Source organism: Streptacidiphilus sp. PB12-B1b (assembly GCF_014084125.1).
Lineage (GTDB): Bacteria > Actinomycetota > Actinomycetes > Streptomycetales > Streptomycetaceae > Streptacidiphilus.
The window spans coordinates 3,878,818-3,988,554 of the sequence record NZ_CP048405.1 but is presented as its reverse complement, the minus strand read 5'-3'; the positions used below and the strand labels follow the sequence as shown (position 1 = coordinate 3,988,554).

Here is a 109,737-nt window from a genome sequence, read left to right as displayed (position 1 = left end):
TTCTCATCCTTCAGCGCCGGCAACGCCCCGGATGACAGGACTGAGCAGGTCTCCGCCGGGGGCGGTCGGTAGCGGGGTGGAGGTAGACAGGGACGCACAGCTCGGCGGCGGTGTTCAGGATCGGGTCGAAGCGCTCTGCGGAGGGTAACCCGTCGTCGGTGCGGCCGTGGACGAGGGGGTCGACGAAGCCCAGTTCCCTTACCGTGCGCCGGAGTTCGCCCGGGGCTGCACCCACAGGCTGCTGCGAGGCGGTCGGCGACCTCGCGGACCAGCTTGTCCGGTGCCTATCGATGATTCTCGTTGGTCGCGGTAGCTGTCACTTGTCCGACTGCCCGGCCAGCCAGGCGAAGGCGGACGCCTTGATGTTGCGCTCCAGCTCACTGCCCTTGGTGGCGAAGACCCGGCCCACCGGGAAGCCGCTGGCCTCCAGCAGGTAGGCCAGGGCGGCGTACTCCCGCGGATAGCGGGCGACCGTCTCCGCGTCGATGTCGACGATCCCGGCCGGGAAGGTGAACGTGCCGAAGTCGTAGATGCTCTTGCGGTCACTGATACGCCACACCCCCTCCCGCTTCTCCAGGCGGTCGATGAACCGGTTGTGGCCGTTGCAGCCCAGGCGCAGGTCGACGTTCTCGCCGATGATGACGGCATTGGTCTCGCTGACAGCACGAGTTCCGTCGGCGGAGAAGGTCACCACCGGCGCGGTGATCAGGTGCTTGGTGCGGAGGGCGGAGGCCCCCATTCGGGCGGAGGCGTCAACGAAATCGTATGCCGACCCCTCGAACCAGGTGATCTCGATCCGGCCGTCGGGGTGGAAGAGTCCCTTGAGCCGGTCCCACTCGCCCAGGTCGCGGTGGATCCATCCGGTCATGAGGTCGGCAATGTCCAGTCGGTCCTGAAGCGTCGCGTTCATGCGTCCAGTGTTCGCCGACAAGAGCGATAGGTCCAACCGAAAGATACGATGGACCAATCGGTTGGAACGATGGACAGGGGCGGACGATGGAGCTTCGGCACCTGCGCTACTTCGTCGCCGTCGCCGACGAAGGGCACTTCGGTCGGGCCTCCGCCCTGCTGCATGTCACCCAGTCCACCCTCAGCGCCCAGGTGCAGGCCCTGGAACGGGAGGTCGGCGGGCGCCTGTTCACCCGCACCAGCCGACGCGTCGAGCTGACCGAGGCCGGTGAACTACTGCTTCCCGAGGCCCGCCGCGCCCTGGCCCAGGCCGGACGGGCCCTGCAGGTGGCCCGCGAGTCGGTGCGCGGCGAGACGGGGGCAGTACGGATCGGCTTCTCCGGCGTCGCCGTCCTCCAGGGCGTCCTGTCCGAGGACCTGCACGCCTTCGGCCAGGCGCACCCCCGGGTCGGCCTCACCCTGACCGAACTCCCGCCCGCAGCCCAGATCCAGCAGGTGCGCGACGGCGCACTCGACCTCGGCTACTGCCCTGACCTGGGCCTCGGCAACACCGACGGACTGCGCGTGACACGCCGGGCGCCCACCCCGCTGTCTGTCGTCCTACGGTCCGACCACGAACTGGCGTCCGCCTCCGCAGTGACCATCGCCGCTCTGACCGCCCACGACCTCATCGTCTTTGCGAACAGCGAGGAGGACGAGACTGTCCTGTCCCGGCTCTGGCCCGCCCTGGAGGAGGACCGCTCCCGGGTCCGCCTGGTCGGCAGCACCCTCGGCGTCCTCGCCCTCGTCCTGGCCGGCGCGGGCATTGCCATCGCCCCCACTGCCACCGAGCGCATCGCCCTGCCCGGGCTCTCCTACCGACCCCTGCATGGAGCGCCGCCGGGTCCGGACCTGCTGCTCATCGGTCGGCACGAGGAGACATCGGGAGCAGTCCGCGCCTACCTGGCCCTCGACCGCCTGTGGTGACCGGGGGGCTTTCGGCGCAGTAGGTAGACGCACGATTCTTGACGTTCTGTCAGATCGCTTTGCCCGGTGGCAGAAGAGGCACGGCCGTCCGGCCGAACTGACCGTTACCACTCCGAGAGAATGTAGCCGTAGCAGTAGGCGCTCGTGCTGTGGCCGTTGCCGGTGTAATAGGGGTTCCCCTCCTCCAGGATCGCCTCGCCGGTCTGAGGGCCGACGATCCCGTCGGCCTGTAGGTTGTGCAGTCCCATGACGGTGACGTCGGTTTGGAAGGCGCGCGCTGCCGACTCGGTCTGCGGGCCCCAACTGCCGTCCTCCGAGAGTGGGGATGGGCGCTTGGATGTAGTACCCATGTGCTGCGGCGTGTTGCGAGAAGTAGTTGATGCTGTCCTGGAGGCACCACACGGCGGTGGGTGTTGTCGGGGTAGCCATCGCCGATCGTCGAGGCGGTGGTGGAGGCGTGGGCTGTTCCGCTGACCGCGAGCAAAGCGGTCCCGGATGTCACGATGGCCCGTGCTGCGCCGACGAGCTTCCTGTTGATCTTCCGGTGGCGTACTCGCCGTTGTAGCCGTGTTGCCGTCCTCTGTGATCACCGGGATCTGGTACTTCATCTCCGGACCCACGAATTGAGGGTCAGATCAGCGGTTATGTCACCGAGTTGCAGGAGTTGCTGAACAGCCATGGCGCCAGTCTGGGTGTCGACGGCGACTTCGGCCCTGGCACGCTGTCAGCGGTGGAGAGCTACCAGTCCGGTGCCGGGTTGGCCGTGGACGGCATCGTCGGCCCCAACACCAAAGCCGCGCTGACCGCCACCGGCGGCACTGTCCCGCCGCCGTCTCGATCACCTCATCCTCGTGTCCGACCGATATCGAGCAGGGCCAGATCAGCGGCTGCGTCACCGAACTCGAGCAGCTGCTGAACCAGAATGGCGCGCATCTCTCCATGGAAAGCGACTTCGGGCCGCTGACGTTCGCGGCGGTGGAGAACTACCAGGGCTCCCACGGTCTCTCCGTGGACGGCATCGTCGGTCCCGACACCAAGGCCGCGCTGACCGGATCGGCGACGTCCAGCAACCCCGCTCCGCCGAGCGCGGGGATCATGCAGTCGATCGTCTCCTATGCCACCGCAATCGAGAACGGCCACGCAGAGAAGGGCTGGAGCGGTGGACACATCCCCTACGGCTGGGACGGCGGCCACGGCGCCGCCCCTGGCCCGAGCCCGGCGAACTGCAATGCCGCCGGCGGTGACAACGACTGCTGGGTGGCCACACAGAACGGCACGATCGGCCGCAACGGCCAAACCAGCCGCAGACCCTGCTGCACCTGCAGACCCCGGAGCAGACCGGCCTGGAGTTCCGCTACAGCCCGCTGTGCCATGCCGCCTGGGCCCGGGTCTGGAACAGCCGCCTGGGGGACGTGCTCACGCTGACCGTCCCGGGGCAGCCCGTCCAGCGCGTCGTGCTGAAGGACCCGGACACCCTGGACGCGTTCGTCTACACGCCGCTGGTGGCCCTGTCCGGTGGGACCACGTCGAGGGCCTGCTTGGCGGCCGCGTCGGGCAGGCCCGAGTGCTACACCGCGCCGCCGGCGCCGCCGCCGTCGTGACCGGGCCCGCCCGGGGCGTCGGCGGCCGGGGCCGTGTGCCTCACTCGACCGCAGTCGCGTCGGCGCCCGCCGCCACGGCCGTCCAGAACCAGGCCAGGTGGTGCCGCGCCGCCCCGGCCCGCGGCGCACCCTGGACGCCCGGGGTGTGTGCCTCGTGCGGGCCGGGGCGGTCCGCCTCCTCACGCAGCGCCGACTCCGCGCCGACCACCAGGTAGCGCACCAGCGAGGCCAGGGCGCCCGCCTGGCCTCCCGCCGCCCGCGCCCCGCCCCCGCGCGGCGCGCGGACGGGCGTGCGCGTCCCGGCGCTGCCGTGAGCGAGCGGGGCGTGCGCGAGCTGCAGAACCGGTACCGGGCCGATGACGGGGTCGATGCCGAGGTCCGTGTGCGGCAGGCAGTGTTCCAGGACCGGCAGCCATGCGGCGTACCAGTCCGCACCGGTGTCGGGGCGCTCCCGGCTGAGCCGCGCAGCCGCGCGCACAACGGGCTCGCGCTCCAGCAGACCGACCAGGGCGTCAGTGAGTCCCGCCGCTGTACGCAGCCCCGGCGCCGCCTGCCGGTAGCCGCGCAGCACACCGCCGGTTGCCCGGCAGCCGGAGGCCTGGACGGCGTCGGCCAGGTCGGCCTTGGCGGGGAAGTGGAAGGTCAGCGCCCCCATGGTGACGCCCGCGCTCTTGCACACCCGCGACAGCGAGGTGCCGTGGTAGCCGTTGCGGTCGAATTCCGCCGCCGCCGCGCCCAGCAGCGCCTCACGCGTCTGCTCTGCCCGCTCCTGCCTGACCACAGCGCCTCCTGCTCCCTGGGGAATGCCGCCGAGGGATGGGGGCGGCCCTCCGCGGAAGGTGATCGCGCAGGCGGCCGGGCCCGCCTGCCCTGGCCGCAGCGGGCCGTGGCGGCGACCCGGGTTGTTCCGGAAGACCGACGATCAGATCCGACGCTAGCCAGGCCCACCCGCCCGGTGCACCTTTTACGGCCGATCCCAGGACGAATTTGGCACTTCCGCCCCCGGCACTTCCGCCCCCGGCACGGGCGGCGGTGCCGCTGCGCCCAGCGCCTCGCGGTACCAGGAGGCGGCGTCCGCCAGCCGGGCCAGCGGGCCCGGGCCGGGCGGGCAGGCCGCCGCCGTCCACACCGCCTCGCTGCGGTACCAGTGGTCCTGTGCCAGCAAAGCGAACTGACGCTCGCTCATATTTCCTTCATTGGAACGCAATTGATCCAGACACTGGGGCCAGGACCAGTTGTGTTGCGGTGCGTGCGGCAGTACTCCCAGGGCGGTGAGCCGGTCCAGCAGGTCCTGGATGCGCACCGGTTGGGGGTGGCTGGCGTGGTACACCCCGCTGCGGGGGGCATCCGGGTCCAGGGCCAGTGCGGTGACCAGGCGGGCCAGGTCTTCCACGGCCACCAGCGACAGCAGTGCGGACCCGCCGTCCCAACGCCCGGGCACCCGGCGCAGCAGTTCGGCCAGGGCCGGTACGACCCAGCGGTCGCCCCGGCCCAGGACCAGCCCCGGCCGCAGCACCAGGCCGCCCGCTTCGCGCACCACCTGCTCGGCCGCGAGCCGGGTGCGGCTGGCTGCCGAGACCGGTGCGGGCACCACCTCGCCGATACCCACGCCCCGGTGCGGCCCGGGGCCGTAGACGGCGGCGGTGGACAGCAATACCAGGCGCGGGACCTTGGCCCGCTCGGCCTCGCGCACCAGGGCCCGGGTGCCGTCCAGATTGACCGCCCGGCAGGACGCCTCGTCGCCGGAGACCCGCGCCGCCAGGTGCACCAGGACGTCCGCGCCCTGGGCCAGGCCGTGCAGCGATCCCGGGTCGGTCAGATCCGCCTGCACCCACGACACCCCCGGCGCGTTGGCCCGGGCGCCGCGCGCCACCGCCCGTACCTCAACCCCCACACCCCCGTTGCCTTCGACCCCATGGTCTGCGGCGTCTGCGGCGTCGGCCAGGGCGCGCAGGACCGCCGATCCGATGAAGCCCCCGGCCCCGGTGACCACCACCCGCGCAGCCCTCACGCCCCGGCCCCCGCACCGGCGTCCGTAACCGCACCGCTGCCCGTGCCGGCAGTCTCCAGGCCCCGCACGAGCCGCGTTGCGACCTCGGGGACGGCGATCCCCGGCAGCAGGAACCGCCACAGCCGCGCTATGCGCATCGGCAGGTCGGCCCGCTTGCTGAACAGCTGCGACATCACCTGCGAGCCGGTGTACGCGGCCACCAGCGTCTCGGCGGCCGCCGTGGTGTCCACGCCGGCCAGCAGCTCGCCCCTGGCGGCGGCCGCCGCCAACTCCTGGCGGAACTGGCCGATCCACATCTGGTAGACGCTGAAGTCCCGCAGCCCCAGCTCGCCCTGCTCCACGGCCAGCGTCACCCCGGCCCGGAACAGCACGTTCTGCTGCATCTCGGTGGCCAGGTACATCGTCACCTCCACCAACTGGTCCAGCCCCGAGGGCTCCTGAGGCAGCCTCAGCTCGGCGGCCTGCTCGTTGATGACGGCGCGGGCCAGGTCCTCCTTGCCCTTGAAGTGGAAGTACAGCGCGCCCTGCGTGGTTCCGGCCCGGTCCATGATCCGGGTGATGCTCGACCCGGAGTACCCGTACTCGTCGAACACCGACGCCGCCGCGCGCAGGATCGTCTCCCGCGTGCGCAGCGCCCGCTCCTGCCTGGGTTTCTCCATGGCCGACCGTTCCTTACTCGACATACTCGACAAATAAAAAGAACGTCCTCTATGTTATCTGTCGTAGGGCCTGCCGCACCACCTTGGGTACCCCATGTCCCCGAACGTATCCTTCACCGGAAGTTGCCGCCATGCCCAGCGCTCCTCAACTCGCCTTCCAGCCGACAGAGTTCACCATGATCCCCAAAGAGGTCGTCCACAAGGACGCGGCCGGCGAGGTCCTCCTGCGGGAGCTGCGGCACACCGGGGCCGACCAGTACGTGGTCACCGCCCGCTGGCCGTCGGACCATCACTTCTACCTGGCGCGCGGCGGCCTGTACGATCCGCTGCTGCTGACCGAGTCCATCCGCCAGTGCCTGCCGCTGCTCTCGCACGCGGCCTACGGCGTCCCACGCGAGCACCCGCTGCTGTGGGAGACCTACAGCTACCGGCTCCACCCCCAGGCCCTGCGCATCGACGGACTCGATCCGGAGGTCAGACTGGAGATCGCCTGCCCCGAGGTCGTCCGGCGCGGTGCGCGCACCGCCGCTCTGACGCTGCAGATCCGCGCCTTCCGCGGCGCGATACCCCTGGCCACCGCCCGCACCCGGTTCACCATCCAGACCCCGGCCGTCTACCAGCGGCTGCGCGCCGGGCAGGGCGACGCGGCCCGGGCCATGGCCGGGGCCCTACCGCTGCTGCAGCCGGTGCCGCCCGGCCTGACCGGCCGCGACCACTTCCATGACGTGGTGCTGGCCCCCACCGACGCCCCCGACCACTGGCAGCTGCGCATCGACACGGCGCACCCCATCCTGTTCGACCACCCGGTCGACCACGCCCCGGGCATGCTGCTGCTGGAGGCCGCCCGCCAGGCGGCCCAGGCGCTGGCCCACCCGCGGCCGGTCCTGCCCGCCGCCATGGACGTCGTCTTCACCCGCTACGTCGAACTGGATCGCCCCTGCTGGATCCAGGCCGCCCCCCTGTCCGAGGACCCCGACGGTGCCCCGCGCGTCCGCGTCGCCCTGGGCCACGACGACGATCCGGCCTTCCGTGCTGCTGTCACCTTGGCTCCTCTGCCCTGACCAACGCTGACTCGCCCGCGCCCCCGCGTTCCCGCGCGGCCCGCATGCGGGGGCGCGGGTCGGCCTGTCGTCTTGTGCCGCGGGCGCGGATCGGGCGCGGTGGGCGACGGCGCCGGTACCGGTGCGCGGCCGTACAGGGCGGCCGCGCCGAACACCGCGCCGGTGCGTCGGCGCTGCCCGCCTAACGCCGCTGGCCGCGCTGCCAAACCGCGGTGAGACTGATGCTGCATCAGGAACCTTCCAGGGAGGCAGATTTCGCGGTATCGGAACCGGGTCGGGCGCCCAGGGCTGCGATGGTGAAGGCTGCCAGGTGTGTCCGAAGGTCTGCGCGTGGGATGTGCTCCTGCCCGGTCAGGTGCTCCACGAGGTCGGCCCGGGTGGCGGCGAGCAGTGCATGCGCGGTGAAGTTGCTGTCGGCCACGTCGGGCAGCTGGTCCAGCGTGTGCTGCAGCAGTGCGTGCCAGCGCCCGTAGTGATCCGCGCGATAGGGGCTGCTGCTGTTCCCGGTTTCTTCCAGGGCCAGTGCCAGGCGGCGGTTGTCGAGTTTGAAGCACAGCAGGGCGTCGAGCAGTGCCGGGACGCGTTCCAGCGGCGGGGTGGTGGGGCCCAGTGGCGGGGGGCCGGTTTCGACGGCCTGGCGGAGTGGTTCGAGCCGGGCTTCGTACAGGGCGCGCAGCAGTCCGGTGCGGTCGCCGAAGGCGCGGAAGAGCGTGCCTTTGCCGACGCCGGCCGCCGCCGCGATGTCGGCCATAGTGACGTCCTCGGGGCTCTGGCAGCGGCATCTTCGAAGCGGACCATAGGTCCGGATTCTTTAGGGGAGGATACCCGTGTCCGTACCGATGTCACCGGCGGAGCTGTTCCGCCACAGTCTGCGGCTGCTGCTGGACAAGGACAGTCCCGCGTGGGTGGGGCTGCGGGCCGAGGACGGCGTCATGGAGTACCCCTTCGCCCCGCGCGGCTGGCCCCCGGCGGCTGGAGGGCAGGCAGGCCGTCGCCGACTACATGCGTCCCTATCCCGACCACATCGACCTGCACGGCTTTCCCGACCTGGTGATCCATCAGACCACCGATCCGGGGACCGTCGTGGCCGAGATGCGCGGCGTCGGCCGCCTGGTGCAGGGCGACCGGCCCTTCGAGATGACCTACGTTGCGGTGGTGACCGTGCGCGAGGGGCTCATCGCCTCCTACCGCGACTACTGGAACCCGCTGGCCGCCCAGGAGGCCGACGCCGACTTCCCCGGGAGCAGCCGATGACTGCCACCACCTCCGCCGGTGCCGCCGCTGTCACGTTGGTGATCGGTGCATCTGGCACTACCGGGGGTCGTACCGCGGCGCGGCTGGTCGCTGCCGGTTACCGTGTCAGGGCTGCGGGTCGCCGCGCCGCCGTGGTTCCAGGGGCGGAGGGGGTGCGTTTCGATTGGTATGACCCGGCCACCCACGGTGCTGCTCTGCGGGGGGTCGATCGCGTCTACTTGGTGCCGCCTCCGGGTGATGGGGATCCGGCGGCGGTGATGGTGCCCTTCCTGCGGCAGGCCCGCGCTGCCGGCGTGCAGCGTGCGGTGCTGCTGAGTTCCTCGGCGGTTCCCGAGGGTGGTCCGGCGGGGAGGTGCACCGGGTGTTGCCGGGCCTGTTCGATCAGTGGGCGGTGTTGCGGCCGTCCTGGTTCATGCAGAACTTCACCGGCGCGCATGCCCATGCCGACAGTATTCGCCGGGAGGGTGTCATCTGGACCGCCACCGGCAGTGGGCGGGTGGGTTTCGTGGACGCCGAGGACATCGCGGCCGTCGCCGTGCGCGCGCTGACCGATGAGCGCGCCCCCGATGCCGACTTGATCCTGACCGGGCCGCAGGCGCTCAGCTACGACGACGTCGCCGCGGCCCTGGCCGAGGCTACCGGGCGGCCTGTGGCCCGCCGCCGCCTGTCCTACGGGGAGCTGGGCGACCGCCTGGCGGTGTTGATGCCGGCGTCGTTCGCGGCCTTGCTGGCGGGTATGGACCGTGCGATCGCGGAGGGGGCCGAGGACTGCACCACCGACACCGTCCAGCGCCTGACCGGCCGCCCCGCGCGCTCCTTCCGCGCCTTCCTGGCGGATTCCCTGGCAGTGGACCTGCGCGCGTAGGGGACGAGGTGGGGGCGCCGCCCGGCCCCGGCCCGAGGAGCGCGTGTGTGCGGGCCGGCGTGGCCCGTTCCGGCCCGTGTCGGCGGGGCCTGTACCGGCCTGGTCTGGTGGGGCCACTTGGGGTAGTGGGGGTTGGGGATCGCGTGCGGGGCGTGGAAGCGGGGTACGTGCCTGGTCGGCAGGCAGGCAGGCATGCATGCAGTCGGGCGGACCTCAGCCGGGGTGGTCGGGCTGTGGGATGTGCGGGTGTGGACGGTGTGGGAGGAGCGGTTGATGGTGGGGTCGGTGGTGCAGGCGCGGTGTGTGGTGGGCGCGCCGTGTTGGGTGAGTTTGATGGCGCGGGATGTGGATGTGGCCAAGGGGTTTTATGGTCCATTGTTGGGTTGGGGGTTCGAGGCGGGCCCGGATCGGTGGGGTGCGTACTGCCGGGCAGTGGTGGACGGCGTTGCTGTGGCCGGGATCGGTGAGGTGGCCCGGACTTGGGAGTTCCCGGTTGCCTGGACCACGTACTTCGGTACCGATGATGCCGATCAGGTCTCTGCTCGGGTTCGTGAGCGCGGCGGCACTATGGTCATGGGGCCGTTGGCCTTCGATGCCGGCCGTCTGGCGTTGGCCGCCGATCCCGATGGTGCGGCGTTCGGTGTCTGGCAGGGCCGTCCGGGTCCGGCCTCGGACCTGGAGCGCCCCGGTGCGTTGGCGTGGAGCGAACTGCGTACCGCGGACGCGTTCGCCGCCGCTCTGTTCTACGGTGCGGTCTTCGGCTGGGACCAGGCCTCCGATCTGGATGTGGCTTTCGAGCACGAGCGGGTCCTGCTGCGGGGTGCGGGGCGGACTCTGGCGTCGTTGAACGGCGGCGGCTCCCAGGGCGCGCCCGATCCCCGGGTCCGTCCGCGCTGGCACGTCTTCTTTACCGTGGCGGACGCGGATGCCACTGCAGCGCGTGCTGTCACGTTGGGCGGCACGGTCGCGGCTGCGGCCCACGACTCCCCGGTGGGCCGGGTCGCGCAGTTGCGGGACCGCGAGGGCGGCCTGTTCTGGGTCGTCGCCACCTGACCACGCGGCCCCGCGACGTATCATGACAACACGTTCACATGTCGACATCGTCATGTCTTGGGGAGGGTCCGGTGGCCGATGAGATGGCTCTGCTGGTGGCCGATGTCTACGAGGCTGCGGGTGCGCTGCGTCGTCTGGGGGAGCGGACCGCCCGGGCTGAGGGGCTCACCCAGGCCCGCTGGCAGTTGCTGAGCGTGGTCAGCGAGACGGCGCTGACGGTGCCGCAGGCCGCGCGGCGCCTGGGCGTCAGCCGCCAGAACGTGCAGCGTCTCGCCAACGACCTCGTCGCCTGCGGCCACGCGGCCTATATGCCCAACCCCGACCACCGCGGCTCCCCGCGTCTGGAACTGACCGTGCATGGGCGTGATGCCCTGGCCCGGGTCACCGCCCGCGCCTCGGTTGAGCACGCCGCCGTCTTCGCGGCCCTGCCCGCGCCCGAGGTCGCCCGCGCGCGCGCCCTGCTGCGCCTGCTGCTGAGCGAACTGGACCGCCACGACGGCACGCCGCCCCCGTCTGCCCGCTGACCTGCCCGCCCCTGACCTGCCGCCCGATGTGAGCGCTCCGGCGCGGGGCGGCGCCCGCCGCGGGGCTGCCGGCGGGGGCGCGCGGCGGCGGGATTCAGCGGCGGGATTCAGGAGTCCGGCGGGCCTTTCCTCTGGCCGGGAGGCCACGTGCCAGCCGACGCGGACGGGTTCGGGGACGACACCCCGAGGGCCTGCCGGTTCCACCGGCGACCAGCGTGCGCCTCATGATCAATTCCAAGGGGTCAATTGAAGCGAAAATCGTTCGTTGGCCCCATCGACCGTTGTCCCCGGCGGGGTCAGCGTGGCGCGGTCTTTCGCAGTTGCCTCGTCCGTGTTTCGGTGGCTGCTGTCTTGCGCGCGCATGGACGGTAGCGCGGCTGGGTCACCCACAGCGCGCCGAACAGGTTGGTCTCCAGCTGCGCGCGGGCCGCCTGCTCGGTGACCTCCTCGATGAAGCCGAAGTGGCCGTGCCCGGCGTTGTTGACCACCACGTCCAGGCGTCCGAAGGCCTCGTGCGCCCACGCGAGGGCCGTGAACACGGCCGGGCGGTCGGTCACGCCCAGGGCGATCGGCAGGACCGCCTGCCCGTAGGCGGCGACCAGGTCCTCCAGGGCGTCGGTGTCGCGGGCGGTGGCCGCGACCCGGTCGCCGTGCTCCAGAGCGGCCAGTGCCCACTCGCCCCCGAGACCGCGGGAGGTGCTGTTGATGAACCTCGTCCTCATGGGCTGCTCCTCCGATGTGCCGTGCCCCCGCCGGGGAGGGGCTCCGCCCCCGGGACCGATCCAACGGCGCGCCGCGCGGCCCCGCACTGGACCCGCTGCTCGGGCACGTCACCGGGCCCGCCGCCGGGTCCGCCGCCGCACCCGCCGCCGGGCGTGCTGCCGGGCCCGCCACCGGACCTGCCAGTGGGCCCGCTGCCGGATGTGCAGCCGGGCTCGCCACTGGACCCGCCGCGCGGACGCGCCACTGGACGTGCTGTCGGGTGTGGGTGGGGGGCTTGAGGGATGCCTGTCCGGGGAAATGCCCCAGGGACATGACAATGTTCTTCGGGTGTGGAGGTTCTTGATGGTGTACAGGAAATGGTTTCTGCTCGCGGCAGCGGCGTCGCTGGTGCTGAGCTTGGCGGGAGCCGCGCAGGCCAGCGGGGTGGGTCCGCGTGGCGGGGCGGTAGCGCGGATCGCGGTCCGGGCCTCGACTCCGGCTCCGGCTCCGGCTGGGTGTGGGTTCACCGCCGCGGTTCCGGCCGACCGCTTCAAGGGTGTCCCGGTCTTCGATGCGGCCGCCGCTGCCCGTCCCTATACCGCGAGGCTGTACACCGACCAGGGTCTGATCGCCTTCCAGGCGCTGACCGCCCAGGCCCCGTGCACCACCTTCTCCTTCCGCTTCCTGGCCGAGCGCCAGTACTTCGACCGCACCCACTGCCACCGGCTCACCACCAAGGGTATCTACGTGCTGCAGTGCGGGGACCCGACCGGTACCGGCAGCGGCGGGCCCGGCTACTCCTTCAACGACGAGAACCTCACCGGCGCCACCTATCCCGCCGGGACGGTCGCCATGGCCAACGCCGGGCCGAACACCAACGGCAGCCAGTTCTTCATCGTCTGGAAGGACACCGCCCTGCCGCCGGACTACACCCCCTTCGGCCGGGTGAGCGCCGGCATGGCGGTGCTGCAGAAGATCGCCGCCGCAGGCGAGGACGACCAGAACGGCCCCGGCGACGGCTTCCCGACCCTGCCGGTCGACATCGGCCACGTCGCCATCAGCCCGCACTGACCCCCACCCCCCGGTCCGCCGCCCCGCCTGCCGCCCCCGGCCTGCCTCCGCCCGCTGCCCCGGGCGGCAGGCGGGGCCGGGCCGGGGGGTGCGCGGGGCCCGGCCCAGGTCAGGGGCGCGCGGGCTGGGCCAGAGTCCGTGCCGAACCGGAGCCCGGGTGGTAAAGGACCGGGGGGCCGAACCGGGTCAGGCCTGAGGGGCCAGGGCAGGGCTGGTCGGGGCGGCCGGGGCGCCGCTCCAGTGGCCGTGTGGGGTGGGGGAGGGCTGCGGGTGGTGCCGAGGCCGGTTCCGTGGTCCCGCAGGTGGGTGCAGCGGGGGCGTTGCAGGTGCAGCATGCTGCCGGAGTGCGCGAGCAGATGGCGCCAGTGCTCGCTGCAGGTGCGCCGCTGCGCGCGCGGGGCGCAGTCGCGGGCGTCGTGCAGGCCCAGGGCCGCGCCGGAGCCGAACCGGGTCAGGCTTGGGGGTTAGGGCTGGTCGGGGTGGTGGGGGGTTGTGCTGGTCCAGGGGCTGTGTGGGGTGGGGGAGGGGCCGCGGGTGGCGCCGAAGTGGGTTTCGTGGTCCCACAGGTGGGTGCAGCGGGGGCATTGCAGGTGCAGAACGCTGCCGGAGTGCGCGAGCAGGTAGCGCCAATGCTCGCTGCAGGTGCGCCGCTGCGCGCACGGGGCGCAGTCGCGGGCGTCGTCGCAGTTCGGGCAGGGTACCCAGGCCCGGCGGCCGTGGTCGGCGTGTGGGTCAAGGGGCAGCATGCCCGCGTCCCTGCCCGGGCAGTATGCCCGCTGTCACCAGGGTGTCGTAGAGGGCCTGCTGCTCGGTGTCCAGTCCCGAGTACAGCAGCGCGTACGCCTCCTCCTCGCTGCGCAGGGCCTGTACCGGATCCCAGTGGGGTCCGAGTGCGGCGAGGACTTCGGCGCGTCTGCGCACTTCGTCCAGGGTCAGGTCGACGTCGAAGGCGACCAGGTGTGCGGTTGGGTCGGCGGGGTTGGAAGGCATGCCTTCCACGCTCAGGTAAGGGTGCCCTTGGTGTCAATGTCGGATCGGACACAGCCCCCGGTCCGGTGCAGGTCAGCCGGGTGCTGCGGACCGCGACGGCGGGGGCGTCGGGGGCGTCGGGGGCGAGTGTCAGGACGGTGTGTGCCTCGGTCGTGGCAAGGGTGGTGGGCACGGCCGCTGATCCTAGCGGCTGGCGCGGTCAGTCCAGGGCGGCGCGGACCAGGGCGCGGAACTCCTCGTCGGGGATCGCGGCCGCCTGCTCGGGCCGCAGTCGCAGGGTGGCCCGGCCCGACCGCAGCTCGGGGTGGCGCTCGGCGAAGCCGCCGTCGCGGCCGGGCCCCCAGCCGTAGAGCGAGACCCCGTGCTGCCACACGCCCAGGTACAGGCGCCGGGGCCCGAGGCGGTAGCTGGGCATCCGGTACGCGAGCGCGACCGCCGCCTGCGGGCACGTCTGCAGGACCAGTGCGTGCAGGCGGTCGAACAGCGGTCGGTAGCGCGGGTCGATGGCCTCGATGTACTCCCGCACGGCATCGTCCACCGGTCCCGCCGGCTGCCCGGGCTGCATCGGCTCGTCGGGCTCCATCGGCTCCATGGGTTCCATCCTCCGGCACGCGGTGCCTTGGCGGCACCTTCAGCGGCGGTCCTGCGCGGCTGGTGGGCGCTGCGCGGGCTGCATCGGCTCGACGGGTTCCACCGGCTCGACGCGTTCCACCGGCTGCCGGGCTGCGCGGGCTCCATCGGCTGCTCGGGTTGCATCGGCTCGACGGGCTCCATGGGTTCCATCGTCCGGTACGCGGTGCCTTGGTGGTGTATTCAGGGGTGCTTGTCTGGGGTCGGGGGGCGGAAGATGCGTGCGAAGTGGGCGGCCAGGTGTCCGGTGTCGGGTAGGTACAGTCGTGCGCCCAGGTAGCCGTCCGGGCGCACCACGAACGCCGTTCCGGGTCGGGCCCGGTAGATCCGGGCGAACTCGCCTCGCGCGTCGCGGTACACCGGCAGCCAGCCCCCCTCCACCGCCGCCGCCGAAGCCGCCGGCGAACTGTCCGCGGCCGAACCCGGTGCAGCCGAACCGCCCGTCGTCGAACCCGCCGTCGTCGAACCGTTCGCCGCTGAACCGTCCGCGGCTGAACCCGCTGCCGCCGAGGTCTCGGCTGCTGAGCTGTCCGCTGCTGCGGTGGTGGTGGTGTCGGTGGTGGTGTCGCGGGCCAGTAGTGCGCAGGTCTCCACTCGGTCGCCGGAGGCTTTGCGGGCTGCTGCGGCCAGGGCGGTGGATTCTGCCGGGTCGGTTCCGTACAGGAGCAGGACGTGTCCGCGGTCGCGCAGCAGGTCGTACAGGCGCAGCGGGTGGGCGGTGATGTCCTGGGTCAGGCCGGTACAGTCCGGTGCCCGGTCTCCGGGACGCGGGGCGTCCGCGTCCGCGCCCGCCGCGCCCCCGTCGGGGCTGTCGCCGTCCGGGCCGCCCCCGTCCGGGCCGTCGCTGTCGGGGTCCACGATCGGGCTGCCGCGGTAGCTGAGCAGCAGTTGGGCCTCGCGCAGGATCAGGGTCTGCGGGTCGGCCGGGTCGGTCTGGACGCCGCCGTGGGCCGCGTGGCGCACGGTGCGGCCCACGACTTCCTGGCCGATCGGCCGGCGTTCGGCGTCGTAGCTGGCCGCCAGTTGCGGCTGGGCGGTGCCGTCCAGGGTCAGGGCGAGTTTCCAGGCCAGGTTGTAGGCGTCCTGGATGCCGGTGTTCATGCCCTGGGCCCCGGTGGGCGGGTGGATGTGGGCGGCGTCCCCGGCGACGAAGACCCGGCCCCGGCTGTAGCGGTCCGCCAGCCGGTGGCTGATCCGGAAGACCGAGGACCAGCGCATGGCCGAGGCGGTGGTCGGTTGCGGCGAGAGCCGGTCCAGTACCGCTTGGATGTGGTGCAGTTCGGGGGCGGGGCCGCCCTGCAGGCCGTGCTCCACCGCGTCCCGGCCCCCGGCCGTGGCGCCCTCGCCGCCCCGGTCCCGGTCCCGGTCCCGGTCCGGGTTCTGGTTCTGGTGGGCGGTGGAGAGGTCGGGCGGTACGAGCATCGACATCCGGTAGCGGCCCGGGCCGGGCAGCGGGATGCACACCAGCAGGTCGTCCACGGCGCCGTCCGGGCCGTGGTGCAGGCAGCGCACGCCGTAGCCGGGCGGCAGCTGCCAGCCGACCTCGACATCGGCGAGCATGTACTCCTCGGGCAGGGCGGCGCCTTCGAAGGCGAGTCCGAGTCCTTTGCGTACGGTGCTGTGCGCGCCGTCGCAGCCCACCAGGTAGCGGCAGCGGACCTCCTGCTGGCCGGCGGCGCCGGCCAGGCGGCAGGTGACCCCGTCGGCGTCCTGGTCGAAGGAGACCAGTTCGGTGCCGCGTTCGATGCCGGTGCCGTAGCGGGCCAGGGCTTCTTCCAGGATCCGTTCGGTGTCGTACTGGGGCAGGGCGGCGAAGCCGTAGGGCACTTCGGGCGGCAGTACGAGGTCGATCCGGGGCTGTTCGGCGCCGTCGAGGTAGGTCAGCTGCCCGCGTATCGGCGCGGCGGCCTCCAGTGCGGCGCGTACCAGGCCCATCCGGTCCCAGAGTTCCAGTGTGCGTGGCTGGATGCCGACGGCTTTGGCGTACGGCAGCCGGGCTGCGAGGCGGTCCACGATCCGGCAGCGCACCCCTTGGCGGCGCAGCTCGGTGGCGGCGGTCAGTCCGACCGGCCCGGCGCCCGCGACCAGTACGTCCGTTGCGTCGGTGTGGCCCATGCGGCGCCTCCCGGTGTCAGGCCCCCGCGTCCCCCTTTTCCGTCGTCTTCCATCGTCGCGCGCCGGGCCGCCACCCGGCCACCGCAGCCCGCCGCCCCCGGCGCCCCGGGACGGCCGGCGCCCCGGGACGGCCGGTCGGAGGGTCGGCGGGTCGGCCGGTTGCAGGCCCGCGTTGGGGTGCAGTCGGGCCCCGGCGGTGCCCATCGGCCAGGGTGGTTGGCGGGCGGCGGTCAGCGGTCAGCGGTCGGCAGCCAGTGGTCGGGTCGGCGGGTCGGCAGCCGGCCGGTTGTGGGTCCGGGTAGGGGTGCAGTCGGGCTCCGGCGGTGCCGTCGGCCAGGGCGGTCAGTGGTCAGCGGTCACTGGTCGGCGGGTCGGCGGGTCGGCGGGGTCGGTGGGTCAGTGGGTCAGGTCCTGGAGGGTTTGCTGGGCGTCGGGCAGTGCGGCCAGGTCGGCGGCTACGGTGCGTGCCGCGTCGCCGTAGTCGTCCAGGGCCAGGACGGCGGCCAGGGCGGGTGCCAGCGCGTCCGCGCCGTCCACGGTGATCGCGGCGCCGGCGGCTTGTGCGCGGGCTGCGGTGACGGGCTGGTCCGCGCCCTGGGGCCAGAGCACCATCGGCACTCCGCGGCTCAGGGCTGCCAGTACGGTGCCCGAGCCGCCCGCGCCCACGACCGCGGCCGTCCCGTCCAGCAGGCTGTCCATCGGCGCGAACGGCACGTAGGCCACGCGGCCCCCGCCCGAACCGCCGCCGGCGGCTGTGGGGGAGCTGGAGGAGGCGGGGGAGGCGGTCTCGCCGCGCAGGGAGGAGCCGAGGGTGGCCACGATGTTCACGTCCTGGGTGGACACGGCCTGCACGACGGCCCGCAGCACGGCGGAGTCCGAGAAGATTGTGCCCAGGGTGACCAGCACCCGGGGTCTGTCGGGGTCGGCGAACCGCGGCGCGGTCCACGTCTGCGACGGGCGCCGGTGTGCCTGGGGCCGCAGTGCCCGGCGCGGGGCCGGGCTGCTCCAGCCGGGCTCGTGCAGTGCTGCGGGCCAGATGTCGAGGTAGCTGGCCGCGGGCGAGGGCGTGGCGCCGTGGGCCGCGTACCGGGGCGCTGCGGCGCGGGCCAGCTCGTCCAGCAGTGCCTGCGGCAGCCCCGGGCCCAGGCCGAACTGGTGCCACGGCACGCCCAGGACGGCGGCCAGCAGCGGGCCGACGGCGTCGTAGTACTCGGCGACGACCAGGTCCGGGGCCCACGCCCGCGCGGCGGGCAGCGCCTGCGGCAGGGTCAGGTCCAGCCGGACCCCGGCGAACAGCTCGCCGACCACCTCCGGGGCCGGGTTGAACACGTCCTTGCCGGTGCGCCGCGCGGTCTCGGCGACGAACACCTCGGGCATCGGGCCCGCGGCCAGCAGCGGCACCCCGGGCAGTTCCTCGGCCATCGCCCCGGACATGCCCGCGCCGCTCAGCACGGCCGCCTGGTGCCCCTGCGCGAGGGCGGCCCGTATCAGCGGCGCCAGCGGCAGCAGGTGCCCGTAGGCCGGGGTGCTGCTGAACAGAATCCTCATCGGCGTCTTCCCTCGTCTCGTCGCCCGGCACCTTGTTCCAGTGCTGACATGTCGAAACTAGAATTTCATCTTATGACCTGTCAACTCTGGTAGGTCGACTCCGGATGCGCCCCCCGCGCGGACCCGTCGGCGCGGGGGGCCTGCGGCCGCCGTGGGGCGGGCGAGGACGGTGGCGGCGGTGGTGCAGGCGATCCGCGCGACGGCGCGCAGGGTCGGCCGGGGGAGTGTTGGCCCGGCTCGGGACCGCCGGGGACTGCGTGACGGCGACGACACATGTGGCCAGATCGTCGAACCCGTGCCCGCGCCTTCGGCGCCCGCGCCGCCCGTGCCCGCGTCCGCGCCTTCGATGCCGTCGCCGTCCGCGCCCGCGCCGTCCGTGCCGTCGCCGGCGGCCCTTTGCGCCTGCGCCTGCGCCGTCGCCGTCCGCGCCTGCACCTGCGCCTTCGCTGTCGGCCCCCGCGCACCGTTCCGCTGTTCCCGCATGCTGCTGCCGCGCACCGTTCCGCTGTTCCCGCACGCTGCTGTCGTGTGCCGTTCCGTCGTTCCTGCGTGCTGCTGTCGTGTGGTGGGGTGTGGGGTGGTGCGCCACGGCGTCGGTATTCGATGGGTGAATGCCGGTGTTTTGGTTATGTCTCCGCGTATGGTTTTTTCATGGCAATGAGGTCTTCGGGGGTTTTTCGTAGGGTGGGGCTTGGTGTGCGTCTGTTGGGTGTGGGTGTGTTGGCGGGTGGTCTGGTGGCTGGGGTGTGTGCTCCGTTGGTGGGTGTGGTGGGGTTGAGTGCGAAGTGGGCGGCGGAGGATTTTGATCGGCTGCCCGATGATCTGGTGGCTCCGGTGCTGGCGCAGGCTTCGCGGGTTTACGACGCTTCTGGCGGGGTGATTGCTTCGGTGTATTCGCGTGACCGTACGGTGGTGCCGTTGGGGCGGGTGGCTCCGGTCATGCGTGAGGCGTTGGTCGATATCGAGGACCATCGGTTCTACCGGCACGGTGCCGTGGACCTGCGGGGCGCTCTGCGTGCGTTGACCACGAACGCGGGGGCGGGGTCGGTCAGTCAGGGCGGGTCGACGTTGACGCAGCAGTATGTGAAGAATGTGTTCGTGGAGGAGGCGGGGGATGATCAGGCCAGGGTGTTGCAGGCCCAGCGGCAGACCACGGGGCGCAAGATCAAGGAGTTGCGTTATGCCATCAGGCTCGAGGAGAGTTTGAGCAAGGACCAGATCCTGGCGGATTACCTGAACATCACTTTCTTCGGTGAGCAGGCCTACGGGGTGGAGGCGGCTGCGGAGCGGTACTTCAGCGTCCATGCGTGGCAGTTGACGGCGCCTCAGGCGGCGTTGTTGGCGGGTTTGGTGCAGTCGCCCTCGGTCTATGATCCGCTCGACAGTCCCGGTCTGGCGTTGCAGCGGCGCAACCAGGTGCTGGCGGCGATGGCGGGCTACGGGACCATCACCCGGGCGCAGGCCGCCGCCTACCAGGCTTCGGGCCTGGGGTTGAGGGCCAGTGCGCCGCGGGAGGGTTGTATCACGGCCCGGCGGGGTGAGGCGTTTTTCTGCGACTATGTCGAGCACCTGATCCTGCGGGATCCGCGGTTCGGGCCGACGGTGGCCGCGCGTCAGGCGTTGTGGAACCGTGGTGGTCTGCAGATCCGTACCACGCTGGATCCCCGCAGCGAGCAGGCGGCCGACGTTTCGGTGGGCGGGCATGCCTATCCCGGGGACCGTGCTGCCGCTGCTGTCACCCTGGTCCAGCCGGGTACGGGCAGGATCCTGGCGATGGCCCAGAGCCGGCCTTACGGCAACGGGAGCGGTCAGACGGACCTGAACTACAACACCGATCGGCTGATGGGCGGCGGCAGCGGGTTTCCCACCGGTTCCACGTTCAAGGCGGTGACCGCGGCCGCCGCTCTGGAGCAGGGCATTCCGATGTCGTACACCCTGGACGCGCCCTACCAGGCGGACTATCCGCAGATGACGGACTGCACGGGCGCGGTCCATCCGCAGACCCCGGGGGACCGGAACGACAGTCCCGATCTGCAGGGCGAGTTCAACATGAAGACGGCCATGGCGATGTCGGTCAACACCTATTTCGTTCCGTTGGAGGCCAAGGCGGGCCTGTGCAACGTCGTGCGCATGGCCCAGAAGCTGGGCCTGGGCTACCAGGCCGCCCTGGATCCGGGCCATCCCGACCGGCTCTATCCGCTGCAGCAGGTGCAGTCGCTGACGCTGGGTGTCAACTCCTACACCCCGCTGCAGATCGCCGGGGTGTACGCCGCCTTCGCCGCGGACGGCCTGTACTGTCAGCCGATGGCGATCACCTCGGTCGCCGACAGCGCCGGCCGTGTTCTGAGCACTCCCAGGCCGCAGTGCAGCCAGGTGATGTCGCCCACCACCGCCGAATCGGTCAACACCCTGCTGGCGAGCGTGGTCGCGGACGGCGGCACCGCCTCGAGCATCGGCGACATCGGCTGGCAGGACGCGGGCAAGACCGGTACGACCAACAACAGCCTGCAGGTGTGGTTCACCGGCTACACCAGGCAGATCGCCGCCTCCACCGTGGTCAGCGACACCACCGCGCCGCTGGGCTCCCTGGACGGCGTCACCCTGGGTCCGACGTACTTCCCCGTCGCCTACGGCTACTCCATGGCCGGGCCGATCTGGGCGCAGGCCATGACCGGGGCGATGGCCGGACTGCCCCGGGAGCCCTTGGACCAGACCCCGTTCACCGATCCCGACCCCGCGCAGTCCGCCGATCCCTCGGCCTCTCCGTCCCCCTCGGCCAGCGGTTCCACCACCGGCTACGCCCGCCACCGCGCCGGGCCCGGCCGCGCCCCGCGCGCCCCGCGTCCCGCCCGTCCCGCCCGCCGTCCGCGCACCACCGCCTGAACGGCGGTGCGCGGGGCCCGGGCGCCGGGATCCGGTACAGTCCCGGCCTGGGGCGGCCTGGGGCGGCCTGGGGCGGCCTGGGGCGGCCGGGGGCGGCCGGGGGCGGCCGGGCGGGGCGGGGCGGGGCCGAGGGGGCGGGATGCAGGGAGTGGTGCTCGTCCTGTCCGAGGGGTACGACCTCGCGTTCCTGTGGCGGCGTGCGTCGGCCCTGGGGCGGTGGCGAGGTCCGGGATCCACCGGGGCGGGTTCTCGGTCGGGTCCGGCCGGGGCGGCGCGGTGCAGGTCGCGGGGAGGCGGGCGTGCTCGGGGAGTTCGACCGGGGTGCGCTCGCCGGCGTCCGCTCGGTTCTGGGGGGCCGGTGGGCGTCTTCGCCTTCGAGTACCGGATGGGGGACCTGCTCTTCGTCTCGCGTGTGCTGGTCGCCCTGCTCGACTCCCTGCGCTGCTGCCTGTGCAACGACCACGGCCTGAGTGCCCCGGGCCGTTCGGTCGTGCGCGCCGTGTCCCGGCGCCCCGCCGGGGACTGGCGCAAAGCCCCGACCCTCCCGGCCGCCGCCGACGCGTGAGGGCGCCGTGCCCGCGGGCGCGGGTGCCCGCGCGGCGGCACCCGGTGACGGTGCGTCGGTCGGCTTGGGGGTGGGGGTGGTTCAGGGGTGGGCGGGGCCGACGTGGTGCAGGGCGGCGCGGGTGAGGGTGGTGGCGGTGTGCACGACGCTGGCGATGGCGGTCTGGGGGTCCAGTCCGTGCAGGTCGGTCAGGTTGAACAGGGCCTCGGCGCTGACCACGACCGCCAGGTCCCGCTTGAGCTGGGTCAGGGCGGCCGGGTCGGTGGTGCCCAGGGTGGCGTCCAGGGGGGACAGTGCGTGGTCGATCAGGCCGAAGCGCAGGCCGGGCCGGGCGGCGGACTCGGCGGGCCGGGTGACGGTGGAGGCGATCATCGCGCGGACCACGCCCTGGCGGGCCTGCACGTGGCGCAGCAGGAACTCGGTGGCCGCCGCGACCCGCTCCACCGGGTCCCGGCTGTCGGCCACCGGCGCCAGCGCCTGGTCCGGGGTGGGCAGCTGCCCGGCGATGGACTCCTGCAGCAGGCTGGCCAGGTCGGGGAAGTAGCGGTAGGCGGTGGCCTCGGAGACCAGTGCCGCCCGGGCGACCTCGGGCATGGTCACCTCGCCCCCGGTGCGGCCCAGCTCGGCCGCGGCCTGCACGATCGCGGTGCGCGTGCGCAGCTTCTGGTTGGCACGGCCGGCTGTGGTCTGCGACGGCATGGGTCCGCCTCCCGTTCGCACTCGGTTGGGTGATCGCGCTCCCGCGACGGGAGCCGGCTTGCATGGTACGACGCAAGCACCCTACAGTCGTGAGAGTATACTCTCACAAAGGAGTCGGTCATGAACGAGGTCTCGATCGTCCCCCCGCAGGGCGGCGAGGTGATCGACCTGGGCACCACCCGCATGCGCATCCTGGAGGACGGCAGCACCACCGCCCACCGCCTGGGCGTGGGCGAGATCACCCTGGCCCCGCACACCAGCGGCCCGCCCCAGCACCGCCACGCCCAGCACGACGAGGGCTTCTACGTCGTCTCCGGCACCGCCAGGTTCACCGTCGGGGACACCGACCACGACGCCCCCGCCGGCACCCTGGTCATGGTCCCGCCCGGCGTCCCGCACACCTTCGCCAACCCCGGCGACCAGCCCGCCGTGCTGCTCAACACCTTCACCCCCGACCTGTACGTCCAGTACTTCCGCGACCTGCGCCAGACCCTGAACGAGGGCCGCGAGCTGACCGCGCAGACCACCGCCGAGGTGATGAGCCGCTACGCCACCACCCCCGCCACCGACCACGCCTGACGGCTGCACCCGACGGCTGCACCCGACGGCCACGCCTGGCGGCTGCGCCTGGCGGCTGCGCCTGGCGGCTGCGCCTGACGGCCACGCCTGGCGGCTGTACCCGACGACTGCGCCTGACGGCCCCGCCACCGACCACGCCTGACGGCTGTACCCGACGGCTGTACCTGACGGCCACGCCTGGCGGCTGTACCTGACGGCTGTACCTGACGGCCACGCCTGGCGGCTGTACCTGACGGCTGTACCCGACGGCTGCGCCTGACGGCCCCGCCACCGGCCACGCCTGGCGGCTGTACCCGACGGCTGTACCTGACGGCCACGCCTGGCGGCTGTACCTGACGGCTGTACCTGACGGCCACGCCTGGCGGCTGTACCTGACGGCTGTACCTGACGGCCACGCCTGGCGGCTGTACCTGACGGCTGTACCTGACGGCCACGCCTGGCGGCTGTACCTGACGGCTGTACCTGACGGCCACGCCTGGCGGCTGTACCTGACGGCTGTACCTGACGGCCACGCCTGGCGGCTGTACCTGACGGCTGTACCTGACGGCTGTACCTGACGGCTGTACCTGACGGCCACGCCTGGCGGCTGTACCTGACGGCCACGCCTGGCGGCTGTACCTGACGGCTGTACCTGACGGCCACGCCTGGCGGCTGTACCTGACGACCACGCCTGACGACCACGCCTGACGGCTGTACCTGACGGCCACGCCTGGCGGCTGTACCTGACGGCCACGCCTGACGACCACGCCTGACGGCTGTACCTGACGGCCCCGCCTGACGGCTGTACCTGACGGCCACGCCTGACGGCTGTACCTGACGGCCACGCCTGACGGACCCGTCCCACCGCTGCGCCCGGCCCGCCGCACGCCGTCCCCGCCCGCCGCCGTCCCGCCCGGGCGCGCCGTCCCGCCCGGGCGCGCCGTCCGTCCCCGCCCGGGCATGGCGTCCCCGCTTCGCGCGCCGTCCGGCCCTGCCGTCCGCGTCGCGTGTCCGCGCCCCTGGGGGCCCCGGCGCGCGGCGCGGCGGGCGCGGCGGGCGCGGTGCGGCGGGTGGTGGGTGGTCAGGCGGCGTGGTTCGGTTTGACCGCGGTGTCCACGAAGGTGCCGATCGCGCCCAGGGTGGGTCCGGGCTGTTCGATGTGGGGGAAGTGTCCGGCCCCGGGCACCGGCACGAAGCGGCCGTGGGGGAAGGCGTCGGCGTACGCGCGGCCGTAGGCCGGGCCGGCGATGCCGTCCTGCTCGCCCCAGGCGACCAGTACCGGCACGGTGACCCGGTGCAGGCGCCCGCGCAGTTTCGGGTCGTGGCTGAACCCCGCGCCCGCGTAGGTCGCCAGCGCCGCCTGGTTGGCGCCCGTCGCGGCCCGCTGGGCGTCGCTGAAGGAGGCGAAGTCCGGGCGCAGCGCCGGGTCGGCGAAGGACAGTCGGCTGATCTGGGCGGGTGTCAGGGTGCGCACGTCCACGACCGGCTCCTCCGCGGCCTCGGTGTGGATGCCCACCGCGTTGAGCAGGGTCAGCGCGCCGATGCGCCCGCGGGTGTCGCGCAGGGCCATCTCGGCCGCGATCCAGCCGCCGATGGAGCTGCCGACCACCATGACCCCGGTCAGGTCGAGCGCGTCCAGCAGGTCCAGGTAGGCGACGGCCAGGTCGGCGACGGTGTCGCACCACGGGGGCCGGGGCGTGCCCTGGAAGCCGGGGTGGGTCGGGGTCAGCGCGTACACGTGCTCGGACAGCGCGGCGGCCAGCCCCGCCACCGAGCGGGGCCCGGCGCCGCCGTGCAGCAGCAGCACGCCGCTGCCCCGGGAGTCGGCGCCGTCCTCCTGGACGGTCAGGGACAGGCCGTTGGGCAGGTCGAGGGTGCGGGTGGTGCCGGTGGAGGTCGGGGCAGTCATGATGAGCGATTCCCTTCATAAGAGCTTGCTCTCATGAATATAGGCCGTTCGCATCAGTTTATGCAAGTCCACTCTCACCATGAGAGCGGGGCCTTTGAAAAGGGGAGGGGTGCCCGGACGCGTCCGCCCCGTCCCGGCCCGTCCCGGCCCGGCCCTGCCGCGCCGGGGCGAGGCGGGGCCGGGCCGGGCCGGGGCAGGTGGGGTCGGGGCGGGGCAGGCGGGGTCGGGGGGGCGTGCCGGTCGGCCGGGTGAGGGCCGTTCGGAGGGGTGTTCGCAGGGCGGGGTAGGGCGGGGAGCTGCAGTGGGGGACCGCGCCGGGGGCGGTGGTGCTGTTGGTGCTCGCCCCGGTCCCGGACGGCTTCAGGCCGCTGTCGTCGAGGGTGATGTCGGCGTACCGGGAGGTGGCCCTGGTGGTGTCCGTGCTGATGTTCTCCAGGGCCAGGCCCAGCGGGTGGCGCGCGCTCAAGCCCACCAGCGTGGACTGGGCGCTGTCCGGCGAGGACGTCACGCCGAGTCCGTTGACGACGATGCCGGTGAAGTCCGGGGTGTAGGGGCCGGTGCCGTTGGAGTAGTGGGTGTCGAAGTCCAGCGGTGCGCGCACCGCGCTCGCGCAGTTGTCCAGGTAGCCGACGGCCGACACCCGGCCGCCGCCGGCCGGTGAGGACTTGATGCGCAGGTCGGTGCTGCTGGCGCTGGCCGTGCCGGAGCTGTCGGTGCCGGTGACGGTGTTGTCCTGGACCAGGACGTTGCTCACCCCGCTGTAGGTCTGCGAGCCGATGGAGATCCCGTGGGTGCCTAGAAGTGGTCGTCCTTGACGGTGATGTCGCTGCTGGGCCGGGAGCCGCCCTTGACGGCGATGCCGTCGTCGCCGTCCTGGATGGAGGAGTCGGCGATGGTGACGTCCTTGGCGCCGGCCGGGTCGATGCCGTCGGTGTTGCGGGCGGTGTCGGGGGTCTTGATGCGCACGCCCCAGGCGGTGAAGCCGGTGCCGCCGTTGTAGACCACAAGGAAGTTGGCGGCGTTGAGCAGGTCGATGTCGTAGAGGGTGAAGTCGTCGCTGTCGTCGGCCTGGATCAGCCGCGGGTTGTTCTGCTGCTCGCCGGTGGTCTGCGCCCTGGCGGCCAGGCCCCACCAGGTGGTGGGGGAGCCCAGCATGGTCAGGTCGCCGCAGCCGTCGATGCGGCCCTGGCCGCCGGTGGGCGAACGCAGCGACTCCACGCGCCCAGGACGGTGATCAGCGGGGAGCAGCCGTCGTCGGGGCCGGACAGCGTCCCGCAGGCGGACGTGCCGTGGATCTGGTGGTCGGCCGGGTTGCGCGAGCCGTACAGGGTGACGTCGGCGGCCAGCAGCAGCACCTCGCCGCGGTGCACGGCCGGCGGGCCGGTCAGGAAGACGGTGCGGGCGGCGCCGGCGGCGGCCGGCTCCACGGCCACGGTGGCCGGGCCGCCACGGGTGCAGGCGTCCAGGGCTGCCTGGATGCGCCGGGTGTCGGCGGGGTGGCCTCGGCCAAGCGGCCCCGCACAGCGACCGGCCCCGCGCCGGGACCGGCCCACACGGCGACCAGCCCGCACGGCGACCGTCCCGCACGGCGACCGGCCCGCACGGCGACCGTCCCGCACGGCGACCGTCCCGCACGGCGACCGGCCCGCACGGCGACCGTCCCCTCACGGCGACCGTCCCCTCACGGCGACCGTCCCCTCACGGGGACTGTCCCGTACGGCGACTGTCCCCGCACGGCGACTGTCCCCTCACGGCGAGCGTTCCCGCACGGGCGCCGGGTCGGTGCGGGGTCGGTCAGTCCGTGACGTCGCGGACCGCGTCGTAGTCCAGCCAGGGGTCCTGCAGGAACGCGCGCCACCGGGCGTCGTGACCGTGCCGCTTGAGCCGGAAGTACACCGCGCACCGCGTCGCCTGCGAGGTGTTGGCCCCGATGTTGTGGCCCAGCAGGTAGTGCGCCAGCACCAGGTCCCCCGCCCTGCCGCGGACCTGCTCCGATGGGGAGGGCCGGATCGGCGGGTAGCCGCCCGCGGTGAAGAACGCGTCCGGCCCGTGCTCGCGGAAGTACCGCGCGTGGGCCAGGTGACTGCCCGGCCACACCCACAACCCCCCTGCGTCCTGATCGACCTGATCGGTCATCAGCACACCGGCGAGCAGCGTGAACGTGCCCGGCCGCCCGTCCGCCTCCGGCGGGAACCCGTCGATGTGGTGCCAGCCGGGCACGGTCGGGAACGGCGGTATGTTCAACGCCACCTGCGCCTGCCACGGCACCTCCAGCGACCCCGCCCCGGTGAGCGACTCGGCCGCCGCGAACGCCGCACTGCCCGTCAACAACCCGGCCAGGGCAGGAGACTGGCCGGTCTCGGGGAAGAAGAAGTGCGGCCCGCGTACCTCCGGCCCCGGCGGCGCGCCCCGCAGCAGCTCCTCCACCGCCCGCCACGCGGCGCCCAGCAGCTCCCGCGGCACCGCCCGCGGCACCACCACGAAGCCGCGCTCCACGAACTCCTCCACCTGCCCACGATCCAGCATGAACGGCACCGTAGATCAGCCCCCGCCCCCGGCGACCCCTTTTCCCCACCCCGCGCCGCCCACCGGGCCCCCGGCACTCCCCGTCCCGTCACCGTCCCGGCCCCTGCGCCCGCTGCGCGCCGGTACCCCCGCCACCGGCGCACCCGCCATCAGGCGTACCGGTCGCGTCCGGCCTCGGCCGGGCGGCCGCCCCGCGCAAGCCGGGACAGCCCGCCGGCAGCAGGCCGGACCCGTCAGCTCCCCCTCAGGTGCGCACCCTGCGGCGTGTGGCACGGACAACGACACCTGCGCTGCTCCGGGCTGCAGTTCGGGCCCTCGCGGCTGCTGAAGTGCCCCGAGCACAGCGCATGCAGCTCGGGACAGTCGTCGTCGTAGCAACTGCCCGAACGGCCCCGCCGCCCCGCCGTCCTGCCTGCCCCGGTCACCGGCGCCCCACTTCCTGGCCGTAAGGCTCCTGGCCGTGCGGCTCCTCGGCGAAGATGCGCCGCAGCAGGAGCAGTTCACGGCCGCCGCGAGGCTGCGCCTGCCGCCACGCCGCCCTGCCCGCCTCGGCGCGGCGCGCGGCCGCCACGAAGTCGCGGCGCGAGGGCGCCCGGAGCTGGCGTGCCATCGGCCGCCGCCGAGGCGAGACCAGCGCCGCCCACTGAACCGCGCGCACGCGGACCACCGTGCGCAGCCAACGCCACCACACCTGCAGTGCACGCAGGTTGAACCAGGAGGCCGGCGTCACTGCGCACCCCCGAGGCGACTGCGGAGGTTGGCCTCGGCGACCCGGGCCGACAACTCCTCGTGCCGGGCGGCCGGGCGGACATGCACGGGCAGCGCCTCCCACTCCACCCGCCGCCCGGCCTGCGCAGGTACAGCCGCCCGGCGCACACGTCTATCACCACGGCCGTCCGCTCCGTACGCGTATCCACCACCCAGTCGCCGACCAGTGGTGTCGGGCGCTCCGTGCTCATGGCCACCCCCACTCCTGGCACGGTGTGCTTTTCTCGCTGCTCGACTTGGCGTCGAAGGCGTCCGAGAATCGGAGCCAGCCCAACGGGCGGCCGTCATCACCCACGGCCAGGGCGCCACCGACTCTGAGCCGCCAGCACCTCGCCCCACGGTCCCAGACAAGCTCGTGCGCTAACGGAGTTGAGGACCCATCCGGGACGTCAACGGCCATAACCCATTCCTTTCAGCTTCGTTTGACACCCATCTCGCACCACACGGTTTTGCCTATGACGCGAGGGGTCACGCCCCATCGGCGGCTCAAGGCACGGACCATGGCCAGGCCACGGCCGCTTTCGGGAATGCCATCCCAGGGCCGGTGGGCTGCCGACGCGAGGCGTGCCAGATGCCCAGTCGCGCACCTCGACGCGTAAGCCCTCGTTGATCAAGTAGTAGGTGACGGCCACGCGGCTTCCTCTGGCCGCTCTGCCATGGACCACGGCATTGGTCACCAGCTCGCCGATGACGGACTCCAGGTCGTCGGCCAACTCGTCCAAGCCCCAGCGGCAGGCAACGTCGCGGGCCCTGGCACGAGCCGCCCTCACGGCGGACGAAAACGCCGATATCGGACTTGCTCCGCCTCAGTACAGGCATGCTTGCACCCCTTGGCATGGGCTGCGCAGCTCTGCGATCGACGGCCAGGGCGCTGGACTCGACGATGAGCCGACACAGTAGGTAGTTTGCACCCTGGTATCACCAAAGTGTCAAGTCACTACTTTGGGCAGTGCGGCAGCTGGTTGCCCTTACTGTCGGCTGACGGCACACTTGACCAGCAAACCTGTAGGGAGAGGCGAGCGCTGAATGCCCATCAACCCCAGCCCGACGATCCGTCAACGGCGCTTGGCGAGGCGTCTTCGAGAGCTGCGGACGACCGCGGGCTGACGCACGCCGACGCGGCTCACGTCCTCGGATCGGCGGAGTCGAAGGTCGGGCGCATCGAAAATGCCCAGTCGGGTATCAGGCTCCCGGATCTGCGGGCCCTGATGGATGCCTACGGCGTCACCGATCCGGGCGCCCGCCAAGAAATCGAGATCCTAGCCCGTGAATCGAAGCAGAAGGCTGGTGGTCCCGCTACGCCAATTCGGTCGACTCGGCCTATGCCGCATACGTGGCGGTCGAATGGGACTCGTCCGACTCTAACGTCGAGACCAACCTTGTGCCGGCTCTGCAGACGCCGGAATACACGAGGGCGACTGTTCTGCTCCAAGCCCCGGACTCAACCCCGAAGCTGTGGACGCCCAGATCGATGTGAGGCGCGAGCGCCGCAAGGTCCTCACCCGGGAGAACCCGCTCCAACTGTGGGTAATCATCTCCGAGAGCGTGCTGTACCACCGTGTCGGAGGAAAGGAGGTCATGAGAGAGCAGCTGGAGAGCCTGGTCGGCGACAGTAGGCGGCAGAACGTCGAATTGCAGGTGCTGCCTCGTGAGGACCCCATGAACGCCTGCCTCTTCGGTCCTTTCGTCATTATGAGCTTCCCCACTTCCGGCGAGACGGACATCATCTATGCCGAATCGCCTACAAGTACGTTGTACTATGAGGAGGAGGGCGATGTGGACACCTATGCCACGTTGTTTCGCCGACTCAATATGGCCGCAGCAAACGTCAGCAAGTCCCGTGAGCTCATCATGGGTGCAATCGAAGAGATGGTGTAGACGATGAAGCATTGCATTGAGTCCGCTTCGGCTGCGGGTGGAATGGTGAATCCTCGTTGCCCGGCAACAACGGCAACTGGTGGAGAAGCCGCATTGCCGGACGGGGGAAAGCGGTCCGCGACAGCAGAACGCGGATGGTCCTGCCCTCACCTCTCGACTGCTCGGAGCAGTGAAGGTCAGGGCAGGACCATCCGCGTTCTTGCTGTCGCGGACCGCTTTTCCCCCGTCCGGCAATGCGGCTATCTCCACACAGTTGCCGTTGTTGCCGGAAAACGAGGACTTCACCCATTCCAACCCCGCAGCCGAAGCGGACTCAATGCAATGCTTCATCGTCTACACCATCTCTTCGATTGCACCCATGATGAGCTCACGGGACTTGCTGACGTTTGCTGCGGCCATATTGAGTCGGCGAAACAACGTGGCATAGGTGTCCACATCGCCCTCCTCCTCATAGTACAACGTACTTGTAGGCGATTCGGCATAGATGATGTCCGTCTCGCCGGAAGTGGGGAAGCTCATAATGACGAAAGGACCGAAGAGGCAGGCGTTCATGGGGTCCTCACGAGGCAGCACCTGCAATTCGACGTTCTGCCGCCTACTGTCGCCGACCAGGCTCTCCAGCTGCTCTCTCATGACCTCCTTTCCTCCGACACGGTGGTACAGCACGCTCTCGGAGATGATTACCCACAGTTGGAGCGGGTTCTCCCGGGTGAGGACCTTGCGGCGCTCGCGCCTCACATCGATCTGGGCGTCCACAGCTTCGGGGGTTGAGTCCGGGGCTTGGAGCAGAACAGTCGCCCTCGTGTATTCCGGCGTCTGCAGAAGCCCGGGCACAAGGTTGGTCTCGACGTTGTAGAGTTCGGACGAGTCCCATTCGACCGCCACGTATGCGGCATAGGCCGAGTCGACCGAATTGGCGTAGCGGGACCACCAGCCCTTCTGCTTCGATTCACGGGCTAGGATCTCGATTTCTTGGCGGGCGCCCGGATCGGTGACGCCGTAGGCATCCATCAGGGCCCGCAGATCCGGGAGCCTGATACCCGACTGGGCATTTTCGATGCGCCCGACCTTCGACTCCGCCGATCCGAGGACGTGAGCCGCGTCGGCGTGCGTCAGCCCCGCGGTCGTCCGCAGCTCTCGAAGACGCCTCGCCAAGCGCCGTTGACGGATCGTCGGGCTGGGGTTGATGGGCATTCAGCGCTCGCCTCTCCCTACAGGTTTGCTGGTCAAGTGTGCCGTCAGCCGACAGTAAGGGCAACCAGCTGCCGCACTGCCCAAAGTAGTGACTTGACACTTTGGTGATACCAGGGTGCAAACTACCTACTGTGTCGGCTCATCGTCGAGTCCAGCGCCCTGGCCGTCGATCGCAGAGCTGCGCAGCCCATGCCAAGGGGTGCAAGCATGCCTGTACTGAGGGCGGAGCAAGTCCGATATCGGCGTTTTCGTCCCGCCGTGAGGGCGGCTCGTGCCAGGGCCCGCGACGTTGCCTGCCGCTGGGGCTTGGACGAGTTGGCCGACGACCTGGAGTCCGTCATCGGCGAGCTGGTGACCAATGCCGTGGTCCATGGCAGAGCGGCCAGAGGAAGCCGCGTGGCCGTCACCTACTACTTGATCAACGAGGGCTTACGCGTCGAGGTGCGCGACTGGGCATCTGGCACGCCTCGCGTCGGGCAGCCCACCGGCCCTGGGGATGGCATTCCCGAAAGCGGCCGTGGCCTGGCCATGGTCCGTGCCTTGAGCCGCCGATGGGGCGTGACCCCTCGCGTCATAGGCAAAACCGTGTGGTGCGAGATGGGTGTCAAACGAAGCTGAAAGGAATGGGTTATGGCCGTTGACGTCCCGGATGGGTCCTCAACTCCGTTAGCGCACGAGCTTGTCTGGGACCGTGGGGCGAGGTGCTGGCGGCTCAGAGTCGGTGGCGCCCTGGCCGTGGGTGATGACGGCCGCCCGTTGGGCTGGCTCCGATTCTCGGACGCCTTCGACGCCAAGTCGAGCAGCGAGAAAAGCACACCGTGCCAGGAGTGGGGGTGGCCATGAGCACGGAGCGCCCGACACCACTGGTCGGCGACTGGGTGGTGGATACGCGTACGGAGCGGACGGCCGTGGTGATAGACGTGTGCGCCGGGCGGCTGTACCTGCGCAGGCCGGGCGGCGGGGTGGAGTGGGAGGCGCTGCCCGTGCATGTCCGCCCGGCCGCCCGGCACGAGGAGTTGTCGGCCCGGGTCGCCGAGGCCAACCTCCGCAGTCGCCTCGGGGGTGCGCAGTGACGCCGGCCTCCTGGTTCAACCTGCGTGCACTGCAGGTGTGGTGGCGTTGGCTGCGCACGGTGGTCCGCGTGCGCGCGGTTCAGTGGGCGGCGCTGGTCTCGCCTCGGCGGCGGCCGATGGCACGCCAGCTCCGGGCGCCCTCGCGCCGCGACTTCGTGGCGGCCGCGCGCCGCGCCGAGGCGGGCAGGGCGGCGTGGCGGCAGGCGCAGCCTCGCGGCGGCCGTGAACTGCTCCTGCTGCGGCGCATCTTCGCCGAGGAGCCGCACGGCCAGGAGCCTTACGGCCAGGAAGTGGGGCGCCGGTGACCGGGGCAGGCAGGACGGCGGGGCGGCGGGGCCGTTCGGGCAGTTGCTACGACGACGACTGTCCCGAGCTGCATGCGCTGTGCTCGGGGCACTTCAGCAGCCGCGAGGGCCCGAACTGCAGCCCGGAGCAGCGCAGGTGTCGTTGTCCGTGCCACACGCCGCAGGGTGCGCACCTGAGGGGGAGCTGACGGGTCCGGCCTGCTGCCGGCGGGCTGTCCCGGCTTGCGCGGGGCGGCCGCCCGGCCGAGGCCGGACGCGACCGGTACGCCTGATGGCGGGTGCGCCGGTGGCGGGGGGTACCGGCGCGCAGCGGGCGCAGGGGCCGGGACGGTGACGGGACGGGGAGTGCCGGGGGCCCGGTGGGCGGCGCGGGGTGGGGAAAAGGGGTCGCCGGGGGCGGGGGGCTGATCTACGGTGCCGTTCATGCTGGATCGTGGGCAGGTGGAGGAGTTCGTGGAGCGCGGCTTCGTGGTGGTGCCGCGGGCGGTGCCGCGGGAGCTGCTGGGCGCCGCGTGGCGGGCGGTGGAGGAGCTGCTGCGGGGCGCGCCGCCGGGGCCGGAGGTACGCGGGCCGCACTTCTTCTTCCCCGAGACCGGCCAGTCTCCTGCCCTGGCCGGGTTGTTGACGGGCAGTGCGGCGTTCGCGGCGGCCGAGTCGCTCACCGGGGCGGGGTCGCTGGAGGTGCCGTGGCAGGCGCAGGTGGCGTTGAACATACCGCCGTTCCCGACCGTGCCCGGCTGGCACCACATCGACGGGTTCCCGCCGGAGGCGGACGGGCGGCCGGGCACGTTCACGCTGCTCGCCGGTGTGCTGATGACCGATCAGGTCGATCAGGACGCAGGGGGGTTGTGGGTGTGGCCGGGCAGTCACCTGGCCCACGCGCGGTACTTCCGCGAGCACGGGCCGGACGCGTTCTTCACCGCGGGCGGCTACCCGCCGATCCGGCCCTCCCCATCGGAGCAGGTCCGCGGCAGGGCGGGGGACCTGGTGCTGGCGCACTACCTGCTGGGCCACAACATCGGGGCCAACACCTCGCAGGCGACGCGGTGCGCGGTGTACTTCCGGCTCAAGCGGCACGGTCACGACGCCCGGTGGCGCGCGTTCCTGCAGGACCCCTGGCTGGACTACGACGCGGTCCGCGACGTCACGGACTGACCGACCCCGCACCGACCCGGCGCCCGTGCGGGAACGCTCGCCGTGAGGGGACAGTCGCCGTGCGGGGACAGTCGCCGTACGGGACAGTCCCCGTGAGGGGACGGTCGCCGTGAGGGGACGGTCGCCGTGAGGGGACGGTCGCCGTGCGGGCCGGTCGCCGTGCGGGACGGTCGCCGTGCGGGACGGTCGCCGTGCGGGCCGGTCGCCGTGCGGGACGGTCGCCGTGCGGGCTGGTCGCCGTGTGGGCCGGTCCCGGCGCGGGGCCGGTCGCTGTGCGGGGCCGCTTGGCCGAGGCCACCCCGCCGACACCCGGCGCATCCAGGCAGCCCTGGACGCCTGCACCCGTGGCGGCCCGGCCACCGTGGCCGTGGAGCCGGCCGCCGCCGGCGCCGCCCGCACCGTCTTCCTGACCGGCCCGCCGGCCGTGCACCGCGGCGAGGTGCTGCTGCTGGCCGCCGACGTCACCCTGTACGGCTCGCGCAACCCGGCCGACCACCAGATCCACGGCACGTCCGCCTGCGGGACGCTGTCCGGCCCCGACGACGGCTGCTCCCCGCTGATCACCGTCCTGGGCGCGTGGAGTCGCTGCGTTCGCCCACCGGCGGCCAGGGCCGCATCGACGGCTGCGGCGACCTGACCATGCTGGGCTCCCCCACCACCTGGTGGGGCCTGGCCGCCAGGGCGCAGACCACCGGCGAGCAGCAGAACAACCCGCGGCTGATCCAGGCCGACGACAGCGACGACTTCACCCTCTACGACATCGACCTGCTCAACGCCGCCAACTTCCTTGTGGTCTACAACGGCGGCACCGGCTTCACCGCCTGGGGCGTGCGCATCAAGACCCCCGACACCGCCCGCAACACCGACGGCATCGACCCGGCCGGCGCCAAGGACGTCACCATCGCCGACTCCTCCATCCAGGACGGCGACGACGGCATCGCCGTCAAGGGCGGCTCCCGGCCCAGCAGCGACATCACCGTCAAGGACGACCACTTCTAGGCACCCACGGGATCTCCATCGGCTCGCAGACCTACAGCGGGGTGAGCAACGTCCTGGTCCAGGACAACACCGTCACCGGCACCGACAGCTCCGGCACGGCCAGCGCCAGCAGCACCGACCTGCGCATCAAGTCCTCACCGGCCGGCGGCGGCCGGGTGTCGGCCGTCGGCTACCTGGACAACTGCGCGAGCGCGGTGCGCGCACCGCTGGACTTCGACACCCACTACTCCAACGGCACCGGCCCCTACACCCCGGACTTCACCGGCATCGTCGTCAACGGACTCGGCGTGACGTCCTCGCCGGACAGCGCCCAGTCCACGCTGGTGGGCTTGAGCGCGCGCCACCCGCTGGGCCTGGCCCTGGAGAACATCAGCACGGACACCACCAGGGCCACCTCCCGGTACGCCGACATCACCCTCGACGACAGCGGCCTGAAGCCGTCCGGGACCGGGGCGAGCACCAACAGCACCACCGCCCCCGGCGCGGTCCCCCACTGCAGCTCCCCGCCCTACCCCGCCCTGCGAACACCCCTCCGAACGGCCCTCACCCGGCCGACCGGCACGCCCCCCCGACCCCGCCTGCCCCGCCCCGACCCCACCTGCCCCGGCCCGGCCCGGCCCCGCCTCGCCCCGGCGCGGCAGGGCCGGGCCGGGACGGGCCGGGACGGGGCGGACGCGTCCGGGCACCCCTCCCCTTTTCAAAGGCCCCGCTCTCATGGTGAGAGTGGACTTGCATAAACTGATGCGAACGGCCTATATTCATGAGAGCAAGCTCTTATGAAGGGAATCGCTCATCATGACTGCCCCGACCTCCACCGGCACCACCCGCACCCTCGACCTGCCCAACGGCCTGTCCCTGACCGTCCAGGAGGACGGCGCCGACTCCCGGGGCAGCGGCGTGCTGCTGCTGCACGGCGGCGCCGGGCCCCGCTCGGTGGCGGGGCTGGCCGCCGCGCTGTCCGAGCACGTGTACGCGCTGACCCCGACCCACCCCGGCTTCCAGGGCACGCCCCGGCCCCCGTGGTGCGACACCGTCGCCGACCTGGCCGTCGCCTACCTGGACCTGCTGGACGCGCTCGACCTGACCGGGGTCATGGTGGTCGGCAGCTCCATCGGCGGCTGGATCGCGGCCGAGATGGCCCTGCGCGACACCCGCGGGCGCATCGGCGCGCTGACCCTGCTCAACGCGGTGGGCATCCACACCGAGGCCGCGGAGGAGCCGGTCGTGGACGTGCGCACCCTGACACCCGCCCAGATCAGCCGACTGTCCTTCGCCGACCCGGCGCTGCGCCCGGACTTCGCCTCCTTCAGCGACGCCCAGCGGGCCGCGACGGGCGCCAACCAGGCGGCGCTGGCGACCTACGCGGGCGCGGGGTTCAGCCACGACCCGAAACTGCGCGGGCGCCTGCACCGGGTCACCGTGCCGGTACTGGTCGCCTGGGGCGAGCAGGACGGCATCGCCGGCCCGGCCTACGGCCGCGCGTACGCCGACGCCTTCCCCCACGGCCGCTTCGTGCCGGTGCCCGGGGCCGGACACTTCCCCCACATCGAACAGCCCGGACCCACCCTGGGCGCGATCGGCACCTTCGTGGACACCGCGGTCAAACCGAACCACGCCGCCTGACCACCCACCACCCGCCGCACCGCGCCCGCCGCGCCCGCCGCGCCGCGCGCCGGGGCCCCCAGGGGCGCGGACACGCGACGCGGACGGCAGGGCCGGACGGCGCGCGAAGCGGGGACGCCATGCCCGGGCGGGGACGGACGGCGCGCCCGGGCGGGACGGCGCGCCCGGGCGGGACGGCGGCGGGCGGGGACGGCGTGCGGCGGGCCGGGCGCAGCGGTGGGACGGGTCCGTCAGGCGTGGCCGTCAGGTACAGCCGTCAGGCGTGGCCGTCAGGTACAGCCGTCAGGCGGGGCCGTCAGGTACAGCCGTCAGGCGTGGTCGTCAGGCGTGGCCGTCAGGTACAGCCGCCAGGCGTGGCCGTCAGGTACAGCCGTCAGGCGTGGTCGTCAGGCGTGGTCGTCAGGTACAGCCGCCAGGCGTGGCCGTCAGGTACAGCCGTCAGGTACAGCCGCCAGGCGTGGCCGTCAGGTACAGCCGCCAGGCGTGGCCGTCAGGTACAGCCGTCAGGTACAGCCGTCAGGTACAGCCGTCAGGTACAGCCGCCAGGCGTGGCCGTCAGGTACAGCCGTCAGGTACAGCCGCCAGGCGTGGCCGTCAGGTACAGCCGTCAGGTACAGCCGCCAGGCGTGGCCGTCAGGTACAGCCGTCAGGTACAGCCGCCAGGCGTGGCCGTCAGGTACAGCCGTCAGGTACAGCCGCCAGGCGTGGCCGTCAGGTACAGCCGTCAGGTACAGCCGCCAGGCGTGGCCGTCAGGTACAGCCGTCGGGTACAGCCGCCAGGCGTGGCCGGTGGCGGGGCCGTCAGGCGCAGCCGTCGGGTACAGCCGTCAGGTACAGCCGCCAGGCGTGGCCGTCAGGTACAGCCGTCAGGTACAGCCGCCAGGCGTGGCCGTCAGGTACAGCCGTCGGGTACAGCCGTCAGGCGTGGTCGGTGGCGGGGCCGTCAGGCGCAGTCGTCGGGTACAGCCGCCAGGCGTGGCCGTCAGGCGCAGCCGCCAGGCGCAGCCGCCAGGCGCAGCCGCCAGGCGTGGCCGTCGGGTGCAGCCGTCGGGTGCAGCCGTCAGGCGTGGTCGGTGGCGGGGGTGGTGGCGTAGCGGCTCATCACCTCGGCGGTGGTCTGCGCGGTCAGCTCGCGGCCCTCGTTCAGGGTCTGGCGCAGGTCGCGGAAGTACTGGACGTACAGGTCGGGGGTGAAGGTGTTGAGCAGCACGGCGGGCTGGTCGCCGGGGTTGGCGAAGGTGTGCGGGACGCCGGGCGGGACCATGACCAGGGTGCCGGCGGGGGCGTCGTGGTCGGTGTCCCCGACGGTGAACCTGGCGGTGCCGGAGACGACGTAGAAGCCCTCGTCGTGCTGGGCGTGGCGGTGCTGGGGCGGGCCGCTGGTGTGCGGGGCCAGGGTGATCTCGCCCACGCCCAGGCGGTGGGCGGTGGTGCTGCCGTCCTCCAGGATGCGCATGCGGGTGGTGCCCAGGTCGATCACCTCGCCGCCCTGCGGGGGGACGATCGAGACCTCGTTCATGACCGACTCCTTTGTGAGAGTATACTCTCACGACTGTAGGGTGCTTGCGTCGTACCATGCAAGCCGGCTCCCGTCGCGGGAGCGCGATCACCCAACCGAGTGCGAACGGGAGGCGGACCCATGCCGTCGCAGACCACAGCCGGCCGTGCCAACCAGAAGCTGCGCACGCGCACCGCGATCGTGCAGGCCGCGGCCGAGCTGGGCCGCACCGGGGGCGAGGTGACCATGCCCGAGGTCGCCCGGGCGGCACTGGTCTCCGAGGCCACCGCCTACCGCTACTTCCCCGACCTGGCCAGCCTGCTGCAGGAGTCCATCGCCGGGCAGCTGCCCACCCCGGACCAGGCGCTGGCGCCGGTGGCCGACAGCCGGGACCCGGTGGAGCGGGTCGCGGCGGCCACCGAGTTCCTGCTGCGCCACGTGCAGGCCCGCCAGGGCGTGGTCCGCGCGATGATCGCCTCCACCGTCACCCGGCCCGCCGAGTCCGCCGCCCGGCCCGGCCTGCGCTTCGGCCTGATCGACCACGCACTGTCCCCCCTGGACGCCACCCTGGGCACCACCGACCCGGCCGCCCTGACCCAGCTCAAGCGGGACCTGGCGGTCGTGGTCAGCGCCGAGGCCCTGTTCAACCTGACCGACCTGCACGGACTGGACCCCCAGACCGCCATCGCCAGCGTCGTGCACACCGCCACCACCCTCACCCGCGCCGCCCTGCACCACGTCGGCCCCGCCCACCCCTGAACCACCCCCACCCCCAAGCCGACCGACGCACCGTCACCGGGTGCCGCCGCGCGGGCACCCGCGCCCGCGGGCACGGCGCCCTCACGCGTCGGCGGCGGCCGGGAGGGTCGGGGCTTTGCGCCAGTCCCCGGCGGGGCGCCGGGACACGGCGCGCACGACCGAACGGCCCGGGGCACTCAGGCCGTGGTCGTTGCACAGGCAGCAGCGCAGGGAGTCGAGCAGGGCGACCAGCACACGCGAGACGAAGAGCAGGTCCCCCATCCGGTACTCGAAGGCGAAGACGCCCACCGGCCCCCCAGAACCGAGCGGACGCCGGCGAGCGCACCCCGGTCGAACTCCCCGAGCACGCCCGCCTCCCCGCGACCTGCACCGCGCCGCCCCGGCCGGACCCGACCGAGAACCCGCCCCGGTGGATCCCGGACCTCGCCACCGCCCCCAGGGCCGACGCACGCCGCCACAGGAACGCGAGGTCGTACCCCTCGGACAGGACGAGCACCACTCCCTGCATCCCGCCCCCTCGGCCCCGCCCCGCCCCGCCCGGCCGCCCCCGGCCGCCCCCGGCCGCCCCAGGCCGCCCCAGGCCGCCCCAGGCCGCCCCAGGCCGGGACTGTACCGGATCCCGGCGCCCGGGCCCCGCGCACCGCCGTTCAGGCGGTGGTGCGCGGACGGCGGGCGGGACGGGCGGGACGCGGGGCGCGCGGGGCGCGGCCGGGCCCGGCGCGGTGGCGGGCGTAGCCGGTGGTGGAACCGCTGGCCGAGGGGGACGGAGAGGCCGAGGGATCGGCGGACTGCGCGGGGTCGGGATCGGTGAACGGGGTCTGGTCCAAGGGCTCCCGGGGCAGTCCGGCCATCGCCCCGGTCATGGCCTGCGCCCAGATCGGCCCGGCCATGGAGTAGCCGTAGGCGACGGGGAAGTACGTCGGACCCAGGGTGACGCCGTCCAGGGAGCCCAGCGGCGCGGTGGTGTCGCTGACCACGGTGGAGGCGGCGATCTGCCTGGTGTAGCCGGTGAACCACACCTGCAGGCTGTTGTTGGTCGTACCGGTCTTGCCCGCGTCCTGCCAGCCGATGTCGCCGATGCTCGAGGCGGTGCCGCCGTCCGCGACCACGCTCGCCAGCAGGGTGTTGACCGATTCGGCGGTGGTGGGCGACATCACCTGGCTGCACTGCGGCCTGGGAGTGCTCAGAACACGGCCGGCGCTGTCGGCGACCGAGGTGATCGCCATCGGCTGACAGTACAGGCCGTCCGCGGCGAAGGCGGCGTACACCCCGGCGATCTGCAGCGGGGTGTAGGAGTTGACACCCAGCGTCAGCGACTGCACCTGCTGCAGCGGATAGAGCCGGTCGGGATGGCCCGGATCCAGGGCGGCCTGGTAGCCCAGGCCCAGCTTCTGGGCCATGCGCACGACGTTGCACAGGCCCGCCTTGGCCTCCAACGGAACGAAATAGGTGTTGACCGACATCGCCATGGCCGTCTTCATGTTGAACTCGCCCTGCAGATCGGGACTGTCGTTCCGGTCCCCCGGGGTCTGCGGATGGACCGCGCCCGTGCAGTCCGTCATCTGCGGATAGTCCGCCTGGTAGGGCGCGTCCAGGGTGTACGACATCGGAATGCCCTGCTCCAGAGCGGCGGCCGCGGTCACCGCCTTGAACGTGGAACCGGTGGGAAACCCGCTGCCGCCGCCCATCAGCCGATCGGTGTTGTAGTTCAGGTCCGTCTGACCGCTCCCGTTGCCGTAAGGCCGGCTCTGGGCCATCGCCAGGATCCTGCCCGTACCCGGCTGGACCAGGGTGACAGCAGCGGCAGCACGGTCCCCGGGATAGGCATGCCCGCCCACCGAAACGTCGGCCGCCTGCTCGCTGCGGGGATCCAGCGTGGTACGGATCTGCAGACCACCACGGTTCCACAACGCCTGACGCGCGGCCACCGTCGGCCCGAACCGCGGATCCCGCAGGATCAGGTGCTCGACATAGTCGCAGAAAAACGCCTCACCCCGCCGGGCCGTGATACAACCCTCCCGCGGCGCACTGGCCCTCAACCCCAGGCCCGAAGCCTGGTAGGCGGCGGCCTGCGCCCGGGTGATGGTCCCGTAGCCCGCCATCGCCGCCAGCACCTGGTTGCGCCGGGGCACCGTCTCCCGAGAAGTCATCGCAAGCCGTGTACCACCACGCAGTTGGAGGAAAGCACGATGACGAACACGAAGAGGACGACCAGGGTCCTGGCTATGGCGGCCCCGGTCGCGCTTCTCGCGCTGCCGCTGGCGTTCACCGCCTCGCCTGCGAGCGCGCAGACGCCTGCCAGCACCGCCAGCACCGCCAGCACTACGTACATGGCGACGCTGAACCCGCTCAACCACGCCACCGGCTCAGGCATGTTGATGCTCACGCTGACCGGGAACAAGGCCGTGGTCACCGAGGACGTCAAGGGACTGGCCGCGACGTTCATGAACGCGCCGTTCCCGCACGTGCAGCACATCCACATCAACGGGCTGGGCATGTGCCCGACCACCTCGGCGGACAAGAACGGCGACGGCGTCATCAGCACCACCGAGGGCGGCCCGGCCTACGGGGGGATCGGCACCACGCTGAGCGTGTCCGGTGACACCAGCCCGGCTGCCGGTACCGACATCAAGATCGCACCGTCCGGCGCAAGCTTCCACTACGCGCGCACCATCACCCTGGACGCGGCGACCACGGCCTCGATCAAGGCCGGCAAGGCCGTCATCGTGGTCCACGGGATCGACCCGGCGACGCTGAGCGCCAAGGCCCAGGGCGAGCCCAGCGACCTCGTGCCCTCGCTGCCGCTGGCCGCGACGTCCCCGGCGCTGTGCGGGCCGCTGGCCGTCTCGCAGATGGCCGCGGTTCCCAGCGGCTCGGTGAACACCGGTGGCGGGGGGACCTCCGGCCTCCAGGACCCGTGGCTGTTCGCGGTCGGTGCGGGCCTGGCAGCAGCAGCCGGGGGCGTCCTGGTCCTGCGTCGACGGACCAGCGTCGAGAAGTAGACCGACATGTCTTGGTTGATACGACTGTTCGGTAGTGGCCGCCGGCGCCTGCTGGCGTCGGCGGCCGCCGTACTCCTGGTCGCATCCGGAGGGACGCTGGCCGTCGGGTTCTCCAGCCAGCACCACGCGCCCCAGCCTCCGGCCTCGGCCGGGCTGCCGGCCACTGGCCTCCCGGCGCCCGACCCGACCCCGGCACCTGCGGGCGCCCAGGGCGCGTCGAGCACGATCACCGGCCCATCCAACGTTCCGGCCGTGCCCGCGCCGCCCTCGTCGGCTGCCCGGACCGCGCCTGCGCTGACCCCCGTCTCGATCAGCATCCCGGCGATCGGTGTTTACCACACGCTGCTGAAACTCGGTCAGAACCCCGACGGCACGCTGGAGGTGCCGCCGCTGTCCAACGTCGCGTTCCCGGGCTGGTACCGGAACTCACCGGCCCCCGGCCAGATCGGCCCCTCGGTCATCGTCGGCCACATCGACGGCACCGGCGGAGTCCAGGGCGTCTTCTACGACCTCGGGGCGCTGCGCCCAGGAGACACCGTGAACATCAGCCGCAGCGACGGCACTGTGGCGGTGTTCCGAATTGACGGCGTCAACCGGTATCCCAAGGACGCCTTCCCGACCCTGACCGTCTACGGCAACACCACCAACGCCCAGCTGCGCCTGATCACCTGCAGCGGGCCGTTCGACCACGCCACCCAGCACTACCTGGACGACACCGTCGTCTACGCCACCCTCACCGGCACCCACCGGGCCTGAGCACACCTTCGTGAGGAGGGGACGATGACCACCCACAAGCGTGCCAACAGCGAAACCCGACCGCACGGCCCACGACGGAACAACCGTCTGCGAAGCATTGCTGCCGCTGCCGCGCTCACGGCCCTGACGGTGGCCGGCTGCGCCTCAACGAACGCCACGGGTTCCGCCGCGCCCGGCGCAGCGGCCTCCACCGGCGTGCCGACGGCGCCGGGTGCGGCGACGGCCCCTCGCATGTCGATGTCGCCGGGCATGCAGATGCCGGGTACGGCGACACAGGCCGCCGGACCGTCGGCATCGGCCGTGTTGGTCTGCGGATCCGAGATCAAGCAGGACGTCACCGCAATCCTCGCTCTGAGTTCCGCGCCGGCCACGACCACCACATGGACCGACCACGTCTACACCTGCACGTATCACCTCCCAGCCGGCCCCCTGGTGCTGTCAGTGAAGGAATCACCCGACGCCACGACGGCGACCGCCTACTTCCAAGCGCTCCGCAAGCAGCTGGGCACGACCAAGGCGCTGACCATGGCCCAGGCCCTGGGCAATCCCGGGTACGAGTCCGCAGGCGGCGCCACCGTTGTCCTCAAGGACGGCAAGACCCTGCAAGTCGACGCCACCGGCATGCCAGCCGCGTCCGGCCCCAACCAGCTCTCCCGGGCCGACCTGTCCTACGAAGTCGCTACCGACATCCTCGGGTGCTGGAGCGAATAGCCGCACAGCCGAGCCGCTCCGCAAAGAAGGACATGACATGCCCAGAAACCCGATCCGCATCGTGCTCCCGGCAGCGGTACTCCTGCTGGCCATCGCCGGCTGCTCCTCGACAGCCGCCCCATCCACCCCGGCTCCGATGACAGCCCCGAACAGCCAGAGCTCCCCCAGCAGCCCGGGCGCCCCGAGCTCTGCCCCCGCCGCGGCAGCGGCACAGATAGTCATCGACAACTTCGCCTTCAGCCCGATGAACCTGACAGTGCACCCCGGGCAGACCATCACCATCGTCAACCACGACTCCACCACGCACACCCTGACCAGTTCCGGCGGCAAGTTCGACACGGGACCTGTCACCCCCGGCAAATCGGCGACGTTCACCGCCCCGGCCATTGCCGGCACCTACCCGTACGTGTGCACCATCCACGCATCCATGCACGGCACACTGACAGTCCGGTAAGGAGCCCCTCATGGCCGCCGTGTCCCTTGTCCTGCGAGGTGTCGCAGCTGTTGGCCTCGCAGTCGACGCCTACATCCACCTCAAGCTGGCCCACCAGTACTCTTCGGTCACCTCCTCCACCGTCAGCGAGGGCACGCTGTTCCGCATCGAGGCCGCTGCCGCCACCATCGCGGCGCTGCTCGTGGTGTTCTGGCGGCACGTGGCTGGCGACGCCTTCGCCTGGCTGACCGCCGCCGCCGGCCTGGCAGCGATCCTGCTTTACCGTTACGCCGACCCCGGCACCCTCGGCCCGCTGCCGGACATGTACGAACCGACCTGGTTCGCCGACAAAGTCTGGGCCCTGATCGGCCAGGCGGCCGCGATCGCGGCGCTGACACCGCTGCTCGCCCGGCGACGCCGACCACGCAGCGGGAACCCGGCGTCGACCGGCTGACGGTGGGCCGGACACCGCCCGCCGAAAGCTGCGGATCCTGGCACCGGTGCCGGATGGATCGCGGGGTAGGCGACGGGCCGAGGCAGTCCCCGTCTCAACCGATGGAGGAGATGACCAGGGGTGCCGACGACAAGGCTTCGAGCGCCGCGGACAAGCTCAAGGGCAAGGCCAAGGAAGGCGCCGGCAAGGTGACCGGCAACGAGCGCCCGCCCACAGGACGGCCTCCTGCTTGTTCTGGGGCGCATCCCGCTGAGTGATCCGGCCCCCGTAGATCCCGCGAGGGTGCTGACGGCAGCGAGGCGTAGGCGAATGGACCGCCACCGGGCACCCGGGAATCGACGGCTGGGACCAGGGCAGCGGAAACCTCACAGCCGCAGCGGCCGGCCCACCACAACGCATTGTCTGCCCTCCTGGGATCGAAGGATGTACTCCTTGGTCCTGCAGTGTGCCGCGCCGGGTCAGCGGCGTGGCCGGGGGTTGGGGGTGTGGAGGATCTGGTCGGTGTCGAATTCGACGTCGACGATCTGCCGGGCCATGCCGTCATGGCGCCACCGCCCCGCCCGGACGGGCATTCGGGCGGGGCGGTGGCGTTGCTCTGCTGTGCCGCTCGCTGCGTCCGGGCGCGTCAGCTGTTGAGGAACTCGAGGAGGTCCTTGTTGAACTTCTCCTTGTCGCCGGGGACCAGGGCGATGCCGTGGGAGCCGCCCTGGTAGACCTTGAGGGTCGCGTTCGGGATGATCTTCGCGGATTTGCGCCCGGTGGCGTCGATCGGCACGACCTGGTCGTCGTCGCCGTGCACGATCAGCGTCGGGATGTCCAACTTCTTCAGGTCGTCGTGGAAGTCCGTCGCGGCGAACGCGTCCACGCAGTCCACGCCGCCCTCGATGGTCTGGGCCATGGCCATGTACCAGAAGGCGTCCTTGTTGCCCTGCGTGACCTTGTTGCCGGGGCGGTTGGCGCCGAAGAAGCCCTCGGCGGTGTCCTTCCAGAACTGCGAGCGCTCGGCGATGATGCCGTCCTTGATGCCGTCGAAGACCTTCTGCGGGACGCCCTCGGGGTTGTCCGGGCCCTGCAGCATCAGCGGCGTGACGGCGGAGAGCAGCACCGCCTGGCTGATCCGGTCGGTGCCGTGCCGACCGATGTAGCGGGCCAGTTCACCGCCTCCCATGGAGTGCGCGACCAGCGTGACATCGTGCAGGTCGAGCTGCGTGATGAGGTCGTTGAGGTCGTCGGCGAAGGTGTCGAAGTCGTAGCCGTCCCACACCGGGGTAGAACGCCCGTGGCCGCGGCGGTCATGCGCGATACCGCGGAAGCCCGCGTCGGCGACCGCTTTGAGCTGGTCCTCCCAGGCGTCGCCGTTCAGCGGCCAGCCATGGATGAAGACCACCGGACGACCCGACCCCCAGTCCTTGTAGAAGATCTCGACACCGTCGCGGGTGGTGATGACAGGCATGGCGGGGTTCCTTTCGCATCCGCGGCCGCCCGCACAGGGAGCAGCCCGCACCGGTACGGGACCACGGCACCCGTCGTGCGGGCCCCAGGGAAAGGGACCACCTGCGGTCCCGGCGGTCTGCTGGCTTCCCGTTCCCCATCCTGCACGCCCTGGTGCCGCCCGCACCCCGACGACGTCACCGTCTCGGCACTCTCGCTCTGAACAGCCCAAGTGTGCGCCGATCCTCATCCGTCGGACGAGATAGACCATCCGGGCGACCCGTTTCCACGAAAGCGGGTCACCGCGATGACGGGCCGGGGCACCGCTGCTATCGCGCAAGCCCCCTGCTTGCGGTGCCGGTCCGTGGACTTCGCGAGCCCGCCGTTCCCCTGCCGAGCGGGTCAGGCCCCGACGGTTCGGGCTGCGGTGATGCCGATGAGGACGGCACCCAACCCGGCGACACGGTGGAGACGGCACTCCCGATGGCCCGTACCGCCTGTCCGGTGCGGGCGGAGTGCACGGTCTCCCAGGAGAACGTCGAGTACATGGTGAGCGCCCCGCACAGTCCGCGACACCTTGCGGGGTCGGGCACCGGCTAGGGTCTTTCTTTTGGATCAGCGGGCTGACCAGATGTAGATGCCGGCGATGTGGAGTCCGGCCCGGTAGACGGTGGTGGTCTTTTCCTAGCGGGTGGCCGGTCCGCGCCAGTTCTTGAGGCGGTTGATGCAGCGTTCGACGGTGTTGCGGTTGGCGATCTGGTTGGAGGGTTGTGGGATCACTGCCCGGATGTGGCGTCTGCGCGGGTGGTCGCGGATCACCTGGGACGAGTACCCGGTCGGCCAGGACCGTGAAAGGCCGGGTGCGGGGGCGGCCGACCGCTCTGGGGACGCGCAGGGCGGCCATGACGTGCTCGAACGCGGGCGCGTCGCCGGCCTGGCCGGGTGTGAGGTGGAAGCACGGCGGGCGGCAGCGGCTGTCCGCGGCGAGGTGGACCTTCGGGGTCAGCCCGCCACGCGGGCGTCCGATCGCGTGGCGGACCCGTTCGCTGGCCGGGGCCCTTTGTGCGGGCCCTGGCGGCGTTCTGGTGCGCACGCACGATGGTGGAGTCCACCGCGACGACCCGCTTCAGGTCGCCCTCGGTATCGGCATGGGCGAGCAGCGCGGTGAAGACCCGCTCCCAGGTGCCGTCGATCGCCCAGTTTCGCACGAGCGATCCAAAAGAAATGGCCTAGATCCAAAAGAAATGGCCTAGTCGGAAGGCGCTACCGCTGAGGTGACCGGGGCGGCCTCTATCCCACCGCTGGCCGAGCAGGGCAGCGCCGAGCAGGACCAACAGCGCCTGGGTCAGGGCCGGACGAGCTGACGTTCCGCCGCGTCGACCGTCTGCGCGAGGAGGACGGCGATGGTCACCGGGCCGACACCACCGGGGACAGGGGTGATCAGACTCGCCCGGTGGCGCGCGGTCTCGAAGTCAACATCCCCGACGTTGCCCGGGTTGTACCCCGCGTCGATCACTACGGCACCGGGCTTTACGTCCGCCCCGTTGATGAAGCGCGGCCGGCCAACCGCGGCAACCAGGACGTCAGCCCCGCGCACGATCGAGGGCAGATCGACGGTGCGGGAATGGCAGTAGGTCACCGTGGCGTCCTGCCCGAGCAGAAGCATGCCGACCGGCTTGCCCAGGATAGGACTGCGTCCCACCACGACGGCGTGCCTGCCGGTGAGGTTGACGTCGTACTCGTCCAGCAGGCGCATGATCCCTCCGGGCGTGCAGGATACGAAGCCGGGCAGCCCGAACCCCATCGCCGCGAAGGAGTGCATGGTGACGCCGTCGACGTCTTTGTCCGGCGCGATCGCCTCGAACGCGGCGCGCTCATCGATGTGCGCCCCCACTGGGTGTTGCAGCAGGATGCCGTGCACGTCCGGATCCTCAGACAGTTCGGTGACGGCCTCCACCAGGCCGCTGCTGCTCACGGAGGCGGGCAGAGCCACATGCCTCGAGCGGATCCCGGCCTTCGCGCAACGGGCCTGCTTCATCCGCACGTACGTGACCGAGGCCGGGTCCTCTCCGACCAGCACGGTCGCCAGACAGGGGGAGACCCCCGTGCGCCGACGGATGTCCACGGCGGCTGCCGCGCTGTTCTCGATGATTCGACGGGCGAGATCCGTACCGTCCATCAGCCGCGCCTGCTGCGTCTCCACCACGTGCCACTCCTGAGCTCCACAACGAGGTGCCCAGGCGCACGGCATCGACGAGGCGTCAGGCCGCTCCCCGGTGGTACTCCACCTCAGCGCCAGTCACGACCCGAGCTCACAATACCTGCGAATATCAGCCGGTTGGCCCCGTCCACACATCCTGACAACTGCTACAGCTTCGCTTCGGGGGCGAAGGCGGGCAGCTTCTCGAGACTGCTGCGCACGGCCTCGGCGCCGTACTCGAACATCTGGCGCTCGTAGGCGTCGACCGCGCTGAGCAGATCCTGGCGGCCTTCATTGGTCTCGACCAGGCAGCGGCGCAGCAGGTCGGCATCGCGCAGCGCGGTGTTCGCACCGTTGCCGCCGGTCGGGGAGGTGGCGTGGATCGCGTCGCCGAGCAGTGTGGCCGGGCCGGACGCCCAGCGCTCACCGGGCTTGACCACCCGGATGGACAGCAGCGTGCTGTTGTCCGGGTCGGCCTGCTCGATCAGCGCGCGCAGCTCCGGGTGCCAACCTTCCATCCTGGACAGCACGGCGTCCTGCGCGGTCAGCTCCCCCAGCGAGCCGTTCGGCGGCAGGATCATGGCCCACCGCACGTAGTCGCCGATGTCGGGCAGCGTGACCTCGGGGGCCAGTTGCTCGGCGGCCTGCTTGGGCGGGGTACGGAAGCGCATGGCGCCGAGCAGCAGGCTGACGCCGTCGCCCGTGATCTTCGAGCCGTAGGCCTTGGACAGGCCGGCGAACTCGTCGGTCAGCGGGGTGCGGCCGATGACGAACCGGACGCCGGTGTCGGTCGGGGTGGTCTGCGGCGACAGCACCCCGCGGACCGCGGAGGTGACGCCGTCCGCGCCGACGAGTAGGTCGGCGGTGGCCGGGTCGCGGCGGGCGAACCGGGCTCGGACCTTGCCGTCGGCCAGCACGTCGTAGCCGGTCAGCGCGGCGTCGGTGTGCACGGTGAGGCCGGTCAGCAACAGGTGTCGCAGCACCTGCCGGTCGACCACGATGCCGGTCCGGCCCGCGCCGAGCCTGCCGATCGCGTTCAGCTGCGGGTCCAGGACCAGCTGCTCGGCGGAGGCGTCCATGATGATCTCGTCCAGCAGCGGGTGCCAGCGCGTCGGCAGGCAGTCGCGCACCGCCTGGAAACCGGTCGGGTTCAGCACGAGCCGGTAGCCCTGGAACCGCGCGACGATCCCCGGGTCGCGCTCGAACACGTCGGCCTCGATCCCGGCACCACGCAGACCCTGGGCGAGAGCCAGGCCTCCCAGACCGGCTCCGACAACGGAAACTCGCATCACACACCTCCGAGACACCGAAACGAACTTTGTTCGTCCTAACGATCTAAGTTCTACTCAACGAACTAAGATCGTGTCAAGCTATAGTGGCGAGCATGTCCGCTGATCCCCGCCAACGCCGTGCAGCCCGCCACGCCCAGCCCGCAGCGCAGGCCACAGCGTCGGCCCCCCGCAAGAAGCCGATCACCCTTGACCGGATCACCGACGCCGCCCTGGAAGTCGTCGCCACGGAGGGGTACGACGCGCTGACCATCCGCCGGGTCGCCGCCGTGCTCGGCACAGGTCCGTCGTCGCTGTACGCGCACATCGTCAGCAAGGACGAGATCGACGATCTGCTGATCGGCAGGCTCTACGCCGAGGTCGTGCTGCCCGAACCGGACCCGGCCTCCTGGCGCGAGCAGCTGCTCGGGGTGTACTCGCAGATCCGCGACCTGTACCTGAAATATCCTGGAGTCTCGCGCGCCGCGCTGGCCGTGGTGGCGGCCAACCTCGAAACGCTGCGGGTCGGCGAAGGAATCCTGGCGATCATGCTTGCGGGCGACGTCGAACCGAGGACGGCCGGATGGGCCCGCGACGCGATGTCCCTCTACGTCAGCGCCTACGCACTGGAGCAGTCACTGGTCCAGCAACGGCGCCAGCGCCAGGATCAGGAATGGGTGCTCAGCCACGAGGAGTTGCTGGACCGCTTCACCGCACTGCCTGCCGAGCAGTTCCCGCAGACTCGACGCCATGCCGCCGAGCTGATCTCCGGCACCGGACACGACCGCTTCGAGTTCGCCCTCGGCCTGCTCATGAACAATCTGCAGCCCGCATCCGGTTGACCTGCGGCGTGGGGTACGGCTGAGCGGCACGGCCATGATCCCGGCGTTGTTGATCAGGACGTCGATCGTGCCCGACCACTGGGCCGCGAACCGGCGGATCGAGGCGAGGTCGGACACGTCGAGCTCACGTACCTCGGCGCGTCGTCCCGGGAATGTCGCGGCGACCGCCCGCCCCTTGTCCACCGAGCGGACGGCGAGGACCACGAGCGCGCCTACCCTGGCCATTCACGTGCGGTGATCAGGCCCGCCTGCTCAGACAGAGCGGACCTGAGGGCGTGCATCGGGCGGCCGAGCGCTGCATGCCCGCCGACCTCCGGGAAGGCGCACGCCGTCTGGACCGTGCTGGGCGCCGGAGCACCCGGAAGGGGGCACCCGCCCCGCGCAGTCGTGCAGAGCGTGGCGGGCGCGCCGTGACCGTTTGCGTCAGGTGCCGCTGGCCCACAGGGCGGTGCCGGAGCAGGTGTGGTTGCCTCCGTTGGGCGCGTAGAGAACCATGTTGCCGTCGGTCTGGAAGCACACGTAGGCGCCGTAGTTCCGGTGGTCTGTCCAACCGGTGCCGGTCTGCCACTGGAGGTAGTCGGCGCTGTTGTAGATGAGGAGGTTGCCGTTGGTTGCCATCACGATGGTGTTGGGCGAGCCGGTATTGGTCCCGGAGGCCCAGACCGGCGTACCGCCGTTGTTGTAGATGACGAAGTTGCCGTCGTTCTGGCTGGCGAACATGTAGTCGCCCGCGCAGACGTAGCTCACGGAGGCCATGGACTGTCCCGGCAGCAGGTAGTGCACGGGGCTGTTGCTGTTGCTGCAGGGCGTCGAGGTGAACGCCGGGGCTGCCTCGGCGACCGCAGGGGTGAGAGCCACCGCCGCCACGGCGGTGAGGGCCCCGGCCGCGAGTGTGGCGGCGAGGCGAGTGCGCATGCGGTTGAGCGGTTTGATCACGGGTCAGGTCCTTGTCTCGGAGCGGGCGGCGAGGCCACCCACGGGCGGGAGATCCGCCCGTACCGTCGATGCTCCAGCGCCGCGGCCGTGCGGACATCGGGCACCGGCCCCCAGGTTCTCGCCAGCGGCCCGTATGAACAGCACGCCGGGCCAGGACCGCCGCCACCGCACCGCCCCACTCCCCCAATGCCGCACGTCTGCCGCAGCCCCTCGCCAGCGCCGCCCCCAGCCCCGGACCGACGATACCCAAGGAGACCGTGAAGGCTGACCTTCTGCTGCTGGCGTGTGATGCGGCGGGTCAGCTCGTCGTGGAAGTAGGCACGTCATGCACTCCTGGGATTCGCTGACGATCGCCGAACAGACGCTCATGCGTCGTGCCTTCTTGGGGTACTCCCTGGCCGGGTTGGTCCAGAACTACGGCGTTGCCCTGCGTTGGGCCGGTGCTGCGGAGGCTCCGCCCCTGCGCAGCTTCACCGGGGATGAGCAACGCGCCCTGGTCCCGCAACTCGCCGGCGTGGCCCTTGATCTCGCCGAACGCGGGTTGCTGACCGTCCACGAGCACGAGGAGCGCCTCTCCCAGGGCCTGTCCCGCCTGGTCACCCGCGCGCTCGCCGCCACCGGCCGCCGCCCCGCCGTGCCCACGGAGGACCTGACCCGCCTGCTCGTCGCCCTGTCCGAGGGTCTGACCGCGCTCCAACTGATCCAGAGCACCCGTGACCACGCCGTCCAAGGCCTCTGCCGACGCCTCACCCCGTACCTGATCCAGGCCCTCACCGAATCAGCCACCGAGAACGACAGCACCTCTGACTGACACGGAGGCCTTCCCGGACGATCATGCCGCCGCCGGCTTCTCTGCGCCGGCTGTCCGAACCTCACCGGCAGACGCGTGTAAGCCATCCTTCCGGGTGAGTTGAAGCTGATCTGCGGCATGCGCCGCTAGGCTCGGCTTATGAGCAAGCCGCAACGATTCCCTGGAGATGAGCCGCCTCTCCCCCACTCCCCTGCTCTCGCGGTGGCCTGGATCGGCGCTGTGGTCTCGCTCGCCGTGGGAACCCTCGTCGGTGCGGTTGCGGGCCGCTGGTGGATCGGCGCCGCAGCCGGCCTGGTCATTGCGATCATGGCCACGATGTGGTTCCTGCTCCACGGATGGCAACGCCAGAATTAGACGAACTACTCACCTTCCAACGCGCCGAGCGGGACAGCCAGCATGTTTCCCCAGCCTCGGGCCTCTTGCCGGATAGGACCGCGTCGTGATCGACCAGACCCCGCAGCACACCGATTCACCGGACCTCCCCTGCGCCCGGGCCGCCATCGCAGACTTCTTCGATGCCGAGGTCGACAGGAGAGAAGCCGACCTCGACAGGGCTCGGACGCAGGTGGCCGAGGCGCAGCGGCGGCGGCAGGAGGTCCGGGACGGCGACCGGCTCACCGACAGCGAAGTGATGGCGGTCCACCAGCGCGTACAGGACGCCGGCGCGGATATCGGCCGGGCACTGGAGGCGGGGGCGTGCGCATTCACCCCGGACGACATGGAGGCGGTCTTCGCCAAGGCAGCCACCGTCAAGCGGGGCCTGATTGCTGACGGTTACCAGTTCTGAAGAGGACGGCCGGCAGGGCCCCCGCGGCCAGATCTGTACCCCCAACGATCAGCCGATCACACGGGAGGCCCCCGACGGAGCGATCGCCTACTTCGGTCCCGGGGGTGCCTTTCCGACGTCCGTGCCGAAGTCTGCTGCCGGGAGCGGTCAGTGCGTGTCGGCTGCAGATGCGTGGTGGACGAACGCGGTGTGCGGATGGGGGTTGGGCGGGTCGTAGTAGCGGTGGAAGACCGGAGTAGCCGAGGCGGAGATCGGGGGAACGATCCAACTCCAGTCGGCGGCGACGGTGCGGCCGTGCTGTTCCTCGCGTTCGATGTGGGTCAGGAAGCGGGCTGATTCGGTGTGGTGGTCCGTGATGGTGACGCCCGCCTGCTGGTAGGAGTGGAGGACGGCCAGGTTGAGTTCGACCAAGGCGCGGTCCTTCCACAAGGTGCGGTCGCTGCTGGTGTCCAGGCCCAGGAGCTGGGCGACGGTCGGCAGGAGGTTGTAGCGCTGGGTGTCGGCGAGGTTGCGGGCCCCGATCTCGGTGCCCATGTACCACCCGTTGAAGGGTGCGGTGGGGTAGGTGACGCCGCCTACGCGCAGGGCCATGTCGCAGATGGCGGGGACGGCGTACCAGCGCAGCCCGAGGCTGGCGAAGGCCGGGTACTGGGGATGGGTCAGCGGAACCTGGAGGACAGCGTCGGACGGCAGCTCGTGGAAGCGGGGAGTATCGTCCCGGCCCGTTCGGGTCAGCAGGGGAAGGACGTCGAAGTCCTTGTCGCCCCTTGTCCAGCCGAGCCCCTGGGCCAGGTGGGTGCGTTGCCGGCTGCGAGGGTCGTCGGCATAGCGGACGAGCTGCTCGTTCAGGAGCCGTGCCGTGGGCCGACCCGGGCGATCGGGCGCGAAGACCGTGATCAGGGGCCGGACGCGGCCGCCGTTGGTGGCTGTGCGCAGGTGCTCCACGCACTGCTCGGCGATGTCATCGGCCGTGTGCAGATGGCGCAGGTCACGTACGGTCATGCTGTTCCAGTACAGGCGCCCGATACAGCGTTCCGCATTGCGCCAGGCCAGCCGCGCTCCGAAGGTCAGTTCCTCGGTGGTGTGCCGGTAGGTGCCGGTGGCCTCGATCGCGGACCGGACCTCGCGCAGGCGCCGGTCGGTGTCCGTGGCCCCACGGCTCTCCTGGGCGAACTGGGTGAGGAATTCCTTCGCGTCGGACCAGACGGAGTCGACAACTGCCGTGCGCGAGCGGGTGGGGACAGTGCGGGTTGAGGGGATTCTCATGGGCGGATCTCTCGGTGGGTGGTTGCGCACGGAGCCGGGCCAGCCGGCGCTGCGGGCGGCGACGCGCAGACTTGAGACGTGTTCGACTTGGCTGGACAGGTGGCAGTCACAACCGCGGCTACGGGGATGCTGCTGGGTGCGCCGGGACGTTGCCAGGGAGCAGGGGCGCATCCAACGCGGGGACGTCGAAGGGGTCATGGCGGATGAGGTGGGAGGGAACGCCGCTGCGCCGCAGTGCGTAGCAGCTGGCGGTGACCATGTCGACGGGACCGGAGACGTAGGCGTCGTGGTGGTGCCAGGGGCCGAACTCACGCAGCACCTGCGGCAGAGCGCCCTCGAGGCCGGGGATGTGCTGATGGGAGACGGCGGCGCGGACCGACAGCCAGTGGTGGCGCTGCGACATGCGCAGCATGTCGTCGAGTCCATAGAGCTCGGGGGCGGTGCGGGCGCCGACGAACACGGAGACGGAACGCTGGATGCCGCTGCGGGCGGCTTGCTCCACCAGGGCGCGGATGGGGGCGAGGCCGGTACCGCCGGCTAAGCAGACGACGTCGTTGGTTGAGGCGGGGTTCAGAATCATGTCCCCCTGGGCCGGGCCCAGCCGCAGGACGTCTCCCGGCTTGGCCTTGTACACCAGGGATGGACTGACCTGGCCGCCGTGGACGGCGCGAACGTTGAAGGTCAGGGTGGTGTCGGGGCGCGGCGCGTGGGCGATGGAGAAGTAGCGCCAGGCTTTCGGCTGCCAGGGAGTCTCGACGCTCGCGTACTGGCCTGCGATGTACGGGTAGGGCGTGTCCGGCCGCACGGTGATCTCGGCAATGCCGTGGCCGTGGTCGACATGGCGGACGATCTCCGCTAATCGCACCGCCGGTCCCAGCAGTGCGTCGTGGTCCGCCCCCTGACACATCAACTCGGCTACCGCGCCGTAGGCACGGCTCCAGGCGTCGGCCACCTGCTGGTTCCAGGCGGGGCCTGCGTAGCGTGCCAGCGAATCCAGCAGGCAGGCACCGACGGCAGGGTAGTGGGCCGCCAAGGCGCCGAACTTGCGGTGGTCGCGGCCCAGTCGGTTGCAGAACTGAACCAGGTTGGCCGGGTCGTCGACCAGGTCCACGATGCGCAGCAGGCCCCGGAGCAGTCGGTCGCGCTGCACGTCCAGGTTGTCCGGGAAGAGACTGCGGACCTCGGGGTACCGGGTGAACAAGATGGCGTAGAAGTACACCGTCAGCTCTTCGGCCAGCGGGGCCACCAAGGCCGTGCTTGCCCGCAGCAGGGCGATGTCCTGGTCCGTCAGCGGGGTTCCCGCGGTGTCGGCTGCCCCGGCTTCGGCCTCTTCGTCCCCATCGGGGGGCCCAGCCGCGGGCGAAGTCTGCGGGTCAGGCCCGGAATCCGGAGCGGAACCGGTAGCGGAGGCACGCGTCGAGGCACGAAACGGTCGGGCTGCGAGTCTCATCGCAGGCTCCAGGGCGAGCGGTTGGGGCCCAGTCCGCTCCAGCGTGGCATGGCCCGTGAAGCGGGCGTCGACGTCTGTGCGATGTCAGGGCACGCCTTCCCGACCACGACCGGCGCTGATGCTCGGTGCCACTTGGGTGGCGTGTGTTCCTTCGTCTTCCCGCCGCCCGTAGGCGGACAACGAAAGTCGCGCTTACCCGCTCGATGCAGGCTCAAGAGTCAGTCCAAGTAAAGTAGTAGGGGTTGCATTCGGCAGTGGCAAGACGCGCAGACCCGCGTCAGCCGGAACCCGCGAAGGCGTCGCAGGCCCTGATGATCGGAAGCTTTCCAAGCCGCAATGATGGCGTGGTCATGTCACCCATCTTGCTGCATCGCTGCCCACCCGCCAACCCTGCACCTCCTGATCTGGAAACCGCTGCTCAGTTCCGGTGGACGTCCGGCGGCGTTCAGCGGCTCGCCCGGCGTTGAGCAGACCGCTCCTGTCCATCAGGGCGCTCAGGCTGCAACACCACCCGTGCGGACTCGACACCGGACTAGGCCGTTCTTTTGGATCATCGTGCGGACCATAGGAAGATGCCCGCGAGGTGGAGTCCGGCCAGATAGACGGTGGCTGTCTTCTCGTAGCGGGTCGCAAGGCCGCACCGTTGCTTGAGTCGGTTGATGCATCGCTCAGCGGTGTTGCGTTTGCTTGCATGCCTCGCGGTCGAAGGCGGGTGGGCGACCTCCGTCGCGGCCGCGGCGCGTGCGGTGGGCCACCTGGTCGACGGGGCTGGGGATCACAGCGCGGATACCGCGTCGCCGCAGGTGTGCCCGGATCGCGCGGGAGGAGTACGCCTTGCACGCACGACCGTGGAGTCGACCGCGACGATCCACCCCCGGATGCTGACTGGGGTTTTCGGAGCCAAGTGGTACCATGACTCCATGGCCAAGCGGAACGCACTCGAAGCGGGGGGAGCGTGCTCGATCGCCCGCAGTCTGGGTGTGCTCGGTCAGCGCTGGACGCTCCTGGTTGTGCGTGAGGCGCTCAACGGCCGCACGAGGTTCAGCGAGTTCCAAGGACACTTGGGTGTTTCCACCGACGTCCTCACGCAGCGCCTTGAGGATCTGGTGAAGGTGGGCGTGCTGGAGAGGCGGGCCTACCGGGACAGCGGTTCCCGCGAGCGAATGTCCTACCACCTCACGCAGGCTGGCCGGGAACTCGCGCCGGTGCTCGCCGCGCTGATGACCTGGGGCGACAAGCACCTCGCCGACTCCGCCGGGCCTCCGGCGCTGCTTCGGCACAAGCTTACGAACCAGCCCGTACAGGTGGCGTTCGTCGATGACGACGGCCGTCCCGTCGCGCTTGAGGACGTCGTGACCGTCCCGGGACCCGGCGCATCCACCTAGTTGGGGGCGCAGCCGAAGGTCGGCCGGGGCCGGTGGGCGGATGGTCCTCGGTGGCCCTCGACGTTCGGGGCCGGAATGCGGTGAGCCGGCTGTGAATGCGCCGGCCGGTGTGGCGGGAACGTGTGTGCCGGGAACGTGTGTGCCGCGGATTCCGTGCCTCTCCGAGAGTCCCCGTGGTCCCGCACCGGATCGTGGTGCCTGGATCGTGGATCTGCCCCGCCATGGAGCGGTGGCGCGGGCCCATGGGCGGCCTCTCGCGGCTGGTGCCGGTCATCGCGGCCCGTACCGGGTACTGGCTGCCGAGCTTCGTCGTGCCGCTGGTGCCGTCCGGACGGTTGGGCACCGTCCGTGTGAGCGAGGCCCCCAGAGGTTGCCCGGCGCCACCGCAGTGAGGACGCCGTTGCCCGGGTGACGGTCGTGTCCGTGCCGGGCGGGTCCAGTCGTGGACCACCTGGCGCCGGCACGGCCGCGCCTGCGCGGTGCACGACCGGACCCGCCCGCCCGTCCAGCCCGTTCCCTTCGTACGCCGTCGGCCGTCCGCCGTGACCACGTCCGGGGCCGCCAGTCCGCGCGGACCGTGCACATCCCGGCCTCCTCTGATGACCGCGGTCACGGGGCCACTGTCCGAGCTCTCCCGCCCGAACGGGCTCAAACCGCAGTTCAGAGTGGGTCCCGATGCCGTGACGCCCGGTGTGCGTGCCGCCCTCCCCCCATGACTTGACTTTCCGAAGTCAGCTACTAGTCTGACTTGGAAATACCAAGCCAAATGGAGAACCCGTGAAAGCCATCCAGATCTCCGACTTCGGCGGCTACGACACGCTCAGGCTGGTCGACCTCCCCGCCCCTGCCCCGGCGGCGGGCAAGATCCTCGTCCGCATGCGGCTGGCGGGTGTCAACCCGCTCGACGACACCGTGCGCTCCGGCGCGCTGCCCTCCGCCAGGCAACTGCCGCTGGTCCCCGGGACCGGGGGCGTCGGCGAGATCGTCGACAACGGGGGCGTCGAAGGACTGGAGGTGGGCACGAACGTGGTCGTGGCCGGTCGCGGTTACGGCATGTTCCGTGACGGCACCTGGCAGGAGTACCTCCTCGCGGAGGTGCAGGACCTCATCCCCCTCCCCGGAGGTCTCGACCTGCAGGACGTCGCCGCCTTCACCACGGGCGTCGGCTACCTGACGGGCTACCTGGCCCTGACGGAACTCGCCTCATTCAAGCCCGGGCAGACGGTCCTGGCCCCGGGTATCGGCGGTGCGGTCGGACTGGGGACCGTCGAGGTCGCCAACCGGCTCGGAGCCTCGCTGGCGATCTCGACCGCCAGCCGCACGGACAAGGCCGAGCGCGCGCGTGCCGAAGGACATGAGGTCATCGACTTGTCGCAGGAGTCACTGCGGGACGGCGTGGCGCGCCTGACCGGTGGCCGCGGAGTGGACGTCGTCGTCGACGGCGTCGGCGGGTGGTTCACGGGGGAAGCCCTCGCCAGTCTCGCGTCCGAGGGCACCCTGGTCTCCGTCGGCTACTCCGGCGGCAAGCAGGCTTCGATCAACGTCACCGACGTCATCTGGCGCTCGGCCCGGATCCAGGGCTTCATGTTCACCCTCTTCTCCGCGCAGACGCTGACGGAAGCCAACGCCACGCTCTTCCAGTACCTGGCCGAAGGAGCCTTCCACCCCACCATCGCGCGCAGCTTCCCACTGCAGGACGCGGGAGAGGCGACCCGGCATCTGATCGAGGACCGGCCCTACGGTCGCGTCGTCCTCGAAGTCCCCGGCGCCTGACAGCGGATCGGCAGACCGTCATGACGATCAACCCCGAAGTGATCCACGTCCCCGCCGACGACGGCATCGACCTCCACACCTGGTTGTACCGGCCCCCGCAGGCCACCGGCCCCGTGCCGGTGATCAGCATGGCGCACGGGTTCGGCGGCATGAAGTACCACGGGCTCGACGGATACGCCCAGCGCTTCGCCGCGGCCGGCTTCGCCGTGGTGATCCACGACCACCGCGGGTTCGGCCTGAGCGGCGGACAGCCGCGGCGCGACGTCGACCCCTGGCGTCAGTTGCACGACTGGCGCCGGGTGATCTCCTTCCTCACCACGCTGCAGGGCATCGACCCCGACCGGATCGGCCTGTGGGGCACCAGCTACGCCGGGGGCCACTCCATCGTCCTCGGCGCCAGCGACCGCCGGATCAAGGCAGTGGTCTCCCAGATCCCCACCATCAGCGGCTACGAGCAGGCGCTGCGACGCGTACCCGTCGAGCGGCGCCCGGCACTGGCCGCGATCCTGGCCGACGACGACCGCGCACAACTGCACACCGAACCCGCCACCCAGCTCATCAACAGCCTCGACCCCACGGCCGTCGCCGTGTACCACTCCGAGGAGATCGAGGAGTTCGACAAGCGGTTCCCCACGCCCGACGGGATCGAGGACGGCCAGCGCGTCACGCTGCGCTCCACCCTGAAGGCCCAGATGTACGAGCCGGGGCTCTGGATTCCGCGGGTGGCACCCACCCCGCTGCTCATGATCGTCGCAACGCGGGACGTCATCACCCCGCACGACCTCGCCGAGAACGCCTTCGAGACCGCGGGCCAGCCGAATGAACTGGTCACATACGACGGAGGCCACTTCGATGCGTACACGAAGAACTTCGACGAGACCAGCGGCGCGGCCCTCGACTGGTTTCGTGAACACGTCTAGAAGCACCTCGGTGGCTGTCACCCGCCGCCCTCCCGGCTGAAGGCCCGTGGGCACCTCGGGCCCTGCCCAGCACGGACCGTCGCAAGAGCGGTGACAGTCCTTCGAACAGTCACACCACCACAACTCAGCACAACACCAAGGAGGTTCTGCCATGGCAGACCCGACCGCCCTGTCCTACGACGTCCTCGTCCTGGACGGAGTCATCCGCGAGACCGAACAGCGCATGCCCAACGGCGACCCGCTCGTCTCGTCGCCGGTAGCCGTGACCCTGATCCACGGCGAGCACGACGCCGTCCTCGTCGACCCGCCGTTCACCTATGACCAGATCCGGGAAGTGGGCGACTGGGTCGAGCGGTCCGGCAGGCGCCTGGCCTACATCTACGCGACCCACGGCCACGGCGACCACTGGTTCGGCACCGGCGAACTGCTCAAGCGATTCCCCGACGCCAAGGCCTACGCCACACCCGGCACCATCAACGTCATGCACTACGCCGCCAAGACCCGTGAGCAGCTGTGGGAGTCCTTCTTCCCGGGGCAGATCCCCGACACCCCGGTGCTCGCGGAGCCGGTACCGGCCGAGGGACTCCAGCTGGAGGGCAACCTCATCCAACCCGTCGAGGTGGGCCACACCGACACGGACGAGACCACCGTCCTGCACGTGCCGTCCATCGGACTCGTGGTGGCCGGCGACGCCGCCTACAACGGCGTGCACCAGATGCTCCTCGAAAGCGCGAACGGCGGTCTCGAGGCATGGCTCAAGGCACTCGATGCCATCGAGGCCCTGGAACCGAAGGCGGTCGTGGCGAGCCACAAGAACCGGGATCTGCCCGATGATCCGGCCGTCGTGGGCCGGACGCGCCAGTACCTGCTGGATGCCGCCCGACTGCTCACGTCGAGCGCGAACGCCGGCGAGTACTACGAGGAGATGGTGCGCCTGTACCCCGACCACCTCAACCGGGGTCCGCTCTGGTACTCGGCCACCGCCCTCATGGGCCAGTAGCCGCAGTGGCCGAAGTGCGGCCGGAGAGGGCATCGTGGCCACACCACGCCCGCTTTTCGGGCGCGGGCGGTGCCCCGCCGGTCCGCTTCCGCCGGGGCACCGAACACCCGCCCAGGAGTGCGCGACAGCGCTTGCCCCGTGATCACGCGTTCAATCCACGGCGTCGGGCGGCCCCCGCCACCGGTTCATGAGGACGGGGGCCGTCACAGCCGGGCGAAGAGGCGTGAAGCCACCGGCGGACGAACCGGAGCAGATCATGCCCCGGCCGTCGCACCCATCATGACCCCGGGCCGGGGCCCGGCCGTGCCGACGACACCATCCGATCGGGTGACGTGCGCCCCGCCCACCCTTGGGCAGGCGTTCAGTGATGGCCCCGCACTGTCCCCCACGGCGGGGCCGTCACCATGTTCGATTGGCAGCCGTGGACAACCGCCTCGCGTCGTCTCTCTCGATCGGAAAGCCGGTCGGCGACCTGTCCACCGCCGACCGGCGGGACTACCGGATCGCTGCCCCCTGCAGGAGTAGCCAGCGGTAGCGGCATTGCTCCCCGGCCTCACCAGGGATGAGGTTGGTCGGCATCACGTCGCGGTTTGTGGGGCTGGCGCTTGTCGGAAGCCAGATGTGGCTCCTCGTCAGAGCAGTCCCAGCACCATGAGGAAGATGCCGGCCAGCCCGAGGCAGGCCAGGAACAGTAGGGTCAGCACCGTGCGCACGGTGCCGCGACCGGCTTCGACGAGGAGCGCTCGCTCCGGGCTCGACGGGAGGTAGCGCAGGTGCACCCGCGAGTCCAGGGCCCGTCGCCGATCGGCGTCGGTGTCGAGCCGGTACTCGCGTCCGTCGACAGCGCGGAAGCCCACGATCGCGTGCTGCAGGCCTGCCCGGCCCTGGTCTCCCGGCAGCACGTAGGTGTCCAGCACCCTGCCCTCGGCGGGCAGCCCCTCGTCGAACGTCTCCCTGATGAGCAGCCACCGACTCCAGGTCCGCACCGCGAGCGCGACGGAGGCCGACACAGCGACGAGCCCGGCAGAACCCAGGAGCAGCCGATGGCTGCCCTCACGCAAGAATTCCATGGCGTCCTTCCCTGTCGACCTACCGCTGGGCCGCCGCCCCAGATGCTGCCGGACGAAATCTACCGGCTCCTGCAGCCATAGCACGGGCAGCGCTGGCGACTGCGGCTGTCCGCCGTCCGGCCGGGCCAAGCGGCCCGACGTTGGCAGCAGTTGGGGGAACGCCGCGGCGTCACGGCGCAGTAGAGCGGCGCTGATCCCGTGCGCCCTCTGTTTCCCGCCGGGCCGAGCGCGCTGAGGTCAGGACGTCTGGGCGGCCAGGGTGGTGACGATGGTCTTCCAGCCGGCCGTGTATCGGGTGATGTGGATGTCCATGGTCAGGCTGCTGAGCAGGTTCCAGCCGAAGCCACCGGTGCCTGTGTGAAGGTCTCCGGGGCGGGGGCGGGGCAGGCTGGCGCTGGTGTCGCTGACAGCGATGAAGAGGGCGGTCCCGTCGTAGACCATGTCCAGGACGCAGGGCCCCGGCGCGTGGCGGGCGGCATTGGTGACCAGCTCACTGATCAGGATCAGGGCGTCGGCGATCCGGGCCGAGGTCAGCGGAGGATCGCAGGGGCCCGTGAGGAAGTCGCCGGCGTGCGCTCGGGCAATGGATGCGGATCCCTCCTGACCGTCCAGGCGGAGGGTGGAGTGGGCCGGGATGGGGGTTCTGTTCCGCTTGAGTTCCACGCGTGACCCCGCCCCCTCTGTCTGTCCCTGGTTGGTTCCCTGCCCAGGCGGCGGCACTGAAGGCGGGCGCGGACGTGAATGCATCGTAGCCTGCCGACGTCAGGGGTGAGGATGTCGCGCGTCACCGCTGCCGGAGCTGGACCCGGGGTCTCCCGGCGAGTGGGTACAGGGTTGTCCGACATAATCGACAGCATGGCTACCGACGACGGTCCTCGCACCTCCTCCTACCCCGTCATCGCTGCGCAGGGTGATCTGGACGGGGACACCTTGGGGCCGCTGACCGCTGAACTCGAAGCCGCCGCCGCACAGCACCCGGTCGTGATCCTGGATGCCAGCGCCGTCACCTTCAGCGACTCCTCGTTCCTGCGCCTGGTCATGCTGATCCATCAGCGCACCGATCTGCGGATCGCCGCACCCTCCCCGGTGGTGGCACGGCTGTTCCAACTGATCAGCGTCGATGCGATCCTGCACCTGTACCCCACCCTGGAGGACGCCCGTTCGGCAGCGCATCGCTTCGGGGGCTAGGCGCAGGGATTCGGTTGCCGACCGACGCCGGCCCGGTCGGCCCGCTCCGGGAGGTCTGCGACGAAGCGATCGATGCGAGAATGGAGGCATGGGCCTTGACGAAGCCGACGACGTCCGGTAGCCGCGCGCGGCTGCTTCCGCCCGGCCTGCTGGCCGCGGACCAGGGCAGTGAGCTGAATGCCCTGATGGAGCGGACGCCGTGGTCGCAGACCGTCCTCGGTCCGGTGCAGGACTGGTCCGCAGAGCTGCGTACTGCTGTGGGGGTGTGCCTGAACTCGCCCTTCCCGATGCTCGTGATGTGGGGCCCGGAGTTGGCGATGGTCTACAACGACGCCTTCGTACCGATCCTGGGCGCCAAGCATCCGGCTCTGGGGCAGCCCTGCGCTCAGGTGTGGTCCGATGCGTGGCCCGTGGTCGGCGGGATGCTCTCCAACGTCCTGGAGCACGGCGAGTCGACCTACCACCAGGACCTGCCGCTGGTGCTGCAACGACATGGTTTCGACGAGACGGTCTACTTCACCTTCGCCTACAGTGCGATCCCGCTGGCCGACGGCGGGGTGGGCGGAGTGTTCACCGTTGTCACCGAGACCACGACCCAGGTGCTCGGCACGCGCCGACTGGGTACCCTGCGCGAGCTGGGCCAGGCCCGTTCTGCCCAGACCTCCGAGGTGGAACAGGCATGCGCTGCCACAACAGACGTGCTGTCCTCCCACCGTGAGGATGCGCCTTTCGGGGTGGTCTACCTGCTCGACGACGACGGTGCCACAGCCCGCGCGGTCTCCTGGTTCGGGCTCTCGGAGCCGCTGACCGCGCAGATGCCGCACCTTCCCCCGGCAGTATCCGCGCCCACGGAGGCAGATGCGGATGCGGATACGGAGGCAGGCTGGATCTGGCAGGCTCTTGCCGCGAACAGACCGCAGACACGCTCAGGCATGGGATCCACGCTGCGCGAGCACGTGCTGCCCGTGCCGGAGGCCGCCGGGCCGGCGACGGTGGACACAGCCGTGGCGCTGCCCCTGTCGGCCACCGGCAGCGATCGCCCCCATGGCGTCGTGGTCCTGGGCACCAACGCGCACCTGGCCCTGGACGACGCCTACCAGGAATATCTGAACCTGGCCGCCAACCATCTCACCGCCGCGATCAGCGACGCCAGAGCCCGGGCCGCCCAGTTGCGCCGCGCCGAAGAACTGGCCGAGCTGAACCTCGCCAAGACCAAGTTCTTCACCAGCGTCAGCCACGAACTGCGGACCCCACTGACCTTGATCGCCGGACCGGCCGGCGACGCCCTGGCTGACGAACGCCACCCCCTCGCAGACGCCCAGCGCCGGCGATTGGAGATCATCCACCGAAACGCAGGACGATTGCGGCGTCAGGTCGACACCCTGCTCGACTTCAGCCGCATCGAAGACGGGCGGCTGCACAGCGAGCCTGTCGCCGTCGACCTCGGGGCGTTGACCCGCGGTATCGCCCAGTCCTTCGCCCCGGCCGTCGAACGGGCACAGCTCGGGTTCACCGTCGACTGCCCCACCGACTCCCCCGCGCTCCTGATCGACCCGGGCATGTGGGAACGGATCGTGTTGAACCTCTTGTCCAACGCGGTCAAGTTCACCCTCCGAGGAGAGATCCGGCTCAGCCTGCTGATCACCGCGGACACCGTTGAACTCACGGTTGCGGACACCGGAATCGGCATCGCCCCCCACGAACTGCCCCACATCTTCGCACGCTTCCGCCAGGTACGGGGGGCCGGTGGTCGCTCCCACGAGGGTTCGGGCATCGGGCTTGCCCTCGTCCAGGAACTGGCCGCGCTGCACGGCGGTGTGGCACTGGCGGACAGTCGGCCGGGCCACGGCACGACGCTGACCCTTCGCCTGCCCGCCCGCACCGCCCAGCAGGCCCCCCAGGTCGAACTCGGCCACGGCGTAGTCCAGGACTACCTCGCCGAAGCCCTCCAATGGAGCGCGCCCGTCAGCGATGCCGACGACGCCGATCTGCGGAAAGCCCCCGCTCCGCCCCGGGCGGGCACCGTGCTGGTCGCCGAGGACAACGCGGACCTACGGAACTACCTGCAAGCCCTCCTGACTCCCGAATACTCCGTCACCTCGGCGACCGACGGCCACCAAGCCCTGCGCCTGGCCCGGGAACGGCGCCCCGACCTGATCCTGGCCGATGTCATGATGCCGGGCCTGGACGGGTTCGCCCTCCTGCGCGCCCTGCGCGCCGACCCTGCCACTGCTCGCACACCGGTGGTCTTCCTCTCCGCACGCGCCGGCCAGGAAGCGGCGGCCGAAGGCCTGGCCGCAGGCGCCGACGACTACCTCGCCAAACCGTTCTCATCGGCGGACCTCCTGGCCAGGGTCCGCTCCAACCTGGACCTGGCCCGGCTGCGCAACCACGAGTCCGCCTGGCGCACCGCCCTGGTCAACGCCATGCAGGACGGCTTCTTCGTCGCCGACCAGACCCTGGCGATCATCGAGATCAACGACGGCTTCACCCGCCTCCTGGGCTATGAGGCCCCGCAGCTGCCCTGGCCGGTCCCGCACCCCTGGTGGCCCACACCCGACCAGGACCCGGACGGCTACGCGCTGGTCGACGCTGCCCTGGACGTCGTGCGCGCCCAAGGGCGCGGCCGCTTCGTCCTACCGCTGCGCCACCGCGACGGGCGCCGCCTGTGGGTGGACGTCGCCCTGGACTCGCTGCGCGACCACACCGGCACCGGACAACTCGTGGTCGGCACCCTGCGCGACGTCACCGCCGCCCACCTGACCGCCGAGCGCGACGCCGCCATCTCACGCCTGGCCGACCTGCTCACCGGCATCGACGACAGCGCCACCGTCCTGAGCGTAGGCCTGGCCGAACTGCGTGACTGCTGGCAGGCCGAGCGCGCAACCGTGCTGCGCTGGCACGAAACACCTCAGCACACCCCCGTCGCCGTGTCCGCCGTCGCGTGCACCGGCCCCACCATCCCGACAGGCACTGACCTGCCGCCCTCCAGCGCCATGGACGATGCCCGGCAGGGGCGCATGTTCACCGACGCGAACACCACCGGCCACGGCCCATCGGACACCGACACCTTCGTGTCCACCGTCGGAGCACCACTGTTCGACGGGGGCGACCAGGCCATGCTCTGGCTCGAGTTCGCCACTCCCCGCCCGTTCTCCGTCGCCGACCGCACCCTGCTCGTACAGCTCACCGGTCACCTCCAACGTGCGCTGAGTCGAGCCAGGGCCAGTGACGAGCAGCGGCAAGTCGCCCTGGCCCTCCAACGCGCCATCCTGGGACCCGCCGATCTGCCGCCCGGATTCGCAGTCCGGTACGAACCCGCCAGCTCCTCCCTGGAAGTCGGCGGCGACTGGTACGACGTCCTCGAACTCCCCGGACACCGCTACGGAATCGTCGTCGGCGACGTCGTCGGCCGAGGCCTGCCCGCCGCCACCACCATGGGCCAACTGCGCAGCGCCGCCCGTGCGCTCCTCCTGGAGAACAGCGGCCCAGCCCACGTACTGGACGCCATGGACCGCTTCGCCGCCCTGCTCCCCGACGCCTACTGCACCACCGCGTTCTGCGCCGTCATCGACCCCACCGCCCAGACCCTGCGCTACAGCAGCGCAGGACACCTCCCCGCGCTGCTGCGCCACCCCGACAGCACCGTCCGACGCCTCGACGACGCCCAATCCGTGCCACTGGGCGTCGTCACCAACCGCAGACGGCCCGAGACCACCACCACGCTCCCGACCGGATCCCACCTCCTGCTCTACACCGACGGGCTCGTCGAACGCCGCCACGAGATCATCGACACCGGAATCCACCGCGCCGAGGCGGCACTCGCCGCCACACCCTCCAGCATCCCCGACGCCGTCGTGGACCATCTCTGCACCCTGCTGCTCGATCGGGGCCGGCACGAGGACGACGTCGCCCTCCTCCTCTACCACCAGACCTGACCACATCAACATGCCCGCCGCCGATCCGGCCAGCGGCCTTTCCACCACCACGGGCCTCTTCGACGTGCGGGTGGCCGGAGAGGATGAACTCGTCGATGCCCAGCCGGTGGTGCTCGGCGATCCACTCGGTGGCCTTGACGTGGCTGCCGACGAGCGCGGTGCCGGCGCTGCCGCGTACCAGGCCGCAGACATCGGAAAGGATGTCGCCCGGGCACGCAAGGTCAGTCGGCGGCGGGCAGGGTGAACTCCATCCGGGTGCCGTCGCGGGGCGCGGTGTCCGTACGAATGGTTCCGCCGTGGAATTCGACGATCTTGCGGCACATGGCCAGTCCGATGCCACTGCCCGGGTAGGCGTCCTTGGTGTGCAGGCGCTGGAAGATCAGGAACACCCGTTCGGCGAACTCAGGCCCGATACCGATGCCGTTGTCAGTGACCGCCAGCCGCCAGACGCCGCCGTCGCGCTCGGCCGACAGGTGGACGCGCGGCGGGCGCTGCGGGGATCGGAACTTGACGGCGTTGCTGACGAGGTTCTGCAACAGCAGGGTGAGCAGGGTGGGATCCCCGGCCACCGTGGGCAGCGGGTCGTGGGTGATCTCGGCTGCGGTCTCGGAGATCGTGACCTCGAGGTTGTCGAGGGCCCGGCTGAGGCTGTCCTCCAGATCCACCTGCGTGATCTCGGTGTTGACCCGGCCGACACGGGAGAAGGTGAGCAGGTCGGTGATGAGCTTCTGCATCCGCTCGGCGCCGTCGACGGCGTAGGCGATGTACTGGTCCGCCTTGGCGTCCAACTGGCCGCCGTAGCGGCGTTGCAGGAGTTGGCAGAAGCTGGCGATTTTGCGCAACGGCTCCTGCAGGTCGTGTGAGGCGACGTAGGCGAACTGCTCCAGCTCGCCGTTGGAGCGTTGGAGTTCGGTGGCCTGGGTGTCGAGCAGGGCGCGGGCGTGGTCGCTGGCACGCAGTTCCTGCAGCAGGCGCAGACGCATCGACTCGACGTCGGCGGCCAGGGCTCGTAGGTCGGACGGGCCGGTGGGGTTGACCGGGTGGCCGAAATCACCGGCGGTCACCTGGCGGGTGTCGCGGCGAAGCGCGGCCAGCGGCATGGTGACGCCCCGGCGAAGCCCTTCGAAGACGAGCAGGAAGTTCAGCAGCAGGATGGCGCCGATGGCGGAGAAGATGCGGTTGCGCAGGGCGCGGACGTGACCCAGGTCAGCCCTGTCATGGGAACGTGCCTGCTCCAGGTGGGTCTGCTGGTCGGTCATCGCCGTGCGCAGCGAGTCGAAGAGCTCCTTGCCCTCGTCGGCGCGCTGGGCCGCTATGAGCGGCGGCGTGCCCGGCGGGGAGGCGGCGATGGGGGCCGCGACGCGCTGCTGCCACAGGGCCGCACGGTCCAGGACCAGGGCGAGATCCGAGCGGCCCTGGGGGCCGGCGGCCAGGCTGCGCAACTGCCGGACGGCGGTCTGCTCCTGGCTCAGTCCTTCGGTGTAGGGCTGGAGGAAGTCGGCCTGCCCGGTGAGGCCGTATCCGCGGGTACCGGTCTCCTGGTTGATCATCGCGGCTTCCAGTTGGACGGCGGCCACCAGCGCCGGCGAGGTCTGGTCGACCAGGCGGTTGGAGACGTCCGTACTGTGCTGCAGGGTCCACACCGCGACTGCCGACAGAACCGCCAGCAGGCCGACGGCGGTACCGATACCGAGCGCCAGCCACTGCCGGGTCGACCAGCCGACGGTGGGGAGTGCGTCTTGCTGTGGCATGGCATTCCTCGAGCGGGTATCGGAACCTGTGTCGGCATGATGCATGCCGCGGCGCGGCCAGTACTCTACATGCGTGACAACTTTGGTTGTCACGAACAGGGCAGAGGCGCTAGCGTGATCCCGTGCCCGGTATTCACTTCGAGGTCGCGCTGACCGAACAGGAGATAGCCGAACTCGCCGACGCCGTCGTCCTGGACACGGCACGGCGGTTGGCGGATCGTGCGTTCCGTCCGCTCGACACGGTCCCCAGGGACGAGTGCCAGGCGCTGGCCGAACTGCACGCCGTGCTGCACCTGCAGCGGGCCGCCGCCCGGCTGGCCGACCAGTTGGCCCGGGCCGCAGCCGCAGCCGGGGCCGGCTACACGGATTTGGGTGCTGCCCTGGAGATGACCAGGCAAGGCGCTCGTAAGCGCTTCCCCGACGTGCTGGAGCGGCACGCGGGCCGAACCTCCGAGGAGAGCTGACCCCATGGCTTCCGCCCACGCCCGCGACATCCTGCTCGTCGAGGACGACGAAGCCGACGCCTTCCTGATCCAGGACGCGCTGCAGGACCAGGGTGCGCCCCGCAACGTCGTGCAGGCCGTGGACGGCATTGCCGCCCTGCAGCACTTGCGCACCCTCGGCACGCCGCACCCGGACCTGATCGTCCTCGACCTCAACATGCCCCGCATGAACGGCCACGAGTTCCTGGACGTCCTGAAGAACGACGACGCACTGCGCACCATTCCCGTCGTCGTGCTGTCCACCTCCAGCACCCCGGGAGACATCGAAACCGCCTACGGCCGCCATGCCAACGCCTACGTCACCAAGCCTGTCGCCCTCGATGACTTCATGAACGCCGTGCACAGCATCGACGCGTTCTTCCTGCGCACCGTCTCAACACCGCCGCGGGCCGCCTGAGAGGCGCCGGCCGGCACGCGCCTGGCCGTGGCCTCGGCGACATCGCCGCCATACAAGTTCGCCGCCATGCAACGTCGCCATCTCCCTTGCTTCCAACAGACCCATGGTGAGCCGTTGGGGTAGGTTCGTGCTTCCACGTGGATGGTCTTTGCGGGGGGTGACATGCGCCTGGCGCAGAAGTGGTCGTGGAAGGCCGACGTGCTCGGCCTCCTCCTGTGCAGCGTCCTGACGGCCGTGATGGATGCCGTGATCATGACCGAGACGTCCGGCAACGGATTCGGGCTTCTGTTCATAACGATCATGGGGGCTGGAGTCGGCGCCGCTGTGACCAGGTGGCGCGGTCCGGCGCTTCGGCGGTGGCGGTGCGTCGCAGTGGGCGTATTCCTGGCTCAGGTGAGCCTCGTACTGGTCGTGGCGCTTCTCACTGCGCTGCTGCATCTCCTGTTTGCGCACATGTACATCCCGTGGTGACGGCTGCCTGCGGGTGCGGCAGGCACCCCCCGGTGAGACTTGTTTCGGATCCTGGGAACCTGTGGCGGGTTGCCGGACACAGGTAGGGCATGGAACTGAACGACGCTGAACGCGCTGTCCCGATCGGAGAGATATCCGACCGGGAGCTGTGGGCGCGGGCGGTCGACGGCGACCGGGAGGCATTCGGTCGGATCTTCGACCGTCATGCGAAGTCCGTCTACAACCACGCGTTCCGGCGGACGGCCAACTGGTCCGAGGCCGAGGACCTGACGTCGACCGTGTTCATGCACGCCTGGCGTCGGCGGTCGGAGACCGTGCTGCACCGCGACTCGGCCCTGCCGTGGCTGCTCGGCATCTCCGACCATCTGCTGTCGAACACCCGGCGGCGGCTGCGGCGGGCCGAGGCGCTGCTGCACCGGCTCATCGCGCATGACGAGCCGGTGGGCGACCACGCGGACCGCGTGGCCGGCCGGGTAGACGACGAGCGCCGGATGTCGGAGCTGCACCGGGCACTGGCCCGGCTGCCGCGCCACGAACGCGAGGTCGTCGAGCTCTGCGTGTGGTCGGGCCTGGACCAGCAGGCGGCCGCGGTGGCGCTGGGGGTGGCCGTCGGAACCGTGAAGTCCCGACTGCACCGGGCGCGGCGGCGGTTGGGAGCCGACCTGGTCGGCGGATCGCCGGTTCCGGCTCCGTTCAGTCCCACGAAAACCGTCAACACGGAGGAGGTGGCACGGTGAATGACATGCAGGGCCTTCCCGCAGCTCCCCCCGATCGTGATCTGCCGAACCACCGGCGGATCCGAGAGGAGCTGCTCATGAAGATCGATCCGGAGGACCAGCGTGCCTCGGTAAGACGCAGGTGGGGCCTCCCGCTGAGCGTCGCCGCCGGCGTCGCGGCAGTGAGCGTCACGGCTGTGGTTCTGTTCGGCGGCGAGGGCGCCGCCGGGCACGTGGCCGCCGTCACCCCGCTCGGCACCGGAAGCCCGGTGAGCGCCACCGCCTCCCCGGGCCCGAGCGTGAGCCCCGGCCACGCCTCGGCCTCCCCGGCCGGAAGCGGCACAGGGTCGTCCGCGACCCGGGGGAGCTCCGCCCCCGGCGCCTTCACGATCACCAGCGAGACGACGACCCCGATCGACGCCGGGACCGTCACCAAGATCCTGGCCTCCTGCCTGGGCTCGGCCGCCGCGGACTACCACGCGGTGATCGCCGTCCGCACCCCGGTCGCCTCGCAGGACTGGGACGGCGCGGTGATCGCGGTCAACTCCGCCGACCAGTACGTGCAGTGCGAGACCAAGGGCGACCAGGGCACCAGCCAGGACTCCCCGGCGACGTTCATCAACAACCGCCTGTGGGGCGCCGGCCACACCATCGAGTACTTCGACTCCGTCAGCGGGCCTGCGGGGCAGGGCCAGTACCTCATGCTGGGCGCCGGGCACTACACCTCGGACGTCGCCCGGATCACCATCAGCTACGGCGACGACCCGACGCAGTACCCGGCGGTCATGGCGGGCGGCGCGTTCTTCTACACAGCGGCGGCCTCCACCGGCACGACCGGGCCCAGTGCCCCCGTCATGTCCCCGAGCCCCTACGTCCACGCCTACGACGCCTCCGGCAAGGAGATCTACAACCAGCAGCAGGACTCGTAGGCCCCAGCGACCGCCCCTCGCCGCTCCCCCGCTGCTGCCCGGCGCCCACCGAGGCAGCAGTGCCGTACTGGATGTCGGCGTGTCCGCAAGGGTGGGCCAGCTCCCACAGAACTTGCAGGTAGACCCAGCGAAGCGTGCGCGGTCCGGGCCGCGCGGGCTACCCGGTGGGCTGCCGTGACCGAGGCGACGGTGTCATCCTTGGAGAGCCGGAAGGATTCATCTGGACTCTGCACCAGGCCAAACTCCCGGCGGGACGTGCCGCCGACGCACTCCTCCAACCGCACGCAACGCCGCTTCGTTGCTGCTATCACTGACGGGGCCTCTCGCCGAACTCTGACCGGGCAATGCGCGGGGCCGTGGTTCCCACCCGTGTGGACGTAGTCGAATTCTCTGCACCACAACAGCCGCCCCATCAGGCCGCAGCAGCACATGGAAGCCGCAGAACTCATCCCTACCGACCAGCTTCCGGCTGATCCCGTGCTGGTGCGCGACGCCTGAGCCCACCTGGAGCAGCCCCTGCTCGCGGTCCTGGTCGACCCCGATGCCGCCAACGCCCTCCTGCACGGACGGATGGCGGAGCCTGATCGCTTCGCTGGAAGATATCTTCCGACTGCACCGGCACAAGCCCGGAAGCCTGCTCAAACTCGACCGCTAACTCCACGAACGCGCGGACGGGGCGATCGGCAGCCTCTCTCAGCTCATTGCGCCGACGGGAGGGCGCGGCGCCGCTTCGGCCGCAACGAACCGCAGACCCTCACCGAGGCGCTGCGCGTCACCGACGGCCGCGCCCGCTGGCCGCGCCCCGGGCTGCACCGCACGATGGTCCCCTGTCCGGGCGGGCGGGGCCGTGCGATCACCCCGGTCGCCCCTCGCCCGGGGGAGGTCGCTCCGCTGCGCAGAGGGTGCCCCTGGCGGCGACGTCCCGCTGTCGACGGCCCAAGTGCCGCCGGTTGCCGGCTCCTCGTACCTGGAGGAGCGTCGAGGTGACAAATCGCGAGAGCCTGGGTGTTGCCCGCAGGCCGGAGGAGTGATCGCAATGACGAACGTCGACGTCGTTCGGCTGTGTCTGGAGAGCTACATCGCCCAGGACCGGGCGACTGCGGAACGGTTGATTGCGCCGGACTACACATTCACCAGCCCGCAGGACGATCGGATCGACAGGGCGGCGTTCTTCGAGCGCTGCTTCCCCACCGCGGACCGCTTTCGCACGCAGCGAATCCTGGACGCCGTCCCGGCGTGCGGGGACGGCGTGCTCATCGTCTACGAGTATGAACTGGTGACGGGTGAGCGCTATCGCAACGTCGAGCTCAGCACCGTGCGGCAGGGGAAGATCACCGACACCCAGGTCTTCTTCGGCGGCCGGGTCGCACACGAGTGACGGGCGAACCGGCCGCCCGCAGGGTGGGGCGGCGCCTCGCGCCGGAGCCGGCGGAGGGCATCGGACCCAACGCGTCGATCTGTTCGCGCCATCCAGGCATACTGACCGCCAGTGCGTCCGCGACATCCCTCGTACCCGGGGCGGAGTCCAGACGCGGAGACCTGATCGCAACCGGGCAATTCTCCTCATCCGTTGCCCGGTTGGGGACACCATAGATCTGATCACCTATGACGGGGTGGCCGACGGCGTCACCTGCTGCGGTGCGGTGGACGAGCACCTGGAGGCCGCGGGTGCTCAGTTCGGGGTGTGGATGGGGAAGGCGGACCGCCGAGGCTTGGGAGCACTCCGCGGTCCGCCCGGTGTCGTCCCGGTGGTCGTGTGTCAGCCGGTGAAGGCCGCGGTGCCGTCAGGCGTCCCCAGGCCGGTCGGTCCGTCGTAGCCGGACTGGGCGGTGCACAGGTAGGCAGGGGTGCAACTGCCGTTGGAACCGCTGGTCACGTCGTACAGCCCGGACGTGTCCGCGTACAGGTCCGAAGCAGGGGTGGTGTTCGAACCAGGCGCCCCGGCGAGCGCGTAGACGCCGGCGATGATCGGCGAGGCGGCACTCGTTCCGCCATAGACCTGCCAGCCCGAAGCACCGTAGGTGTCGTAGACGGCGACACCGGTGGCCGGGTCGGCGACCGCGGAGACATCGGCCACGGTGCGGTTGGAGCAGCCGCTGTCCGTCTGCCAGCTCGGCTTGGGCTCATAGGCGGAGCAACCCGAGCCTGTGCCCTCGGTGCTGCTGGTGGACCACACGCTCTCGGTCCAGCCGCGGGTGTTGGACGCGGTGGCCAGCGAGGTGCCGCCAACGGCGGTGACGTAGGGCGAGGCGGCGGGGTACTCCACGCCGTAACCGCCGTCGCCGGCAGAGGCGGTGATGGCGACACCCGGGTGGTTGAAGTACTCGCTGTCGTAGCTGGTGTCGGTCGAGGACTCCGAGCCGCCATAGCTGTTGGACACGAAGTCAGCGCCCATCGACACCGCGGTGTTCACCGCCGTACCCAGGTCATCCATGCTGGCCGAGTTGGCCTCGACCAGCAGGATGTCGCAGTTCGGGCAGGTGGCGCTGACCATGTCCAGGTCGAGCGAGATCTCCCCGGCCCAGCCCGAGTCCGGCGAGGGGTAGCTGGTGCCGCCGTTCTCGTCCACCTTGGTGAAGCAGCCGCCGGCGCTGGTGCAGGCGGGCAGCCCGAACTCGCTTCGATAGGTGGCCAGGTCCGACTCCGCGTTGGGGTCGTCCTGAGCGTCGACGATCGCCACCGTCTCGCCGGATCCGTTTGCAGCGGCGGCCGAAGCGAGGTTGTAGGCGCTCTGGATGTCGGCGGGGCCGTAGCCCGAGACCGATGCCTGGGCGCTCGCGTGTGGGGACACGACGCCGTGGGCCTTGGCTCGGACCGTGCCGCCGGTGACCCGAAGCGCGTCGCAGGCCATGTATCCGACCTTAGCGGGCCGGGCGCAGTCGCGGGTGAACGTCAACCGGTGGTGCGCCATCGGCGACGACTCCGCCTGAGCGGAGGCGGCTCCGACCCCGGAGACGCTCAGCGCGGCCGCGGCGGTGAGGGCCATGGTGGTGCGGCGGACAGCGGATCTGGTAGAGGTACGCAAAGCGGGTGCTCCTGTGCCGTGTGGGGGTTCAGGCCGGTCCATGGATGTGGTAAGTCCTGGGCCAGGCTGCTCGCGGAGGCCGACGGCGGGTCAGCCGATAGCCCCTCGTTCGGAGCAGCTACCGGCGACGCTAGATCGTCGCGCTCATGACAATCAATCCTGTGCACACGAGCTTCACAGGATGGCCCCACAAAGTCCCCTGCTGCCGGCCGCCCGGGCAGCGGCCTCAACGACCACCAGCGGGGCCGCGGGATGCGAGTCGGCCAGCAGGTAGGTGCGCCCCTCGTGGTCCTGCGGCGCGCACAGCACGGCCGCATACGCCCGCGCCAGGTCCTCGACGTGAATCCAGGACCACACCTTGTCACGCCGTCCCCTGTGCACCGGCCCGGTAGACCGGGCCTCGCTGAACCAGTCGCCGACAATCGAACTGCGTGCGTCGCCGCCGTGCACCATCCCCGGCCGCAGTACCGTGTGGGGCAGTCGCGCACCCCGCAGTTCGGCTTCCAGACGAGCACGGGCGTTGCCGTTGTCTACGGGGGTCTGAGGCGTCAACAGCGTGTGTTCGTGCTTTCCGTAGGCCGAGCAGCCGCTCGTGTACACCAGATGCTGTCGGCTGCCGGCATCGGCGAGGGCTCGGAACAGAGAGCGATTGGTGCCGTCGGGGTCGGCCGGGTCGAAGGCGGTGTGGACCACGGCATCCGCACCGGCGAGCACTTCGCTCAGCGCACCACGGTCCGCGAGACGCCCGCACAGCGGCCGGACACCGACGTCTCCCAGTGTCCTGGCCCTGTCCGAGCCGGGATCCCGTGTCAGGGCAGTGACCTCATGCCCCGCCCGGGCCAGGGCAATCGCAACAGCCCGTCCCACATAGCCAGTTGCCCCTGTGACACGTACACGCATCCCTCGATGCTCACCGGTGCTCGGCAGCCGCCGTGGTCGACGGGGCAGCAGCCAGCCGACCGCGGCGAACCACGGCGGCCGAACAACGTCATCTGCGGGCTACGTCATACGTTCCGGGATCGAGGTGACGGCTTCGCAAGCCCACCCCGGCGCACCAGGGCCGCACGAGCAGCGATCCGTCAACGGCAGGCCTCGTACGCCCCGCCACCCCGTCTCCAACGCGGCGGCGCCGCGGAGTCCCTGTCATCCGCGCGGCACTGGGCACGCGGTCAACGGCGGGCGTTGACCGTCATCCGGGCGTAGCCGATGACGTGGCTGCTCATGGTGAACGTCGTCAGCGCCGGCGGGGTGGTCGCGGGCAGGCCCAGAGTCCCGGCATCTGCTGCCGCGTGAAAGGCGCACCGCTTCGGAGCCGACCTTCCCGGCCGTGGTGACAAGGATCATGAGGGACCTCTCTCCACTCACCCGAACCGGGTTGCACAACCCACTCTTCGCGAAGGGGGCGCGCACCCGGGCCAGGATCGTGGACGCTGCCGCCCGGCTGATCCACGACCCGGACGACCTCGCTGTCACCCTCCTCGCCGTGCTCCAGGGGGCCTGCTCCTCGCGCAGACCCACCGCGACCCCCGTGCCCTCGAAACTGCGCTCGACACACTCATCGCCCTCGCCTCCAGCGGACCAGCCGCAGAACCCAGCGCACACCGAGCCCACCACCCTGCACTGATCAGAGCGACGCCCCACCGTTGCGTGCGGGAAAGCTGCTCCCATCCCTGGGCCGAGCAGCCCGGTCCGTTGCACGACTGCGGTGAGCATCCGCAGCACCGTATCGACCCAGGGACGGCAACTGCGCAGCAGGACCCCGCTCACAGCACCGGCCGTGAGCAAGGGCCCGCTTCAACAGAGAGTCAATAGAACATCAATCCGCTGAGTCACGTTGTTACTGGGGGTCGATGGCGGTATCGAATCCGTTCGGCCAGCGAGTTGCGTGAGCAGGACGGTGCAGCGAAGCCGCCGGATCTCGCCGGGAGTGTCCTTGCATCCGCCGGGGAGGTCACCGGTGAGGTCATCGACCATCTGGGGGGCAGCACCGATGTCCTCCAAGGCACGGCGCAGTTTCGGGACGTGAATCAGGGTTTGCGTGACCGCTGGCAGGCGCTGGGCACTACTCACGCGGCCGGTAGTAGTTCTCGCCCCCGGGTGACTTCACGAAGGAAGGTCAACGCCGCGCGGTCGAGGTCACATCCATGGCGCTGCGGTACTCCTCGACGAATGCGTCGAGCTGAGTGCGTTCGTCGTCCAGCAGCACATCGAACGAGCCCAACGGGTCTCCAATCACGCCGCGGGCCGGGTGGCGGGGGGTGTCATGGCCCAGCGGATGGCTCGGGTGAGGCCGTGGCCGGCCAGGCGGACGGCGGTGTTCTCGGTGAGCGGGAGGTAGGGCAGGCGGAGCTGGGGCGGGACCAGGGCGGCAGCAGGGAGACGGCGCTGGCGGCCAGGACGGCGTAGGGGCCGCGGGCGGGCCAGGGCAGCGGAGGGCTGAGCAGGATGAAGCGGGCCGCCGCGCGGGCCTCGGGGGTGGAGCGCAGTTCGGGGCGGTAGGCGTCGAGGCGGGCGGCGAGTTCGGCGCGGGTGCGGGGCGGGTCGGGGACGCCCAGGGCGGTGGCGATCCGGGCGGCGTCGGCGACGTAGCCGTCGCAGCCGGCGGCGTCCAGCGGCTTGGCGCCGTAGCGCTGGTGAGCGCGGAGGAAGCTGTCCACCTCGGCGGCGTGGACCCAGCCCAGGAGGTGCGGGTCGGACGCGTGGTAGGGCTCGCCGGCCTGCGTCTCGCCGCGGACCTGTTCGTGGACGGCTCGTACCCGGTCGACTGCGTGCTGGGCGTCGTCGGCGGTGCCGAACGTCGTCACGGCGAGGAAGGTGCTCGTGCGCTGGAGGCGTCCCCACGGGTCGCCCCGGTAGCCGGAGTGCGCGGCCACGGCGGCCATGGCGAGCGGGTGCAGCGACTGGAGCAGCAGGGCGCGCAGCCCGCCGACGAACATCGAGGCGTCGCCGTGCACCACGCGGATGGGCCGGTCGGGCCCGAACCAGCGAGGGCCGGGCGTGTCGTGGATCCGGGAGCGGTTGGCCGGCCCGTCCGGTCCCGCGACCCGGGCGAACAGTTCGGTGCCCAGCCGCTGCCGGACCGCGTCGAGCCCGGGTACGCCGGGAAGGTTGACCACCATCCCTCCGAGGCTACCCCGGCCGGTCCGCCCCGTCTGCCCGGCACCGGGCAGCGCGTCAGCGGCCCGATGCCGGATACAGCGGCATGCGAAATGCGCAACTCGCCCACCACGGAGGTGTACCATGCCCACCGCCGCCACCAGCCCTCGCGCACGGGCAGGGCACGGCAGGGCACCCTCGGGGCGCGGCAAAGCGCGCCTGGGCGCCGCGCGGGTGCGTAGGATCATCGGCATGGCACTGCGACCTGTTCAGGTGAACATCAAGGCTCTTGACGACGCGGCGGTTGGCGGGTTCTGGGCGGAGGCGCTCGGCTGGGGTGTTTCCAGCGAGGGCCCCGGCGTGACCAACGTCGAGCCCGCCGACGGCTTCGTCTGGCCGGACCCGGTTGCCGTCTGCATCGATGTCGTTGCCGTCCCGGAGCCCAAGACGAGCACGAAGAACCGTGTGCACCTCGACCTCGCCACCACCTCCGCAGCCCATCAGGCGGAGCTGGTCGCGCGCCTGCGGACTCTCGGTGCGACGCCCGCCGATGTGGGTCAGGGCGACGTGCCGTGGACGGTCCTCGCCGACCCGGAGGGCAACGAGTTCTGTGTGCTGGAGCCCCGGGAGGTCTACCGGGACACCGGCCCGATCGCCGCGGTGGTGGTGGACTGCGTGGATCCGCGGGCCATGGCCCGGTTCTGGGGCGGGGCGACGGACTGGACCCTGCACGGGGTGACCGACGACAGCGCGGTGCTGCGCTCCGCCAAGGGCGTCGGCCCGTATCTCGAGTTCCTCCGCAAGCCCGGCGTGAAGACCGTGCCGGACCGCCTCCACCTCGACCTGCTGCCGTACCCCGGTGACGATCAGGAGGCGGAGGTCGCCCGGCTGCGGGCCCTCGGCGCCACCGACCTCGACCTCGGCCAGGGCGACGTCCCGTGGAGGTGCCTGGCCGATCCGGAGGGCCACGAGTTCTGCGTCCTGGGCGCGCCTCGCTGACCCCGTGCGTCCCCGCCGGATGACGGCAGGGCCGATCATCGGTGCTTCCGTGCGTCGCCGAACTGCGGCCGGAGCGGCCCGTGCACCCGCTCGGCGGTGGCCGGACAGCGGGAGAACGTCGGCGGGTGCCTCCGCATGGCCTAGGGTTCACGGGAACGGGATCATCTCTTCATAGGGACGTGTGTTGTGGCCGGTAGCGGCGTTGCGGAACGTTTGGTGCAGTTGCTGTCGGTCAGCGGTGAGGATCTGGCCTCCGCGTGGGTGTCGCAGGTCACGGGCTCCCTCGGCGGCCGGGTGAGTCGGGCGGAGGTCGATCGTGAGCTGCGGGAGCTGTACGCCGCCCTGCTCGCGGCGTTGGGGCAGGGGGATCCGGACGCGCACGGTGAGGCGTTCGCCGAGGTTCGCGCGCTGCTGACGGAGCTGTCCCGGGCCCGGGCGCGGCAGGGGTTCACGCCCACCGAGACCGCGGTGAGCGTGTTCGCGCTCAAGACAGTGCTGGAGCCGGCCCTGGCAGGCGACAGCGCCGACGGGGACGTCTCGGCGTACCTGCAGCTGTCGCGGCTGCTGGACGCGCTGGGCCTGTACACCGTCGAGGTGTACACCCGCGCCCGGGAGGAGCTGATCAGCGCCCAGGCCGAGCAGCTGCTGGAGCTGTCGACGCCGGTGGTGAAGCTGTGGGACGGGGTGATCGGCGTCCCGCTGGTGGGCACCCTGGACTCGGCCCGCACCATGGTGGTGATGGAGAAGCTGTTGCAGGCGTTGATCGACACCGGCTCCGAGCAGGCCATCATCGACATCACCGGCGTCCCCGCGGTGGACACCCAGGTCGCCCAGCACCTGCTCAAGACCGTCGTCGCGGCCCGGCTGATGGGCGCCGAGTGCACCATCTCCGGCATCCGCCCGCAGATCGCGCAGACCATCGTCGCCCTGGGCATCGACTTCGGCGACATCGCCACCAAGGCGACCCTCGCCGACGCCCTGCGCCACGCGCTCAGGCGCTCGGGCACCGCGCGGGACGCCGGTACGGTCGGAGGGCTGGGCCGGTGAGCGAGCGAGTACCGGTCCTGCGTGTCGGCCAGGTGTTGCTGGTCTCGATCCAGACGGACCTGGACGACCAGGCGGTGATGCTGCTGCAGGACGACCTGGCGGCGCGCGTGGTGGAGACCGGCGCGCACGGGGTGGTCATCGACATCACCGCCGTGGAGATCGTGGACTCCTTCGTGGGCCGCATGCTGGCCACGATCGCCTCGATCTCCCGGCTGCTGGACGCGAGGACGGTGGTGGTGGGCATGCGCCCGGCGGTGGCCATCACCCTGGTCGAGCTGGGCCTGTCCCTGGGCGGCGTGCGGACGGCGCTGACCCTGGAGAAGGGCCTGCAGTTCCTCAACCGCAGCCACGTCTCGGCGACCAGCGGCCCTGACGCCTCCTCCGGAGAGACCTCCCCGACGCTGTCTGCCGCTCCGTGACCGGCTCGGCGGGGCCCGACGTGCTGGAGATCACTGCGAACAGCGGGGTGGTCCAGGCCAGGCAGGCGGTCCGGGCCCTGGCCCAGGAGTGCCGGCTGTCGCTGGTGGAGCAGACCAAGCTGATCACCGCCGCCAGCGAGCTGGCCCGCAACACCCTGGTCTACGGCGGCGGCGGCACCATGTCCGCCGCACTCGTGGACGAGGGCGGTCGGCGCGGCGTACGGGTGGTCTTCGCCGACCAGGGGCCCGGCATCGCGGACATCGACCTGGCGATGACCGACGGCTGGACGTCCGGCAGCGGCATGGGGCTGGGCCTGTCCGGCTCCCGGCGCCTGGTCGACGACTTCGCCCTGGACACCGCCCCCGGCCGGGGCACCACCATCACGATCACCAAGTGGTCCAGATGAGCGCATCACCATCACCGGCTCCGGTGCCGGAGTGCGAGCACCCAGGTGAGGCGGCGCCGGCCGTCGCCGCACCGGTACGGGCCGGCCTCCGCCCCGACGAGGCGAGTGCGGTGGTCTCCGGGGGGTTGTGGTGAGCAGCGGCGCCCCGCACGCGCACCGCGTCGGCGACGCGGGCGCCAGGCGTCCCCTGCTGTCCGTGGCGGTCAGCTCGGAGAAGGACGTCTTCGCCCTGCGCCGCCAGGCCAAGACCGCGGCGGAAGCGGCCGGGATGGAGGCCCGCGACCAGGTCCGCCTGGCGACCGTCGTCAGCGAACTGGGCCGGGACCTGCTGCGGACCGATCCGATGACGGCGGCCTTCGCGCTGGAGGAGGGCGGCGTGCCGACCCTGTGGGTGGAGCTGGCCTGGAACGACGCCCGGGTGCCCAGCCCGGAGTCGCTGGACGCCGTCACCCGCCTGGTGCCCGCGACGCTCTACCGCCCCTCGGCCGGGGCCCGCACCGCGGCCGGTCCCGGCGGACGGGTCGAGATCCCCTGTCCGCTGCCGGCCCCGCCCAGGGGCGGCGCCGAGGCGCTGCGCACCGCCCTGCGCGGGGCGTCTCCTGCCGCCAGCGCCATCGACGACCTGCAGGCCCAGACCCGGGACCTGATCGCAGCCCTGGAGGAGTCCCACTCCCAGCGCGACGAGCTGGAACGCCTCAACGAGGAGCTGCAGGAGACCAACGAGGGCGTCATCGCCATGTACGCCGAACTCACCGCCGAGCTGGAGGAGACCAACCGCGGCGTCGTCGCCCTCTACGACGAGGAGCACAAGCTCGCGCTCACCCTCCAGCGCACCTTTCTCCCTGACCGGCTGCCGGACACCCCCGGCGTGGAACTGGCCGTGCGGTACCTGGCCTCCGCCTCCCAGACCGAGATCGGCGGCGACTTCTACGAGGCCGTCCACACCCCGGCCGGTCTGCTGCTGGCGGTCGGCGACGTGGCCGGCCACTCGCTCCAGGCCGCCGTCGTCATGGGCGAGCTGCGCCACGCCCTGCGCGCCTACGCCGCCGAGGGCCACCCCCCGCACACGCTGCTGGAGCGTCTGGACCACCTCCTGGTCCAACACCAGCCCGGCTGGACGGCGACCGTGTGCATCGCCCTGCTGGAACCCGGCAACGACCGCATCCACCTGGCCAACGGCGGGCACCTGCCGCCGCTGCTGGTCAGCCCCGACGGGGAGGCGACCCAGCTGCGCGGCCACGGGCCGCTGCTGGGCTTGGGGCTGCCTCAGCCGACAGCCACCGCCCATGCCATCGCCCCCGGCGGACGTCTGGTGATGATCACCGACGGACTGATCGAAACCCGTACAAGCGACATCGTCGATCGCCTCGACACGCTCAGGCGCGCCGTGGCCGACGGGCCCGCCGAGCCCGATGCCCTCTGCACCGCTCTGCTGGAGACCTTCGGCAACGACCAGGAGGACGACATCATCATCTTCGCCGCCCGGATGAACACGCGGCCCTGATCGGAACCGCTGCGGACGCCGGAAAGGCCGGGACGGATCAGGAGACCTTCTTGGACGTCTCGCGGTCCCGGTGGGTCAGGGCCAGCAGGCTTCCGGCGACCGCGATGATCAGGAGCGCGGCGGCGATGCTGGTCCAGCCGGCCTTGTCCCAGTACACGTCCTTCAGGTCGATCAGGTTCGCGGTCTCGTCGATCACCAGGGCCATGCCGACGCCGTAGGCCAGCCCCATCCACAGGTGCCAGCGCGGCGAGCGCTCGACCAGCCCGCAGGCCCCGACGATCATCAGCAGCAGGATGCCCCAGACGTAGTGGTGGATGTGCACCCCGCCCGCGGAGACGTTTCCCACCCCGGAGGCATTGACGTGGATCAACCAGGTCAGCAGCCGCAGGCCGCCGAAGGTCACGGTGAACGCCCACCACGCCAGCACCAGCCCCCGGCGCGTCGGGGAGACGTCCCGCAGCCTGCGCGGACGCCTGCGGGCGGGGCCGTCACCGGCATCCAGGTCGTGTACGGAACTGTCGGGGGATGTCTTCACCCCGGTGATCATGCCCCAGGCGTCCGCCCCCGCTCACCGGCGGACACTTCCTCATCAAATGCTTACCTTTGTCGGTCTTCCGGTTCCGCCGGTGCGGGCAGGCGTCCGTGAGCCCGTCGGGGTCCGCACTCATGGCCGTGGCCCCGACACCGCCGGCGGTCCGGTCCCAAGCGACTGGAGTCGCCATGCCCACCACCACAGCTGCGCCGCCTGCCGTCGAACCCGCCCCCGCCCAGGACGAGTCGCTGACACCACGGCAGCACCCGATCTCGCGGCAACTGCACGAGGAGCGCACCCGCGGCGAGCGGCTGGCGGACGACATCGCCGGACACATCGGCTCCTGGCGCTTCCTGATCATCCAGAGCGTGCTGGTCGCCCTCTGGATCGGGCTGAACCTGACCGGCCTGATCCTCAGGTGGGACAGCTACCCCTTCGTTCTGCTGAACCTGCTGTTCAGTGTCCAGGCCGCCTATACCGGTCCGGTGCTGCTGCTCTCCCAGAACCGCTCCGCCCAGCGCGACCGGGTCATGGCCGAGCACGACTACGCCACCAACGAGCACGCCGAACAGTTGATCGAGGCGCTGATGAGCGAGCTGCTGCGCAACAGCCAGGCGGTGCTGGCCATCGCCAGCTTCCACGGCATCCAGCTGCAGGCCCTGAACAAGCACGAGAGCGACTTGAACGACAAGGTCGGCGCCATGCAGGAGCAGCTCGCCGAGGTCGAGGACGTGCTGACCGCGAAGGCCGCTCAGGAAGCAGCCCGGGCCTGAGTGGACATTCGGATGGTTACCGGCCCGGAACGGGGTAGGCGTGGCCCAGGGCGATGACCGCCCGGGAACGTGAGGAGACCAGCATGAGCACCGGTGACAAGGCCGCCAACATCGGCGAGAAGGCCAAGGGCAAGGTCAAGGAGACGGCTGGCAAGGCGGTCGGCAACGAGCGCCTGGAAGCCGAGGGCAAGGGCGACCAGATCAAGAGTGACGCCAAGCAGGCCGGTGAGAAGGTCAAGGACATCTTCAAGCACTGAACCGCCGGCGGCGAACGGCGGGGATCCCCACGGATGTGGACGGGATCTCCGCCGTTTTCGCTGTCGATCGCGGCAGTTGTCGAGCTGTTACCGGATGGCGCCAACGGCGATGCCGTCAGCGGGCGTTGACAAGGGCTCCGACTCGGCTGCCTCGGCCTGCCAGTCACGGGGGGCGGTGGCGTCCCAACGGGCCGCGCCCCAGCGGTTGGTGGAACCGGGATCGGCCACCGCGCTGGGCGACAGGAGGTTCCCGGCCAGGGAGGCGGACGCCATGATGCGGCGCGCCTCACCGGGTTCGGTCTCCGGCGGCAGGACCAGGAGGTCCCAACGGTTGATGTTGTAGGAGAGCAGGGTGATCTCGTACGGGTCCTGCTCGGCGTCGTACCAGCCCAGCCGGACCGCGTGCGTTCCGGTGCGGACCTCGTAGGGGATCGAGGGCCACAGGTGCCGGTTGACCGTCGCATGGGTGATGCGGCCCCAACGGTGGTCCGCCTCGGCCAGCAGGGAGGGGAGCTCCACCTGCAGATCGCGCGAGTGCGGCCACCAGACCCCGTCCAGACGGCACCGCTCCTTGGAGGAGGGGGTGAGGGACAGGCGCAGCGGCGGTGCGAGTTCCACTGCCGGGGGCGGAGTGGTGAGTACGGTGGTCATCAGATGAACCTGACCCCGGGCGGTCTCCCGCCCGGCGCTGTCGATCCCCGGGGACGACGCGGTCTCAACGACCGCATGCGAAGTGCCCTCGGTGGCTCCACCCTACTCCGGCACGCAGGCGCAGGGGGCTGGACGCGGAGTCCCGTTCACGTCCCGGGATCAGGGGACGTTCGGCCCCTGCCGGATCGGCCGCCGACGAGGGATGCTGGAGGTGTACCCCGTGCGGGAGCTTCGCGCTGCCCGCGCAGCCATCGGCGACGCCGTCGCAAGGCCGACGTGGTACTGGAGAGAGGGAGGTGAGCCGGCAATGACACTCACCCGCCGCATCGCGGCACTGTTCACGGTCGGGGCGAACACCGGCCGCGGCGGTCCGCCGCAGACCGAGGAACAGCGGCCGACCCGTGCGTCACACCGGTTGCAGGCGCAGATCGCCGCCTTCCGAAGCCGCAAGGAGACCACCGGGGCCGGTCGGGCCGCCGCCGAGGCCGCTCCCGGGCCGAGCGGGGAGCGCGGTGACGCCGACGGCGTCGCGGCGGAACTCGCCCGGATCCGCACCGGACTCGCCCAGGGGCCGGCCGCGCCGGACCCGGCCCGGGTGGGGAGGTGAGTGCCGTGCGTTCGCGCTTCGCACCCGACCGGCAGCTGACGGTACGCATGGTGACCGTCGTCTTCCTGCTCGGCCTGCTCTACATGGTGTTCATCGCCGCGCTGGTGCTGCTGCTCAAGTCGGCGGTGCTGGTCGTGGTCGTCATCGGCGGGCTGCTGGCCGCGCAGTACTGGTACTCGGACCGGATCGCGCTGTTCGCCATGCGCGCCACCGAGGTCTCCCCCGACCAGCAGCCGCATCTGCACGGGGCCCTGGACCGGCTGTGCGCCGCAGCCGACATGGCCAAGCCGCGGATCGCCGTGGCCGACAGTGCCCTGCCCAACGCCTTCGCCACCGGCCGCAACCCCGACCACGCGGTCCTGTGCGTCACCACCGGCCTGCTGGACCGGCTGGAGCCGGAGGAGTTGGAAGGGGTCCTGGCGCACGAGCTGTCGCACATCGCCCACCGCGACGTCGCGGTGATCACCGTCGCCTCGTTCCTCGGCGTGGTGGCCGGGCTGGTCGCCCGCTTCGCCCTGTTCTCCGGTCTGGGCAGGCGGGCCGGACCGCAGGCGGCGGTGGTCTTCGCGGCGGTCATGGGGGCAGCTGTCACCGTGTACTCGATCAGCTTCCTGCTCATCCGCACCCTGTCCCGCTACCGCGAGCTGGCCGCCGACCGCGCCGCCGCCCAGCTCACCGGCCGCCCTTCGGCGCTGGCCTCGGCACTGGTCAAGGTCAGCGCCGACATCGCCCGGATCCCCAGCCGGGACCTGCGCACCGCGCAGACGTTCAACGCCTTCTTCTTCGCCCCCACCCTGGGCCGCGAGCGCAGCCTGTCCAACCTCTTCGCCACCCACCCCAGCCTCCAGCAGCGGCTGGACGCCCTGGCCCGGATCACCGCGCGGCTCGGCGAGCCCGAGTGAGCCCCTTCCCACCGTGCGCCCGGTGATCGCCGGGCGCCGGCGGTCACCGGGTCACGCGGGCGCGCCCCAGCTCCAGTCGCGGATCTCGGGCAGGTCCCGGCCGTGGACGTCGATGTAGCGGCTGTGCTCGACGAGCCTGTCCTGCATCTGCTGCTTGAGGTAGTCGCCCCGGGCGCCGATCTGCGGCACCCGGTCGATGACGTCCATCACCAGGTGGAAGCGGTCCAGCCGGTTCTGCACCCGCATGTCGAAGGCGGTGGTGATGGTGCCCTCTTCGTTGTAGCCGCGTACGTGCAGGTTGCGGTTGGTGCGGGCGTAGGTGAGGCGGTGGATGAGCCAAGGGTAGCCGTGGAAGGCGAAGATGATGTGCTTGTCCTTGGTGAACAGCGAGTCGTAGTCGGCGTCGCTGAGGCCATGCGGGTGCTCGGTCTCCGGCTGGAGTTTCATCAGGTCCACCACGTTGACCACCCGGACTTTCAGTTCGGGCAGGTGCTCGCGCAGGATGGAGACCGCTCCGAGCACCTCCAGCGTGGGGGTGTCCCCGGCGCAGGCCAGCACCACGTCCGGTTCCGCGCCCTGGTCGTTGCTGGCCCACTGCCAGATCCCGGCGCCCTCGGTGCAGTGCACCACCGCGTCGTCCATCGACAGCCACTGCGGCATCGCCCGCTTGCCGGCCACCACGACGTTGACGTAGTTGCGGCTGCGCAGGCAGTGGTCCATCACCGAGAGCAGGGTGTTGGCGTCCGGCGGCAGGTACACCCGGACGACGTCGGCCTTCTTGTTGACGACGTGGTCCAGGAACCCCGGGTCCTGGTGGGTGAAGCCGTTGTGGTCCTGCTGCCACACGTGCGAGGTGAGCAGGTAGTTGAGCGAGGCGATGTCGCGCCGCCAGGGCAGCGCCTTGGTGACCTTCAGCCACTTGGCATGCTGGTTGAACATGGAGTCCACGATGTGAATGAACGCCTCGTAGCAGTTGAACAGGCCGTGACGACCCGTCAGCAAGTAGCCCTCCAGCCAGCCTTCGCACTGGTGCTCACTCAGCATGGAGTCCAGCACCCGCCCGGAGGGGGCCAAGAACTCGTCGTCGGGCAGCGTCGAGCCCAGCCACTGACGACCCGTCACCTCGAAGACGGCGCCCAGGAAGTTGGACAGGGTCTCGTCGGGGCCGAAGAGGCGGAAGTTGCGCTGCCGCTCGTTGAGGGCCACCACGTCCCGCAGGAAGCTGCCGAGGACGAGGGTGTCCTGGGCCTCGACCGCTCCGGGGGCGGTGACGTCCACGGCGTGCAGGCGGAAGTCCGGCATCCGCAGGTCGCGCAGCAGCGCCCCGCCGTTGGTGTGCGGATTGGCGCCCATCCGCCGGTCGCCGACGGGCGCCAGCGCGGCCAGCTCGGGGATCAGCGCGCCGTCCTGGCCGAACAGCTCCTGCGGCCGGTAGCTGCGCATCCACGCTTCCAACTGGGCCACGTTGCCCGGGTGTTCGGCGTCCACCAGCAGCGGCACCTGGTGCGAGCGGAACGTCCCCTCAACCGGGAGGCCGCCCACGGTCCTCGGTCCGGTCCAGCCCTTGGGCGAGCGCAGGACGATCATCGGCCAGCGCGGCCGGGAGCTGTCGCCGCTGGTGCGGGCGTGCTCCTGGATCTCCTTGATCCGGTCGACGGCGGTGTCCAGGGCGGCGGCCATGAGCTGGTGCATCGCCTCGGGATCGGAGCCGGAGACGATGAGGGGCTCCCAGCCGCAGCCGGAGAAGAACTGCTCCAGCTCCTGCTCCTCGATCCGGGCGAGCACGGTCGGATTGCTGATCTTGTAGCCGTTCAGGTGCAGGATCGGCAGCACCGCTCCGTCGCTGACCGGGTTGAGGAACTTGGTGGACTGCCAGGCGGTCGCCAGCGGCCCGGTCTCGGCCTCCCCGTCGCCGACCACGCAGGCCACCACCAGGTCCGGATTGTCGAAGGCGGCGCCGAACGAGTGGCTGAGGGAGTAGCCCAGTTCGCCGCCCTCGTGGATGGAGCCGGGCGTGGTCGGCGCGACATGGCTGGAGATGCCGCCGGGGAAGGAGAACTGGGTGAACAGCCGCTTCATCCCGGCCTCGTCCCGGCTGACGTCCGGGTAGACCTCGCTGTAGGAGCCCTCCAGGTAGGTGTTGCCCACCAGCGCCGGACCGCCGTGGCCCGGCCCGGCGACGTAGAACATGTCCAGGTCGTACTTCTTGATCACCCGGTTCAGGTGCACGTAGACGAAGTTCTGCCCCGGCGTGGTCCCCCAGTGCCCCACGATCAGCGGTTTGACGTCGGACAGCTCCAACGGCCGCTTGAGCAGCGGGTTGTCGTAGAGGTAGAGCTGGCCGACGGACAGGTAGTTGGCCGCCCGCCAGTAGGCGTCCATCGAGTTCAGCAGGTCGGGTGCGAGTACGCCGCCGCTGGGGCGGGCTTCGATGATCATGGCGTCAGGGCCTCACGGATCTCGGGGGAACTGCGGGACGGGTGGCCCGAGGCGTCCCGAAGCCGACCATCACCGCCGGTACCTCGGTCAGTACCAGCGGGTGGTCGGCGTCGACGGGCCGGCGGCGGGTGCTGCGGTGAACACCCGCGCGAGCGCCTGTGTCTCTAGCTGGTGGGGACGAAGGGCCCGTCGCCGTTGACGGGGAGGACCGGGGCCTCCTCCTTGGCCTTGCGGAGCGGGGGCTCGGTGATGCCGGCGGTGGGGGCCGTCCCTGGCGCCGGGGTTGCGGCGAGCGCGGTGGCGGCGAGCGGGGTGGAGGCGGCGGCCTCGCGGGCGAGGAAGGAGCCGAGCTCACCGATGGTGCTCATCAGCGGCGCCGGGAACACCACGGTGGTGTTCTTGTCGACGCCGATCTCCACCAGACTCTGCAGGTTGCGCAGTTGCAGCGCCAGCGGGTGCGCCATCATGGTGTCGGACGCCTCACCCAGGGCAGCGGCGGCCAGGGACTCGCCCTCGGCGTTGATGATCTTCGCCCGCTTCTCCCGCTCGGCCTCGGCCTGCCGGGCCATCGCCCGCTTCATGCTGTCCGGCAGCTGGATGTCCTTCAGCTCCACCAGCGTCACCTGCACGCCCCACTCGACCGTGGAGACGTCGAGGATCTCGCGGATGTCCTTGTTGATGGAGTCGGTCTCGGACAGGGTCTCGTCCAGCGTGTGCTGCCCGACCACCTTGCGCAGCGTGGTCTGCGCGATCTGGTCGATCGCGGCCTGGACGTTCTCGATCGCCACGACGGACTTGACCGCGTCCACGATCCGGAAGTAGGCCACGGCCGAGACGTCCACGCTGACGTTGTCCCGGGTGATGATGCCCTGCGACTGGATGGGCATGGTGACGATCCGCAGGGACACCCGGTGCAGCACGTCGACGAACGGGATGATCACCCGCAGCCCCGGCTCCCGCGTACCGCGGACCCGCCCCAGCCGGAACAGCACCCCGCGTTCGTACTGCCGCACCACTTTCAACGACATGGCTGCGGCGATCAGGGCGACCACCAGAACGGCGATGATGACGACAATCAGAACGGCCATGATGCGGACACCCCTTCAGGGGGTCACAGGGGAGATTCCCTGGGTTCCGCAAGGTCCGGGCGAAACGGAACGCGAGCGCCGCACCGGAGGCTTCCGGGCGGCATACCCAACGCCGTGGTGTCAGTCAACGCCTGGGCCGCAGGCCTGTCAATGCGGCCCGCCGTGGCGCCCGCCGACGGGGCATTCGGAGCGGATCGCCTTTTACTCCCCGGGGCACCGGCTGAGCGTCTAAGCTGATGGCAACACCACCCCGGCCCCCGGTGGCTGAAGACGGCTCCCCCGCCGTCACCGATTCAGTCCGAGGCCCGCGCCGCTCGAGGGTGGTTTTCCGGTGATGGAAGCAGAGAACAGCGCACAGACCCGACTTCCCCACGCCCAGCTCCACCTCATCGACCCGCCGGCTCCGGCGTCCCTCGCTCACGGGTATGCCCGGGCACGGGCCGTCGACGGCGTCACCCTAGTGGAGTTCCACGGTGAGATCGACCTGGCGGCGGTTCCCGAGATCGCGTCGCTGCTGGACGCGGCCACCGAGGGGAAGCAGCCGCAGGTGCTGGTCGACCTCACCGCCGTCACCTTCATCGACTGCAGCGGATTCGGCCAGATCGCCCGGGCCTGGCAACGGGCCCTGAGGCACGGCGGCGGCCTCGAACTGGTCTGCACCAATCGGCGCATCCTGCGCGTCCTCAGCGTGGTGGGGCTGACCCCGACCATTCCTCTGGCAACCCTGCCCGGCAACGCCTCGTGCGCGGCGCAGGCCCCGGGAGCACCGGATGGCCGCTGACCGGGCGGCGCGGATCGCGGTGCTGGTCGCCGAGCAGGCCGTTCGCCGCGGCGGCCCGGTCGGCCTGGTCGACGTGTGCGCCGCGGCGCAGGCGTCGCTGCCGATCGGCGGCGCGAGTGTCTGCGCCATGTCACCGGCCGTCGCCGGCTATCCGCTGTGCAGTACTGACGCGGCCGGCGAGCAGTTGCAGGAGCTGCAGCTACAGCTCGGCGAAGGGCCCAGCGTGGACGCCTTCGCCCGGGGATCGACGGTGTGGGCGCCCGATCTCGGCGCCGACGAGGCCCGGCTGCGCTGGCCGGTGTTCGCCCCGGCCGCGGTGGACGCCGGGGCCCGGGCGCTCTACTCCGTCCCCCTGCAGATCGGGGCGATCAGCCCCGGTGTCCTGGACCTGTACGCGCAGCTGCCGCTGCTGCTCAGCCCGCCGGAGCTGGCCGAGGCCATGGCGTTCGCCGACTGCGCCACGCTGGTCCTGCTGAACACCCGGGCCGCGGACCGCGAGGGCCTCGCGGCCGCGTTCGACGGGAACCCGGGCGGCTACTGCGCCGAGATCGACCAGGCCACCGGGATGCTGACCGGACAGCTCGGCGTAGGCATCGAGGAGGCTTCCGTCCGGCTGCGCGCCTACGCCTACGCCCATGACCGCCGCCTGTCCGAGGTCTCCGCCGACGTCGTCGACCGCCGTCTGCGCTTCTCCCCCGATGTCGGACCCGGTCCGGTGCCGAGGGCGGCCGACGAGCCGCCGTGAGCACCGGGCCACGGCCGGTGCCGGCCACCGCGCGCACCCCCGCTCGCGCCGAGCAGGGGCTATTCTCGAACAAGGGTGACCGCCATGGATGAACAGCTGCTCGCCAGGACCTTCGTCGAACTGGCCGACAATCTCGTCGCCGACTTCGACCTCATCGACTTCTTCCGCCTGCTGACCGATCGCTGTGTCGGCGTCCTGGGAGTGAGCGCGGCCGGCGTCCTGCTCGCCGACCGCAACGGCGAGCTGAGGGTCATGGCCGCCAGCAGCGAGCAGGCCCGGCTGCTGGAACTCTTCCAGCTCCAGAACGCCGAAGGCCCCTGCCTGGAGTGCTTCCACACCGGCGCCCCCGTGACCGTCCCGGATCTGACCACCGCGGCCGAGCGCTGGCCCCGCTTCGTCGCCCAGGCCCAGAGCACCGGCTTCACCGGGGTCCAGGCCCTGCCGATGCGGCTGCGCGACGACGTCGTCGGTGCCCTGAACCTCTTCTCCGACGAAACCCTCCGGTTCGACCCGGCCGCCCTCCCCCTCGCCCAGGCCCTGGCCGACGTCGCCACCATCAGCCTGCTGCAGCAGCGCTCCACCGAGGTCAGCACCCTCCTCAACGAACAACTGCAGACCGCTCTGAACAGCCGGGTGCTGATCGAACAGGCCAAGGGCAAACTCGCGGAACGCCTCGACATCGACATGGAGCAGGCATTCACCGCCCTGCGCAGCTACGCCCGCAGCCACCAACGGCGGCTGTCCGACCTGGCCCTGGCCTTCGTCAACGGCACCGAGCCGCTCACCGACCTCATCGTCTGACGTATCGTCACTATCGTGGGGGGTGCCGTGGTTCGGGAACGACGATACTGCCGGGCAACGGGCGCCTCCCCCGGACACTCCGTGAAACGAGGCGCCATGCCCGCACCGCCCCCGACCACCGGCCGACTGCGGCCACCGCCGCCGAACACCCCGCCCGGGCGGCGGCTCCGCGAGCGCCCCCGGTGAGCCGGCGCGAGCGGGAGACGGTGCTGCGCCGGCTGAACCGCTGGCAGGCCGAGCAGCAGCGCGAGGATCTGGCAGACCTGTCGGTCGAATGCTGCGGCGTGGAGCCGGGAACGGAGTTCGAGCACCGCGAGGAGTTCAAACGGCGGCTGGTGGCCGACGCCCGGCATCCCGGGTTCGACATGCTGCTCGCGGAGACGGCGACGCTGGTGGGCTTCGTCTTCGGGGTGCCGGTGGACCGCGACGGCGGCTGGTGGAGCGGCTTTGTCGGCGAGCTGCCCCCGTACATCGAGCAACTCACCGCATCGGGGCACGTGTTCGCGGTCACCGACCTGGTGGTGCACCCTTACGCGCGCCACCACGGCATCGCCGCAAGCCTGTTGGCGCGGCTGCTCGGTGACCACCATGCCTCCCTCGGGGTTTCCCTGGTGGAGCAGGGGGAGCACCAGGTCTTCGCCGCATTCCAGTCCTGGGGCTGGCAGGAGATCGGGGAGGTCCGCCGGGCGGGTGACCCGCTGGTCCGGCGCGCGATGGTCCTGCCGCTGGGGGCGCGGAGCACAGCCGTGCCCGGCGGCCTGGCCCACGACGTCCGCACCCAGCGCCCGGACGTCACCTGACGGCGGCCGGGCCGCCGAGCGGGCAGTCAGCCGGTCGCCGGGCGAGCAGTCGCCCTCTGTGCTCAACTGGCGACAGGGCGTCCGGCGCGCTTCGACATCGCGCCGCGCCCGGCCGCACCCCGCCCCGCCTTGTGCCGCGCAGGGGTGTCCGACGCACGTGCCGCGCCGCTGACCAGCAGCGCGCGGCCCGCCCCACACAGAGATCAGGATGCACCATGACCGCTTCGTCTCGACGCACCTTCATCCGGAACGCCTCCACCAGCGGCGTCGCCGTGGGCCTGGCCGCCGTGTCGCCCGCGCTGCTGGGGAGCCCGGCCTCCGCGGCCGCCCACGGCGCGGCCGCCCCGGCCCCGGCGTCCGGCAAGGCCCACCAGGGCCCCTTCGTGGCGTACGTGAAGAACGCGAAGGCGGGCGAGATAGCGGTGCTGGTCGGCGAGCGCGAGGTCGTGCACCACGACAAGGACCTCGCCACCCGTCTGGCCCAGGTCGCCGCCACCGGTTCCTGAAGCCGTCCCGCACGGCCCGGCAGCAGCCGCACGGCACGCACCGGGCCCGTACCCCACCCCGTCCCCCTCACCAGCCCAGGAGCAGCGCGCACATGTCCTCGCACAAGGAAGCCCCGGAGATCTCGAACGACCCGGCGGCCGACAACACCGATGTCTACGCCTTCGTCAGCCCCGACAAGCCGGACACGGTGACGCTGATCGCCAACTTCAACCCGTTCGAGGACCCTGCGGGCGGCCCGAACTTCTCGGAGTTCGCCGACGACGTCCTGTACGAGATCCACATCGACAACGACGGCGACGGCCTGCCGGAGATCAGCTACCAGTTCCGCTTCACCACGGTGAACACCATCCCCAGCACGTTCCTGTACAACGTGGGGACGATCGAGTCGATCGACAGCAAGAACTGGAACCGCCGCCAGTTCGCCACGGTGACCCGCACCGACGCCAAGACCGGTGCCGGCACGGTGCTGGGCCGGGACCTGGCCTGCCCGCCGTGCAACATCGGGCCGCTGTCCACGCCGAACTACGCCGCCCTGGCCCAGCAGGCCATCCACGCGCTGCCCGGCGGCCGCACGGTCTTCACCGGCCAGCGCGCCGAGGGCTTCTACATCGACATCGGCGCCATCTTCGACCTCGGCGACCTGCGCCCGCTGCAGAACCTGCACGTCGGCTCCAGCATGCCCGCGGCCCCCGGCGTCAACGGCCCCAAGGCCAAGAACGTCCACTCCATCGCCCTGCAGGTGCCCAAGACCGACCTCACCTCGGGCGGTAGGAACCCCACCGACCCGACCGCCGCGCGCTCCACCGTCGGCGTCTACGCCACCGCCAGCCGCCAGCGCTCGCGCATCTACGACACCGACGGCACCACCACCAACAGCGGCCCCTGGGTCCAGGTCTCCCGGCTGGGCAACCCGCTGTTCAACGAGGTCATCAACCCGATCTCGCAGAAGGACCTCTTCAACTCCCAGGCACCGGCGGGCGACAAGCAGTTCGCCGGCAATGTGGCCAAGCCGCAGCTGGCCCAGCTGCTGCCGGTCCTGTACCCGGGCGCGTTCCCCAACCTGGCGGCCCTCAACGCCTCCGGCAAGCCGCGCGCCGACCTGGAAGCCATCCTGCTCACCGGCATCCCCGCCGGAATCGTGCCCGGCTTCCAGAACAACACCGGCACCGTCCAGGCCGACATGCTGCGCCTGAACCTGGCCGTGCCGCCCACCATGCGCAACCCCAGCAACCTGGGCCTGATCGGCATGGACGCGGCCGGATTCCCCAACGGGCGACGGGTCTTCGACGACGTCACCACCATCGAGCTGCGCGCCATCGCCGGGGCCACCTACGCCCTGGTCGACAAGACCTTCACCCCCGACAAGGCGGTCGGCGCCATCACCCAGGGCCTGACCTCCAGCAACACCGACGTCACCGCCGACAACACCGTGCACTACCTGCCCTGCTTCCCCTACCTGGGCACCCCGCACGGCGGCTACTACAACCCCGGCGACAACACCCCCGCCCCCGACCTGGGCGCCACCCCGCTCGGCGGCCCCGCCACCGGAGCCGGCGGCAGCCAGCACCGCACCGACAGCGTCAAGGTCATCGGCGGCACCGCCCTGGCCACCGCGGCCGCCCTCGCCGGCGCCACCGCGCTCAAGCACCACGTCCGCTTCGCCGCCGACGCGGACGCCGGTGCGGGCAACGCCGCCGACAACGACCACTCCCCGGTGGCGCCATGACCACCTCTCACGCCACCGGTGACGACAGCGTCCTGGTCGACATCGGCGGCGACGTCGGCGCCCTGGTCATCCTCACTCCCCCGGACCTCACCGGAACCGAGATCGCTCTCAGCCCGGTGGACGACGGAGCAGCGCGGACGCACGCGGCCGTACAGGAGCGGAGCGGCCCCGGCGCAGCCATGCACGCCGCCGTCTTCCCCTCGCTGGCCGCGGGGGCGTACACGGTGTGGGACGCGCTGTCGCCCATCGTCCAGGTCACGATCACCGGCGGCCAGGTCACCCGGGTCCTGTGGCCGGCACTGCGCCCCACCCCGGCTCCGGCCTGAGGGCCTGACGGCCCGACGGCCCGACAGAGGCGGGAACGCTTACGGGCCGGGCCCGGGAGAGGTGGCGCTGCCAGTCTCCCGGGCCCGGCCCGTGCGTGCGTCAGACCGCCGGGGTGAAGCGGTCCCAGGCGCGGTGGCTGCCGAGCAGCGCGGTGACGGATTCGAACACCGAGTCGGCACTGTCGGCGGTGACCACGCCGGGCGCGTCGGGGGCGATACCGGCGGCCTCCAGGGCCTCGGGTCCGTCGGCCCAGGCGCCCAGGGCCTTGCCGTGCCGGTAGGCCTCGGCGAGCATCAGCAGGACCCGGGGGTCGACCCCGGCCGCCAGTGCTGCGTCGTCGTCGACCTTGGCGTCGCGGGCGCCGTAGGCGTCGGCGCCCGGGGCGGGCGCCCCGGCGACCAGGATCGCGTCGAACTCGGTGGACCGGGCGGTGGCGAAGGTGCGCTGCACGGCGACCGGGTCGCCGTCCGTGTCCAGCATCCCGCCCTTGGGGGCGATCACCAGCGGCACCATGCCCGCGTCCAGGACCGCCTGGCGGATCGAGCGCACCCCGGTCAGGTCCTGATCGCCTGCGGTGATGATGCCGATGATCCGCCCGTCCAGCGGCCACTCGCCGCCCAGCTGTGACAGGGCGGGGCTGGGCTGCGGGTCCGCCAGGGGGACGGTCGCCTGCGGAGCGGGCAGGCCGAGTCCGGCGGCGACCTGCGCGCACAGGTCGGTGTCGATGTTCGCCAGCGTCTTCAGCGCGCGCTCCTTGATCGCCGTCTCGTAGCACTTGTTCAGCTCGAAGGTGTAGGCGGCCACGATGTGCTCGCGCTCGGTCGGCGTCATGCTCAACCAGAAGAGGCGGGCCTGGCTGTAGTGGTCGTCGAAGGAGGCCGCCGCCTCCCGCACCTTGCGACCGGCCGGGACCACGACGGGGGTCTCGATGTAGGCCCCGGTGTCGGCGCCGGCCACGAAGGGGCAGCCGCCGTCGAGGGAGTTGGGCCGGTAGGGGGCGACCCCGCTGTGCACGGCGGTCTGGTGCATGCCGTCGCGCAGCATGTCGTTGACCGGGGCGTGGGTGCGGTTGATGGGGAGCTGGGTGAAGTTGGGTCCGCCGAGCCGGGTGATCTGGGTGTCGAGGTAGGAGAACAGCCGGCCCTGGAGCAGCGGGTCGTTGGTGACGTCGATGCCGGGGACGAGGTTGCCGAGGTGGAAGGCGACCTGCTCGGTCTCGGCGAAGTAGTTGGACGGGTTGGCGTTGAGCGTCATCAGGCCGATCGGCTGGACCGGGGCCAGCTCCTCGGGGACGATCTTGGTCGGGTCCAGCAGGTCGATGCCCTCGAACAGCTGGTCCTCGGTGTCGGGGAACGCCTGCACACCCAGCTCCCACTGCGGGAAGGCGCCGGACTCGATCGCGTCGGCCAGGTCCCGGCGGTGGAAGTCCGGGTCCATGCCCGCGGTGATCTGCGCTTCCTCCCACACCAGGGAGTGCACCCCGAGCTTGGGCTTCCAGTGGAACTTGACCAACGTGGTGGCGCCCTCGGCGTTCACCAGCCGGAAGGTGTGGATGCCGAAGCCCTCCATCATCCGGTACGACCGCGGGATGCCGCGGTCGGACATGTTCCACAGCGTGTGGTGGGTGGCCTCGGTGTGCAGGGAGACGAAGTCCCAGAACGTGTCGTGCGCGCTCTGCGCCTGCGGGATCTCCCGGTCCGGGTGCGGCTTGGCGGCGTGGATGACGTCGGGGAACTTGATCGCGTCCTGGATGAAGAACACCGGGATGTTGTTGCCGACCAGGTCGAAGACGCCCTGCTCGGTGTAGAACTTGGTGGCGAAGCCGCGGGTGTCGCGGATGGTGTCGGCCGAGCCCCGGGAGCCGAGCACGGTGGAGAACCGCACGAACACCGGCGTCTCCACACCCTTGCCCAGGAAGGCGGCCTGGCAGATCCCCTCGGCGGTTCCGTAGCCCTGGAAGACCCCGTGTGCGGCGGCGCCGCGCGCGTGCACCACCCGCTCGGGGATCCGCTCGTGGTCGAAGTGGGTGATCTTCTCCCGCAGGTGGTGGTCCTGGAGCAGCACCGGTCCGCGCGGTCCGGCCTTGAGCGAGTGGTCCGTGTCGTACAGCCGTGCGCCCTGCGCCGTCGTCAGCCGGTCGCCGCCCTGGGCGACCTCCTTCTGCGGGATGCCGGTCTCCTGGCCGGTCGGGCTGTACGTCTGCGGCCCGCTCTGGTCCGCCTTCGGCGGCAGCGGCCCGGTGGGCTCGGTCGGCTCGTCGACGGGCGGCGGCACCGGAGCCGGGGCGCCCGGGATCTCGTTGCCGTGGGTGACCGCGTCCTGCACCTTGGCCGCGACCTTCTTCGCCGTCTTGGCTGCGGAGGCCACGGGGTTCTTCTTCGTACTCATGGAATTCCGATCATGGAATGGGGTGTGCCGCGCAGCGAAACGGGGTGTTCCCGACATGAGCGGCATGGTGTGACACACGGGTACCCAGGAGATGGAGGGGGGAACACCACCGGCAGGTCGGAGGTGGCATCGGGGTGCAGCGCGCGCATACGGGCCGCTGCCCGCTCAGCGCCGGGCGACCCGCCCCGGGCCGCAATCGCGTCGGCGGGCAGGGCCGCCGATGCTTCGTACCCGTTCGGCCCACCGCTCGCGGATACGCGGAGGACGTGCGGTCCGGGTGTGGATACCGCCTACCCCGTCATCGGCGGACCACCGGCCGCTGCCGTCCGTACGCCCGGGGTCGCGGGATCCGGTGCCCGTCACGTCTGCAAGCCCGCCCCGTACGGCCACCGCAGGATCGCGGTGACGGTCTTGCCCCCGGCCGGGTGCCCGATGACCGCGACCCTGGCGGACAGGGAGGTCAGCAGGTTCCAGCCGAAGCCGCCGCCGCCAGCCTTCAGGTCGGGTGCCCGGCGCTGCGGCAGGGCATCGCTGGTGTCGCTGACGGCGACAACCAGATCGGCTCCGTCGTCGACCAGCTCCAGGACGCAGGGCCCCGGTGCGTGGTGCACGGCGTTGGCGACCAGCTCGCTCACCAGCAGCAGCGCATCGGCTGCCGCCTCTTCGGGAACGGCTGCCGGAGGACCGCGCAGAAAGGCGGCGGCCAGGCCACGCGCGGCTTTCGTGGTTCCGGAAAGGCCGTCCAGCACAAACGTCGCGTGGGAGGGCATTGCCTCCTGGTGGTTGCTCATGGCCGTGCCCCTCTGCCCTGTGGTTCATGGGTCGCATGCCCGGACCCGGGGCTTGAATGCCTCGAGTCGGCCTCGGGCTCCGGCGATCTCCGCCGTTGCCCGGGCGCGGGGTCAGCGGCGCGGACCGTGCTGGGGCGATCGGGGGATCTGCTCGGTGTCGAATGTGCCGTCGGCGATCTGCCTGGCCAGCCGGGCGAGTTGGTGGTGGTGGGAGCGGGCGTAGCTACGGAAGGCGGCGAACGCCTCGTCGGTGCTGACCTGCCAGCGTTCGGCCAGGATGCCTTTGACCTGTTCCAGGACGATACGGCTGGTGAGCGCGTACTGGAGCTGCCCGCGTTCGGTCTCGCTGTGGGCCAGGGTGCGCTGCTGGAGAATGGCGATGGTGGCCACGTCCGCCAGGGCCTGGGCCAGAGCGGTGTCGACGTCGCTGAGGGGGTCGGGCCTGGTCTGGAACAGGCCGAGCGCGCCGATGACCCGGCCGCGCAGCCGCAGCGGGATGGCGGTGACGGACACGAACCCCGATCGGCGGGCGGTCGGGGTGAACTGCGGCCACCTCCGGGCGGCGTCCTGGTCGCCGAGGCTGATATTGGTCCGCGGCCGGCCGCTCTGGTAGCACTCCACGCAGGGGCCCTGGTCGTGCTGGAGGGCGAACAGCTCCAGCAACCGGGTGTGCTCGTCCGAGGCGGCCAGCACCTGCAGCACCTCGTGCTCGTCGGCCAGCAGCACCCCGCACGCGGACACGTCCAGCAGTTCCACGCAGCGCACGGACAGCCGGTGGAGGAAGTCGATCAGGTCGAAGTCGTCGATCAGGGAGTCGGCGACCTCCACGAAGACCTTGGTGAGTTCCTGTTCGCGGGTCATGGCGATCAGTCCTTGTCTGCCACGGGCACCGGTGTGCCGTTGCCGTTGCCGTTGTTGTCCAGGCGCAGCCGCCGCGCGACCACATCCTGGGAGATGTCGGTGAGCGATCGGCCGCTGCTGTAAGCATGCGCGCGCAGCCGCAGCAGGGCCTGGGGCAGGGGCACCGCGAGCTGGACGCTGACCATACCGGTGGCCTGGTGGACGACGGCGTGCAGCAGGGCGTGCGCGGGGCCGTCCGGAAGGGCTCCGGCCGGGCGCGGGTCCTCCCCCAGGGCGCGCGCGGTCAACGAGAGCGCCAGGATCTGCGCGTCGCCGAGCTGCCCGTCGGTCAGCGGGCCCGGGATCCGGCGCACCGCGGTGAGCACACCCGCCCGGATCGCGCCGATCCCCATCGGGAAGCAGAACACCGCGCGGACCGCCAGGCCCGCAGCCTCCACGCCCAGGGCGGGCCAGCGCTGGTGCCGCACCTGGGACAGGTCCGGCACCAGCACCGTCTCGCCGCTGCGCGCGGCCTCGGGGCCGGGGCCCTCGCCGAGGGTGAACTGCAGGTCCTCGAACCGGGCCGCCGCCTCGTCGGAGCACCACACCAGCTCCGCCCGCTCACCGCCGGTGGCCAGGGACATCGTCAGCCCGTCCACCCCCAGGGCTTCGGCGGCGCGCGCGGCGAGGTGCGCTGCGGTGTCGAACCCGTCGTCGAGCTGGAGCAGCCGCAGCACCTCGGCCATGCTGTCGCTGATCAAGGGGCGTCCGGTTCCGGGCCGCTCCAGGTCGCTGCCCAAGGGTCGTCGGCCGGATCTGCGGGCACCGGACCGGCAGGTGCCGACCCCGTCGGGGAGAGGAGCACGGCGCCGGTACCGGTGACGATGACCAGCCGCATGACCGACAGGTTCGGGTGCTCCAGCCGCAGGTGCCCCCCGGCGGCGGTCGACGCCTGGGCGGCGACGAGGAAGGCGTTCAGACCGCAGACGTCGCAGAAGGCGAGGCCGGACAGGTCGACGCCGATGGTACGTACCCCCGAGTCCAGGCAGGTCTCGACCATCCCCAGGAAGAGGGCGGTGGTGTCCAGGTCGAGCTCCCCGACCAGGGTGATCACCGTACCGTGCTCACCGTCACCGCGCTGCGCCAGCAGCCCCGGGGGCTGCCCCCGGGTGGACGGAAGGGGCAAGGGCGGAGCGCAGTTCTCATCGGTACGTCGCATCCTGACCTCTTCAGCCGTCGTCGGTGACGCGGCCGAGGTCCTGGGCAGCGCGGACAGCACCTCGTGTGGTCCTGTCACGGGCCCCGGAGCCGCCCAGGCCGATCGTCCTGGGCTCCGCAGACCCTGTGCTCCACAGGCTAGTCCGCGGCCGGCCCCGGCGCACGGCTTACGGTCACACCACCGCTCAGCGTGCCGTGCGGTGCAGTTCGCGGGAGACGGTGTCGCCCAGTTCGCTCCAGCTCGTGTCGAACTTGGTCACGCCCTCGCGCTCCAAGGTCTCGGTGACGTCATCGAAGTCGATGCCGAGGTCGGCCAGGGCCGCCAGGTGGGCCCGGGCGGCGGGGTAGCTGCCCTGGATGGTGTCGCTGACGGCGGGCCCGTGGTCGGCGAAGGCGGCCAGGGTGGAGCCGGGCATGGTGTTGACCGTGCCGGGCGCGACCAGGTCGCTGACGTACATGGTGTCCGGGTAGGCGGGGTTCTTGACGCCGGTGGAGGCCCACAACGGGCGCTGCGGGCGGGCTCCGGCCGCAGCGAGCGCCTGCCAGCGCGGCTGCGCAGTGGTCTGCTCGAACGCCTCGTAGGCCAGGCGGGCATTGGCCACCGCTGCCTGGCCCTTGAGGGCCAGGGCCTCCGGGGTGGCCAGGGCGTCGAGCCGGGCGTCGACCTCGGTGTCCACCCGGGAGACGAAGAACGAGGCGACCGAGTGGATGGCGGTGAGGTCGTGGCCCGCCTCCCTGGCCTGCTCCAGGCCGTTCATGTAGGCGTCCATGACCTGGCGGTAGCGGTCCAGGGAGAAGATCAGCGTGACGTTGACGCTGATGCCCTGGGCGATCACGGCCGTGATCGCTGCCAGGCCCTCGACGGTGGCCGGGATCTTGACGAACAGATTGGGTCGGTCCACCGCCTCCCACAGCGCCCGTGCCTGGGCGATGGTGGCCTCGGTGTCGCGGGCCAGCCTCGGGTCGACCTCGATGGAGACCCGGCCGTCCACCCCGTCGGTCCGTTCGTTCACCGGGCGCAGCACGTCGCATCCGGTGCGGACGTCGGTGGTGGTGATGGCGAACACCGCCTGGTCCACGTCGGCCCCGTCAGCGGCCAGCTGCTGCAACTGCTCGTTGTAGCGCTCTCCCTTGGACAGGGCCGACGCGAAGATCGTGGGGTTGGTGGTGACCCCGACGACATGCCGGCGGTCGATCAGCTCTTGGAGCCGTCCGCCGGCCAGGAGTTCGCGTGACAGGTCGTCCAGCCACACGGACACCCCCGCGGCGGAGAGGTCGGCGAGCGGGTCATGGGCGGGTACGTCAGTCACGGGAGCTCCAGGTCAACGGATCGGGTGGTGGGCCTTCGGGGTTCGGGCCCGGGTCAGGTGCGGTCGCCGGTGCCGCCCTCGGTGGGGGCGGACTTCTGCTGCCGGCCGCCGGGGCGTGCCGGTCGGCGGGTGTCCTCGATGCTGTCGTGGGCGGCGGCCGCGACCGCCTCCGGGGTGATGCCGAACTCGGTGTACAGGCGCTGGTAGTCGGCGGAGGCGCCGTAGTGCTCCAGGCTGACGATGCGTCCGGCGTCGCCGACGACCTCGCGCCAGCCCTGGCCGACCGCCGCCTCCACGCTGACCCGGGCCCGGACCTCGGGCGGCAGGACCTGGTCGCGGTAGTCGAGGGGCTGGGCGTCGAACCACTCCCGGCAGGGCATCGAGACCACCCGCGCCGCCACGCCCTCCTGCGCCAGCTGCGTGCGGGCGGCCAGGGCGATCTGCACCTCGGAGCCGGTGGCGACCAGGATGACGTCCGGGACCGCCCCGTCGGCGGGGTCCGCCAGGACGTATCCGCCGCGGGCCGCCTGCTGCGCGGGGGCGTACTCGCCGCTGTCGCGGTCCAGCACCGGCAGGTTCTGCCGGGACAGGATCAGCCCGGCGGGCCGGTCCTTGTGCTCCAGGATGGTGCGCCAGCAGGCGGTGGTCTCGTTGGCGTCGGCCGGGCGGACCACGTCCAGGCCGGGGATGGCCCGCAGCGCGGCCAGGTGCTCGACGGGCTGGTGGGTGGGGCCGTCCTCGCCCAGGCCGATGGAATCGTGCGTCCACACGTAGGTGGCGGGCAGCTTCATCAGCGCGGCCAGGCGCACGGCCGGCCGCATGTAGTCGGAGAAGGTGAGGAACGTGCCGCCGTAGGGGCGGGTCAGGCTCTGCAGGGCGATGCCGTTGAGGATGGAGCCCATGGCGTGCTCACGGATGCCGAAGTGCAGCGTGCGCCCGTAGGGGCCGCCCTTCCACTCCTTGGTCTGCCGGTCGGCCGGCACGAAGGAGGGCTCGCCGTCCATGGTGGTGTTGTTGCTCCCGGCCAGGTCGGCCGAGCCGCCCCAGAGCTCCGGCAGCACCGGTGCCAGCGCGGAGAGCACCTTGCCCGAGGCGGCGCGGGTGGCCATGCCCTTGTCGTCGGCGGGGAAGACCGGCAGAGCGTCCGTCCAGCCCTCGGGGAAGCGCTGCGCCTGGAGCCGGTCCAGCAGCGCGGCGCGGTCGGGGTTGGCCGTGCGCCAGGCCGCGAAGTCCTGGTCCCACGCGGTGTGGGCCTGGCGGCCCCGGTCGGACGCCTGGCGGGTACGGGCCAGAACCTCGTCCTCGACGACGAAGTGACGCTCCGGGTCGAAGCCCAGCAGGGCCTTGGTGGCGGCGATCTCGTCCTCGCCCAGCGCCGAGCCGTGCGCCTTGCCGCTGTTCTGCTTGGTGGGGGCGGGCCAGCCGATCAGGGTCCGCAGCATGATCAGCGAGGGGCGGCCGGTCTCGTCGCGGGCGGCTTCGACCGCGGCCAGCAGCGCGTCCACGTCCTCGACGTAGGAGCCGGTGCGGGTCCAGTCGACGGTCTGCACGTGCCAGCCGTAGGCGGCGAAGCGGGCCGGGACGTCCTCACTGAAGGAGACGTCGGTGTCGTCCTCGATGGAGATGTGGTTGGAGTCGTAGAAGACCGTCAGATTGCCCAGCTCCTGGTGCCCGGCCAGGGAGGCGGCCTCGCTGCTGACGCCCTCCATCAGGTCGCCGTCGGAGGCGATGACGTACACGTGGTGGTCGAAGGGGCTGGTGCCCGGCTCGGCGTCCGGGTCGAGCAGGCCGCGCTCGCGGCGCCCCGACATCGCCATGCCGACCGCGCTGGCCAGGCCCTGGCCCAGCGGCCCGGTGGTGATCTCCACGCCGCGGGTGTGCCGGTGCTCCGGGTGGCCCGGCGTGGCCGAGCCCCAGGTCCGCAGGGCCTCCAGGTCCGACAGCTCCAGGCCGTAGCCGGTCAGGTAGAGCTGGATGTAGAGGGTCAGGCTGGAGTGCCCGCAGGAAAGGACGAACCGGTCCCGCCCGAGCCACTGGTCGTCGTTGGGGTCGTGCCGCATCACGTTCTGGAACAGCAGCTGGGCCAGCGGGGCCAGGCTCATCGCCGTCCCCGGATGGCCGTTGCCGACCTTCTGCACGGCATCGGCCGCCAGCAGCCGCACGGTGTCCACCGCGCGCACGTCCACCGCATCCCAACCGGCGCGCTCCGCCACCGGCAGCGCCAGACCCTTGTCCCGCTCGAACCCACTCGCCATGCCACATCCCTTTCGAAAACCGATTGCCTACGTCGCCGTCGACGCCGTGCCGCCCGCCTGCGGACGCTCTACTCGTGGGCGCTGGGGACCTTGAGCGGGTCACGCGGAGCGGTCGGCTTCGCCTCCGCCATCTGCTCGCCGAGCTCGACCAGGCGGTTGCGCCCCATGGCCGAGCGCACCTGGGGGAACCACTCCTGCTCCTCCTCCTCGACGTGATGGCGCACGTTCTCGATGAGAACGGTCATCTTGGCGTCGAAGGTCTCCTGCTTGGGGTCGAGACCGGCCAGCTCGGAGAGCATCCACAGCACCACGTGGTGCTCCTCGACGCTCTCCAGGACGTGGTCCTTGGTCTCCGGCACGGCCTCGCGGGCGGCCGGGTAGAAGATCTTCTCCTCGATCCAGGTGTGGATCGTCAGCTCCTCGATGACCTTGTCGGCGATGTCCCGCTTGGTCTTGTAGGCGCTGTCCCCTGCCTTCTCGAACTCCTTGAAGAGCTTCTCCACGGTCTTGTGGTCGTCCTTCAACAGCACGATCGCATCCATACCGGCCAACTCCATGTCCTGGGAGGGGGCCCGTTGCCCCGGGCTTGCCCGTTCGTCGCCTACCCGCTTCCAGGAGGTCGATCCATCCGGAATCCACTGGTGCCGACGGGGTTGACTGTAAGTCTCCGCGGAACTGTTTGGACAAAAACGACACGGTTAGGCGTACAGGGATGCAAGGGGCAGGCCGCTCCCTGTTCGCCATGTGGCCGTTCGACGTGTGACCGGAGGAGTGACCATGAGGGCAGTGACCTGGCAGGGCAAGCGGGACGTCCGCGTCGAGACGGTGCCGGACCCGGCGATCAAGGATCCGACCGATGTCATCATCGAGGTCACCTCGACCGGCTTGTGCGGCTCGGACCTGCACCTGTACGAGGTGCTGGGCCCCTTCCTCGGGCAGGGCGACATCCTGGGCCACGAGCCCATGGGCATCGTCAAGGAGACCGGCCCGGAGGTCACCGGCCTGCGCGAGGGCGACCGGGTGGTGGTGCCGTTCAACGTCTCGTGCGGCACCTGCTTCATGTGCGGGCAGGGCCTGCAGTCCCAGTGCGAGACCACCCAGGTGCGCGAGTACGGCAGCGGCGCCTCGCTGTTCGGCTACACCAAGCTCTACGGCCAAGTCCCCGGCGGCCAGGCCGAGTACCTGCGGGTGCCGTTCGGCAACACCCTGCCCATCAAGGTCCCCGAGGGCCCGGCGGACGACCGGTTCGTCTTCCTGTCCGACGTCCTGCCCACCGCCTGGCAGGCCGTCGACTACGCGGCCGTTCCGCCCGGCGGCAGCGTCGTGGTGCTCGGGCTCGGCCCGATCGGCGACATGGCCGCCCGGGTCGCCCTGCACCGCGGCGCCGACCAGGTCATCGGCGTGGACCTGGTCCCCGAACGCCTCGCCCGCGCCCGGTCCCGCGGCGTCCACACCCTGGACCTGACCGAGCAGGGCAAGCACCTGGCCGACACCATCCGCGACCTGACCGGCGGACGCGGGCCGGACGCCGTCATCGACGCGGTCGGCATGGAGGCGCACGGCGCGCCGGTGGGGAAGTTCGCCCAGCAGATGACCTCGCTGCTGCCGGGGCCGGTGGCCGCCAAGATGATGGAGCACGTCGGCATCGACCGGCTGCACGCCCTGTACCTGGCCATCGACATCGTCCGCCGGGGCGGCACCATCTCGCTGTCCGGCGTCTACGGCGGCATGACCGACCCGATGCCGCTGCTGACCATGTTCGACAAGCAGATCCAGCTGCGCATGGGCCAGGCCAACGTCTGGCGCTGGGTGGACGACATCCTCCCGCTGCTCACCGACGAGGACCCGCTGGGCGTCGACACCTTCGCCACCCACCACATCCCCTGGCCGACGCCGCGGGCGCGTACGAGATGTTCCAGAAGAAGCAGGACGGGGCCGTCAAGATCCTCTTCAAGCCCTGATACCCCAGGTGCCGGAAAGGGCCGCACCGCCGCAGGGTTCGTGCTTGCGGCGGTGCGGCCCACTCCCCTGGGGGTCAGCAGATCAGGAGGGCCGGTGCCCGGCGCTCCCGCCTGCGCCTGAGGCGGCTGGGGCCGGGTCGCCGAGGTGCCCGCAGTCGTACAGGGCGCGTCCCATGACGACGCCGGCCGTGTTGTCGGCCGCCATCTGGTCGCTGACCTGTACGGTGCAGGTGAACGCGTAGGCGGGGGGCTCAGGGTCCGGGGTGAACGTCTGGGCCGTCGCGTCGACCTTGGCCCCGTGCGCGGCGAGCGCCGATCTGATCTGCTCGATCGCCTCGTCCGGCAGCGCCCGGGGGAACACGAAGCTGCTCTTGCCGGTGAACTCACCCACGGCAGCGGCCCAGCCCTTCCCGAACGGCGATCACGCCGGGCGCGGTACCGGGCCTCGGCTGGTCCAGGGTCTGGTCTCTCATTGGTCGTACCTCCGTGGGTGGAACGGTTGCCGCTGTCGGATCGCGTACCCGCGACTCCCCCGGCGGCGCATGCGGGGAGCGGGTGCCGACCGGGCGGAGGGCTCGCGGCACCGCAGCGCAGGCCGTCGGCCCGTTCGCGTCATGCACAGCTTGCCCACCACCGGGGCTGCGGGCCTGCGGAGTACCGCCATCCGACGTGCGGCACCACGATCAGAGCGCGCTGCCCCTGGTCAGCGGCTCATGTGGGGCGAGCGGCTCACCTGCCGCATTCCCGCCGCCGGCCGCGCCGCGTTCACGGTTATCCGCTCCCAGCGGTCGACGATCCGCTCGACCGTGTTGCTCGGCCGGGCCGCCCACGGATGAGTGACCACGTGGTCGTGCCAGGCCCACACGGCGGTCACGGCGGCGGACCCGATGGCGATCAGGAAGAAGACGACAAGCTCGAACATGGACACCTCGACATGGACGGCATGGACACCGGTCGCCTACCCCCTGACCGGTCGCCAAACAGCCTCCGGTGCCTGAGCCCGTGCCGGGCCGTGGGACGATGCTGGCATGGACGCAGTCGGCAGGAACAACGTGCGGGTGGCCGGTCAGCCCGGCGGTCCGGTGGTCATGCTCGCGCACGGCTTCGGCTGTGACCAGAACATGTGGCGGCTGGTGCTGCCGGCACTGGCCGAGCGCTTCCGGGTCGTGCTGTTCGACTACGTCGGCTCCGGGCGCTCGGACCCGGCGGCCTGGGACCGTCAGCGCTACTCCTCACTGGACGGGTACGCGACCGACGTCCTGGACATCTGCGACGAGCTGGACCTGACCGAGGTGGTGTTCGTGGGCCACTCGGTCAGCGCCATGGTCGGTGTGCTGGCAGCCGCACGCGCACCGCAGCGCTTCGCCAAGCTGGTCATGGTCGCGCCCTCCCCGCGCTACATCGACGACCCGGCGACCGGCTACACCGGCGGCTTCACCGCCGACGACATCGATGAGCTGCTGGAGTCGCTGGACTCCAACTATCTGGGCTGGTCGGGGGCGATGGCCCCGGTGATCATGGGCAATCCGGACCGCCCCGAACTCGGGCAGGAGCTGACCAACAGCTTCTGCGCCACCGATCCGGAGATGGCCTCGGTGTTCGCCCACACGACCTTCCACTCCGACTCGCGGGCCGATCTGGCGTCGGTGACCGTGCCCACGCTGGTGCTGGAGTGCTCCCAGGACGTCATCGCCCCGCGCGAGGTCGGCGCCTACGTGCACGCCGCCATCCCCGGCAGCCGCCTGGTCACGCTGGACGCCACCGGGCACTGCCCCCAGCTCAGCGCGCCGGAAGCCACCGGGCAGGCCATCGTGGAGTTCGCCGGGGCCGCCCGGTGATGTGCGAGACGGACGGCGGCGACTCCGAGCACCACACCGAAGCCGGAGAGGAGAGCGTGGACGAAGCCGAGCGGGCGCAGTTCTCGGCGCTGCTGGAGGACAGCGCCGAGGATCTGTACGAGCACGCCCCGTGCGGCTACCTGTCCACCATGCTGGACGGCCAGATCGCCAAGGTGAACACCACCCTGCTGGACTGGCTCGGCTACACCCGCGGCCAGCTGGTGGGCCGCCGGCGCTTCGCGGACCTGCTGACGGTGGGCGGCAAGCTCTACCACGAGACGCACTTCGCCCCGCTGCTGGCGATGCAGGGCCAGCTGTCCGGGGTGGCCCTGGAACTCAAGGCCGCCGACGGCAGCCGCCTGCCGGTCCTGGTCACCTCCACGGTCAAGACCGGCAGCGACGGGCAGCCGCTGCTGATCCGCACCACGCTGTTCGACGCCCGCGACCGCCGCGCCTACGAGAAGGAACTGCTGCGCGCCCGCAAGCACGCCGAACAGGCCGCCGCGGAGGCGAAGGCCGCTCACCAGGCGGCCGAGGCCGAGCGCGCCCGCCTGCAGCAGGTGGTGGCCATCCTGCAGAAGAGTCTGCTGCCCCCGGCGCTGCCGCAGGTGCCGGGCCTGGAGGCGGCCGCGTACTACCACCCCGCCTCCGTGGACGAGATCGGCGGTGACTTCTACGACCTGTTCGCCCTCGACGGCGGACGCTGGGGCTTCTTCCTCGGCGACGTCTGCGGCAAGGGCCCGGAGGCCGCCGCAGTCACCTCCCTCATCCGCTACACCCTGCGTGCCGCGTTCCTGGTCGACGGCGACCCGGCCCAGGCGCTGGCCACCCTCCACGCCGCGCTGCACGAGCGCTACGCCGACGAGGACCCGCGCTACTGCACCGCGATCGCCGGCACGCTGACCCCCCACGGCGAAGGCATCGCGGTGACGGTGGCCAGTGGCGGCCATCCGCCCGTCCTGCTGCTGCGCGCCGACGGCACCGCGCAGTACCTGCCCACCCCCGGCGGCACCCTCGTCGGCGTCCTGCCCCGGCCCCACTTCACGGCTGCCGACACCGTGCTGAGGCCCGGGGACACGCTGCTGGCCTACACCGACGGGCTGACCGAGGCCCGTACCCAGGCCGGTCCGCGCTACAACGAGGACGCCCTGCACACCTTCGGCACCGACCTGGCCCCGGCCGGCGCCGAGGCGACCATCAGCGCCCTGAAGACCCTGCTGGAGGGCTTCGGCGACGGACTGGACGACGACACCGCCCTCCTCGCCCTGGGCGTCCCCGCTTCGGGCGCGGCCACGGGCGCCGCGTGATGACGACCGAGCTGACCCTCACCGCCGGGCACAACGCCGCCGGCCCGACCCTGGCGCTGGCCGGCGAGCTGGACCACGACAGCGCCGAGCAGTTCCGCACCGCGATGGACGCCACCGCCCTGCGGTCCGGGCAGGTGCTCACCGTCGACCTGTCCGACCTGACCTTCTGCGACTCGAGCGGCATCACCGCCCTCATCGCCGCCCGCAGGCACGCCCTCGCCCACGGCACGGAGCTCACCCTGGCCCATGTGCCGCCGAGGACCATGCGCGTCCTGAACCTCCTCGGCCTGGACCAGTTCTTCACCATCCACCCGGCCCTTGGGGCCGACAGCGGGCCCGCCTGACCATGCGCCGCTACGGGCGGGGGGTGAGCGTGGCGGTCAGGCCGGTGAGCAGGATGTCCAGGCCGCGTTCGAGTTCGGCGGCGCCGTCGTAGGAGGCCAGGACCGAGGCCAGGCCGCGCAGCAGCGGGAACTCCCCGATCGGCAGCCGGTGGAGGCCCAGGCGCAGCAGGTCGTCGGTCTCATCGGGGTTGTCGACGAGTTCCTGCAGTTCGTCGAGGACGTGGCCGTGGAGCAGCCCGAACAGGGCGCGATAGACGTGCAGGGCGTCGGTGCCGCTGAAGCCGGCCCGGGTGAGCAGGGCGAGCACGGCTTCGAGGGGGCGCAGGGTGCCCCGGGGGCGCAGCGCGAGCGGGGTGGCCAGGGGGCGGGTGACCAGCAGCGGGACGACATTGGGGTGGTCCAGGGCGATGCGGCGGTAGCTGCGGGCGACGGCACGCAGCTGGCCGACCCAGTCGGGGTCGGCGGGGTCGACGGTGAGTTCGTTGAGGACGGTCTCGGCGACGCCGTCGAGCAGGGCGGCCTTGTTGGGTGCGTAGCGGTACAGGCTCATCGGGTCGCGGTCCAGCGCCCGTGCCAGGCGGCGCATGGAGAGCTTCTCGATGCCCTCCCGGTCGATGATCTCCAACGCGCAGGCCAGCATCCGCTCCCGGCTGAGCCTGCCGCTCGGAGGCGGGTCGCAGTCCTGCAGGGCCGGATCGGGCGGGGGCTTGGCCATCTCAGCACCTTCCGTCGCTGGGTGTGTGCACCGGTGACACAAAGTTCGTAGGCATACAGCGTAGACATCAGTGTAGTCCGGGCGTTGACTGTAGGTCTACGACGTAAACCCCTCTGGAGCACGTCATGATCATCATTCTCGGACTCATCCTGCTCGTGGCGGCGGCCGTTGTCGCATTGGTCGGTATCTTCAGCAACACCGGCAGCGCGCACGCCCTCAGCCACTTCTCGATCTTCGGTCAGCACATGACCGGCTCCACCGGCGCGCTGTTCCTCTTCGGCATCATCGTCGGGGCCGTGGCGATGCTGGGGCTGGGCCTGATGCTGACCGGGGCCCGCCGCACCTCCCGGCGCGCCGGCGAAGCCCGGCACAGCCTGCACCGCTCGCGCCGCGAGACGGCCGCCACGCACAGGAACCACGACGACCTGGTCGACCAGCGCGACACGGCCCAGGCCGAGGCGGCCTCCGCCGCCGAGGAGCGCGATCACCTCGCCGGCCAGCGCGACGACCTGATCAGCCAGCAGGAGCTCCTGCGCACCCAGCCGTCCGGCCCGCTGGAGGGCCGAGCCGCGCAGACCGCCGGCGAGCAGACCGGCAG

Annotated in this window: 113 protein-coding genes, 11 pseudogenes and 1 riboswitch (1 of these 125 only partly in view); of the genes and pseudogenes, 67 read left to right on the top strand and 57 right to left on the bottom strand. The window is 71.2% G+C overall.

Annotated elements, in window-relative coordinates; all coding sequences use genetic code 11:
* Window positions 1-316 precede the first annotated feature (316 nt).
* The gene (locus GXW83_RS17855; protein WP_182444033.1) at window positions 317-910 is read right to left on the bottom strand and encodes a nuclear transport factor 2 family protein; all 594 of its coding nucleotides are present in this window, start codon (window positions 908-910) and stop codon (window positions 317-319) included.
* Window positions 911-996: 86 nt separating this feature from the next.
* Between GXW83_RS17855 and GXW83_RS17850 the strand changes: the two genes are divergently transcribed.
* Window positions 997-1,875 (top strand): LysR family transcriptional regulator, encoded by an 879-nt coding sequence (locus GXW83_RS17850; protein ID WP_182444032.1) that lies wholly within the window; start codon window positions 997-999, stop codon window positions 1,873-1,875.
* Between the two features lie 104 nt (window positions 1,876-1,979).
* Here the strand turns inward: GXW83_RS17850 and GXW83_RS34180 are convergent, their stop codons facing one another.
* A complete protein-coding gene (locus GXW83_RS34180; protein WP_225447068.1) occupies window positions 1,980-2,225 on the bottom strand; it encodes a peptidoglycan-binding protein in 246 nt (81 codons plus the stop codon).
* A gap of 305 nt (window positions 2,226-2,530) precedes the next feature.
* On the opposite strand from GXW83_RS34180, the gene GXW83_RS34175 reads away from it, so the two are divergent.
* The 3 genes from GXW83_RS34175 to GXW83_RS17835 are packed head-to-tail and all read left to right on the top strand — an operon-like array spanning window position 2,531 to window position 3,476.
* A complete protein-coding gene (locus tag GXW83_RS34175) occupies window positions 2,531-2,791 on the top strand; it encodes a peptidoglycan-binding domain-containing protein (protein ID WP_225447067.1) in 261 nt (86 codons plus the stop codon).
* Window positions 2,713-3,300 carry a peptidoglycan-binding protein gene (locus tag GXW83_RS17840; RefSeq protein ID WP_370466880.1) on the top strand — a complete coding sequence of 196 codons (588 nt, stop codon included), beginning with the start codon at window positions 2,713-2,715 and terminating at the stop codon, window positions 3,298-3,300. The genes GXW83_RS34175 and GXW83_RS17840 overlap by 79 nt, the downstream gene beginning before the upstream one ends.
* Window positions 3,186-3,476 (top strand): DUF2690 domain-containing protein, encoded by a 291-nt coding sequence (locus GXW83_RS17835; RefSeq protein WP_370466879.1) that lies wholly within the window; start codon window positions 3,186-3,188, stop codon window positions 3,474-3,476. Before GXW83_RS17840 ends, GXW83_RS17835 begins: the two co-directional genes overlap by 115 nt.
* A gap of 40 nt (window positions 3,477-3,516) precedes the next feature.
* Here GXW83_RS17835 and GXW83_RS35075 read toward each other — a convergent pair whose 3' ends face one another.
* From GXW83_RS35075 to GXW83_RS17820, 3 genes are all read right to left on the bottom strand, one after another.
* Window positions 3,517-4,257, bottom strand: a complete 741-nt coding sequence (locus GXW83_RS35075) for a helix-turn-helix domain-containing protein (protein WP_304940963.1) — start codon at window positions 4,255-4,257, stop codon at window positions 3,517-3,519.
* Between the two features lie 183 nt (window positions 4,258-4,440).
* Window positions 4,441-5,487 carry an NAD(P)-dependent oxidoreductase gene (locus GXW83_RS17825; protein WP_182444030.1) on the bottom strand — a complete coding sequence of 349 codons (1,047 nt, stop codon included), beginning with the start codon at window positions 5,485-5,487 and terminating at the stop codon, window positions 4,441-4,443.
* A complete protein-coding gene (locus GXW83_RS17820; RefSeq protein ID WP_182444029.1) occupies window positions 5,484-6,146 on the bottom strand; it encodes a ScbR family autoregulator-binding transcription factor in 663 nt (220 codons plus the stop codon). The genes GXW83_RS17825 and GXW83_RS17820 overlap by 4 nt, the downstream gene beginning before the upstream one ends.
* A 131-nt stretch (window positions 6,147-6,277) precedes the next feature.
* Between GXW83_RS17820 and GXW83_RS17815 the strand changes: the two genes are divergently transcribed.
* Window positions 6,278-7,207, top strand: coding sequence for a ScbA/BarX family gamma-butyrolactone biosynthesis protein (locus GXW83_RS17815; protein ID WP_182444028.1), 930 nt, complete (start codon window positions 6,278-6,280; stop codon window positions 7,205-7,207).
* 229 nt (window positions 7,208-7,436) lie between these two features.
* Here GXW83_RS17815 and GXW83_RS17810 read toward each other — a convergent pair.
* Window positions 7,437-7,985, bottom strand: a pseudogene (locus GXW83_RS17810) (TetR/AcrR family transcriptional regulator); the annotation flags it as partial.
* A gap of 49 nt (window positions 7,986-8,034) precedes the next feature.
* Here GXW83_RS17810 and GXW83_RS17805 point away from each other — a divergent pair.
* The 4 genes and pseudogenes from GXW83_RS17805 (at window position 8,035) to GXW83_RS17790 (ending at window position 10,903) form a co-directional block, all read left to right on the top strand.
* A pseudogene (locus GXW83_RS17805) lies at window positions 8,035-8,461 on the top strand (nuclear transport factor 2 family protein).
* Window positions 8,458-9,326, top strand: a pseudogene (locus tag GXW83_RS17800) (NmrA family NAD(P)-binding protein). Before GXW83_RS17805 ends, GXW83_RS17800 begins: the two co-directional pseudogenes overlap by 4 nt.
* Window positions 9,327-9,518: 192 nt before the next feature.
* A complete protein-coding gene (locus GXW83_RS17795; RefSeq protein WP_370466727.1) occupies window positions 9,519-10,379 on the top strand; it encodes a VOC family protein in 861 nt (286 codons plus the stop codon).
* A 71-nt stretch (window positions 10,380-10,450) separates the two neighbouring features.
* Window positions 10,451-10,903, top strand: coding sequence for a MarR family winged helix-turn-helix transcriptional regulator (locus tag GXW83_RS17790; RefSeq protein ID WP_182444026.1), 453 nt, complete (start codon window positions 10,451-10,453; stop codon window positions 10,901-10,903).
* A gap of 296 nt (window positions 10,904-11,199) precedes the next feature.
* Here the strand turns inward: GXW83_RS17790 and GXW83_RS17785 are convergent, their stop codons facing one another.
* Window positions 11,200-11,625: an SDR family NAD(P)-dependent oxidoreductase gene (locus tag GXW83_RS17785; protein ID WP_370466726.1), complete on the bottom strand. Its 426-nt coding sequence runs from the start codon at window positions 11,623-11,625 to the stop codon at window positions 11,200-11,202.
* A 343-nt stretch (window positions 11,626-11,968) separates the two neighbouring features.
* Between GXW83_RS17785 and GXW83_RS17780 the strand changes: the two genes are divergently transcribed.
* Window positions 11,969-12,676, top strand: a complete 708-nt coding sequence (locus GXW83_RS17780) for a peptidylprolyl isomerase (RefSeq protein ID WP_182444025.1) — start codon at window positions 11,969-11,971, stop codon at window positions 12,674-12,676.
* A 464-nt stretch (window positions 12,677-13,140) separates the two neighbouring features.
* Here the strand turns inward: GXW83_RS17780 and GXW83_RS34170 are convergent, their stop codons facing one another.
* The 5 genes from GXW83_RS34170 to GXW83_RS17760 all read right to left on the bottom strand — a co-directional run bounded on the left by GXW83_RS34170 (window position 13,141) and on the right by GXW83_RS17760 (window position 17,959).
* Window positions 13,141-13,422 carry a hypothetical protein gene (locus tag GXW83_RS34170; RefSeq protein WP_225447066.1) on the bottom strand — a complete coding sequence of 94 codons (282 nt, stop codon included), beginning with the start codon at window positions 13,420-13,422 and terminating at the stop codon, window positions 13,141-13,143.
* Entirely contained in the window at window positions 13,409-13,666 is a 258-nt protein-coding gene (locus GXW83_RS17775; RefSeq protein ID WP_182444024.1) for a DUF6400 family protein, read from the bottom strand. Before GXW83_RS17775 ends, GXW83_RS34170 begins: the two co-directional genes overlap by 14 nt.
* Before the next feature lie 199 nt (window positions 13,667-13,865).
* Window positions 13,866-14,258 carry a DUF1801 domain-containing protein gene (locus tag GXW83_RS17770; RefSeq protein ID WP_225447065.1) on the bottom strand — a complete coding sequence of 131 codons (393 nt, stop codon included), beginning with the start codon at window positions 14,256-14,258 and terminating at the stop codon, window positions 13,866-13,868.
* A 221-nt stretch (window positions 14,259-14,479) separates the two neighbouring features.
* Window positions 14,480-16,411, bottom strand: coding sequence for an FAD-dependent monooxygenase (locus tag GXW83_RS17765; protein ID WP_182444023.1), 1,932 nt, complete (start codon window positions 16,409-16,411; stop codon window positions 14,480-14,482).
* Between the two features lie 396 nt (window positions 16,412-16,807).
* On the bottom strand, window positions 16,808-17,959 hold the full coding sequence (locus tag GXW83_RS17760) for a glycosyltransferase (protein WP_182444022.1): 1,152 nt from the start codon (window positions 17,957-17,959) through the stop codon (window positions 16,808-16,810).
* Window positions 17,960-18,718: 759 nt separating this feature from the next.
* Here GXW83_RS17760 and GXW83_RS17755 point away from each other — a divergent pair.
* Together GXW83_RS17755 and GXW83_RS17750 are read left to right on the top strand one after the other, a co-directional pair.
* Complete coding sequence (locus tag GXW83_RS17755; protein WP_225447064.1) at window positions 18,719-20,842, top strand: transglycosylase domain-containing protein; 2,124 nt, start codon at window positions 18,719-18,721, stop codon at window positions 20,840-20,842.
* Between the two features lie 358 nt (window positions 20,843-21,200).
* Window positions 21,201-21,407, top strand: coding sequence for a hypothetical protein (locus GXW83_RS17750; RefSeq protein WP_182444010.1), 207 nt, complete (start codon window positions 21,201-21,203; stop codon window positions 21,405-21,407).
* An 81-nt stretch (window positions 21,408-21,488) separates the two neighbouring features.
* Here the strand turns inward: GXW83_RS17750 and GXW83_RS17745 are convergent, their stop codons facing one another.
* Window positions 21,489-22,106 carry a TetR/AcrR family transcriptional regulator gene (locus GXW83_RS17745; RefSeq protein ID WP_182444011.1) on the bottom strand — a complete coding sequence of 206 codons (618 nt, stop codon included), beginning with the start codon at window positions 22,104-22,106 and terminating at the stop codon, window positions 21,489-21,491.
* A gap of 120 nt (window positions 22,107-22,226) precedes the next feature.
* Between GXW83_RS17745 and GXW83_RS17740 the strand changes: the two genes are divergently transcribed.
* The gene (locus GXW83_RS17740) at window positions 22,227-22,685 is read left to right on the top strand and encodes a cupin domain-containing protein (protein WP_182444012.1); all 459 of its coding nucleotides are present in this window, start codon (window positions 22,227-22,229) and stop codon (window positions 22,683-22,685) included.
* 1,060 nt (window positions 22,686-23,745) lie between these two features.
* Here the strand turns inward: GXW83_RS17740 and GXW83_RS17735 are convergent.
* The 7 genes from GXW83_RS17735 to GXW83_RS17705 form a co-directional block, all read right to left on the bottom strand.
* On the bottom strand, window positions 23,746-24,573 hold the full coding sequence (locus tag GXW83_RS17735; RefSeq protein WP_182444013.1) for an alpha/beta fold hydrolase: 828 nt from the start codon (window positions 24,571-24,573) through the stop codon (window positions 23,746-23,748).
* Between the two features lie 58 nt (window positions 24,574-24,631).
* On the bottom strand, window positions 24,632-25,357 hold the full coding sequence (locus tag GXW83_RS34885; protein WP_255431354.1) for a glycosyl hydrolase family 28 protein: 726 nt from the start codon (window positions 25,355-25,357) through the stop codon (window positions 24,632-24,634).
* A gap of 11 nt (window positions 25,358-25,368) precedes the next feature.
* On the bottom strand, window positions 25,369-25,791 hold the full coding sequence (locus GXW83_RS34880) for a glycosyl hydrolase family 28 protein (RefSeq protein ID WP_182444014.1): 423 nt from the start codon (window positions 25,789-25,791) through the stop codon (window positions 25,369-25,371).
* Window positions 25,731-26,006 carry a hypothetical protein gene (locus GXW83_RS17720; protein WP_182444015.1) on the bottom strand — a complete coding sequence of 92 codons (276 nt, stop codon included), beginning with the start codon at window positions 26,004-26,006 and terminating at the stop codon, window positions 25,731-25,733. The genes GXW83_RS34880 and GXW83_RS17720 overlap by 61 nt, the downstream gene beginning before the upstream one ends.
* A gap of 361 nt (window positions 26,007-26,367) precedes the next feature.
* Window positions 26,368-27,099: a phytanoyl-CoA dioxygenase family protein gene (locus tag GXW83_RS17715; protein ID WP_182444016.1), complete on the bottom strand. Its 732-nt coding sequence runs from the start codon at window positions 27,097-27,099 to the stop codon at window positions 26,368-26,370.
* 421 nt (window positions 27,100-27,520) lie between these two features.
* Window positions 27,521-27,757 (bottom strand): hypothetical protein, encoded by a 237-nt coding sequence (locus GXW83_RS17710; RefSeq protein ID WP_182444017.1) that lies wholly within the window; start codon window positions 27,755-27,757, stop codon window positions 27,521-27,523.
* Between the two features lie 499 nt (window positions 27,758-28,256).
* Complete coding sequence (locus tag GXW83_RS17705) at window positions 28,257-28,637, bottom strand: ATP-binding protein (protein WP_225447063.1); 381 nt, start codon at window positions 28,635-28,637, stop codon at window positions 28,257-28,259.
* Between the two features lie 156 nt (window positions 28,638-28,793).
* On the opposite strand from GXW83_RS17705, the pseudogene GXW83_RS34160 reads away from it, so the two are divergent.
* Window positions 28,794-29,042 (top strand): annotated as a pseudogene (locus GXW83_RS34160) (hypothetical protein); the annotation flags it as partial.
* 280 nt (window positions 29,043-29,322) lie between these two features.
* Entirely contained in the window at window positions 29,323-29,745 is a 423-nt protein-coding gene (locus GXW83_RS34155; protein WP_255431305.1) for a DUF5753 domain-containing protein, read from the top strand.
* A 174-nt stretch (window positions 29,746-29,919) separates the two neighbouring features.
* Here GXW83_RS34155 and GXW83_RS17695 read toward each other — a convergent pair.
* Window positions 29,920-30,075, bottom strand: a pseudogene (locus GXW83_RS17695) (DUF397 domain-containing protein); the annotation flags it as partial.
* Between the two features lie 3 nt (window positions 30,076-30,078).
* Complete coding sequence (locus GXW83_RS17690) at window positions 30,079-30,939, bottom strand: helix-turn-helix transcriptional regulator (protein ID WP_182444020.1); 861 nt, start codon at window positions 30,937-30,939, stop codon at window positions 30,079-30,081.
* Between the two features lie 189 nt (window positions 30,940-31,128).
* On the opposite strand from GXW83_RS17690, the gene GXW83_RS17685 reads away from it, so the two are divergent.
* The 8 genes from GXW83_RS17685 to GXW83_RS17650 all read left to right on the top strand — a co-directional run bounded on the left by GXW83_RS17685 (window position 31,129) and on the right by GXW83_RS17650 (window position 36,094).
* Window positions 31,129-31,557, top strand: coding sequence for an ATP-binding protein (locus GXW83_RS17685; RefSeq protein ID WP_370466725.1), 429 nt, complete (start codon window positions 31,129-31,131; stop codon window positions 31,555-31,557).
* Window positions 31,558-31,778: 221 nt separating this feature from the next.
* A complete protein-coding gene (locus GXW83_RS17680) occupies window positions 31,779-32,012 on the top strand; it encodes a hypothetical protein (protein ID WP_182444018.1) in 234 nt (77 codons plus the stop codon).
* A gap of 68 nt (window positions 32,013-32,080) precedes the next feature.
* Window positions 32,081-32,317, top strand: coding sequence for a hypothetical protein (locus GXW83_RS17675; RefSeq protein ID WP_182444017.1), 237 nt, complete (start codon window positions 32,081-32,083; stop codon window positions 32,315-32,317).
* 423 nt (window positions 32,318-32,740) lie between these two features.
* Window positions 32,741-33,472, top strand: a complete 732-nt coding sequence (locus GXW83_RS17670) for a phytanoyl-CoA dioxygenase family protein (RefSeq protein ID WP_182444016.1) — start codon at window positions 32,741-32,743, stop codon at window positions 33,470-33,472.
* 361 nt (window positions 33,473-33,833) lie between these two features.
* Window positions 33,834-34,109: a hypothetical protein gene (locus GXW83_RS17665; protein WP_182444015.1), complete on the top strand. Its 276-nt coding sequence runs from the start codon at window positions 33,834-33,836 to the stop codon at window positions 34,107-34,109.
* The gene (locus tag GXW83_RS34875; RefSeq protein WP_182444014.1) at window positions 34,049-34,471 is read left to right on the top strand and encodes a glycosyl hydrolase family 28 protein; all 423 of its coding nucleotides are present in this window, start codon (window positions 34,049-34,051) and stop codon (window positions 34,469-34,471) included. Before GXW83_RS17665 ends, GXW83_RS34875 begins: the two co-directional genes overlap by 61 nt.
* Window positions 34,472-34,482: 11 nt before the next feature.
* Window positions 34,483-35,208: a glycosyl hydrolase family 28 protein gene (locus tag GXW83_RS34870; protein WP_255431354.1), complete on the top strand. Its 726-nt coding sequence runs from the start codon at window positions 34,483-34,485 to the stop codon at window positions 35,206-35,208.
* A gap of 58 nt (window positions 35,209-35,266) precedes the next feature.
* Entirely contained in the window at window positions 35,267-36,094 is an 828-nt protein-coding gene (locus GXW83_RS17650; RefSeq protein ID WP_182444013.1) for an alpha/beta fold hydrolase, read from the top strand.
* Window positions 36,095-37,154: 1,060 nt separating this feature from the next.
* Here the strand turns inward: GXW83_RS17650 and GXW83_RS17645 are convergent.
* Window positions 37,155-37,613 carry a cupin domain-containing protein gene (locus GXW83_RS17645; protein ID WP_182444012.1) on the bottom strand — a complete coding sequence of 153 codons (459 nt, stop codon included), beginning with the start codon at window positions 37,611-37,613 and terminating at the stop codon, window positions 37,155-37,157.
* A gap of 120 nt (window positions 37,614-37,733) precedes the next feature.
* Here GXW83_RS17645 and GXW83_RS17640 point away from each other — a divergent pair, with 120 nt between their 5' ends.
* Entirely contained in the window at window positions 37,734-38,351 is a 618-nt protein-coding gene (locus tag GXW83_RS17640; protein ID WP_182444011.1) for a TetR/AcrR family transcriptional regulator, read from the top strand.
* 81 nt (window positions 38,352-38,432) lie between these two features.
* Here the strand turns inward: GXW83_RS17640 and GXW83_RS17635 are convergent, their stop codons facing one another.
* The 3 genes from GXW83_RS17635 to GXW83_RS34145 all read right to left on the bottom strand — a co-directional run bounded on the left by GXW83_RS17635 (window position 38,433) and on the right by GXW83_RS34145 (window position 40,737).
* Entirely contained in the window at window positions 38,433-38,639 is a 207-nt protein-coding gene (locus GXW83_RS17635) for a hypothetical protein (protein ID WP_182444010.1), read from the bottom strand.
* A gap of 359 nt (window positions 38,640-38,998) precedes the next feature.
* On the bottom strand, window positions 38,999-40,501 hold the full coding sequence (locus tag GXW83_RS17630) for a transglycosylase domain-containing protein (protein WP_182444009.1): 1,503 nt from the start codon (window positions 40,499-40,501) through the stop codon (window positions 38,999-39,001).
* Window positions 40,498-40,737 carry a hypothetical protein gene (locus GXW83_RS34145; protein ID WP_225447062.1) on the bottom strand — a complete coding sequence of 80 codons (240 nt, stop codon included), beginning with the start codon at window positions 40,735-40,737 and terminating at the stop codon, window positions 40,498-40,500. Before GXW83_RS34145 ends, GXW83_RS17630 begins: the two co-directional genes overlap by 4 nt.
* On the opposite strand from GXW83_RS34145, the gene GXW83_RS17625 reads away from it, so the two are divergent.
* From GXW83_RS17625 to GXW83_RS17605, 5 genes are read left to right on the top strand one after another with little or no spacing between them, the layout of a single operon-like run.
* The gene (locus GXW83_RS17625) at window positions 40,730-41,353 is read left to right on the top strand and encodes a hypothetical protein (protein ID WP_225447061.1); all 624 of its coding nucleotides are present in this window, start codon (window positions 40,730-40,732) and stop codon (window positions 41,351-41,353) included. The two genes, GXW83_RS34145 and GXW83_RS17625, sit on opposite strands and share 8 nt — an antisense overlap.
* Window positions 41,354-41,359: 6 nt before the next feature.
* Window positions 41,360-42,109: a class F sortase gene (locus tag GXW83_RS17620; protein WP_182444007.1), complete on the top strand. Its 750-nt coding sequence runs from the start codon at window positions 41,360-41,362 to the stop codon at window positions 42,107-42,109.
* 24 nt (window positions 42,110-42,133) lie between these two features.
* Window positions 42,134-42,820 (top strand): hypothetical protein, encoded by a 687-nt coding sequence (locus GXW83_RS17615; protein WP_182447746.1) that lies wholly within the window; start codon window positions 42,134-42,136, stop codon window positions 42,818-42,820.
* Window positions 42,821-42,857: 37 nt separating this feature from the next.
* On the top strand, window positions 42,858-43,274 hold the full coding sequence (locus GXW83_RS17610) for a cupredoxin domain-containing protein (protein WP_225447060.1): 417 nt from the start codon (window positions 42,858-42,860) through the stop codon (window positions 43,272-43,274).
* Between the two features lie 10 nt (window positions 43,275-43,284).
* On the top strand, window positions 43,285-43,707 hold the full coding sequence (locus GXW83_RS17605) for a hypothetical protein (protein WP_182444006.1): 423 nt from the start codon (window positions 43,285-43,287) through the stop codon (window positions 43,705-43,707).
* 625 nt (window positions 43,708-44,332) lie between these two features.
* Here the strand turns inward: GXW83_RS17605 and GXW83_RS17600 are convergent.
* From GXW83_RS17600 to GXW83_RS17590, 4 genes and pseudogenes are all read right to left on the bottom strand, one after another.
* Window positions 44,333-45,160: an alpha/beta fold hydrolase gene (locus GXW83_RS17600; RefSeq protein WP_182444005.1), complete on the bottom strand. Its 828-nt coding sequence runs from the start codon at window positions 45,158-45,160 to the stop codon at window positions 44,333-44,335.
* Between the two features lie 593 nt (window positions 45,161-45,753).
* Window positions 45,754-46,337, bottom strand: a pseudogene (locus tag GXW83_RS35350) (IS5 family transposase); the annotation flags it as partial.
* A gap of 146 nt (window positions 46,338-46,483) precedes the next feature.
* Window positions 46,484-47,317 carry a bifunctional 5,10-methylenetetrahydrofolate dehydrogenase/5,10-methenyltetrahydrofolate cyclohydrolase gene (locus GXW83_RS17595; protein ID WP_225447501.1) on the bottom strand — a complete coding sequence of 278 codons (834 nt, stop codon included), beginning with the start codon at window positions 47,315-47,317 and terminating at the stop codon, window positions 46,484-46,486.
* A 48-nt stretch (window positions 47,318-47,365) separates the two neighbouring features.
* A riboswitch (ZMP/ZTP riboswitch) is annotated at window positions 47,366-47,451 on the bottom strand.
* Between the two features lie 54 nt (window positions 47,452-47,505).
* Window positions 47,506-48,627, bottom strand: a complete 1,122-nt coding sequence (locus GXW83_RS17590; RefSeq protein WP_182444003.1) for an NAD(P)/FAD-dependent oxidoreductase — start codon at window positions 48,625-48,627, stop codon at window positions 47,506-47,508.
* 95 nt (window positions 48,628-48,722) lie between these two features.
* Here GXW83_RS17590 and GXW83_RS17585 point away from each other — a divergent pair, with 95 nt between their 5' ends.
* On the top strand, window positions 48,723-49,448 hold the full coding sequence (locus GXW83_RS17585) for a TetR/AcrR family transcriptional regulator (RefSeq protein ID WP_182444002.1): 726 nt from the start codon (window positions 48,723-48,725) through the stop codon (window positions 49,446-49,448).
* 87 nt (window positions 49,449-49,535) lie between these two features.
* On the opposite strand, the pseudogene GXW83_RS17580 reads toward GXW83_RS17585, so the two are convergent.
* Window positions 49,536-49,673, bottom strand: a pseudogene (locus GXW83_RS17580) (oxidoreductase); the annotation flags it as partial.
* Between the two features lie 198 nt (window positions 49,674-49,871).
* Window positions 49,872-50,384 carry a hypothetical protein gene (locus GXW83_RS17575; protein WP_182444001.1) on the bottom strand — a complete coding sequence of 171 codons (513 nt, stop codon included), beginning with the start codon at window positions 50,382-50,384 and terminating at the stop codon, window positions 49,872-49,874.
* Window positions 50,385-50,709: 325 nt separating this feature from the next.
* On the opposite strand from GXW83_RS17575, the gene GXW83_RS17570 reads away from it, so the two are divergent.
* The 3 genes from GXW83_RS17570 to GXW83_RS17560 all read left to right on the top strand — a co-directional run bounded on the left by GXW83_RS17570 (window position 50,710) and on the right by GXW83_RS17560 (window position 51,982).
* A complete protein-coding gene (locus tag GXW83_RS17570) occupies window positions 50,710-51,195 on the top strand; it encodes a hypothetical protein (protein WP_182444000.1) in 486 nt (161 codons plus the stop codon).
* Between the two features lie 138 nt (window positions 51,196-51,333).
* Entirely contained in the window at window positions 51,334-51,549 is a 216-nt protein-coding gene (locus tag GXW83_RS17565) for a hypothetical protein (protein WP_182443999.1), read from the top strand.
* Between the two features lie 85 nt (window positions 51,550-51,634).
* Window positions 51,635-51,982, top strand: a complete 348-nt coding sequence (locus tag GXW83_RS17560) for a hypothetical protein (protein WP_182443998.1) — start codon at window positions 51,635-51,637, stop codon at window positions 51,980-51,982.
* A gap of 147 nt (window positions 51,983-52,129) precedes the next feature.
* Here GXW83_RS17560 and GXW83_RS17555 read toward each other — a convergent pair whose 3' ends face one another.
* The 3 genes and pseudogenes from GXW83_RS17555 to GXW83_RS34140 all read right to left on the bottom strand — a co-directional run.
* Window positions 52,130-53,248, bottom strand: coding sequence for a nitric oxide synthase oxygenase (locus GXW83_RS17555; RefSeq protein ID WP_182443997.1), 1,119 nt, complete (start codon window positions 53,246-53,248; stop codon window positions 52,130-52,132).
* Window positions 53,249-53,366: 118 nt separating this feature from the next.
* Complete coding sequence (locus GXW83_RS17550) at window positions 53,367-54,494, bottom strand: globin domain-containing protein (RefSeq protein ID WP_370466724.1); 1,128 nt, start codon at window positions 54,492-54,494, stop codon at window positions 53,367-53,369.
* 754 nt (window positions 54,495-55,248) lie between these two features.
* Window positions 55,249-55,540 (bottom strand): annotated as a pseudogene (locus GXW83_RS34140) (transposase); the annotation flags it as partial.
* Window positions 55,541-55,618: 78 nt separating this feature from the next.
* Here GXW83_RS34140 and GXW83_RS17540 point away from each other — a divergent pair.
* The 4 genes from GXW83_RS17540 to GXW83_RS17525 all read left to right on the top strand — a co-directional run bounded on the left by GXW83_RS17540 (window position 55,619) and on the right by GXW83_RS17525 (window position 59,776).
* Entirely contained in the window at window positions 55,619-56,083 is a 465-nt protein-coding gene (locus GXW83_RS17540) for a helix-turn-helix domain-containing protein (RefSeq protein WP_182443995.1), read from the top strand.
* Window positions 56,084-56,860: 777 nt separating this feature from the next.
* The gene (locus GXW83_RS17535) at window positions 56,861-57,856 is read left to right on the top strand and encodes a zinc-binding alcohol dehydrogenase family protein (protein WP_182443994.1); all 996 of its coding nucleotides are present in this window, start codon (window positions 56,861-56,863) and stop codon (window positions 57,854-57,856) included.
* 20 nt (window positions 57,857-57,876) lie between these two features.
* Window positions 57,877-58,776 carry an alpha/beta hydrolase gene (locus tag GXW83_RS17530; protein ID WP_182443993.1) on the top strand — a complete coding sequence of 300 codons (900 nt, stop codon included), beginning with the start codon at window positions 57,877-57,879 and terminating at the stop codon, window positions 58,774-58,776.
* A 151-nt stretch (window positions 58,777-58,927) separates the two neighbouring features.
* Entirely contained in the window at window positions 58,928-59,776 is an 849-nt protein-coding gene (locus tag GXW83_RS17525) for an MBL fold metallo-hydrolase (protein ID WP_182443992.1), read from the top strand.
* A 632-nt stretch (window positions 59,777-60,408) separates the two neighbouring features.
* On the opposite strand, the gene GXW83_RS17520 is transcribed toward GXW83_RS17525, so the two are convergent.
* Complete coding sequence (locus GXW83_RS17520; RefSeq protein WP_182443991.1) at window positions 60,409-60,846, bottom strand: DUF3592 domain-containing protein; 438 nt, start codon at window positions 60,844-60,846, stop codon at window positions 60,409-60,411.
* Window positions 60,847-61,083: 237 nt separating this feature from the next.
* Window positions 61,084-61,509 carry an ATP-binding protein gene (locus GXW83_RS17515; protein WP_182443990.1) on the bottom strand — a complete coding sequence of 142 codons (426 nt, stop codon included), beginning with the start codon at window positions 61,507-61,509 and terminating at the stop codon, window positions 61,084-61,086.
* A gap of 192 nt (window positions 61,510-61,701) precedes the next feature.
* Between GXW83_RS17515 and GXW83_RS17510 the strand changes: the two genes are divergently transcribed.
* Both GXW83_RS17510 and GXW83_RS17505 read left to right on the top strand, forming a co-directional pair.
* A complete protein-coding gene (locus GXW83_RS17510; RefSeq protein WP_182443989.1) occupies window positions 61,702-62,034 on the top strand; it encodes an STAS domain-containing protein in 333 nt (110 codons plus the stop codon).
* 95 nt (window positions 62,035-62,129) lie between these two features.
* Entirely contained in the window at window positions 62,130-65,972 is a 3,843-nt protein-coding gene (locus GXW83_RS17505) for a SpoIIE family protein phosphatase (protein WP_182443988.1), read from the top strand.
* A gap of 52 nt (window positions 65,973-66,024) precedes the next feature.
* Here GXW83_RS17505 and GXW83_RS34135 read toward each other — a convergent pair.
* Window positions 66,025-66,156: pseudogene (locus GXW83_RS34135) on the bottom strand (alkanesulfonate monooxygenase); the annotation flags it as partial.
* Between the two features lie 37 nt (window positions 66,157-66,193).
* Window positions 66,194-67,723: an ATP-binding protein gene (locus GXW83_RS17495; protein ID WP_182443986.1), complete on the bottom strand. Its 1,530-nt coding sequence runs from the start codon at window positions 67,721-67,723 to the stop codon at window positions 66,194-66,196.
* A gap of 122 nt (window positions 67,724-67,845) precedes the next feature.
* Here GXW83_RS17495 and GXW83_RS17490 point away from each other — a divergent pair, with 122 nt between their 5' ends.
* From GXW83_RS17490 to GXW83_RS17465, 6 genes are all read left to right on the top strand, one after another.
* Window positions 67,846-68,187, top strand: coding sequence for a hypothetical protein (locus GXW83_RS17490; RefSeq protein ID WP_182443985.1), 342 nt, complete (start codon window positions 67,846-67,848; stop codon window positions 68,185-68,187).
* Between the two features lie 4 nt (window positions 68,188-68,191).
* Window positions 68,192-68,623 carry a response regulator gene (locus tag GXW83_RS17485; RefSeq protein ID WP_182443984.1) on the top strand — a complete coding sequence of 144 codons (432 nt, stop codon included), beginning with the start codon at window positions 68,192-68,194 and terminating at the stop codon, window positions 68,621-68,623.
* A gap of 162 nt (window positions 68,624-68,785) precedes the next feature.
* On the top strand, window positions 68,786-69,094 hold the full coding sequence (locus tag GXW83_RS17480) for a hypothetical protein (RefSeq protein WP_182443983.1): 309 nt from the start codon (window positions 68,786-68,788) through the stop codon (window positions 69,092-69,094).
* A gap of 89 nt (window positions 69,095-69,183) precedes the next feature.
* The gene (locus GXW83_RS17475) at window positions 69,184-69,831 is read left to right on the top strand and encodes an RNA polymerase sigma factor (protein WP_182443982.1); all 648 of its coding nucleotides are present in this window, start codon (window positions 69,184-69,186) and stop codon (window positions 69,829-69,831) included.
* 77 nt (window positions 69,832-69,908) lie between these two features.
* Window positions 69,909-70,739, top strand: a complete 831-nt coding sequence (locus GXW83_RS17470) for a hypothetical protein (RefSeq protein WP_182443981.1) — start codon at window positions 69,909-69,911, stop codon at window positions 70,737-70,739.
* 1,036 nt (window positions 70,740-71,775) lie between these two features.
* Window positions 71,776-72,117, top strand: coding sequence for a nuclear transport factor 2 family protein (locus GXW83_RS17465; protein ID WP_182443980.1), 342 nt, complete (start codon window positions 71,776-71,778; stop codon window positions 72,115-72,117).
* 381 nt (window positions 72,118-72,498) lie between these two features.
* Here the strand turns inward: GXW83_RS17465 and GXW83_RS17460 are convergent, their stop codons facing one another.
* A complete protein-coding gene (locus GXW83_RS17460; RefSeq protein WP_182447384.1) occupies window positions 72,499-73,725 on the bottom strand; it encodes a S53 family peptidase in 1,227 nt (408 codons plus the stop codon).
* Between the two features lie 213 nt (window positions 73,726-73,938).
* A complete protein-coding gene (locus GXW83_RS17455; RefSeq protein WP_182443979.1) occupies window positions 73,939-74,664 on the bottom strand; it encodes an NAD(P)-dependent oxidoreductase in 726 nt (241 codons plus the stop codon).
* 523 nt (window positions 74,665-75,187) lie between these two features.
* On the opposite strand from GXW83_RS17455, the gene GXW83_RS17450 reads away from it, so the two are divergent.
* Window positions 75,188-75,388, top strand: coding sequence for a hypothetical protein (locus GXW83_RS17450; protein ID WP_182443978.1), 201 nt, complete (start codon window positions 75,188-75,190; stop codon window positions 75,386-75,388).
* A 608-nt stretch (window positions 75,389-75,996) separates the two neighbouring features.
* On the opposite strand, the pseudogene GXW83_RS17445 reads toward GXW83_RS17450, so the two are convergent.
* Window positions 75,997-76,883 (bottom strand): annotated as a pseudogene (locus tag GXW83_RS17445) (oxygenase MpaB family protein).
* Window positions 76,884-77,112: 229 nt separating this feature from the next.
* On the opposite strand from GXW83_RS17445, the gene GXW83_RS17440 reads away from it, so the two are divergent.
* The 5 genes from GXW83_RS17440 to GXW83_RS34130 all read left to right on the top strand — a co-directional run bounded on the left by GXW83_RS17440 (window position 77,113) and on the right by GXW83_RS34130 (window position 81,236).
* Window positions 77,113-77,859, top strand: a complete 747-nt coding sequence (locus GXW83_RS17440) for a VOC family protein (RefSeq protein WP_182443977.1) — start codon at window positions 77,113-77,115, stop codon at window positions 77,857-77,859.
* Window positions 77,860-78,075: 216 nt separating this feature from the next.
* Window positions 78,076-78,906, top strand: coding sequence for an STAS domain-containing protein (locus tag GXW83_RS17435; RefSeq protein WP_225447059.1), 831 nt, complete (start codon window positions 78,076-78,078; stop codon window positions 78,904-78,906).
* Window positions 78,903-79,325: an STAS domain-containing protein gene (locus tag GXW83_RS17430; RefSeq protein ID WP_182443975.1), complete on the top strand. Its 423-nt coding sequence runs from the start codon at window positions 78,903-78,905 to the stop codon at window positions 79,323-79,325. Before GXW83_RS17435 ends, GXW83_RS17430 begins: the two co-directional genes overlap by 4 nt.
* Window positions 79,326-79,345: 20 nt before the next feature.
* Window positions 79,346-79,732: an anti-sigma regulatory factor gene (locus tag GXW83_RS17425; protein ID WP_370466723.1), complete on the top strand. Its 387-nt coding sequence runs from the start codon at window positions 79,346-79,348 to the stop codon at window positions 79,730-79,732.
* Between the two features lie 130 nt (window positions 79,733-79,862).
* Window positions 79,863-81,236 carry a PP2C family protein-serine/threonine phosphatase gene (locus tag GXW83_RS34130; protein WP_225447058.1) on the top strand — a complete coding sequence of 458 codons (1,374 nt, stop codon included), beginning with the start codon at window positions 79,863-79,865 and terminating at the stop codon, window positions 81,234-81,236.
* A gap of 37 nt (window positions 81,237-81,273) precedes the next feature.
* Here GXW83_RS34130 and GXW83_RS17415 read toward each other — a convergent pair whose 3' ends face one another.
* Window positions 81,274-81,771 carry a hypothetical protein gene (locus tag GXW83_RS17415; protein ID WP_225447057.1) on the bottom strand — a complete coding sequence of 166 codons (498 nt, stop codon included), beginning with the start codon at window positions 81,769-81,771 and terminating at the stop codon, window positions 81,274-81,276.
* Window positions 81,772-81,956: 185 nt separating this feature from the next.
* Here GXW83_RS17415 and GXW83_RS17410 point away from each other — a divergent pair, with 185 nt between their 5' ends.
* Both GXW83_RS17410 and GXW83_RS17405 read left to right on the top strand, forming a co-directional pair.
* Complete coding sequence (locus GXW83_RS17410) at window positions 81,957-82,541, top strand: DUF1003 domain-containing protein (RefSeq protein ID WP_182443973.1); 585 nt, start codon at window positions 81,957-81,959, stop codon at window positions 82,539-82,541.
* Between the two features lie 83 nt (window positions 82,542-82,624).
* Complete coding sequence (locus tag GXW83_RS17405; protein WP_182443972.1) at window positions 82,625-82,798, top strand: CsbD family protein; 174 nt, start codon at window positions 82,625-82,627, stop codon at window positions 82,796-82,798.
* A gap of 87 nt (window positions 82,799-82,885) precedes the next feature.
* Here the strand turns inward: GXW83_RS17405 and GXW83_RS17400 are convergent, their stop codons facing one another.
* A complete protein-coding gene (locus GXW83_RS17400) occupies window positions 82,886-83,449 on the bottom strand; it encodes a DUF5994 family protein (protein ID WP_182443971.1) in 564 nt (187 codons plus the stop codon).
* A gap of 307 nt (window positions 83,450-83,756) precedes the next feature.
* Here GXW83_RS17400 and GXW83_RS17395 point away from each other — a divergent pair, with 307 nt between their 5' ends.
* Both GXW83_RS17395 and htpX read left to right on the top strand, forming a co-directional pair.
* The gene (locus GXW83_RS17395) at window positions 83,757-84,056 is read left to right on the top strand and encodes a hypothetical protein (RefSeq protein ID WP_182443970.1); all 300 of its coding nucleotides are present in this window, start codon (window positions 83,757-83,759) and stop codon (window positions 84,054-84,056) included.
* A gap of 5 nt (window positions 84,057-84,061) precedes the next feature.
* A complete protein-coding gene (gene htpX, locus GXW83_RS17390; RefSeq protein WP_182443969.1) occupies window positions 84,062-84,958 on the top strand; it encodes a zinc metalloprotease HtpX in 897 nt (298 codons plus the stop codon).
* 51 nt (window positions 84,959-85,009) lie between these two features.
* On the opposite strand, the gene GXW83_RS17385 is transcribed toward htpX, so the two are convergent.
* Both GXW83_RS17385 and GXW83_RS17380 read right to left on the bottom strand, forming a co-directional pair.
* Entirely contained in the window at window positions 85,010-87,397 is a 2,388-nt protein-coding gene (locus GXW83_RS17385) for a phosphoketolase (RefSeq protein ID WP_182443968.1), read from the bottom strand.
* Window positions 87,398-87,561: 164 nt separating this feature from the next.
* The gene (locus tag GXW83_RS17380; RefSeq protein WP_182443967.1) at window positions 87,562-88,485 is read right to left on the bottom strand and encodes a slipin family protein; all 924 of its coding nucleotides are present in this window, start codon (window positions 88,483-88,485) and stop codon (window positions 87,562-87,564) included.
* Between the two features lie 334 nt (window positions 88,486-88,819).
* Here GXW83_RS17380 and GXW83_RS17375 point away from each other — a divergent pair, with 334 nt between their 5' ends.
* The 7 genes from GXW83_RS17375 (at window position 88,820) to GXW83_RS17345 (ending at window position 94,171) form a co-directional block, all read left to right on the top strand.
* Entirely contained in the window at window positions 88,820-89,266 is a 447-nt protein-coding gene (locus GXW83_RS17375; RefSeq protein WP_182443966.1) for an STAS domain-containing protein, read from the top strand.
* On the top strand, window positions 89,256-90,011 hold the full coding sequence (locus GXW83_RS17370; protein ID WP_182443965.1) for an ANTAR domain-containing protein: 756 nt from the start codon (window positions 89,256-89,258) through the stop codon (window positions 90,009-90,011). Before GXW83_RS17375 ends, GXW83_RS17370 begins: the two co-directional genes overlap by 11 nt.
* Window positions 90,012-90,095: 84 nt before the next feature.
* A complete protein-coding gene (locus GXW83_RS17365) occupies window positions 90,096-90,812 on the top strand; it encodes a GAF and ANTAR domain-containing protein (RefSeq protein WP_182443964.1) in 717 nt (238 codons plus the stop codon).
* A 182-nt stretch (window positions 90,813-90,994) separates the two neighbouring features.
* Window positions 90,995-91,612 (top strand): GNAT family N-acetyltransferase, encoded by a 618-nt coding sequence (locus GXW83_RS17360; protein ID WP_225447056.1) that lies wholly within the window; start codon window positions 90,995-90,997, stop codon window positions 91,610-91,612.
* Window positions 91,613-91,827: 215 nt separating this feature from the next.
* A complete protein-coding gene (locus GXW83_RS17355; RefSeq protein WP_182443963.1) occupies window positions 91,828-92,118 on the top strand; it encodes a hypothetical protein in 291 nt (96 codons plus the stop codon).
* 92 nt (window positions 92,119-92,210) lie between these two features.
* Window positions 92,211-93,845, top strand: a complete 1,635-nt coding sequence (locus GXW83_RS17350; protein ID WP_182443962.1) for a DUF4331 domain-containing protein — start codon at window positions 92,211-92,213, stop codon at window positions 93,843-93,845.
* Entirely contained in the window at window positions 93,842-94,171 is a 330-nt protein-coding gene (locus tag GXW83_RS17345; protein ID WP_182443961.1) for a phospholipase, read from the top strand. The genes GXW83_RS17350 and GXW83_RS17345 overlap by 4 nt, the downstream gene beginning before the upstream one ends.
* A 100-nt stretch (window positions 94,172-94,271) precedes the next feature.
* On the opposite strand, the gene GXW83_RS17340 is transcribed toward GXW83_RS17345, so the two are convergent.
* The 8 genes from GXW83_RS17340 to GXW83_RS17305 form a co-directional block, all read right to left on the bottom strand.
* Entirely contained in the window at window positions 94,272-96,560 is a 2,289-nt protein-coding gene (locus GXW83_RS17340) for a catalase (RefSeq protein ID WP_182443960.1), read from the bottom strand.
* A 359-nt stretch (window positions 96,561-96,919) separates the two neighbouring features.
* A complete protein-coding gene (locus tag GXW83_RS17335; RefSeq protein ID WP_182443959.1) occupies window positions 96,920-97,351 on the bottom strand; it encodes an ATP-binding protein in 432 nt (143 codons plus the stop codon).
* Window positions 97,352-97,462: 111 nt separating this feature from the next.
* Window positions 97,463-98,212 carry a GAF and ANTAR domain-containing protein gene (locus GXW83_RS17330; RefSeq protein ID WP_182443958.1) on the bottom strand — a complete coding sequence of 250 codons (750 nt, stop codon included), beginning with the start codon at window positions 98,210-98,212 and terminating at the stop codon, window positions 97,463-97,465.
* Window positions 98,213-98,217: 5 nt separating this feature from the next.
* The gene (locus tag GXW83_RS17325; protein WP_182443957.1) at window positions 98,218-98,952 is read right to left on the bottom strand and encodes an ANTAR domain-containing protein; all 735 of its coding nucleotides are present in this window, start codon (window positions 98,950-98,952) and stop codon (window positions 98,218-98,220) included.
* A complete protein-coding gene (locus GXW83_RS17320) occupies window positions 98,949-99,377 on the bottom strand; it encodes an STAS domain-containing protein (RefSeq protein WP_182443956.1) in 429 nt (142 codons plus the stop codon). The genes GXW83_RS17325 and GXW83_RS17320 overlap by 4 nt, the downstream gene beginning before the upstream one ends.
* A gap of 217 nt (window positions 99,378-99,594) precedes the next feature.
* The gene (gene tal / locus GXW83_RS17315; protein ID WP_182443955.1) at window positions 99,595-100,719 is read right to left on the bottom strand and encodes a transaldolase; all 1,125 of its coding nucleotides are present in this window, start codon (window positions 100,717-100,719) and stop codon (window positions 99,595-99,597) included.
* A 53-nt stretch (window positions 100,720-100,772) separates the two neighbouring features.
* Window positions 100,773-102,974 (bottom strand): transketolase, encoded by a 2,202-nt coding sequence (gene tkt, locus GXW83_RS17310; RefSeq protein WP_182443954.1) that lies wholly within the window; start codon window positions 102,972-102,974, stop codon window positions 100,773-100,775.
* A 68-nt stretch (window positions 102,975-103,042) separates the two neighbouring features.
* Window positions 103,043-103,516, bottom strand: coding sequence for a hemerythrin domain-containing protein (locus GXW83_RS17305; protein ID WP_182443953.1), 474 nt, complete (start codon window positions 103,514-103,516; stop codon window positions 103,043-103,045).
* 235 nt (window positions 103,517-103,751) lie between these two features.
* Between GXW83_RS17305 and GXW83_RS17300 the strand changes: the two are divergent.
* A pseudogene (locus GXW83_RS17300) lies at window positions 103,752-104,935 on the top strand (zinc-dependent alcohol dehydrogenase).
* An 82-nt stretch (window positions 104,936-105,017) separates the two neighbouring features.
* Here the strand turns inward: GXW83_RS17300 and GXW83_RS17295 are convergent.
* Both GXW83_RS17295 and GXW83_RS17290 read right to left on the bottom strand, forming a co-directional pair.
* Window positions 105,018-105,326, bottom strand: a complete 309-nt coding sequence (locus GXW83_RS17295; RefSeq protein ID WP_182443952.1) for a hypothetical protein — start codon at window positions 105,324-105,326, stop codon at window positions 105,018-105,020.
* Window positions 105,327-105,638: 312 nt separating this feature from the next.
* Complete coding sequence (locus GXW83_RS17290) at window positions 105,639-105,857, bottom strand: hypothetical protein (protein WP_182443951.1); 219 nt, start codon at window positions 105,855-105,857, stop codon at window positions 105,639-105,641.
* 106 nt (window positions 105,858-105,963) lie between these two features.
* Between GXW83_RS17290 and GXW83_RS17285 the strand changes: the two genes are divergently transcribed.
* The 3 genes from GXW83_RS17285 to GXW83_RS17275 are packed head-to-tail and all read left to right on the top strand — an operon-like array spanning window position 105,964 to window position 108,424.
* Window positions 105,964-106,773: an alpha/beta fold hydrolase gene (locus GXW83_RS17285; RefSeq protein ID WP_182443950.1), complete on the top strand. Its 810-nt coding sequence runs from the start codon at window positions 105,964-105,966 to the stop codon at window positions 106,771-106,773.
* The gene (locus GXW83_RS17280) at window positions 106,773-108,080 is read left to right on the top strand and encodes a PP2C family protein-serine/threonine phosphatase (RefSeq protein WP_182443949.1); all 1,308 of its coding nucleotides are present in this window, start codon (window positions 106,773-106,775) and stop codon (window positions 108,078-108,080) included. Before GXW83_RS17285 ends, GXW83_RS17280 begins: the two co-directional genes overlap by 1 nt.
* Entirely contained in the window at window positions 108,080-108,424 is a 345-nt protein-coding gene (locus GXW83_RS17275; protein WP_182443948.1) for an STAS domain-containing protein, read from the top strand. The genes GXW83_RS17280 and GXW83_RS17275 overlap by 1 nt, the downstream gene beginning before the upstream one ends.
* 10 nt (window positions 108,425-108,434) lie before the next feature.
* Here the strand turns inward: GXW83_RS17275 and GXW83_RS17270 are convergent, their stop codons facing one another.
* Complete coding sequence (locus GXW83_RS17270) at window positions 108,435-109,139, bottom strand: TetR/AcrR family transcriptional regulator (RefSeq protein ID WP_182443947.1); 705 nt, start codon at window positions 109,137-109,139, stop codon at window positions 108,435-108,437.
* Window positions 109,140-109,264: 125 nt separating this feature from the next.
* Here GXW83_RS17270 and GXW83_RS17265 point away from each other — a divergent pair, with 125 nt between their 5' ends.
* Window positions 109,265-109,737 carry the 5' portion of a hypothetical protein gene (locus GXW83_RS17265; protein ID WP_182443946.1) on the top strand. The gene runs 85 nt beyond the window's last position, so the window shows 473 of its 558 coding nt (coding positions 1-473); its start codon is at window positions 109,265-109,267; the stop codon falls past the right edge of the window.

Bases quoted from the DNA above. Each gene is read 5' to 3' on its own strand.
- GXW83_RS17275 (WP_182443948.1), top strand. From the start codon at position 108,080: ATGACGACCGAGCTGACCCTCACCGCCGGGCACAACGCCGCCGGCCCG.
- GXW83_RS17400 (WP_182443971.1), bottom strand. From the start codon at position 83,449: ATGACCACCGTACTCACCACTCCGCCCCCGGCAGTGGAACTCGCACCG.
- GXW83_RS17740 (WP_182444012.1), top strand. From the start codon at position 22,227: ATGAACGAGGTCTCGATCGTCCCCCCGCAGGGCGGCGAGGTGATCGAC.
- GXW83_RS17285 (WP_182443950.1), top strand. From the start codon at position 105,964: ATGGACGCAGTCGGCAGGAACAACGTGCGGGTGGCCGGTCAGCCCGGC.
- GXW83_RS17595 (WP_225447501.1), bottom strand. From the start codon at position 47,317: ATGGACGGTACGGATCTCGCCCGTCGAATCATCGAGAACAGCGCGGCA.
- GXW83_RS17370 (WP_182443965.1), top strand. From the start codon at position 89,256: ATGGCCGCTGACCGGGCGGCGCGGATCGCGGTGCTGGTCGCCGAGCAG.
- GXW83_RS17525 (WP_182443992.1), top strand. From the start codon at position 58,928: ATGGCAGACCCGACCGCCCTGTCCTACGACGTCCTCGTCCTGGACGGA.
- GXW83_RS17680 (WP_182444018.1), top strand. From the start codon at position 31,779: ATGAGCACGGAGCGCCCGACACCACTGGTCGGCGACTGGGTGGTGGAT.
- GXW83_RS17780 (WP_182444025.1), top strand. From the start codon at position 11,969: ATGGTGTACAGGAAATGGTTTCTGCTCGCGGCAGCGGCGTCGCTGGTG.
- GXW83_RS17670 (WP_182444016.1), top strand. From the start codon at position 32,741: ATGCTGGATCGTGGGCAGGTGGAGGAGTTCGTGGAGCGCGGCTTCGTG.
- GXW83_RS17375 (WP_182443966.1), top strand. From the start codon at position 88,820: ATGGAAGCAGAGAACAGCGCACAGACCCGACTTCCCCACGCCCAGCTC.
- GXW83_RS17455 (WP_182443979.1), bottom strand. From the start codon at position 74,664: ATGCGTGTACGTGTCACAGGGGCAACTGGCTATGTGGGACGGGCTGTT.
- GXW83_RS17715 (WP_182444016.1), bottom strand. From the start codon at position 27,099: ATGCTGGATCGTGGGCAGGTGGAGGAGTTCGTGGAGCGCGGCTTCGTG.
- GXW83_RS17745 (WP_182444011.1), bottom strand. From the start codon at position 22,106: ATGCCGTCGCAGACCACAGCCGGCCGTGCCAACCAGAAGCTGCGCACG.
- GXW83_RS17540 (WP_182443995.1), top strand. From the start codon at position 55,619: ATGGCCAAGCGGAACGCACTCGAAGCGGGGGGAGCGTGCTCGATCGCC.
- GXW83_RS17410 (WP_182443973.1), top strand. From the start codon at position 81,957: ATGCCCACCACCACAGCTGCGCCGCCTGCCGTCGAACCCGCCCCCGCC.
- GXW83_RS17520 (WP_182443991.1), bottom strand. From the start codon at position 60,846: ATGGAATTCTTGCGTGAGGGCAGCCATCGGCTGCTCCTGGGTTCTGCC.
- GXW83_RS17735 (WP_182444013.1), bottom strand. From the start codon at position 24,573: ATGACTGCCCCGACCTCCACCGGCACCACCCGCACCCTCGACCTGCCC.
- GXW83_RS17685 (WP_370466725.1), top strand. From the start codon at position 31,129: ATGCCAAGGGGTGCAAGCATGCCTGTACTGAGGGCGGAGCAAGTCCGA.
- tkt (WP_182443954.1), bottom strand. From the start codon at position 102,974: ATGGCGAGTGGGTTCGAGCGGGACAAGGGTCTGGCGCTGCCGGTGGCG.
- GXW83_RS17645 (WP_182444012.1), bottom strand. From the start codon at position 37,613: ATGAACGAGGTCTCGATCGTCCCCCCGCAGGGCGGCGAGGTGATCGAC.
- GXW83_RS17770 (WP_225447065.1), bottom strand. From the start codon at position 14,258: ATGGAGCCGATGGAGCCCGACGAGCCGATGCAGCCCGGGCAGCCGGCG.
- GXW83_RS17380 (WP_182443967.1), bottom strand. From the start codon at position 88,485: ATGGCCGTTCTGATTGTCGTCATCATCGCCGTTCTGGTGGTCGCCCTG.
- GXW83_RS17495 (WP_182443986.1), bottom strand. From the start codon at position 67,723: ATGCCACAGCAAGACGCACTCCCCACCGTCGGCTGGTCGACCCGGCAG.
- GXW83_RS17475 (WP_182443982.1), top strand. From the start codon at position 69,184: ATGGAACTGAACGACGCTGAACGCGCTGTCCCGATCGGAGAGATATCC.
- GXW83_RS17815 (WP_182444028.1), top strand. From the start codon at position 6,278: ATGCCCAGCGCTCCTCAACTCGCCTTCCAGCCGACAGAGTTCACCATG.
- GXW83_RS17600 (WP_182444005.1), bottom strand. From the start codon at position 45,160: ATGCCTGTCATCACCACCCGCGACGGTGTCGAGATCTTCTACAAGGAC.
- GXW83_RS17345 (WP_182443961.1), top strand. From the start codon at position 93,842: ATGACCACCTCTCACGCCACCGGTGACGACAGCGTCCTGGTCGACATC.
- GXW83_RS17350 (WP_182443962.1), top strand. From the start codon at position 92,211: ATGTCCTCGCACAAGGAAGCCCCGGAGATCTCGAACGACCCGGCGGCC.
- GXW83_RS17795 (WP_370466727.1), top strand. From the start codon at position 9,519: ATGCATGCAGTCGGGCGGACCTCAGCCGGGGTGGTCGGGCTGTGGGAT.
- GXW83_RS17615 (WP_182447746.1), top strand. From the start codon at position 42,134: ATGACCACCCACAAGCGTGCCAACAGCGAAACCCGACCGCACGGCCCA.
- GXW83_RS17820 (WP_182444029.1), bottom strand. From the start codon at position 6,146: ATGGAGAAACCCAGGCAGGAGCGGGCGCTGCGCACGCGGGAGACGATC.
- GXW83_RS17330 (WP_182443958.1), bottom strand. From the start codon at position 98,212: ATGACCCGCGAACAGGAACTCACCAAGGTCTTCGTGGAGGTCGCCGAC.
- GXW83_RS17485 (WP_182443984.1), top strand. From the start codon at position 68,192: ATGGCTTCCGCCCACGCCCGCGACATCCTGCTCGTCGAGGACGACGAA.
- GXW83_RS17270 (WP_182443947.1), bottom strand. From the start codon at position 109,139: ATGGCCAAGCCCCCGCCCGATCCGGCCCTGCAGGACTGCGACCCGCCT.
- GXW83_RS17610 (WP_225447060.1), top strand. From the start codon at position 42,858: ATGCCCAGAAACCCGATCCGCATCGTGCTCCCGGCAGCGGTACTCCTG.
- GXW83_RS17290 (WP_182443951.1), bottom strand. From the start codon at position 105,857: ATGTTCGAGCTTGTCGTCTTCTTCCTGATCGCCATCGGGTCCGCCGCC.
- GXW83_RS17855 (WP_182444033.1), bottom strand. From the start codon at position 910: ATGAACGCGACGCTTCAGGACCGACTGGACATTGCCGACCTCATGACC.
- GXW83_RS17510 (WP_182443989.1), top strand. From the start codon at position 61,702: ATGGCTACCGACGACGGTCCTCGCACCTCCTCCTACCCCGTCATCGCT.
- GXW83_RS17570 (WP_182444000.1), top strand. From the start codon at position 50,710: ATGCACTCCTGGGATTCGCTGACGATCGCCGAACAGACGCTCATGCGT.
- GXW83_RS17785 (WP_370466726.1), bottom strand. From the start codon at position 11,625: ATGAGGACGAGGTTCATCAACAGCACCTCCCGCGGTCTCGGGGGCGAG.
- GXW83_RS34170 (WP_225447066.1), bottom strand. From the start codon at position 13,422: ATGCTGCCCCTTGACCCACACGCCGACCACGGCCGCCGGGCCTGGGTA.
- GXW83_RS17630 (WP_182444009.1), bottom strand. From the start codon at position 40,501: ATGACTTCTCGGGAGACGGTGCCCCGGCGCAACCAGGTGCTGGCGGCG.
- GXW83_RS17585 (WP_182444002.1), top strand. From the start codon at position 48,723: ATGTCCGCTGATCCCCGCCAACGCCGTGCAGCCCGCCACGCCCAGCCC.
- GXW83_RS17335 (WP_182443959.1), bottom strand. From the start codon at position 97,351: ATGAGCAACCACCAGGAGGCAATGCCCTCCCACGCGACGTTTGTGCTG.
- GXW83_RS17405 (WP_182443972.1), top strand. From the start codon at position 82,625: ATGAGCACCGGTGACAAGGCCGCCAACATCGGCGAGAAGGCCAAGGGC.
- GXW83_RS17760 (WP_182444022.1), bottom strand. From the start codon at position 17,959: ATGAGGATTCTGTTCAGCAGCACCCCGGCCTACGGGCACCTGCTGCCG.
- GXW83_RS17850 (WP_182444032.1), top strand. From the start codon at position 997: ATGGAGCTTCGGCACCTGCGCTACTTCGTCGCCGTCGCCGACGAAGGG.
- GXW83_RS17465 (WP_182443980.1), top strand. From the start codon at position 71,776: ATGACGAACGTCGACGTCGTTCGGCTGTGTCTGGAGAGCTACATCGCC.
- GXW83_RS34180 (WP_225447068.1), bottom strand. From the start codon at position 2,225: ATGGGTACTACATCCAAGCGCCCATCCCCACTCTCGGAGGACGGCAGT.
- GXW83_RS17650 (WP_182444013.1), top strand. From the start codon at position 35,267: ATGACTGCCCCGACCTCCACCGGCACCACCCGCACCCTCGACCTGCCC.
- GXW83_RS17280 (WP_182443949.1), top strand. From the start codon at position 106,773: ATGTGCGAGACGGACGGCGGCGACTCCGAGCACCACACCGAAGCCGGA.
- GXW83_RS17690 (WP_182444020.1), bottom strand. From the start codon at position 30,939: ATGCCCATCAACCCCAGCCCGACGATCCGTCAACGGCGCTTGGCGAGG.
- GXW83_RS17605 (WP_182444006.1), top strand. From the start codon at position 43,285: ATGGCCGCCGTGTCCCTTGTCCTGCGAGGTGTCGCAGCTGTTGGCCTC.
- GXW83_RS17765 (WP_182444023.1), bottom strand. From the start codon at position 16,411: ATGGGCCACACCGACGCAACGGACGTACTGGTCGCGGGCGCCGGGCCG.
- GXW83_RS17555 (WP_182443997.1), bottom strand. From the start codon at position 53,248: ATGAGAATCCCCTCAACCCGCACTGTCCCCACCCGCTCGCGCACGGCA.
- GXW83_RS17355 (WP_182443963.1), top strand. From the start codon at position 91,828: ATGACCGCTTCGTCTCGACGCACCTTCATCCGGAACGCCTCCACCAGC.
- GXW83_RS17440 (WP_182443977.1), top strand. From the start codon at position 77,113: ATGGCACTGCGACCTGTTCAGGTGAACATCAAGGCTCTTGACGACGCG.
- GXW83_RS17480 (WP_182443983.1), top strand. From the start codon at position 68,786: ATGCGCCTGGCGCAGAAGTGGTCGTGGAAGGCCGACGTGCTCGGCCTC.
- GXW83_RS17460 (WP_182447384.1), bottom strand. From the start codon at position 73,725: ATGGCCCTCACCGCCGCGGCCGCGCTGAGCGTCTCCGGGGTCGGAGCC.
- GXW83_RS17305 (WP_182443953.1), bottom strand. From the start codon at position 103,516: ATGGATGCGATCGTGCTGTTGAAGGACGACCACAAGACCGTGGAGAAG.
- GXW83_RS17620 (WP_182444007.1), top strand. From the start codon at position 41,360: ATGTCTTGGTTGATACGACTGTTCGGTAGTGGCCGCCGGCGCCTGCTG.
- GXW83_RS17530 (WP_182443993.1), top strand. From the start codon at position 57,877: ATGACGATCAACCCCGAAGTGATCCACGTCCCCGCCGACGACGGCATC.
- GXW83_RS17565 (WP_182443999.1), top strand. From the start codon at position 51,334: ATGAGCAAGCCGCAACGATTCCCTGGAGATGAGCCGCCTCTCCCCCAC.
- GXW83_RS17385 (WP_182443968.1), bottom strand. From the start codon at position 87,397: ATGATCATCGAAGCCCGCCCCAGCGGCGGCGTACTCGCACCCGACCTG.
- GXW83_RS17470 (WP_182443981.1), top strand. From the start codon at position 69,909: ATGAAGATCGATCCGGAGGACCAGCGTGCCTCGGTAAGACGCAGGTGG.
- GXW83_RS17395 (WP_182443970.1), top strand. From the start codon at position 83,757: ATGACACTCACCCGCCGCATCGCGGCACTGTTCACGGTCGGGGCGAAC.
- GXW83_RS17775 (WP_182444024.1), bottom strand. From the start codon at position 13,666: ATGCCTTCCAACCCCGCCGACCCAACCGCACACCTGGTCGCCTTCGAC.
- GXW83_RS17640 (WP_182444011.1), top strand. From the start codon at position 37,734: ATGCCGTCGCAGACCACAGCCGGCCGTGCCAACCAGAAGCTGCGCACG.
- GXW83_RS17590 (WP_182444003.1), bottom strand. From the start codon at position 48,627: ATGCGAGTTTCCGTTGTCGGAGCCGGTCTGGGAGGCCTGGCTCTCGCC.
- GXW83_RS17625 (WP_225447061.1), top strand. From the start codon at position 40,730: ATGCTCACGCTGACCGGGAACAAGGCCGTGGTCACCGAGGACGTCAAG.
- GXW83_RS17365 (WP_182443964.1), top strand. From the start codon at position 90,096: ATGGATGAACAGCTGCTCGCCAGGACCTTCGTCGAACTGGCCGACAAT.
- GXW83_RS17340 (WP_182443960.1), bottom strand. From the start codon at position 96,560: ATGAGTACGAAGAAGAACCCCGTGGCCTCCGCAGCCAAGACGGCGAAG.